Here is an 87,786-nt window from a genome sequence, read left to right as displayed (position 1 = left end):
GAGGAGGAGCAGGGCGTCGCGGGCGGTCTGCTGTACACCTCGTTCCAGTTCGGTGCGGCGCTGGGTCTGTCCGGTGTCGCCGCGGTCAACATCGCGGCCACCGACGGGACTTCTCCCGCCGCTCTCCTGGACGGCTACCAGGCCGCTCTCGTGGTGCCCCTGGTCGCAGCCCTGGTCGCCGCGTTCATCAGCGCGTTCGGCCTGCGCAGCAAGTCCGGCGCCACCACTGCCGAACCCGTCACGGCACCGGCCCCCGACACCACCGAACGCGTCGAGGCGCAGATCACCGGCACCACCGAACGCGTCGAGGTCACGAGATAGTCGCCCCTTCCACGGGGCTTCAGCACCTCAGAATCAGCGCATTGCCCTGGCTTCCGTTCCATCGGGAAGCCAGGGCAATACGTTTCTCCGCGCCGACGCATTTTTCTCCACCTCGGTCTTTCGGCGCTCATTCCGGGATCTCGCCGCGACTCCGTGGCTCCACTCTCCCGAAGGGAAAGGACTCCCTCCGGGAGAGTGGAACTCGGCGCTCTACGGGAATCCGACGTGTCGAAGGCGGGATTCCTCGACGCCGGGGCCGATGACGGTCTCGCCGAGCCCGCCCCGGGGCCTTCGCCGTCCTCCTGTCGAGCGGGTGCGCGGGGCGGCTCCGGCGCCGCCGGACGGCGGTGGGGCGGAGGCGAACCGTCAGATCTCCACGCGGTACGTGGCGTGGGGCGGGTCGACGACGGCCGGGAGCCGCAGGCCGACGCGCAGGGCGCTGTGGGAGGAGCGGCGCCAGGTCGTCTCGAACGGCGGGAACCCCGGCCCGCTGATCCACAGGCCGACGTCCGCGCCGGAGTCCTCTCCGTCCTCCCACCTGGTCAGCGCGGTGACTTCGGCGGTCGCCGGGATCCCCTGGGCGTCGAGCCGCCGGCCCGCTCCGCGCTCGGCGGCGGTGTGGCCCCAGAGCGCCAGGCCGAGAGGCAGCAGGACCACGGTGAAGACGACGCCGATGAGAAGCAGTTCCCGACCGGCGACGAGAACCGCGCCGAGCGTGAACGGTCCGCACAGGCACAGCGTCGCGGCGGCGCCGTACAGAAAGGCCGCGCTCCGGGGGCCGACCCGTGACACCCGTGTCCACCGGGGGCCGTCGTGGCCGGGCACCTCAGTGGTGCGGGGCTTCGGGCGGGAGGCCACCGGCCACGCCGTCCCCCGCGTAGAGGTAGGAGCCCGGCCGGGCGGGATCGGCGAGCAGGAACACCGGGTCACCGGGGCGCGGGATCCGCAGCTTGGAGACGACGGTCCGCACCCCGACGGGGGCGGTGCCGCCGGACAGTTGGAGGACCAGATCGACGACCGGGTCGAAGTTGACGAGCTGTCCGGTGTCCGCGAGCGACACGACGACCGCGGGCACGGTCGGCACTCCCGCCGCGAGCAGCTGCTGGACCTCGTGGCCGGAGCGGTACGCGCCGATCGACTGCTGGACCCTGGCGAAGTCCTCCTGACCGAGGAACGCGCGCGTGGCGCGGCCGTAGAAGCCCTTGCCGCTCGCCACCTCGTCGGCGATCCCCGCTGCCCGCTCCGCGCGGTTCCGGCGTCGCTTCCCGAAGATTCCCATGGCCGCTTCTCCTTGTGGTGAGCCCGTGCGGTACGCGGGACGGACGCTAGGCGGTCCGGGACGCCTACCGATCCCAGGTTCGCCCGCCCACGCGGGCACGACGTACGCTCCCCGCATGTCGTCGCCGCGCCAGCCGACCGAAGGGCCCCGGTCCCGGGCCATGGTCATCGACCGTGCCTGGCGGGCCCTGGGGCCGGGGCTCGAACCGCTGAGCGGCCCCGGCGGGGCCCCCTTGACCAGGACCGTCAAGCTGATCGTGCTGCCGTTGGTCGTCAGGCCCGCGCTGCGGCCGGGACTCGCGGCGGACTTCCTCGTACCGGAGGAGGCCGCGCGCCTCGACGCCCTGGTCCGGGAGTCCGCGCCGCTCCTCGCGGCGACGGCACGCTGGTTCACCCTGCTCAAGAAGGCCCGCCGGGCGCGGGGTGTCGTGGCCGGAAACCCCCAAGACCTCTATTTCCAGCGGTGCTTCGAGCTGGCCGTCGAGTACGGGGTTCCTCCGGCCGACGCGGAGGACATGGCGGGGGCCGTCGTCACGGAGGTGGCGGAGTCGGGCGGCGGGCGGACCGTGGAAGCGCTCCGGGAGCACCTCGCGGACGTCGGTCGACGCGACCGGCTCGAAGCGGAACTGGCCGTCGGGTGGCAGGCTCGCGCGGGCGCCGCGCGGGAGGGTGGCACGGGCGCCCCCGCCACGGAGGTGACCGTCGCGGTCGCGCTGGCCGCCGAGGCCCTGGACGCCTGCGCCGCGCCCGACGGCGCCCCCGCGTACACCGCCATGGTCGACGCGGGGCACGGCGGGCTGTTCGGCCGGGCCCTGTGGGCGGGGACGCACGGGGTGTGGGGCACCGAGGGGCCGCCGGTCTCCCTGGGGCTCACCGCCCTCCCGGTGCCGCCCCGGCCCGAGGTCGGCCGGGGCGCGTCGACCGCGACACTGCCCGCGCCCCTCGACCGGACGCTCTTCGAGCGGCTCTTCGTCGTCCTGCAGAGTTCGTCCCGGCGTGAGGAACTGCCGACGGTTCCGGAGCTCGTCGCCCGGGAGGCCGGGCGCAGTTGCGCTCCGCTCGGTCTCCGCGACGAGAGCCTGCGCGTCGCCGCCGTCCTCGGCGGGCGTCTCGCCGTCGGCCTCGATCCGCTGGGCACCGGCACGCCCCCGGCGGGCCGCACCACGGCGCACCGGGCCGTCAACAGCCGCTGGCGGCGGGAGACTTCGGTGCTGCGTGCCCGCAGGATGACCGTCTCGCCCCGGCCCGACCCGGACGGCGGCGCCCTGGAGTCCCTCGCCCGGGACCTCCGTACCCCGTGGGCCGCCTATACGCGGCGGCTGTGGGTGCGGCTGCACGGGCGGGACGTGCGCGGCGCGCCGCTGACGGACCTCGCCTCGGCCTGGGCGGTCCTCGACGGGGTCGCCCGCTCGGTGATGATGGACCATCGTGCCCGGGTCCGGTCGGCCCTGCGCGCCCTGGCGGAGGCGCCCCCGGCCGTGGTGGAGCCCTCCGGGCAGGGGGACGTGTGATGGCCGGGGCGGAGACGGTCGTCCGTGTCGGTCCGGGCGAGGACGGCGTGGTCCTGGTCGCTCCCGATCCCGGCAGCGGGTCCGGGAGCGGGTCCGGGTCCGGGGGCGGCGGGGGCCGTCCGGGTGAGAGAGGCACCGCTCCCGACTTCGCTCAGGCTGTGCTCGATGTAGCCGGGGCGGTTCTCGTCTGGCCCGTCCTCGGGACGCCGGGGCCGCCGGTGGCGGAGATCCATGACCCGGTGCGGGCGCAGCAGTGGTTGTGGGCGTTCTACGGCGAGCGCGTCGCCGCCGCCGTGCACACCGTACGGGCGGGGAGCCCTCACGGTCCGGCGGCCGGGCGCGCGGGTGCGCCCGGGGCAAGGGTGCGGGGGGCCGTGGCGGGGAGCGGTATCCACGATGCCGCTGCCCTGTGGGAAGGAGCGTCGGGCGTACGTGTCCCGGCGGAGCCCTCCGACCTCGCGGGCGCCGCCGCCCGGCTCGGTCTCGCGCACTGGGCGGCCCGCTGGTGGCCCGCCTCGTACGGGGACGGCATCGCGGTGCTCGAACCGGGCGTGCTCGCCCTGGAGTCGGCGGCCCTCACCCACCGCTGTCAGCAGCTCTTCGACGACGGGGGTGACCAACCGGACGACTGCGCGGCGGAGTTGATCGGTGAGCGGCTGGACGCTCTCGGTCCGTTGCTCCAGTGGTGGCGTGCGGCGCCCCGGCCGACGGCCACCGCACGTCACCTGGACGGGGTGCTGCGGCTGGTCGTGGACGCGGCGGACTGCGCCGGGCTGGACGGGACAGAACTGCGCCTGCTGCGTGCGACCTTGGAGCGGGAGCCGTCCCAGGGTCGTACGGGCGCTCCGGCCGATCTCGGCGCGCTGTTCGCGCGGCGGTCCGGCTATGCCCTCGCGGCGGGCGGTCCGCCCCTCCCCGGCAGCCGGGTGATCGCCCGGGGGTACGGCGTCAACGACTGGTGCCGCTACCCGCCCGGTCTCGTCGACGCCGCCGAGGAGGCGGTGTCCTGGACCGCACGCGCGGTCGGGGCGCGGCGGCTGGTCGAGATCGAGGTCGTCGCGCACGTCGCGGCTCCGGCCACCGGTGCGCCTCTCGTCGCGGAGGTCTCGGCGAACGGCGGCGGCCCGCTGCGGGTGCCCCTCGCCCGGCGGGACGACCTGTGGACCGGCCTGGCGGACGTGGACCTGGGCGCCGGTCCGTCCGGCGCGGGCCCGGGCGCGCCGCGCGTCGAGGTCGGCGTCCTGCTGCCCGGTTTCGACCCCGGGGCCGGGGCCGGGGCCGGGGCGCGCGCCGGGCGCGCCGCCGTCCGTACCCTGGCGCGGCGGCGCCTCGCCGGCGCGGCACGGTCCGTGGCGGGCGGGGCGCTCGACGAGTCGGCGGGGGTGGAGCACGAGGTGCTCGACGGCGTCGCGGGGCCCTTCCTCGCCGAGGTCCTCGCGGCCACCGCCACCGGGGAGGACTACTGAGATGACGGACGGGACCGGAGCGCCGACGGGCCTGTACGGGGAGCCGTTCGACAGTGGTCTCGCCGAGGCCCACGGGCATCACATGGCCGCCGAGTTCGGGGCCGCGCACGCCGTCCACCAGGAACTCCTCGATCTCGCGGGCTCCTTGGACGACAGTCCCGACGTGCGGTTCCTGCGGGCACATGTGCTCGCCGACCTCGCGAGCGTGCTCCTCTCCGCCTCGGACCTGCCCCGCGCGGAAGGGGCCAACGAGCGGTCCCGCGCGCTCCTCGACAGCGTCGCGGCGGAGCCGATGGGGCCACGGGGGCGTCAGTTGTGGCTGGAGATCCTGCTGCGGACACTGATCGCCGGGTCCGCCGTACTCAGCGCGACGGGACGCCCGAACGAGGCCTTGGCCCGTCTCGACGAAGCGGCGGCCGTCCTGCCCGAGTTCACGGACCCCGACGGGCTGCGGGCCGCCGAGATCGGCCTCGGCCGGGTGCTCCTGCTGATGGCACACGGCTCATGGGGAGCCGCCGAGGAACATGCCGCGCTCCTCCTGTCCGTCACTCCGGGCAGCGCGGCGGAGACGATCCCGCGCCTGCTGACCGCACTGGGCGCGATCTGCTCCGCCACCGGACGGTACGACCCCGCAGAGGACTACTTCGCGCGGGCTGAGGACGGCTTCCTGGCCCTGGGCGACAGCGGTGAACGGCAGGCGCTGCTCACACACCGCGCGTTCCTCGCCTGGGGCCGGGGCGAACTCGGCCGCGCGGAGACGCTGTTCACAGAGGTGTCCGCCATCTTCGAGGGACAGCGCCGGTTCGGGGACCTGGCGGTCTGTGAGCAGGCCCGCAGTCACCTGGCCGGTCTGCGCGGTGACGCCACGGGGGCGCGGGACCTGATGGCGGCGAGCCTGGACCGGTTCACCCGGCTCGGCGCGTCCGTGGCGGCCGCCGACAGCATGCTGCTCGGCGCCCAGCACGCCTATGTGCGGGGCGACATCGAGGAGATGAGACGGCTGGCCCAGGACGCCCGGGACGTCTATCAGGCCCGGCGGATCCACGAGCGGTGCGCGCAGGTGGACCTGCTGCTCGCACGGACCCTCGAGGACGATCTGAACCGGTCGGACCACGGCGAGCACGAGCGGATGTCCGTGGACACCGCGCTCTCCCTGGCCCTCCCCGCCGCGCTGACGCTCGCCGCGGCCCGTCACGACTTCGTCACGGCCCATGCGCGCGGCCAGTGGCTGGAACTGGCCGACGAGGCGATGTGGTTGGTCTTCCGCCTCGCCGTGCGCCGTCAGGACCAGGGGCTCCTCTTCGAGCTGGTGGAGCACCGCGGTGCGGGCGCGGCGCTGTCCCTCGGGAGCCGGTCGGGGGCTGCCCGGTCCGGTGGCACGCCGGTCTTCCCGGACCCCGCGATGAAGACGTACGGCGAAGGCGGGGCCGTGTCGCTCGGGGGTGTCGCCGCGGAGGCCGCCGCCTCCGTCGGGCTGCGCGTCGGACCGCCGCCGAAGGTACGGATGTCGGCGGAGTCCGGCCGGGTGGCGCTCCAGGAGTACATCGCGGCGGCCGAATTCCGTTACGGGCGGCGGATCGTGGACGAGGTGGAGGTTCCGTTTCAGGACACCGGTGCGGCGGCCGGGCGGCCGGTGGTCCAGGTCCGGTTCGCCGACGCGGGCGATCTGTTCATGACCTGGACGTGGGCCGGGGGCGCCCGGGGGTTCGGCACGGGATACGCGCCCGCCGCCGAAGTGGATCGGGTGGTGGGCGAGTTGAATACCGCCCTGCCCGGTTCGGGCGAGGGGGAGGCGGGGATACGACGTGCTCTCGGCGCGGGCCCGTTCGCCGAGCGCGGCGCCGAACGGCGGCTCGCGCGGGCGCTGGGCGGGGTGCTGTGGCCGGAGGGCCTGACCGAGCAGATCCGGCAGGTGGCGACCCGTGCGGGCCGCCCGCTGATACGGCTCCAGCCGTCCCCCCGCACTGCCCAGGTCCCGTGGGAGCTGCTGGCCGTGGACGACACGGATGTCCGGCTCCTGGACCTGGCGGACGTGGTGACCACCGCGCCGACGTCCTTGCGGCGCCGGAGCGCGGATGGAGGTGCGGCGAAGGGCAGCGGCGCGGCGGGTGCGGAGCCGTCGGCCGAGGTGTCCGGCCCGGTGGTGCTCGTGCTCGACCCCCGTGTGCCCGGCTTCCGGGCCGACTCGCCGCTCGGCTCCGTGCTGGGGCCGCCCGGCTCGGACCCGGAACTGCTCGCGCTGGTCCGAAGACATCTCGACACGGGCCCGGTGGTGCCGTCTCCCGCCACTCCGGCGGAGGCGTTCCGGCGCACCGACCTGGACCGGGAGTGGCTGAGTGGTGCGTTGCGCGCGGGCCCGCGCCGACTGCTGTACGTCGGTCATGTCAGCGGAGCACCGGTCGAGGGCGGCCAGAGCGAGGAGGGCACGCTCCATCTGTGCTGCGGTCCGGGGACGGCCGGGCTGGCCGAGCCGGTCCGTGCCCATCGGCCGCTGTCGGCCAAGGACCTCCTGCTGGGGACGCTCCCCCTGCACGGCGACGGTGAACCGGGGGCGCTGATCTGGCCCGCGCCGCCGAGGGTCGCCCTGATCGGCTGTGAGAGCGGCGGCGACCTGCGGTTCGCGGAGTCGTTCGGACTCGCCACGGCGATGCTCCACAACGGCGCGGACCTGGTGACCGCCACCCGCTGGCCGCTGCCGACCAGTTTCGCGTTCCACTACCTGGCGGGCGTGCCGGAGTCGGTCCGGCCGCTGTCGGAGGCGGTCGTCGCCGTCGACACCGCCCACGAGGACACCGACCCGGTGCGCGCGCTGTGCGCCTGGCAGCGGGAGCGGCTCGACCGCTGGCGCGCCGAAGGCCGGATCGCTGACTCTCCGCTGCTGTGGGCGGCCCTGACCTGCATCGTCGTATGAGGGGGCGGGCGGAGTGCCGGGCGGCGGGCGTCGGACCTCAGGCCTCTGGCGGCGGGCGGAGTGCCGGGCATCGGGGGCAGGTGTCGGGCGTAGGGCGTCGGGCAGCGGCCCTTCTGGAGGCCCGTACACCCTTCTCCGGAGGTCTTACGGCCCCCAGGGACGTGGCCGGGGTGTGGCCGGAAATCCTCAGGCGTCGGCGGTGGGTGCGCCGGGCAGGTCACGGAGGCCGCGCAGTGGCCCCATCAGCAGGAAGGAGCCCGCCGCCAGCAGTGCGGCGGTGACGGCCCACATCGTGGCGCGGGCGCCGAGGAGGGAGGCGAGGGAGCCGCCCAGGAGGGCCCCGAGCGGGATGGTGCTGTAGTTGAGGAACAGCGTGGTCGCGGTGACCCGGCCCAGCAGTTCGGCGGGGCAGTACGCCTGCCGGAAGCTGACGATGATGACGTTGCAGGCCACGACCCCGGCGAACATCACGACCGTGCCGAGGACGAAGTACGCGAGGCCCGCGCCGGGAGCGGCGAGCGCGGCCAGCAGTCCGAAGGGCGCGGCGGCGAGGTGGATGACCAGCAGGGCGCGTGCCGAGCCGAGGCGCCGGGCGAGCCGCCCGGCCATGAGCCCGCCGAGCACTCCGCCGATCCCCCCGCAGGAGACGAGCCAGCCGAGGGTGTCGGGGCCGACGCCGACGGTCCGTACGAGGAAGACGATCTGGACGGCCTGGAATCCGGCCATCGCCAGGTTCACCCCCGCGCCGAACGCGGTGACGGCCCGCACCGGCGGGTCTCCGACGACGAAGCGGAGACCGTCGGCGATCTCGCGGCCCAGCGGTCGCCGGGGCGCCGGGGCCGGGCGCGGCCCGTCGGAGCGGATGGCGGTGAGGCAGAGCGACGACACCACGAAGGAGACCGCGTCGAGCAGCAGGCCCGGGGCGCTGCCCAGGGCCTGGGCGATCAGTCCGCCGAGGCCGGGGCCCGCCATCCTGGCGGCCTGGTCCCCCGCCTGGAGCTGCGCGTTGCGGCTCATCAGGTCTTCCGTGGGCACCAGTCGCGGCAGATAGGACGAGTAGGCCGTGGAGAAGAAGACGGAGGCCGCGCCGGAGACCAGGGCGGCGCCCAGGACGTGCCCGATGGTCAGGGCTCCCAGCCACCAGGTGACCGGAACGCTCACGAACACCGCCGCGGAGACCACGTTGCACACGAGCATGACGCGGCGCGGCGCGAGACGGTCGACCCACGCCCCTGCGGGCAGTCCGATGACCAGCCACGGCAGCCAGGGCGCCGCGGTGAGCACGCCCATCGTGAACGGCGAGGCGTGAAGGGTGGTCACGGCCACGAGCGGAAGCAGGACGGACGTGACACTGGTGCCCAGCTTGCTGGTGGTCTCGCCGACCAGCAGCAGCCGGAAGTTCCGGTGCGGGCGTCGGCCACGGTCTTTCGCGGACTGCGCGGCAGTCGGCGTGACGGACTCCAGCGCGGCCTCCGGACATCGATGGCGAAGTGACCTGAACGGGCCTCAGAGTACGTTCGTCGCAAGCGAGTTCGGGGCCGGATCATAGATTTTCTCCGCCCTGGAAACCAGGGTGGCCATTTCCCGCCGGTGCCGCTTAGGCTCGACGGCGTCCACCGCCAACGCACCGTGTCCCATGGGGAGGATCGAGCCCGGATGAGCGATCCGTTCGAGAAGGAGACCGGCGTCCTCCCGGCCCTCGTCAGAGGTCAGGACCAGCGCACCCCCCGGTCTTCGCCGGGCGGTGTCCCGGGCGGGTGGCCGACGACGGCCCGGGGCGCGACGGGCACCGCGCCGCACTGACGACGGGCCGCGCCACGGACACCCCGGGCGCGTCAGGTCACTCCCGCACCACTCACACCGGCACCGCCCCCTTTCCCGCGCAAGGAGCTGTCCGTGGTCACCAGTGCGCTCGACCTCCTCACCCGCTTCCGGCGTGTGTCCGCCCGGTGGCCCGAGCGCGTCGCCGTGGTCACGCCGTCGGAGTCGGTGACCTTTGGAGCACTGGGCGAGCGGGTGGAGCGGACCACGCGGGCGTTGCGCGGGGCGGGCGTGGAAACCGGGACGACCGTCGCCCTGGACCTCCCCCGTGGGGTCGGCCCGGTGGCGGCGATGCTCGCGGTGTGGTGGCTCGGCGCGGTCTGCGTACCGCTGGACCCGGCCCGTCCGGCGTACCGGCGGCGCCCGCCCGCCGGGGACAACACGGCGAGCGTGCGTGCCGAACACCCCCAGGCAGGCGGGGCTTTCGCAACACGTCCTGGCGGAGTGGTCGTCACCGGGCCCGGTGACAGCGGGTGGCCGGAGGGCACGCGGTGCCTCCACCTCCCTTCGGACCTGGGACCGTTCGGCGTGGGCGCGCCGGTTCCGGTGGGTGAGGTGGCCGATGACGCGGCGGCGTTCGTCGTCCACGTCCCGGGGGGCGACGGGTCACCCGAGGCGGTCACGGTCAGCCGGGGCGACACCGCGCGCCTCATGGCAGCCCGGGAGGAGCACGGTGTGTTCCTCCCGGCTCCGGCGCGGGTGGTGTGGGACGCGGACCTCGACACCGACGTCTCACTCCGGCAGTGGGCCCGCGTCTGCCGAGGTGACACCCTGGTCCTTCCGGACGACGAACAGCGCGCCGATCCACGGCTGTTCGCCCGGTTCCTCCGGGAGCGCGAGGCAACCGACCTGGACACCACCCCGTCCCGCTGGGAGGCGCTGCGCCCCCACCTGGCGACCGGGGCCGCGGACATCCCTCCGCTGCGGCTGCTTCTCGCCGGGGAGCCTGTCTCCTCAACCCTCCGGGCGGACCTGGAACGCCTCGCCGGTCGGGGACGAGTCGACGCCGTCCTGCTGTGCGAACCGACGGAACGCGTGGGCGCCGCGAGCGCCGCGCCCGGCACCGGCCCCTTGCCTCCGAGCGGTTCGCCCGTTCCCCCGCTCCACACCCATGTCATGGACGCCTCGCGGCAGCCGGTGGCCGAGGACGGCCGTCGCACGGCCCCGCCCGGCAAGGACGGACGACTCATCGCGCTGCCCGCCGAGGACGTACCCCGCACCCAGGTGACGGGCGCGACCCCACCCGCCGAGAGCGCGCCATACGGCCCCGGGCCGCATGGCGTCACGGACGCCCCGGCCCGGCACTTCATCGACCTCTTCGAGGGACACGCCGGGGCCGCCCCGGAATCCGTCGCCCTGGTCCTCGGCGAGGAACGGGTCTCCTACGGGGAACTCGACGCCCGCGCGAACCGGCTGGCCCATGTGCTGGCCGCGCGGGGCGCGGGACCGGAGACGGTGGTGGCCTCGGCGCTCGACCGCTCGGTGGATCTGGTCGTCGCGGTCCTGGCGGTGCTGAAGAGCGGCGCCGCCCACCTCCCGGTGGACCCCGGCTACCCGGCGCGGCGCATCGCCCACGTCCTGGGTGACGCGGCCCCCACCCTGCTCCTCGCGGACTCCGCAACGGTCCTGCCGTCCGGTGTCGTGGTGCCCCGTACCGACCTGGACGACCCGGAGACCCGCACGGCGCTGCGGCGCGCCCCGGCGGGCGGGCCGCCACCGGGCACCCGGCGCGCCCTGGGCGAGCTGCCCGCGTACGTCATCTACACCTCCGGGTCCACCGGTCTGCCCAAAGGCGTGGTCGTCACCCGCTCGGGTCTCGCCAACCTGGTCGCCCACCAGCACGAGACGATCGGGGTGGACGCCGACAGCCGGGTCCTGCAGTTCGCGTCACCGGGCTTCGACGCGTTCTTCTGGGAGCTGGCGATGGCACTGTCCGCGGGGGCCGCGCTCGTCCTGGCGCCCGCCCGGGACCTGCTGCCGGGTCCCGGACTGCGTCGTCTCCTCGACGGACAGCGGGTCACCCACGCCTCCCTGCCCCCTTCCGTGCTGCGGGTCCTGCCGACCGACGCCCTCCCGCACGTGCGCTTCCTTGTCTCCGCCGGTGAGGCCCTGGACGCGGAACAGCCACGGCGCTGGGCTCCCGGGCGGACTCTGGTCAACGGATACGGGCCCACGGAGACGACGGTCTGCGCCACCATGAGCCGACCACTGACGGAGCGGGACGGCACACCGCCGATCGGCGGGGCGATCCGGGGCACGCGCCTCCACGTCCTCGACACCGCTCTGCGGCCGGTGTCCGTCGGAGAGGTGGGCGAGCTGTACGTCGCGGGGGCCAATCTGGCCCGGGGCTACCTCGGCCGGCCCGGTCTGACGGCGGGGCGCTTCGTCGCCGACCCGTACGGACCGGCCGGGACGCGGATGTACCGCACCGGGGACCTGGTGCGGTGGCGTGCGGCGGGCGATCTGGAATTCGTCGGAAGGGCGGACGACCAGGTCAAGGTACGTGGCCACCGGATCGAGCCGGGCGAGATCGAGGCGCGGCTCGCCGGGCATCCCGGGGTGTCGGCCGCCGCGGTGACCGTGCACGAGGACCGGTACGGTGACCGGAGGCTCGTGGCCCACGTCCTCCGCGAGCCGCCCGCGCGGTCGGACGCCGACCATCCGCGTGACGCGGACCTCGGCACCACCGAAGCGGACCACCCGGCCGACGCGGACCGTGGGACGGATGCGGACCGTGGGACGGATGCGGACCGTAGGACGGATGCGGACCGTGGGGCGGACGCGGCTCGCCTGGCGGACGCGGACCGGGTGGCCGACTGGCGGCGCGTGCTCGACGCCGTTCCGGTCGACGAACAAGCCGCCTTCGGTGAGGACTTCACCGGGTGGAACAGCTCCTACGACGGCAGCGCGCTGCCGTGGGAGCAGGTGCGCGAGTGGCGCGACGAGACCGTGCGGAGCATCCGCGCGCTGAGGCCCCGGCGCGTCCTCGAACTCGGCGTGGGCAACGGCCTGTTGCTGTCACAGCTCGCCCCCGGGGCGGAGTGTTACTGGGGGACCGATCTCTCGCCCCGGGTGATCGAGCGGCTGCGGCGGCGGGTGGACGGGCGGCCGGACCTGGCAGGGCGGGTCGTCCTGGACTGTCGGCCCGCCGACGACCACGAAGGCGTCCCGCGCGGGTACTTCGACGTGGTCGTCCTCAACTCCGTCGTGCAGTACTTCCCCGGCGGACGCCATCTCACCCGGGTCCTCGCGCTCGCGGCGGACGCCCTGGTGCCCGGCGGTTCGGTGTTCGTCGGCGACGTACGGCACCTGGGGCTCGCGGAGGCCTTCCACGGCGCGGTCGCGGCTCGTTCCACGGGTGCCGCACCGGGCGGCGCGGAGCAGCGCCGGGCGGTGGCGCGCGGTCTGGCGAGGGATCCGGAGCTGCTGGTGGATCCGGAGTTCTTCCGGTCGTCGACGGTCACCGCCGGGAGCGCCGGGCAGCCCTTCGCGAGCTGTGACGTCCGGCTGAAGCGGGGGACCCACCACAACGAACTGACCCGGTACCGCTACGACGTCGTCCTGCGCCCGGCCGCAGACACGGTGTCCTCCGCCGGAGCCGCACCCCCCGTCGGAGACGGGCCGCGCCCCACCGGAGACGGGCCGCGCCCCACCGGCGGTACGCGGTCCGGCACCGGGGCCGCACCGTCCGGCTCCGGCGGTGCGCGGCCGGCCCCCGGCACGGTGACGGAGCTGGTGTGGGGAGCGGACGTCCGTACGCTCGACGGCCTCGCCGACGCGCTGCGGGACCGTGTCCGGGGCGCCTCGCCCGTCCGGGTGTCCGGTGTGCCGAACGCGCGCCTCGCCGAGGATCTGCGCGCCTCGGGCGGTTCACCGGACTCCGGTCCGGACCCGGAGGATCTCGCGCGGCTCGGCGAACGCCTCGGCTACCGAGCCGTGTTGCGCTGGTCCGCGAAGGCGGGTCCCGAGCACGTCGACGCCGAATTCTCCGCCGGGGAGGAGGACTTCCCTCCGGAGACCGGAGGCCGGAGCGGAGCCGCGACCGGGACAGGGACAGGGACAGGGCTGGACCCCGAGCGTCATGTCAGCGTGCCCTTCGCCGCGACCGACGACACCGAACTGATCAGATCGGTCACCGCGTGGGCGGCCGCGTACCTCCCCGGGTACATGATGCCGTCCGCGATCGTGGTGCACGACGCCTTCCCTCTGACCCCGCACGGCAAGCTCGACCGGGCCGCCCTGCCCGCTCCGCCCGCCGTCCGGAGCGGCACCGGGCGACCGCCCCGGAACGCGCGGGAGGCGGCCCTGTGCCGGATGTACGCGGAGATCCTCGGCCTCGCCACGACGGAACCGGCGGACGGGCCGCGCACGAGCGCCGCCGACGACACCGCCCCCGCCGGCGCGGCAGCTTCGAAGGGCACGGCGGGCATAGTGGGCACGGCGGGCACGGCGGACACAGAGAGCGCAATCGACACCGGGGCCTGGTCGGACACCGCGTACCCGGTGGGCGTCGACGACGACTTCTTCGCGCTCGGCGGGCATTCGCTGCTCGTCACCCGGCTGGTGAGCCGCGTCCGCGCCGAGCTGGGCGTGGAGCTCCAGGTGGGCACGGTCTTCGACGCGCCCACGGTGGCCGGGCTCGCGTCCCGGCTCTCCGGCGCCCGCAAGGCACGGCCCGCGCTGCGGAGGATGCCCCGCCCCGGCTGACGGCGGCGCGGGACCCCGGCGGACGACCGGATCATGGACGACAAGGCTCACCGAAGGATCCCCGATGGACTTCAGCCTCTTCTACTTCGCCGACGACAGCACGCAGGACGGGGACGCCGGACGGTACGAGCTGCTCCTCGAAGGAGCCCGCTTCGCCGACCGGCACGGCTTCCGCGCGGTGTGGACGCCCGAACGCCACTTCCACCCCTTCGGCGGGCTCTACCCGAACCCGTCCGTGGTGGGCGCCGCCCTGGCGATGATCACGAGCAACGTCGCCATCCGCGCCGGGAGCGTCGTCGCCCCCCTCCACCATCCGCTGAGGATCGCGGAGGAGTGGTCGGTCGTGGACAACCTCTCCGGCGGCCGGGCCGGGGTGTCCCTCGCCTCCGGCTGGCACCCGGTGGACTTCGCGCTGAGCCGGACACCGTACGAGGACCGCAAGCGCCTGCTGGCCGACAGCGTCGAGCAGCTCCGCGGGCTGTGGCGCGGGGACGACCACGAGGTCCTGGACGGCAACGGCGCCCCGGCGACGGTACGGATCTTCCCGCCCCCGGTCCAGCGGGAGCTGCCGCTCTGGGTGACCAGCGCGGGCGATGCGGAGACGTTCCGTACGGCGGCGACGGCACGGGCCGGGGTCCTCACCCATCTGCTGCACCAGGACGTCGACGGGCTCGCCGCGAGGATCGCCGCGTACCGGCGGACGGCGCGCGAGACCCACGACGGCTGGGAGGGCCATGTCGTCCTGATGCTGCACAGCTTCCTCGGCACCGACCGGGAGGACGTCCGGGCCACCGTCGAGGGACCGCTGACCGCCTACCTCAGGAGTTCGGTCCATCTGATCGCCCGCTCGTTCGGCGCCCTCGACCCGGACTTCGACATCGACGCGCTGGAGGACGAGGACCTCGACTTCCTCGTCGCCCGGTCCTTCGACGCCTACTTCGCACAGCGTGGCCTCTTCGGGACGGTGGCGGACGCGACGGCGACGGTCGAGCGGCTGCGCGCCGCCGGCGTGGACGAGATCGCGTGCCTGATCGACTTCGGCATCGGCACCAGGACCGTGCTGGACGGGCTGCGGCACCTGAACGCGCTCCGCGCGGCATGCGCAACGAACTGATCCCAGAGACCCGAGAGACCCGAGAGGCCGAGACCACCGTGATCCCCCTGTCGTTCTCACAGCTGCGGTTCTGGTTCCAGGAAGAGATGGACCGCGACGGCCGGGCGCCCCACGCCTCGATGGCGCTCCGGCTGACGGGCCCGCTGGACGTGGCGGCGATGCGCGAGGCGCTACGGGACGTGGTGAACCGTCACGAGAGCCTGCGCACCGTCTTCCCGGTCGCCGACGGAGTACCCGGGCAGCGGATCCTGGAGACGGTGACGGTCGGGCTGCCCCTGCGGCAGGTCGCGGAGGAGGACGTCGAGGCTGCCGTGGCCGAGGCGGCCGGGCACCCCTTCGACCTGGAGCGCGAGATCCCGCTGCGGGCCGTGCTGCTCGCCGTCGGCTCCCCCGGCCACCATGTGCTGGCGATCACCGTGCACCACATCGCCATCGACGGCTGGTCCGTCGCGCCCTTCCTCCGCGACCTCTCGGACGCCTACACCGCGCGGCTCGACGGCCGGTCCCCGACCTGGGAGGAACTTCCCTTCCAGTACGCGGACTTCACCCTGTGGCAGCGCAAGGAGCTGGGCGCGCCCGACGACCCCGGCAGTCTCTTCGCCGAGCAACTGGCCCACTGGACCGGTGTCCTCGCCGACGCACCGGCGGAGGCGGCGCCGCCCACCGACCGGCCGCGCCCCGCCGACGCCACCCAGCGGGCCGGAACCGTCCCCTTCGGCCTGCCGCCCGACGTCTTCCAGGACCTCTCCCGGCTCGCCCGTCAGCACGGCGCCAGCACCTTCATGGTCCTGCACGCGGCGCTCGCGGGGTTCCTGCGGCGGCTCGGCGCCGGTCCGGACGTCCTGGTCGGCAGCCCGGTCGCCGGACGCACCGACGCGGGTCTCGACGACCTCGTCGGCTGCTTCGTCAACACGGTCGTCATCCGGACCGACACCTCCGGCGACCCCGACTTCCACGGGCTGCTCCGCCAGGCGCGGGCGGCCGTCATGGCCGCGCTCGACCACCAGGACGTGCCCTTCGAGCAGGTCGTGGAGGCGGTGAACCCGGCGCGGTCGGCGGCCCGCCACCCGCTCTTCCAGGTCATGCTGAACCTGCGCAACGACGCGGGCGCCGCCGTGCGCCTCCCCCGCCTCGACACCCGTCTCCTGGCCCCCGTGCCCCACCGTACGACCGCCTTCGACCTGCTCTTCGACGTCGTGGAGACCGACGGGACGCTCGAAGGCGCCCTGGTCTACGCCCACGACCTCTTCGACCGGTCCGGCGCCGAGCGACTGGCCCGCTGTTTCACCGCCTTCCTCACCCGGGCGGTCGCCGCCCCCGAGCGGCCCACGGGCCGTCTGGAACTCCTCTCCCCCGCCGAGGCGCGTACGACGCTGGAGACGTGGAACGGCCGGGACGTCCCGCTCCCGGCCGACTCCGTACCGGAGCTGTTCCGGCGGCGCGCGGCCTCGGCCCCCGACGATGTCGCGGTGGTCTGCGGCCCGTCCCGGATCGGCTACGCGGAACTCGACGCACGGGCCGAACGCCTCGCCCGGCGTCTGCGCGCGCGGGGCGCGGGCCCCGAACGGCTGGTCGCCGTGGCCATGAGCCGCTCCACCGATCTCGTCGTCGCCCTGCTCGCCGTCCTGCGGACCGGGGCCGCCTACCTTCCCCTGGACCCGCGCAACCCGGACGAGCGGCAGCGCGCGGTCCTGGCCGAGGCGCGGCCCTGTCTGCTCCTGGCCGACGAGGCCAACCGGGAGCGGGCCGAGGCCCTCACGGTCCCGCAGCCGGAAGGCGCCCCGTCCGGGGGCCCGCCGCCCGGCCCTCCGCTGGTCCTGGCCGACGACGACACCGGTCCGGACGACACCGGTCCGGACGGCCGCGCTGCGGACAACACCCTTCCGGACGGCCGCGATCCGGACAGCCCCGGCCCGGCGGGCGGATGGCCGGACGTCTCCGGCGACCGGGCCGCGTACGTGATGTACACGTCCGGCTCCACCGGCCGCCCCAAGGGCGTCCTGGTGACCCACCGGAACATCGTCGCGCTCGCCACCGATCCCCGCTGGGCGGCGGACGGTGGCCACACCCGGGTGCTCGCCCACTCCCCGTACTCCTTCGACGCCTCGACGTACGAGCTGTGGGTGCCGCTGCTCGGCGGCGGCACCGTCGTGCTGGTGCCGCCCGGCGACTCCTCGCCCGGGGCGCTGGAGCGTGCCGCGGCCGAGGGCGGCGCGGACAGCGCGTTCCTCACCACCGCCCTGTTCAATCTGCTGGTAGCGGAGGGAAGTCCGCTGCTCGGGCGGCTCGGGCACGTCTGGACGGGGGGCGAGCAGCCGTCGGGCGGGGCCGTGCGGCGGATGCTGACGGAGTTCCCCGGCACCGCCCTGACCCATGTGTACGGGCCGACGGAGAACACCACGTTCACCACGTCCAGGCGCCTGGACCCGGCCCGGGACGCGGACGGGGGCAGGCCGCCGATCGGCGGGCCCATGGCGAACACCCGGGTGTACGTCCTCGACCGGTGGCTCCGGCCGGTGCCCGTCGGAGTGCCGGGCGAGCTGTACCTGGCGGGCGCCGGACTGGCCCGCGGCTACCTCGGCCGCCCGGGACTCACCTCGGGGCTCTTCGTCGCCGATCCGCACGGCGCGCCCGGCACCCGTATGTACCGCACGGGTGATGTCGTCCGGTGGACCGCCGACGGCGAACTCGACTTCCTCGCCCGCGCCGACGACCAGGTGAAGATACGGGGCTTCCGCATCGAGCCCCGCGAGATCGAGGCGGTCCTGGAGCGTCATCCGGCCGTCGGCCGCGCCGCCGTCCTCGTACGGGAGGACCGGCCCGGGGAGCGCGTCCTGGTCGCCTACCTCGTGCCCGCCGGGGGCGTCGTCGGCGATCGGGCGCCGGGCGTCGCCGCGCACGCCGGGCGGAACCTGCCCGACTACATGCTGCCCGTCCTCGTCGTGCTCCCCGGGGGACTGCCCCTCACCCCCCACGGCAAGCTGGACCGGGCGGCGCTGCCCGCGCCCGTACGGAGCACCGGCTCCCGCACGCCCCGCACGCCCGCCGAGCGTCTGGTGTGCGGGCTGTTCGCCGAGGTCCTCGGGGTGCCGGAGGTGGGCGCGGACGACGACTTCTTCGCGCTCGGCGGGCATTCACTGCTCGCCGTCCGGCTGGTGAACCGGCTGCGGGAGGTGCTGGACGGCGGGATCGGCCCGCGCGCGGTCTTCGACGCGCCGACGCCCGCCGGGCTCGCCGGGAGGTTCGGGGCCTCCGGGACCGGCCGTGGCCCCCTGCGGCCCCGGCCGCGCGGGGACGTCCTGCCGCCGTCCTTCTCCCAGCTACGGTTCTGGCTCCAGGGCGAGCTGACGGAGGGCTCCGCCTCGCACACCGTGACGACGGCCCTGCGCCTCACGGGCCGTCTGGATGCGGAGGCCCTCGCGGCGGCGCTCCGGGACGTGGTGACCCGGCACGAGAGCCTGCGCACCGTCTTTCCCGTCACCGACGGGGTGCCCCGCCAACTGGTCCTGGATCCGGCCGGGTTCGACCTGCCGGCACGGGCGGTGCCGGAGGCCGACGTCGAGGCGGCGGTCCTCGCGGCCTCGGAGCACGACTTCGACCTGACGCGGGAGACACCCCTGCGGGCGGAACTCCTCGCCCGCTCACCCGAGGAGCACGTCCTCGTGGTCACGGTCCACCACATCGCCTTCGACGGCTGGTCGGCCGCCCCCTTCCTCCGGGACCTCTCCGGGGCCTACGCCGCCCGGCTGCGGGGCCGGGCGCCCGACCTCCCCGAACTTCCCTTGCAGTACGCCGACTTCACCCTGTGGCAGCGGGAGGAGCTGGGCGCGCCGGACGACCCCGGGAGCCCCTTCGCCCGGCAGCTCGCCCACTGGACGGGCGCGCTGGCCGGGGCCCCCGACGAGATCGCGCTGCCCGCCGACCGGCCGCGCCCGCCCGCCACCACCCACCGCGCCGGGACGGTGCCGTTCCGGATCACCCCCGAGGTGCACGCGCGTCTCACCGCGCTGGCGCGCGCGCACGGCGCGAGCGTGTTCATGGTGCTGCACGCCGTCCTGGCGGCGCTGCTGAGGCGGCTCGGCGCCGGGACGGACGTCCTGGTCGGCAGCCCGGTCGCCGGACGTACCGACAGCGGTCTCGACGAGCTGGTCGGCTGCTTCGTGAACACCGTGGTGGTCCGCACCGATGTCTCCGGGGACCCGGACCTCGACGAGCTGATCGACCGCGTCCGTCCCGGGGTCCTCGCCGCGCTGGAGAACCAGGACGTGCCCTTCGAGCAGGTCGTGGACGCCGTCGCGCCGGTGCGGTCGGCGGCCCGGCACCCGCTCTTCCAGGTCATGCTGAGCCTGCAGAACAACGCGACCGGCGCCGTGGAACTGCCCGGTCTCCAGGTCGAGCCGCTGCCCCACGGCCGCTACCGGAGCGTCCCCTTCGACCTCCTCTTCGACCTCTCCGAGTCCCACGGTGGCCTCGACGGCACCCTCGTCCACTCGCCCGACCTCTTCGACCCGGCCACCGCGGGACGGATCGCCGGGTGCTTCACCCGGCTCCTCGCCGACGCGTCCGCCCGCCCCACCCTGCCGGTGCGACGACTGGACGTGCTGTCCCCCGCCGAACGGCACACCGTCCTCACCGAGTGGTCCGGCCCCGGGGCCGGTGGGGAGGTGCCGGACGGCTCGGTGCCCCGGTGGTTCCGGGAACAGGCCGCCAGGACACCCGAGGCGGTGGCCGTGCTCCACGGCACCGGCCGGATCACCTACGGGGAACTCGACGCCCGGGTGGACCGGCTGGCCGGACTGCTGCGGGGACTGGGCGCGGGTCCCGAGCGGCTGGTCGCCGTGGCGACGGGCCGCACCCCCGACCTCCTGGTCGCGCTGCTCGCCGTGCACAGGACCGGCGCCGCGTACCTCCCGGTCGATCCGCGGCACCCCCGGGACCGGGTGGCGTCGGTGCTCGCCGAGGCGGCACCGCTCCTGGTGCTCTCCGACCGCGCCACCCGCGAGGCGCTCGGCACCGACGACTGGCTCGCCCTGGACGGCCCCCTGCCCGCCGGGGCCGGGAGTACGGGCCCGGACGAACCGGTCCCGGCCGACGCCACGGCGTACGTCCTGTACACCTCGGGTTCGACGGGCCGCCCGAAGGGGGTCGTGGTCACCCACCGCAATCTGGCCCATCTGCTCGCCGCACTGCGGGCGCGGCTGCCGCTGGGCCCCGCCGACCGGCTGCTCGCCGTGACGACCGTCGCCTTCGACATCGCCCATCTGGAGCTGCTCCTGCCCCTGGTCCACGGCGCCGCGGTCGTCCTCGCCTCGCCCGACGAGGTGCACGCGCCGCACGCCCTCGGCGAGCTGGCCGGACGGCACGGGGTCACCGCCGTCCAGGCGACCCCCTCCCTGTGGTCCGGGCTCGTGGCCGAGGTCCCCGAAGCGGTCCGGGGCCTGCGCGTCCTCGTCGGCGGCGAGGCCCTGCCCCCGGCCCTGGCCGCCGGTCTCGTGGGCCTGGCCGCCGAGGTCACCAATGTGTACGGGCCCACCGAGACGACCATCTGGTCCCTCGCGGCCCCGATCGGCCCGCACAACGCGCACCGCCCGCCGCTCGGCTCCCCGCTGGGCGACACCCGGGTGTACGTCCTGGACGGGACGCTGGGGCCGGTGCCCGTGGGCGTGCCGGGCGAGCTGTACATCGGGGGTGCGGGGGTGGCCCGGGGCTACCTCGGGCGGCCGGGGCAGACCGCCGAGCGGTTCGTCGCCGATCCGTACGGTCCGCCCGGCGCCCGTCTGTACCGCACGGGTGATCTGGTCCGGTGGACGTCCGGGGGCGAACTCGACTTCCTCGGGCGCGCCGACGACCAGGTGAAACTGCGCGGTTTCCGCGTCGAGCCCCGGGAGATCGAGGCCGTCCTGGACCGGCACGACCGGGTCGCCCGCAGCGCCGTGGTGGTGCGCGAGGACCGGCCGGGCGAGCGGCGGCTCGTCGCCTACGTCGCCCTCGCCGGGTCCACCGGTACGGCCGAGGGGCTCGTTCCGGAGCTGACCGGGTGGGCGGGGCGGGCGCTGCCGCCGTACATGGTTCCCGCCGCCGTCGTCGTGCTTCCCGCCGGGCTGCCGCTCACGCCGAACGGGAAGCTCGACCGGTCCGCGCTGCCCCCGCCGGAGGAGCCCGCCGCCCCGGCCCCGGGGGCGCGGGAGCCGCGGACTCCCGCCGAGGAGGTCCTCTGCGAGCTGTTCGCGGCCGTCCTCGGACGGCCCCGGGTCGGCGTCGACGACGACTTCTTCGCGCTCGGCGGCGACAGCATCGTGTCGATCCGGCTGGTGTCCCGGGCACGTTCACGCGGTCTCGCCCTCTCCACGCGGGACGTCTTCCGGTACCGCACCGTCGCCGAGCTGGCCGTCCACGCGAAGGCACGGCCGCCCAAGGCGGGCGCGGCGGCGGCGCCCGCCCCGGTGGCGGCGGCCGTCGAGGGCACGGCGGCCGTCGAGGTGCCGCTCACCCCGATCATGCACTGGCAGCGCGAACGGGGCGGCCCCGTCGACGGCTTCCACCAGTCCGTGCTCGTCCGGACCCCGGCCGGTCTGTCCCTGCGGCGGCTGCGGGAGCTGGTCCGGACGTTGCTCGACCGGCACGACGCCCTGCGGACACGGCTGCGGCGCACCCCCGGGTGGCGCCTGGACGTGCTGCCGCGCGGCGCGGTGGACGGGGCCGACCGCGTCGTACGGATCGACGCGGCCGGACGCGGGGCCGGGGAGCTCGCGGAGCTGGTCCGCACCGAGACGGACGCGGCACGGCGGCGGCTGGCGCCCGGCGAGGGGAACATGCTCCAGGCGGTGTGGTTCGACACGGGTCCCGGACGGCCAGGACGGCTCCTGCTGATGATCAACCACCTGGTGGTGGACGGGGTTTCGTGGCGCGTCCTCCTGGAGGACCTGAGCAGCGGCGGCGCCCCGCGCACGGCCGGGCCGGGCGTCACTCCCGTGTCGTTCGCCGACTGGGGGCGCTGTCTGGAGCGGGAGGCGCGGGGGCGAGCCGGTGAACTCCCCTTCTGGCTGGGTGTCGTGGAGGGAGCGGGCGATCTGGTGCCCGGCGCGGCGCTCGTGGCCGGCCGTGATGTGGAGGAGTCGAAGCACCGGGTGACCCGGGTCCTTCCCGCCGAGCGGACGGAACCGCTGCTTGCCCGGGTGCCCGCCCGTCTCGGAGTCGGGGTGAACGCGGTGCTGCTGGGCGCGCTGAGCACGGCGGCGGGGCAGTGGCGTGCGGCGACCGGCGACGTCGGTGCTTCCGGGGACGGCGGTGCTTCCGGGGACGGCCCGCCGTTCCTCGTGGACGTGGAGGGGCACGGGCGTGAGGAGATCGCCGACGGCCTCGACCTGTCGGGGACCGTGGGCTGGTTCACCAGCATGTTCCCCGTACGGCTCCCGGGGCGGCCGGGCGATCCGGACGGCACGGTGCGGGCGGTGGACGAGCAGCTCGGGAGGATGCCGGACAAGGGGCTCGGCCACGGTCTGCTGCGCCATCTGCATCCGGAGACCGCGCCCGTGCTCGCGGCCCGGCCCCGGGCACAGTTGCTCTTCAACTACCTGGGCCGCTTCGACCGGCCCGAGGCGTCCGACTGGGCGCTGGCGGCGGAGTCCGGGGCGGTCTCCGGGGGCGGCGACCCCGAGATGCCCCTGACGCACCTCCTGGAGGTGTCCGCGGTCGTCCTGGACCGGGGGGACCGGCCGGAGCTCCACGTCAGCTGGGCGTATCCGCGGGCCCTTCTCGGACGGTCCCGCGTGGAGGCCCTCGCGGACGCCTGGTTCGAGGCCCTGGAGACCCTGACCGCACGTACCGGCGAACCGGGAGAGACGGCGTGACCACAGCGGACCGCATCCACGAGCAGACCCCCCCGTACTCCGAGCACGCCGAGCAGGCCAAGCACGCCGAGTGCTCCGAGTGCTCCGAATATCCCGAGCACGCCGGGTACGCCCACGGGGGGACGCCGAGGCCGTCCCCGCTCCAGCAGGGGCTGTTCTTCCACACGGCGTTCGACGCGGACGGCCAGGACATCTACACCACCCAACTGGCACTCGACTTCGAGGGCCCGCTCGACCCGGCGCTGCTGCGGGACGTCTGCCAGGTGCTCCAGGACCGGCACGACAGCCTGCGTTCGGGGTTCCGTACGGACGCTTCGGGCGCCCCCGTACGGTTCGTGCGCTCCCGGGTCGGAGTGGACTGGCGGACGGCCGACCTGACCGGGACGGCCGCCGACGGGCGGGAGGCCGAGGCCGTGCGGCTGGTCGAGGAGGAGCGGCGCCGGCGCTTCGACACCGCCCGGCCGCCGCTGCTCCGGTTCCTGCTGATCCGGCTGGACGACACCCGGTGGCGGTTCGCGCTGACGAACCATCACATCATTCTGGACGGCTGGTCCGTCTCGGTCCTCCTCGACGAGCTGTTCCGGCTGTACGGCGCGGGGAGCGGTGGCGCCGGGGCGGGTCCGCTGCCCGCGGCCCCCTCGTACACCTCCTATCTGGAGTGGCTCGGCGAGGTGGACGCGCGGTGGTCCGGGGACGCCTGGGCGGAGGCGCTCGCCGGGATCGAGGGGCCGACGCTGGTGGCCCCCCACGCGCGGGGCGCGGGCACGGTGGTCCCCGAGCGGGTGGTGCGCGCGCTGCCCGCCGGGGTGACGGCCGCGCTGACGGACCGGGCGAGGGAGGCCGGGGTGACCCTCGGCACGGTGACGCAGGTGGCCTGGGGGCTGGTGCTGCGGCAGCTCACCGGGCGGGGCGACGTGGTGTTCGGGACGACGGTGTCGGGGCGGGCCGCCGAGGTCGAGGGTGTCGAGACGATGGTCGGCCTGCTCATCAACACCGTTCCGGCGCGGGTGCGGGCGGAGCCCGGGGACACGCTGCTCGACCTCGTCGAACGGGTCCAGGACGAACAGCTCGACCTTCTGGAGCACCATCACGTGGGGCTGACGGAGATCCAGCGGCGGGCGGGGTTCGGGTCCCTGTTCGACACCACGACGGTCTTCGACAACTATCCGACGGGATCCGGGGAGCGCCGTCTCGGTGAGGCGCTGCTGGTCGGCGTGTCGGGGTTCGACGCCACCCACTATCCGCTCTCCCTGATCTGTGCGCCGGGCGAGGAGCTGGGCATCCGGCTGGACTTCCGGCCCGATCTGCTGGGGCGCGGCACGGTGGAGGGGATCGCCGGGCTCTTCGCCCGCATCCTGACGGCGGTCGCCGAGGATCCGTACCGCACGGTCGGGGAGCTCCCGGTCCTCGCGGACGGCGAGCGCCGGAGGGTCCTGGAGGAGTGGAACGCGACGGACCGGCCCGTGCCGCCGACCACGCTGCCCGCCCTGATCGAGGCGCGGGCCCGGCTGGTCCCGGACGCGCCCGCCCTCACGTACCGGGGGCGGACCTTCGGTCACGGCGAGCTGAACCGCCGGGCGAACCGGCTGGCGCGGGTGCTGCTCGCCGAGGGCGCGGGACCGGAGACCCGGGTGGCCCTGGCGCTGCCGAGGAGCGCGGACATGGTCGTCGCCCTGCTCGCCGTGCTCAAGGCGGGGGCCGCGTACGTGCCGGTGGACGTGCGCTATCCGGCCGACCGGGTGGCGCGGATGCTCGGCGACGCCCGGCCCCGGCTCGCGGTGGTCACCGGGGCGACCAGGGACGTACTGCCCGAGGGGACGGCCGCGCTCGTCCTGGACGATCCGGAGGTGATGCGGCGGATCGGGGAGCGGGAGGACGCGGACGTCGTGGACGGGGAGCGGCCGGGGCCGCTCCTGCCCCGGCACCCCGCCTACGTGATCTACACCTCGGGCACCACCGGCGTTCCCAAGGGCGTGGTCGTCGAGCACGCCAACGCCGTCAATTTCGTGGCGACCGTCGAGGACCACTTCGGGCCCGGGGGCATGGCCCGGGTGCTGGCGTCCACCTCGCTCAGCTTCGACGTGTCGGTCTTCGAGATCGTGACGACGCTGGCGCTCGGCGGGTGTCTGGAGCTGGTCGACGACCTGTTCGCGCTGCTCGAACGGGACGGCTGGGAGGGGAGCCTGGTCAGCGGTGTCCCCTCGGCGATGGCGAGCGTGCTGGCGGGCGGCGCCTTCCAGGTGTCGGCGCCGCATGTGGTCCTGGGCGGGGAGGCGGTGCCGCACGCCCTGCTGCGCGAGCTGGGCGAGCGGGTGCCGGGCTGCGCGGTCACCAACATCTACGGCCCCACCGAGGCGACGACGTACTCGACCTGGTGGCGCGGGGGCGCCGACGACTCCGGCGGTGATCCGCCGATCGGCCGTCCGGTGCCCAATGCCCGGGTGTACGTGCTGGACCCGTGGCTGCGGCCGGTGGCGGAGGGGCGGCCGGGAGAGCTGTACATCGCGGGCGCGGGTGTCACCCGTGGCTATCTGCACCGCCCGGCGCTCACCTCGGAACGGTTCGTGGCCTGCCCGTTCGGTGCGTCCGGCGGCCGGATGTACCGGACGGGCGATCAGGTGCGGTGGCGGCCGGACGGGCAGCTGGAGTATCTGGGGCGGCTCGACGGACAGGTGAAGGTCCGGGGGTTCCGGATCGAACTGGGCGACGTGGAGGCGGCCCTGCTGCGGCACGAGGACGTGGCGCGGGCGGTCGCGGTGGTGCGGCGGGACCGGGCGGGCGATCCCCGGCTGGTCGCGTACGCCGTCGCGGGCGGCCCGGGGGCGGCGCTCGACGGCGCGGAGCTGCGGCGGTTCCTCCGCGAGGCGCTGCCGGACCACATGGTGCCGTCGGCGGTGGTGCCGCTGGACCGGTTTCCCCTGATGCCGAACGGCAAGCTGGACCGGTCGGCGCTGCCCGCTCCCGTGTACGGCTCCGCCGCCCGCCGGGGGGCGGCCCACGCGCACGAGGAGCCGTTGTGCGCGCTGTTCGCCGAGGTGCTCGGGGTGGAGCGGGTCGGCCCGGACGACGGTTTCTTCGATCTGGGCGGGCACTCGCTCCTGGCGACCCGGCTGGTGAGCCGGGTGCGGGCGGTCCTCGGCACCGAGCTGTCGGTGCGGGTCCTGTTCGAGGCGCCGAGCCCGGCGGCCCTGGCGCGGCGGCTCGACGGCGAGGGGGAGGGCTCCGGTCTGGACGTGCTGCTTCCGTTGCGGACCGGGGGGCGGCTGAGGCCGCTGTTCGCGGTGCACGCGGCGAGCGGGCTCGCCTGGCCGTACGCGCGGCTGCTGCCGCACCTGGATCCCGAGGTGCCGCTGTACGGGCTCCAGGCGCCGAGCCTCGCCGATCCGGAGGGCGGTGCGCGCGAGCCGGAGGAGCTGGTGCGGGAGTACGCGCGACGGATGCGGGAGGTGCAGCCGGAGGGGCCGTACCGGCTGCTCGGCTGGTCGGTCGGCGGGACCCTCGCGCACGGGGTGGCCGCCGAGCTGGTGGAGGGCGGGCACGCGGTGGAGTTCGTGGCGCTGCTGGACTCGTACCCGGCTCCCGAGGAGGGTCTGCCCGGCTGGGAGGAGACGCACCGGCACGTGGCCGGGTCGGCCGGGTTCGCCGTGGACGGGACGCCGCCGGAGCAGATCGCGCTGCTCGGGGAGCGGGCGGTGGAGGGCGCGCGGATCGCGGTGCGGGCGGCGGTGGACGCGCTGCGGGCGGCTCCGGCGCGGACGAAGGGGGTGGACGTGCTCCACTTCCGGGCCGCGTCGGACGGCCCGGGAGCGGACCCGGACGCCTGGCGGACGTACGGCGGCGGGCGTCTCTGGTCCTTCGACGTCGCCTGCGGCCACTACGAGATGCTGGACCCCGCTCCGCTCCGCACGATCGGCGAGGTCCTGTCCGACCGGGCCGGGGGAGGCACGGCGGGGTGGTGAACGGCCCGGGCGCCCGGCCGGGGCGAAGGGAGCGCCCCGGCCGCCGGACTCCTGGGGGCGGGGCGCGCCGCGTGGCCGGGCCGGAGTCCGTCGCGTGCGGGCCGCGCGCACGCCCCCGGGCCCGGACGTCATCGGCTCCGTCCGGCACTGGTGACGGCTCGTCCGGCACGGGTGACGGCTCGTCTCATCCTTCCGGGAGACGTACGACGACGGCACCGGCCTGCGACTCGCCGAAGCCCCACCCGGCGACCAGGGAACAGCCGACGGTCTTCAGGGCCTCGGTCGGCCAGGGCCAGCCCTCGGCGGCGCGGTAGAAGCCGCCCTCGCTGCGCGCGTGCTCCCTGGTGAGGCAGAGCATGCGGAGGTGGTCGCGGAGCGCGGGGTGCGCGACCGCGCCCAGCCGCTCCTCCCAGGGCTCGGCGGCGCGGTCGGCGTACCGGATGTCATCCGTCGACACCAGGTGCGCGGGGCCGCGTCCGGTGAAGGTGGCGGCCCGCATGGCGTCGGTGAGGGTGCCGTCGGTGGCGACTCTGAGCAGCACGGTCAGCCAGGTGTTCAGCGGTTCGGAGTCCTCGCCGGTCAGGTCGGCTCCGTGGCGGGCGAGGAGCAGTCCCAGGTCCGTGCCGCGCACCAGGACCCCGCCGTCCTCGTCGGACGGGTGCGTGGTCCGCAGTGCGGTCGCGAAGGACTCGTCGAAGGGGCGGGGGCCCTTGTGCCCGTCGGCGCCCCACGCTCCCGTGCCCGCCAGGAGGTCGGCGTCGAAGCGGAACAGGGACCCGCCGAGGTCGAAGCGCCAGGCCCAGGGCGAGAAGGGGTACGGGCCGTCCGGGTCCGGCAGGGTCGTCGGCTCCCGGCCCGCCAGGGTGCCGACGGTCATCCAGGAGTTCGGGAACAGGAACTCGTCGAGGGAGTCCGAGGCGTAGTACACCCCGTATCCGGTGGCGGGGGCGGCGGGCGGCTGCCCGCCGAGCAGTATCTCGAAGGCACCGGCCAGCGCGGTGTCCCAGTCTTCGGGGCCGGTCGGCGGGGCCGTCTCGGGCATCACGGCGAGCGTTCCTCCATGTCGGGGCGGGTCGGGCCGCGCGGGTCGGCGCGGACCACGGGCCCCGCACGGCGCCCGGACCCCGGGGACGGGGCCCGCCGTGGGGGCGGACGTGATCCTTCCAGGATCGCCGCGCCCCGGCATCGGTAGAACTACGGAACCGGCCCCGCGCGGGAGCGGGTGCTCAGAAGTCCCAGCCGGCGTCCTCGGTGGTGTCCGGCGGCGGTTCGGGGGCGGCGAAGGACGCGCCGACCATGCCCGCCGTCAGGGTGGTGCCGTCGCCGGGGTCGATCAGGATGAACGAGCCGGTGCGGCGCGAGTCCGCGTAGGGGTCGACGGGCAGCGGCTCGGCGGTGCGGATCCTGACCCGGCCGATGTCGTTGGCCACGAGCCGTCCGCGGTGGGGGCGCAGGGTCAGGTCGTCCAGGGTGAGCCGGGCGGGGATGTCCTCGACGATGGCCTTGACCGTACGGGTGCCGTGTTTGAGGAGCACCCGGTGGCCGACGGTCAGTGCCTGGTCGGCCACGTGGCAGACGGTCGCCTCGATGTCGTGGGTGGTCGCCGGGGCGTCCGAGGTCGGCACGATCAGGTCGCCGCGCGAGACGTCGACGTCGTCCGCCAGGAGGACGGTGACGGACTGCCCGGTCCGGGCGGCGCCGACCGGTCTGCCCAGGAGGTCGATGCCGGAGATCGTCGTCGTACGGCCGGACGGCAGGATCGTGACCGGTTCGCCGACGCGGAGGGAACCGGCCGCGATGCGGCCCGCGTAGCCCCGGTAGTCGGGGTGTTCGGCGGTGCGGGGCCGGATGACGTACTGGACGGGCAGCCGGGCCCCGTGCCGGTCCTGGTCCCGGGCGACCCGTACCGTCTCCAGGTGTTCGAGGACCGTCGGGCCGCTGTACCAGTCCATGACCGCCGAGGGCCGCACCACGTTGTCCCCGGCCAGCGCCGAGATCGGGATCGCGGTGACGCCGGTGACGCCGAGCCCGGCGGCGTACTCGGTGAACTCCGCGACGATCGTGGCGAACACCGGCTCGCTGTGGCCGACCAGGTCCATCTTGTTGACCGCGAGGACGACCCGCGGGACGCGGAGGAGGGCGGCGATGGCCGCGTGACGGCGGGTCTGTTCGACGACGCCGTTGCGGGCGTCGACCAGGATGACGGTCAGTTCGGCGGTGGAGGCGCCGGTGACCATGTTGCGGGTGTACTGCACGTGGCCGGGGGTGTCGGCGAGGATGAAGCGCCGTTTCGGGGTGGCGAAGTAGCGGTAGGCGACGTCGATGGTGATGCCCTGTTCGCGTTCCGCGCGCAGACCGTCGGTGAGCAGGGCGAGGTCGGGCGCCTCCTGCCCTCGGTCCGCCGACACCCTTTCCACGGCTTCCAGTTGGTCGGCCAGGACCGACTTGGAGTCGTGGAGGAGACGGCCCACCAGGGTGGACTTGCCGTCGTCGACGGAGCCGGCGGTGGCGAACCGCAGCAGGGTGGCGGACGGGAGTTCCGTGGTCCTGGTCATGCTCAGAAGTACCCTTCGCGCTTGCGGTCCTCCATGGAGGCTTCGGAGAGTTTGTCGTCGGCGCGGGTGGCGCCCCGCTCGGAGAGCCGGGACGCGGCGATCTCCGCGATGACCTGGTCGAGGGTCACCGCCTCGGAGTCGACGGCGCCGGTGCAGGACATGTCGCCGACGGTGCGGTAGCGGACGAGCCGTTTCTCGACGGTCTCGCCGTCCCCCGGGTCGCCCCAGTCGCCCACGGGCAGCCACATCCCGGAGCGCCGGAAGACCTCGCGCTGATGGGCGAAGTAGATCTCCGGCAGTTCGATGCCCTCGCGGGCGATGTACTGCCACACGTCCAGCTCGGTCCAGTCGGAGAGCGGGAAGACCCGGACGTGTTCGCCGGGGGCGTGGCGGCCGTTGTAGAGCTGCCACAGTTCGGGGCGCTGGCGGCGCGGGTCCCACTGGGAGAACTGGTCCCGGAGGCTGAACACCCGTTCCTTGGCGCGGGCCTTCTCCTCGTCGCGCCGTCCGCCGCCGAAGACGGCGTCGAAGCCCCGCGTCCGGATCGTCTCCGTCAGCGGGAGGGTCTGGAGCGGGTTGCGGGTGCCGTCGGGGCGCTCCCTGAGCACGCCCCGGTCGATGTAGTCCTGGACGGAGGCCACGTGGAGGCGCAGCCCGTGGGCCGCCACCACCCGGTCGCGGTAGGCGAGGACCTCGGGGAAGTTGTGTCCGGTGTCGACGTGCAGCAGCGAGAAGGGGACCGCCGCCGGGGCGAAGGCCTTCAGCGCCAGGTGCAGCATGACGATGGAGTCCTTGCCGCCGGAGAAGAGGATCACCGGCCGCTCGAACTCGCCCGCCACCTCGCGGAAGATGTGCACGGCCTCCGACTCCAGCAGGTCCGCGTGGGTCGGCGCGCACGGGTCGTCGGTGCTCTCGTACGGTGTGGTCACGGTCGTCATGCCAGCCCCTTCTCCCGCAGCAGCGCGACCAGCGCCTCCGCCGACTCGGTGCTGCTCTGCTCGTGTGCCGGGATCCGCAGATCGGGTGTGTCCGGCGGCTCGTAGGGGTCGTCCACCCCGGTGAGGCCGGACAGCTCGCCCCGCGCCTGCCGGGCGTACAGGCCCTTCACGTCGCGCGCCGCGCACACCTCGACCGGTGTCGCCACGTGCACCTCGACGTAGGCGGTGCCCGTGGCCTCGTGGTGTGCGCGGACGGCGTGCCGGGCGTCCGCGTAGGGGGCGATGACCGGCACCAGTACCGTCACGCCGTGGGAGGCGAGCAGCTGCGCGACGTAGCCGACGCGGCGCACGTTCGCCTCCCGGTCCCGGCGGGAGAAGCCGAGGTCGGCCGTCAGCCGGGCGCGCAGTTCGTCGCCGTCCAGGACGTGGGTCCGGCGTCCGGCGGTGCGCAGCGCGTCGGACGCGGTCCGCGCGATGGTGGTCTTGCCCGCGCTGGGCAGGCCGGTCAGCCATACCGTCGCGCCGACGGCGCCGCCGTGCCTGAGGTCGTCGGTCATGTGCTCCATCCGGGGTGCGGTTCGGCGGGGAGGGCGTCCGGTACGGGAGGATCGCGGGCGGCGGGGCGGGGTCAGCCACTGCCCGGGGAGCGGTCGCCCGCCGTCCCGGTCTCGATCGCGGTGACGGCGACCAGGTGTCCGGTGGCGGTGTCGCGCAGGGCCATGTCGGCGATCTCGACGTCCGGGGAGGCGGCGCTCCGCCAGTGGCGGACCGTGACCTCGAAGACGGTGCCGGGGTCGGCGTTGCCGAAGTAGCCGATCTTCTGGTCGGTCACCTTGCGCCGCAGGAACTGTTCGTCGGTGCGTCCCAGGGAGCGCCACAGGCGCAGCAGCATCGTGTCGAAGACGGAGAAGTACGAGGCGAAGTACATGAGTCCGGCGCCGTTGAGGTCGCGCACGACGTCGAGTGTGTACGTGAACGTCCGGGGCTCGCCGGTCTCCTGGAAGCCGGGGGGACCGTCGGGGTGGAAGCTTCCGGTGGACCGGGCCCTGCCGACGAAGGCCCGGGGGGAGTAGGCGTTGGGGAGCGGGGGCAGGTCCTGGTAGCCGAAGTCCGGGGGTGTCACCTGGGCGAGGCCCCGGTTGCTGCCCGCGGTGGTGCGGGCGATCCACCGGTTGAAGTTCTCGGCGTAGAGGCAGTCGGGGTGCGGGTGTTCGTACACCTCCGCCGGGTCCAGCGGTCCGTCGGGGAGGTCGAGTCCGGCGGGGGCGAGCCGGTGCAGGGTGATGACCGACTGGTTGCCGAACTGGAACGACCGCGAGTCGACCCGGAGTTCGTCGCCGAAGGTGAGCCCGTGGGGATGGACGACGTCCCCGCCGCGCACGCGGTAGTAGTAGAAGGACAGATAGGCGGGGTCTCCGTCGGCGGTCCGGGCGGCGTGCACGTTGATCCGGCAGGACTCGCTGACCACCTCCCAGGTCCAGTCCCCGATGCGGCCGAACAGCAGGGAGCCGCCGCTGCACATGCCCGGTGCGACGACCACGTGGCGGGAGAGCCCGGACCCGTCGGGGAGCCGTGCGCCGGGCTCGGTGTGAAGAGTGGTCATGATGCCTCCGCCGTCGTTCGGGACTGCCGTGTCTGTCCGGTGCCGGGGGTGGCCGTCGGCCGGGCGGAGCGCCACGCGCCGGCAGCGGCGAGGAAGTGGTCGTCGTCCTCGGCGGCTCCGACCGACACGCGCACGCCCGTGCCGGGGAACGCCCGTACCGCGATGCCCCTCCGGGCGCACCAGGCGCCGAAGTCGGCGGCGAGCGGACCCAGCGGGAGCCAGAGGAAGTTGGTCCTGCTGTCGGGGACGTCCCAGCCCTGACGGATCAGGGCGTCGCGGACCCGGGCGCGTTCCGCGACCGTGCTGTCGACGCGCCGCAGCAGCTGGTCGGCGAGTCCGAGGGCGGCGACGGCCGCGTGCTGCGCCACGGTGCTGACCGCGTAGGGGAGGCACGCCTTGCGCAGTTCCCCGACGAGGGAGGCGTCCCCCACCAGGTATCCGGTGCGCAGTCCCGCGAGGCCGTACGCCTTGGAGAAGGTGCGCAGCACGACCAGGTTGGGGTGCTCGGCGCAGAGGTCCAGGGCGGTGGAGTGCTCCGGTCCCCGGGCGTACTCGTGGTAGGCCTCGTCGACGGCGACCAGGCAGGTGGGGGGTACGGCGGTGAGGAACGCGCGGAGTTGGTCGTGGGTGACGAGCGTGCCCGTCGGGTTGTTCGGGTTGCAGACGATCACCAGGCGGGTGCGGGGGGAGATCCGGTCGGCCATGGCCCGCAGGTCATGGGTCTGGCCGGTCAGCGGTACCTGGACGGATTCCACTCCGGCGAGGGCGGCGAGCGTGGGGTAGACCTCGAACGACGGCCAGGCGTGGACGGCTTCGGCGCCGGGGTCGGCGACCGACTGGAACAGCGCCTGCAGGAGGGCCAGGGATCCGGCGCCGACCGCGATCCGGTCCTCCGCGATCCCGTGGAGCCGGGCGAGGGCGCGTGTCAACGGTCCGCAGCCGGGGTCCGGGTAGCGGTTCACGGTGGCTCCGGCCCGTGCGACGGCCTCGACGACTCCGGGCAGCGGGGTGTGCGGCGATTCGTTCGCCGACAGGGGGCGGGGCGTCGCGGCCGGTCCGTGAAGGCCCGCGGCGGGCCGGTAGGGGGCGAGGGCCGTGAGGACCGCGCGCAGGGACGGGTGAGACATGGGACTCCCGGTGGAGGGGGCACCGCCTCGCCCGGTCGTGCGGGCGGTGCCCGGGTCGGCGGTGGGGCTCAGTCACCCGGCCGCCGGTCCGCCATCAGACGGGCCACGTCGGCGAGGGTGTCGGCGTCGAGGAGTTCGTAGTCGTGGACCTCGATGCCGAGCCGCTCGTTCAGTGCGGTGGACAGTTCCAGCACCGCCAGGGAGTCGAGGCCCACCTCCTCACGGGTGGCGGTGGGCGCGAGGTCCTCCTCACGTACGTGCAGTTCGCTGACCAGGATGTCCTTGAGTACGTCGTACACGGCCGGCTCCTCCCTCGCTGTCTTCGTCACGGCCGGGAGCCACGGGCTCGCGGCTCTCACGCACCTCGGGCCGCCTTGAGGGCGAGGGCCACCTCGACGATGAGGTCCTCCTGCCCCGCCACGGCCTGTCTCCTGCCCAGCTCGAAGAAGACGTCGCGCGGATCGACGTCCTCACGGCGCGAGATGTCCAGGACCCGGGTCTTGAACCCGGAGAACACTCCGGCCAGGCCGCTGACGACGCTCACCGAGTCGATGGTGGGCGGCGCCGGCATGAGCTCGCGCTCGGCGATGTCGGCCGCGTCCAGGAGTCCGTACAGGTCGATCCCGGTCGGGAAGCCCATCCGTTCCAGTACGGGCACCAGCACTTCCAGCTGGGTGTTCCCCGCGCCCGCGCCGAAGCCCCGGGCGCAGGCGTCCAGGATGCCCGCGCCCGCCTCCACGGCGGCGATCGAGTTGGCGACCGCCATGCCGAGGTTGTTGTGGGCGTGGAACATCACCGGGACGTCGACGGCCTCGCGCATGGCGCGGACGCGTTCGGTGACGTCGGCCGGGAGGTAGTGGCCGGAGGAGTCCATGATGCCCACCGCGGTCGCGCCGAACTCCACGAGCCGGGCGCATTCGCGTCCCAGCCGTTCGGGGCTCGCCATGTGGCTCATCAGAAGGACGGCCTGGGCCTCGGCCCCTTGCTCGCGGAGGAAGCCGAGGTGCCGTTCGGCGAGGTCGCCCTCGGTGCAGTGGGTGCCGATCCGCACCACGTCCACCTCGTGGGCGAGGGCCCGTTCCAGGTCGGCGGTGGTGCCCCAGCCCGGCAGCATGAAGACGGCCATCCTGCTGTCCGTGAGCGCCTCCCGCACGATCGACAGCATCTCGTCGTCGCCGGTCCTGGCCTGCCCGACCTGGAGGGAGGAGGCTCCCAGGCCGTTGCCGTGGCCCACCTCGACCACGGGGACGCCCGCGGTGTTCGCCGCCCGCGCGTAGGCGCGCAGTTGTGCCCCGTCCAGTTGGTGGCGGACGGCGTGGTGGCCGTCGCGCAGGGACGCGTCGTGGATGAGGACCGGTTTCCCGGTGCCGCCGGGAGGGGGTGCCGCGCTCATGACGTCTCCGTACCGATGCGCGCCGGGCCGGCCGCCGCGCACCGTTCGGCGACGTGGACCGCGGCGGAGTTGATGATGTCGAGGTTGCCCGCGTACCGGGGGATGCGTCCGCCGGAGGACGTGACCTCGGCGGCGACGAACACCTTGCCCTCCTCCACGACGCACGCGGTGATCCGGTAGCCGCCGACGAAGGAGCGGACCTGCTCGGCCGCGGTGGTCACGGCCGCTTCCACGGACGCCGCGCCGAAGCCCTCCCCCAGCATCGACATGGCGACCCGGAAGGTCGCCGGGGGCTTGGCCGGGCTGATGTTGAGGATCGCCTTGACGTCCTTGACGCCGGTGAAGTCGCGTACCGCGTCCTGCGTGGTCTCGATGTACTCGTCGAGGTTGAGCCGGGTGGAGCGTCCGACGCTCGGGCTGGCGGCCGTGGTGACGACCTCGACGTAGTCGACCCGGTGCGTCTGGGTGATCGCGTGCAGGATCGGTATCGACGCCTGGCCGCCGCAGCTGATCATGTTGATGTCGTCGCAGCCGAGGACCTCCGCCGCGTTCACGCTCGGGATGACCATCCGCCCCACCTTGCTCGGGGTCAGGTCCACGAGCTTGGTGCCCGACAGGCCCAGGCGTTCCGCGTGTTCGGCGTGGGCCAGGGCGTTGGTCGCGTCGAACACGATGGCGAACGGCTCGGGGGCGTCCAGGAGGGAGTCGATCCCCCGTGTCCCGATGGGAAGGCCGAGTTCGGCCGCCTGCCGCAGGCCGGGCGTCTTCTCGTCGCGTCCCACGACCAGACCGCAGTCGAGGAACTCCGAACGCATGATCTTCTCGGCCAGATCGACTCCGATGAGGCCGGCGCCGAGGACGGCCACGGGCAGGCGCCCGTTTCGCTTCATGGCTGCATCGCCCTTCCCTGTCTAGAGATTCACCTTGGGGCGCGAGAGTGGTGGTCTACGAATCGCTGTTGTCGGCGCTGTTGACGATGCCGCTGGTACCACCGGTGCCCCCGGTACTGCCGGTGTCACCGATGCCGTTGATGCCGTCGATGCCGCCCATGTGGAGGGTGACGGTGCCCAGTCGGTCGAACTCCGCCACGAAGCTGTCGCCGGGACGCATCGGGACCGCGGCGTGGAGGGCGCCGGTCATGATCAGCTGGCCCGCTTCGAGCGTCACGCCGTGCTCGCCCAGGACGTTCGCCAGCCAGGCGACCACCGCGGCCGGGTCTCCCAGGGCGGCGGCTCCGGCTCCGGTCGCCACGAGGTCGCCGTTGCGGGAGAACGCCATGCCGATGAGCCGGACGTCGCAGTCGTCGGGCAGCGCGACGGGCGGGCCGAGCACCACCGCGCCGTTGGACGCGAGGTCGGCGACGGTGTCGGCGAGCCGGATGCGCCAGTCCTCGATCCGCGAGTCGACGATCTCCAGGCCCGCCATGACCTCGGCGATCGCCTCGCGGGCCTCGGTCACGGTGACGCCGGGCCCTTTCAGGGGCGCGCCGAGCCGGAAGACGATCTCCGCCTCGACCTTGGGCGCGATGAACGCGTCGCCCGGGGTGGTGGCCCCGTTCCCGTACACGGTCGAGCCGAGCACCGGTCCGTAGTCCGGGGTGCTGACGCCGAACAGCTCCTGCATCGGGACAGAGGTGAGTCCCGCCTTGTAGCCCACGACGGTGTCGCCGGCCGCTGTCAGCATCGCGACCAGCTCGTGCTGGACGGCGTAGCCGTCGTGCACGTCCAGCGTCGGACGCCCGTCGGTGAAGGGAGGGATCGGGCGGCCCGTCGCACGTGCTTCGAAGAGTGCCTTGGCCATGACTCTGGCGTCGTCCACCGAGATGTTCACTCTGCTCCTGTCAGAACGCGTCGCACCTGCCACGGGCCCACCGGTCGTCCGTGCGCGGACCGTCCCGTACTCGACGCTCCGGCGTCACCCATGGCACCGGCCGGCCTCTGACGGACTGCCACCGGCACCCGGGAACACGGGGTCCATGACGTGCGGACCGGATCACTCGGATCAGCGGAACGGATCCGGGCGAGGGGAGCACGGCCGCGAAGCCCGGGGCTCGGAGCCCGCCCCCTCGTTTCGCGTCTCACGGTAACCACGAAGGCGGCGGCGCAGAAGGTTTCATCAATGCTTATGAGTCCGGCAATTGAGCATATTCGCCGTTCCGTCTCCCCCGTAAAGGGAGTCAACTGGACGTAATTCTCCCGTCAAACGTGAGCTACGTCACCGAGGAATTCCCATATGCGCCATCCGCCCATGGAAATGCGCCAGGGCGCGTCGAGAGGAGGCACGGGCACGGAATGCGTGCGGAAAAAGGTCCTGAGCGGGGCGACCAGGTTCGCGGGCAGGCTCGCGGCCGGCTGGCTGGCTGGCTGGCTGGCTGGCTGGCTGGCTGGCTGGCTGGCTGGCTGGCTGGCTGGCTGGCGCACGAACCGGTCGAAGGCGCGGGAGGGCGCGGGCCCGTGCCGGGTCGTCGCGCGGCACGGATGATCACAGCCACGGCTCCGGGGCGCGCTCCCGTACGGCGGACACGAGTCCGCCGCCGGTCGTTGCGAGAGACCGGCGGCGGCGACGGGCGGGTCGCGGTCGTGGCGGACGACCGAGCGGGCGGGCGGCGGTCCTGCGTGGCGGCGCACGCGGGCGGTGGGCTCCATCGGGGCACACGGGCGCGCGCTACGGCGGTGGGTCCGGCGAAGGGTCCGACAGCGATCAAACAGTGGTCGGACGACGGCCCGGCGGCGAGTCCGGCCCCGGGCCGCCGCAGGGGGCGCGGTCGGCGTCCCCGGGGTGGCGGACCGGCGGTGGACGCCTCAGCGGACCACGCGCCAGGGGCCGTTCACCGGGTCCGTCCGCTGCATTCCGGCGGCCAGCCGCTCCCACTCCCGGGCGTAATGGCTCATCACCTCGGTGAGCGCGTGGGCGCAGTGCGGGGGGACGGCCGCCAGCAGCTGTTCGCCCGCCGCGAGGCCCTGGGCCTGCCCGTTGAGCCAGCGCAGCAGGGCGCGGCCGCTGTCCGTGAAGCGGATCGAGGGGTCGTTGGACAGCACGTCCATGGCCCGTACGCGCATCCGCGCGGCCCCCCGCGAGGCGGGGTCCACCGGGACCGGGACGGCGGTCAGGCCGGAGCGGCACGGGGGTGCCGCGACCACGAGCGAGGTGAGGTACGGGGGGTCCTCGCGGACGGTCACGGAGGCGGGTGTCCGCGCGTCGGGGTCGGGGCCGTCCGTGCAGGACCGCAGTTCCTGGCGCAGGCGGTGGGCGGTGCTGACCGAGACCCCGGCCTCCTGGGCGACCTCGCGCAGGGTCGCGCGGGGCCGCTCCGCGAGCAGGGAGCGTGCTTTCCTCCGCCGTTCCGGCATGTCGGCGGGGCGGGCCCGGCCGTCCCGGCCCACCCGGGAGACCTCGGCGTTCGACTGAGGAGATTCCTCAGTCGAACGCTTCCCCCGTACGACCCCTACCGTCTTCGGCGACACCCCTGTGACGGCGGCGATGGCCCGGTCCGACCAGTGGGGGTGGGTGAGGAGGATGCGCAGGACGGCCGCCTTGCGGTCCCCCGGTGTCAGGGGGAGGCCATGGCCGGTGTTGGCCCGCACCGACTGGATGAAGAGATCGGCCGACGCGCCGTCGACGTGGCGGACCGCGATGCGGTGTTCCCCGCGCAGGACGGCGGCCCGGAGCCGGTGCATGCCGTCGACCACGCGCCCGGTGTCCCGGTGCACGAGGATCGGCTCGAACTCGCTCCCGCTCTCCGCCAGTGCCCGCGCATGGCCCTCGTCCAGCCCCAGGAGACGCGGGGAGTCCGCGGGCAGCAGGGAGGCGACCGGCACGGTGAGGATCGTCGATGGCGATGCGTCGGACAACTTTTCCACCCCTTCTGCTTGCGGTCCCCGCACCGTCTCCGCCGGCGGACCGCGCCACCCGTGTCACGGCCGCGCGGGATCGCCGCTCGGGCCGCGGGGGACGGGGGAGTTCGGCACGCGGGCGCCGTCCGCCCGCTCTCGGGCCGTCCCCGCGGTCACCGCTCCGGGGACGTTGCCCCGGTAGGTGGTGTACGAGAACGGGCTCAGGAGCAACGGAATGTGCAGGTGGTTCGGATCACCCTGATGGTGGAGCGAGACGATGACCTCCGCGTACAGGCTGTCGACGGCCCGCTCGGCGAAGTACTCGCCGGTCTCGAAGACGAGCCGGTAGTGGCCGTGGGGCAGGGCCTCGCCGCTCAGCGAGCCGACCCGCCCCGCGTTGTCGGTCCGTGCCCGGGTCAGCGCGGGCCACGTGCCGTGCTCCCGGGCGTGCAGGGTGACGGCCAGGTCCGCGACCGGACAGCCGTTGGTGGAGTCGATGACCCGGACCGAGATGCTCATCCGGCGTCACCTCCCGGTCGGCACGTCCCGTTCACCGTCCGCTCCCCGTCAGTCGTCGACACCGCGTCGCGTTCCGCGTCACACATGAGTGAAGGCACTCGGGCGACGCTCAGCCCCAGATGGTGTCGGAGGGGGTACAGATGCCCGCGAATCCGGCCAGCGCGTACAGCAGAGCCAACATAGCGATCTCCCATGCGGAAACTCGTGACCCGGAGGTCCGGGTGGACGACTCCAGTTCTAGTGAGTTCCCTTTTCGTCCCCCTACCAGAACGCTAACTCCTCGCTAAGCGCCCGGTCCGGGAGGGCGACCGCCCCTGTGGCACGTCCTCGGCGCCGTAGGGCGGGGAGCCGTCCTGGTGACCCGCGTGTCCGGCGAGGTGCACGGGGGAAGGGATCGCCTTCGCCCGCCGCCGCCCCGTCGGCATCGGCGCGGGCTCGGTCCGCGCCTCCGACGACATCGCCGGACCTCGGGGGCCGGGCGACCGCGGGGCCTGGCCACCGCGGGAAGATGACCGGGGTGGGGCCATCCGTCGTCGTGCTTCTTCTCGTACGTCTTGTCGTATTCTCGTACGTCTTGTCGTACGTCTTGTCGTACGTCTTGCCGTGTGTCGTTCGCGCTTCTTGTCGTACGTCGTTCGGGCGTCCGCCGCGCGTCACCCGGGTGCCACGGCTACTGGCCGACGGCGCACACCGCGTACCCGTGGGGCGCGATCACGATGGGAATCTCCTGGTCCGCCTCCCATTCGGCGAACGCGACCGCGATGTGGCTGTAGAACGGCCGCATCCCGAGCGTCGTGAAGTACCGGTCGGTCTCCAGGACCAGCCGGAACGGACCGGTGGCGTCCTCCGGCAGGGACGGACGGTCGAGCCGCCCGTCCCTGCCGGTGAGCCCGTGCCACACGGTCTGCCACTCGTCCAGTCGGGGCCTTTCGATACGGATCAGCAGCCCGTCGACGGGCCGCCCATTGGTTCCATCAGAGACACACACTCCGAGTTTCACGTGACACCGGCCTCATCGATCGCATCCCTGGGGGGACGGGACACCGGATGCGTCCCGTCTGTGAGCATCAGCCCCGCCGCCATCACGACCGGGCCTTCCTTCTCTCTCACCGCCCGTCGTACGCCGGGCGGGAGCCTGCCGCCGAGGCGGGCATCCTGCCACGCGGCCGGAGCGGACACGGACGTCCCGCACCCGGCTGGCCGGTTCCGGTACCGGACCGCCGGACGCCGGGACGGCGCGAACACGGTCCGCCGCCGGTCGCTCCGGGCCCGGCGTCAGCCCGAGCCCGCCCGCGCGTAGGCGGCGGCCGCGGCCGCGTCGTCGGCGGCCTCGCACACCTCGCTCATGAGGCGCGCGGACCGTTTCTGCCAGCTGGCGGCCTGCATCCGCCCGAAGATGTCCAGTGCCGCGCCGATGTGCTCCTTGGCCCGCTCGTAGTGGCCCCGGTCCGCGGCCACCTCGCCGAGCGAGAGCTGGATCCTGCCGATGGCGAGGTACTCACGGGCCCGGGAGGCGATCCCGATGGCCTGTTCCAGCATCTCGTAGGCCGCGCCGTGGCTCCCCTGGCGGGACCGGACAATGGCCAGACCCCGCAGGGCGTAGCACTCGCCGACCGGGTCGCCGACCGAGCGGACGGTCTCCAGCGCCTGGCTGAACACGTACTCGGCCTCGGTCACCTCCTCGATCTGCAGATGCGCCTCGCCCAGGCGGCACAGGATCTGCGCGCGCACCCGCCGGTTGCCCGAGCGCTCCACCGCGGCCAGGCCCGCCGCCATCGTCCGTTTGCCCTCCGCGATCAGGCCGCGGTCCAGATGGATCTGTGCCATGTTGCTCAGGACGTGCGCCTGCGCGGTCGAGTCGTTGACGTCGGCCAGCATGCGCAGCGCCTGCTCGTAGCCCGCCATCGCCTCGTCCAGACGGCCCTGGATGCGGTCGACGAACGCGAGGTTGCGCAGCGCGAGCGCCTCGCCGTGCACGTCCCCGACCTGGCGGAACAGTTCGCGGGCGGGCCCCAGCCTGCCGCGTGCCTCATCCAGCCGGTACTCGAACATGTGCAGGGCGCCCAGCGAGTACAGCATCGCCGCCTGCCCCCGGCGGTTGTCGTTGCGCCGGGTGACGTCGAGCGCGATCTCGTGCGTGGTGCGCCAGTCGTCGAAGTAGCCGTACATCTCGAAGAGCGTGACCGAGGTCAGCGCCAAGTCCCAGCACAGTTCGTCGAGACCGGCACCGGCGGCCTGTCTGACGGCCGTGATCAGACTGGCCCGCTCGTCCTCGAACCATCTGAGCGGATCGGCCAGTTCACGGTCCACGACGGACTGCTCCAGGGCCAGGCGCGGCGCTTCTCCGTGGATCAGCGTGTGGTCGCCGCCGTACGCGCGTCGGTGCGCCTCCTCGACCAGGAGCAGCCAGGTGCTCAGCACCCGGCCGAGGACGACGGACCGTTCGGCGGTGCTCTCGTGCTCGGCCAGGCATTCCTGGGAGTAGACCCGGACCAGGTCGTGCAGCCGGTAGCGGGGGCGGCGGCCCTTCACCACGTCGACGTCGACGAGCTGGGCGTCCACGAGGAACTCCAGGACGTCCTCGGCCTCCGTCACGGCGACGTCGAGCAGGGGCGCCGCGACCCAGCTGGCGAACTCCGCCGCCTCCAGCATGGACAGCCGCCGGAAGAGGCGCCGCGCGTCGGGCGGCAGCCCCTCGTAGACCATGGCCAGACCGGCCCGGACGCCGACCCCGCCATGGGTGAGTTCGTCCAGGCGCTGGCGTTCGTCCCGGAGCCGGGCCACCAGCTTGCTGAGGGGCCAGTGGGGCCGGGTGACGAGCCGCGCCGCCACGATCCGCAGGGCGAGCGCGAGGTTGCCGCAGAGCTCTATCAGCTGCAGGGCGCTGGGCAGTTCGCCGTGGACCCGTTCGGGCCCGAGGATGCGGCTGAGCAGTTGCAGGGCCTGCTCGGTGGAGAACACGTCGGTCTGGACGCAGCTCGCGCCCTCCAGACCGGCCAGCCGGGACCGGCTCGTGATCAGGACCGGGCAGTTGGACGAGCCCGGCAGCAGCCAGCGCACCTGTTCCTCGTCGATCGCGTCGTCGAGGACGATGAGCATCCGCCGGTCGGCGACCAGGTTCCGGAACAGCTCGGCCCGTTCCTCGATGGTGGACGGCATACCCGATCCCGTGATGCCCAGGCTGCGCAGGAAGCGCTCCAGGATGCGGGTCGGCAGGATCGGCTGGGCGGAGGGGCCGCGCAGCTTGGCGAACATCTGGCCGTCGGGGAATCGTTTCGCCAGGGAGTGTCCGAAGTGCACCGCGAGGGTGGTCTTGCCGACGCCTCCCCGGCCGGTGATCGAGACGATCCGCAGGGCGTACGAGGTCTCCGTATCCTCCTCCAGCGCCTCTTCGAGCCGGGCGAGCAGGTCGTCGCGTCCGCTGAAGTCGGCGATGGCGCCGGGCAGCAGGCGGGGCACCGCGGGCGCGTCGACGACCGTGGCGGGCGCCGCCGGGGCCGCCGGGGTCACCTGCGCCGCCGGTGCCGTGGGGGTCGGCGGCAGCGTCCGCGTGGACGGCACGTCGGCCGGTGGCGCGCCGTCCAGGCGGCCGGACAGGATCGACTCCTGGAGGCGGCGGAGCTCCTCCCCCGGCTCGATGCCGAGTTCGTCGATCAGTTCGCGCCGGCCCCGCCGGTAGACCTCCAGCGCCTCGGCCTGGCGCCCGGACCGGGACAGCGCCACCATGAGCTGGGCGCGCAGGTGTTCGCGCAGCGGGTTCTGCATGACCAGGTCGATCAGTCGGGCGACGAGCTGCTGGTGCAGGCCGAGGGCGAGGCGCGCGTCCACCCACTGCTCCACGACGGCGAGCCGTTGTTCGTCGAGGCGCGCGGCCGGGGCCTGGAGCACCGTACTGGTGATGCCGCCGCCGAAGCACGACGAGCCTCGCCAGAGCCCCAGCGCGGTCTCGAAGGCGTCCGCCGCCTCCGCGAAGCGGCCCTCCTCCGCGGCGGTGCGTCCGGCCGCCGCGGCCCGCTCGAAGACATGGAGGTCCAGTTCGTCGTCGCCGACCTCGACGAGGTATCCGGGCGATCTGGTCCTGATGATGTCGGGCAGACCGGCCTTCGCCATGCTGGCGCGGACGATGGAGACGCAGATCTGGATCTGGGCGCGCGCGGTCGGCGGCGGGGAGGCGCCCCAGACCGCGTCGACGAGCCGGCCGACCGGAACGATCCGGTTCGGTTCGAGCAGCAGGACAGCCAGAACGATGCGCTGGCGCTCGGCGGTGATCAGCGCCGGGCCACCGGGGCCGACGACTTCCAGCGGCCCCAGTAATTGAAAGCGCATGACCGTCCTTCACATCCACGCCGTAGTTTCCGCCGGTCAGCTATGCACCAACGTCATATCTACCTAACCCGATCGGCTCTGTCCAGTGAGCGGTGTTTTCCGCGGGGGCCGGGGATTCGACGGCGGGAAGCGGCGCCCCCGATTCAGTACGGGCTTCGAGAAGAACGCCGGGCCATATGGCTTGAATTCAGCTTACGAACACGTCTGGCTATGTGGCCCCTTCGCGGCGGGACGTACGGAAATGCGGGGCGCGCAGGCGCGCTCAGCGACGGCGCGCGTCGGTGAGGTCTCCCGTGACCGGTCCGCCCAGCAGGGACGGCAGGTCCGCGCGGCGGCTGATCCGGAGCTTGCGGTAGGTGCGGGTCAGATGCTGCTCGACCGTGCTGACCGTGACGTGCAGTCCCTCGGCGATCTCCCGGTTGGAGCAGCCCACGGCGGCCATCGCCGCCACCCGGCGCTCGGCCTCGGTGAGGCCGTCGCCTCCGTCGGCGGGTGTCGGCAGTGCGGTGGCGCTCTCCACGGCCAGGCCCCGGACCAGTGCCTCCGCGTGGCAGTCGGCGGCCACGATGACCGCGCGGCGCTCGGCCGCCGCGGCCCGCCGGAACTCCCCCAGGGTCCGGTAGGCGCGGGCCAGGTCGGCGAAGGCGAGGGCGAGTTCGTAGCGGTCTCCGTCGTCGGACTGGAGCAGTTCGGCGGCCTGGCGCAGCAGTGCCGGCCGGTGCGCCGGGGTCCCGGCCCCGGCCAGGACGCGGCTCGCGCTGCCACGGACCCGGTTCGGCATGGCGGGGAACCTGGCGGACTGCTCCTCCAGCATCCGCCGGGCGTCGGCGGGACGGCCCAGTCCCAGGTAGACCTCGGCGACGTCGGTGCGCCAGGGGATGAGTCCCGGCGTGTCCATCCCCCACCGGCCCAGCGTGGCGCCGCACCGGCGCAGGTCCTCCAGGGCCATCTCCAGATAGCCGGTGGCCAGTCCGAACCGTGCCCGCGCGTAGAGGTAGTGCATCCCGTAGCGGGTCTCGGACATCGGCTCGGGGACGCGGTGGTCCAGATAGGTCTGTGCCTCGTCGTAGCGGCCCATCGCGGTGGTGGCCAGGACCAGGGTGCTCAGCGGCGCGCCGACGGTGACGCCCCAGCTGATCGCCGGGAGGAGGGCGAGGGCCTCGCTCGCGTACCGCCGGGCGTCGGTGAGATCGCCCCGGCGCAGGGCGATCTCCGCCCGTACGGCGCCCAGCCTGGCCCTTCTGCTCGGTGTGTGCCGTGTCCGCATCCGGTCCAGGAACAGGTCGCACCAGGCCGACGCGCGTTCGGCCCGCCCGCTGTAGGCGAGGGCGAGGAGGGCGCTCTCGACGGTCTCGGTGGACAGTTCGTCCGGCCGGGTGCCGTGGAGCACCCGCTGGGCCACGCCGACGGCTTCCTGGTGGGGGCCGCCGCCGAGGACGGCGGCCAGCGCGGACACCGCCTGGAGGCGGCGGTCGGCGCTCACCGAGTGGGTGGGGGGACGTCCGGCGGCGGGCCTCGGGCCGAGCGCGGCGAGCAGGGAGGGGTAGGTGTGGCGCAGGCGGCGGCGGGTGATCTGCAGTTCGGTGGCCGTCTCGGGGTCGGTCGCCCGTCCTGTCGCGGCCAGGTGGCGCAGGACCTCCTGTGCCTGTTCGAAGCGGCCGTGCCAGAGCAGCGCGCGGGCCAGGGTGAGCGCGTCGGCGCCGCGCAGGCGGCCCTTGCGCATCGCGTCGACGAGTTCGCCGAGCCTGCCGCTGGACACACCGGGGTTGATGCTCCACTCGGCCCGGATGAGGGCGGCGGTGATACGGGCCCGCCGGAGCGGGTCCGCGCAGATGTGCCGGGCGAGCCGGAGGCAGTCGACCGCGCGGTCGGCCGCGCCGTCGCGCAGGGCGTGCGCGGCGGCGTCCTCCAGGGCGGGCAGGGCCCAGGGCTCCTCCAGGACTCCGGCGTCGGCGGGCGCTCCGGCGCGCAGCAGGTGGTCGGCGACCACCTCGGTACCGGCGCCCCGTTCGTGGGCCAGGACGGCGGCGCGGGTGTGGAGCCGGGCGAGACCGTCCGCGTCGACGGCTCCGGTGACCGCGTCGCGGGCGGCCTCGTGCCGGAATCCGTCCATGGTGAGCAGTCCTCCAGCGATCAGCGCGTGGACCGCCTCGGTGGTCCGGACCGGGCTCAGGTCGACCAGTCCGTCCAGGTTGTCCAGCTCGCCGAGGACCACGTAGCCGCTCAGGGTCCGGACCATGTCCGGGCAGCTGCGGCGCAGGCAGGACAGGACGGCCTCGCGGTAGCGGGGGCCCGCCTCGCCGCCGCCCAGGTGGTCACGGACCAGTGCTTCGACCAGGAGGGGGCTGCCGCCGCTGTAGGCGTGCCAGTCGGCGGAGCGTTCGGCGGCGACGGTCTCTCCGAGGTGCTGGGCCGTCAGCTGCCGGACGCCCGCCGGGGAGAGCTGGGTGACCTCGACGCGGTGGCAGTTGGGCTGTCGCAGCAGGTCGGCCACGAAGCGGAACTCGGTGTCGCAGCCGTGGCCGCTGTGGGTGAACGCCGCGAGGACCCGGGCGCTGTTGAGGCGTCGTGCCAGATAGGCGAGGCAGGTCAGGGAGGCCTGGTCGGCCTGTTCGACGTCGTCGACGGCGATGTACAGGGGGCAGCGTTCGGCCAGTTCCAGCAGGACGGTGGCCAGTCCGCGCACGACGCCGTCGTCCGGTTGCGCGTCGGCGCCCCGGTGCCGGGCGGCGCGTACGCCTTCCTCGATGAGGGCCACGGCACGCGCCCGGTCCGCGGTGTCCAGCGGCGCGTCGTCGACCAGTTGGCGCATCACGCCCAGGGTCAGGTGCCGCTCGTCTTTCGATCCCAGCGCCGCCAGGGGAAGCATTCCCAGGCCCAGGGCGTGATCGGCGAAGGTGTGCACCAGTACGCTCTTGCCCGCCGCCACCGGTCCGGAGACCAGCACGGCGCGTCCGTGTCCGTCCCGCGCCCGTTCGGCCAGTGTGGTCAACAGCGCCATCGGTGCTTCGCGCTCCACCAGTTCCACCGCGAACTCCTCCCATGGGTCGGTGAGAAAGAGGGAATACCGTTCCTCGGCCAGGCAGTAGGTCGCGGTCGGGCCGGGAGGGATCGTCCTCTCGCCGCACGCCGTCAGCACCCGCGGACCGGGTGTTCCGGTCGCCGACGGGACCCATGCTCGCCGCCGGGCTCATCGACCGGCTATCGGCGCGCTATCGACCCGCGCGGCGGCCGGAGTTTCCCGCGTGACGGGACGGGTGCGGGAGAATCCCGTGGAACGGCCGGCGCGGGCCGTGGAATGTTCGCGGCGGGCCGGTTTCCGCCGCGCGGGAATTCCGGGGGCGGGAACGGTCGTCAGGGACAGGGAAACGGCCAGGGACCACGCGCTCTCGCGGCGTGGTCCCTGGCCGTGACGGGCGGGGGCGTGTCAGTCGGCCCGGCGCATCGCCTCGACGAGGCTCTTGGGGCGCATGTCGACCCAGTGTTCGTTCACGTAGTCCAGGCATTCCTGCCGGGTCGTGCTCGGCAGGGCGACGGTCCAGCCCGCCGGGACCTCCGCGAAATCCGGCCACAGGGAATACTGCTCCTCCGCATTGACCAGAACGCGGTATGAGGCATTTTCATCCTCGAACGGATTGCTCATGAGCCAGCGCACTCCTTTATCGGCGTCGAATGGAAGAGCTGCCCGCATTCTGGTCGCGCGGCAAACTCCTGACAACCCCTACATCCCCGTACGCACGGCCCGTGGCCGTTCATCGCGGGCCCATCGCGGTGAGCACCGCGTCCAGCGCGGCGACGCCCTTGTCGAGTGCGTCGAGCCCGATGGTCAGTGCCGGGCGGAACCGCACGGCGCGCGGGCCGCCGGGCAGCAGCAGGACCCGGTGGGAGCGGCGCAGCCGGTCGAGGACCTCGTCGCGCAGGGCCGTGTCGGGGAGGTCGAAGGCCCACATCAGGCCGAGCCCGCGCACGTCGCGGACCAGGGCGGGATGGGCCGCCGCCAGGTCGGCGAGCAGGCGGCCCAGATGGGCGCCCCTGGTCTCGGCCCCGGCCACCAGTCCGTCCCGCTCGATGATCTCCAGGATGCGGGTGGCCCGTACCATGTCGGCGGTATTGCCGCCCCAGGTGGAGCCGAGCCGGTCCGGCACGGCCAGCGCCCCTTCGGGGACCTGGTCCACCCGGCCGCCCGCCATCAGACCGCAGACCTGGGTCTTCTTGCCGAAGGCCACCACGTCGGGGGCGAGTCCGAGCCGCTGGTACGTCCACGGGGCGCCGGACAGGCCGCAGCCGGTCTGCACCTCGTCGAGCACGAAGAGCACGTCGTACCGGTGGCACAGGTCCTGCATGCGCAGCAGGAACTCCGCGCCGAGGTGCCGGTCGCCGCCCGCTCCCTGGACCGGCTCGGCGATGAAGCAGGCGATCCGGTGGCCGCGCTCGGCCAGGTGCCGTCGCGCGACCTCGACCGCCTCCCGTCCGTCGCCGGGTCCGGGTACCGGCACGCGCGGCCAGGCCCATCCCGGGTACCGCGCGGTCACCGTCGGCGAGGTGTTGGTGAGGCTCAGCGTGTAGCCGCTGCGTCCGTGGAAGGCGCCCTCCATGTGGAGGACTTCGAGGGGTGCGGTGGGGTCGGTCCCGGCCCGCTGCGCCCGCCAGTCGAAGGCGACCTTCAGGGCGTTCTCGACGGCCAGGGCGCCGCCGTCGATGAAGAAGAGGTGCGGCAGCGCCGGGTCGCCGAGGACCCGGCGGAACGTCGCCGCGAACCGGGCGTACTGGACGGTGTAGATGTCGGAGTTGGTGACCTTGTGCAGGGCGGCCCGGGTGAGTTCGGCGAGGAACGCCGGGTCGTCGGTCATGCCGGGGTGGTTCATGCCCAGGGGCAGGGAACCGTAGAAGGTGAGGAGGTCCAGGTACTCCTCGCCGCCGCGCGCGTCGATCAGGGTGCTGCCCCGGCTGCGCTCCAGGTCGAGTACGAGGTCCAGGCCGTCCATCAGGACGTGCCGGGACAGTTCTTCCAGGGCGGTGTCCGCCGTGATCTCCATGTCACACCTCGTCGCGCTGATAGCGCCGCAGGTCCAGGTCGCCCAGGCTGGGCAGCACCGCGTCGGCGTCGGCCAGGCCGGGGGCCCCGGAGGGTTCCCAGGGGACCGCCACGCAGCGTAGACCGGCGGCGCGGGCGGCGGTGACCCCGCTCGGGGAGTCCTCGACGGCCAGGGCGTCGTCGGCCGCCACCCCGGCGCGTGCCAGCGCCAGCAGGTACAGGTCCGGTCGTGGTTTGTGGCGGTCGGTGTCGTCGCCGGTCACCAGGAAGGCGAAGTGGTGCCGCAGTCCGAGCCGTCGCAGGTGGCCCTCCACCCAGGCGGCCGGGCTGCTGGACACGATCGCGGCCGTCCGCGCGGTGCGCAGCAGCCGCTCCACGCCGGGCCGGGCCGGTGCGGCCCCGCACCGGGCGGCCCGCCGTTCCCGCTGCCAGTCCCACTCGTCGTCGGCGACCGGGCGGCCGAGCCGGGCGGCCAGGTCGGCCAGGGCGAGGTGCGCCCCGGCCGAGTTGCCGAGCATCCCGGCGCGGGTCCCGGCGTCGAAGGGGACGCCGAGCTGGTCGTAGAGGTCCTGCCAGGCGAGCAGGGCGGCCCGTTCGGTGTCGCAGACCACCCCGTCGAAGTCCAGCAGCAGGAACGGCTGGGGCATCAGCGGCTCACCGGTCCCCGGTCGCCCGCGGTGAGCAGGGCGCAGTACCGGGCGAGGGCGTCGCTCCAGTGGGGCATCGCGTGGACGAAGGCGGCCGCGCGGGTGCTGTCGAGGCGGGAGTCGCGCGGCCGGCCGCCGACGAATCCCGCCTCCGCCATGGACATGGGTACCGGGTGGGCGGTGCCGAGGCGTTCGGCGAGGGCGAGGCCCACCTGGTACCAGCTCGCCCGGCCCCGGTTGGCGATGTGCAGCAGGCCGCGGACGGCCAGGGCGCCGGGGAGCAGCCTGACCAGTGCGGACGCCAGGTCGGGGAGGTAGGTCGGGCTGCTGAACTGGTCGTCGATCAGTCGCGGCCGTCCGCCGTCGAGGAACTCCCGGGCGGCGGCGAGCACCTGGTCCAGGCGTGGGTCGGTGCCGCCGTACAGCCAGGACGTGCGGACCACGAGGTGGTCCGGCACGGCTTCGGCGATCCGTTCCCCGGCGAGTTTGCTCAGTCCATAGACGCTGACCGGGGAGGGGATGTCGTCCTCGTTGTATCCGGCGGGTCCGGGGGTCCGGCCGTCGAAGACGTAGTCGCTGGAGATGTAGATCAGTCGGCTGCCGTGCCGTCGGCAGGCCTCCGCGACGTGGTGGGTGCCGCCGACGTTGACGCGCAGGGCCGGGGCCGGGTCCCGCTCGCAGGAGTCGACGACCGCGTTGGCGGCGGTGTGCACGACCACGTCGGGCCGGAAGGCGTCGATCGAGTCGCGGACGGCCGTCGCGTCGCCGATGTCGAAGTCGGCGAGGGACACTCCGAGGACGGGCCAGTCGGCGGTCTCCGGGCGCGCCGCGAGTTCGTGGCGGAGCGCGGTGCCGAGCATCCCGTCGGCGCCGGTGAGGTAGACGCGCATCACAGGTGTCCGAACTCGGCGATCAGTTCGGCGACCGACAGGCCGGAGCTGATCTTCTCGCGGATGACCCGTTCGCGGTCGATGTTCATCCGGGTGCGGGCGAGTACGGTCTCGGCCTCGTCCTTCGGTACGACGGCGATGCCGTTCTCGTCGGCGACGAGGATGTCCCCGGGGTTGATGACCTGGCCGTCGATCACCACCGGGACGTTGACCTGGACGGGCTCGGTGCGGTCGTGCACGGCGGTCGGGGAGGGCCTGGGGACGGTGCTGCGGTACCAGACGGGGAAGTCGAGGTCGCGGATCTCGTCGACGTCGCGGACGGCGCCGTCGACGATTCCGGCGGCGATGCCGATCTGCCGGGAGAGGGTGGACATCAGGCCGCCCCACATGGCGGTGCGGGTGGTGCCGTGGCAGGCGACCACGATCACGTCGCCCGGCTGTGCCTGCCTGAGCACGGGCATGCAGTCGACGAGGTCGTCGATGGAGAGGTTGACGGTGAGCGCCGGTCCGGCGATCTTGTGGTGGTGTTTGACCGGGAGCAGTCCGCCGATGGCGCCGACCCGGCGCCGGGCGTCGGTGACCAGGCAGCTCGGGCTGTACTCGGCGAGGACCGCGCGGAAGCCGTCGACGGTCTCCTGGGGCGGGCGGTTCAGTTCGTTGCGGACAGTTTCCACGTGGTGTCTCCGTCGGGTCGGGGGGTGCGGGTGGGGGTGCGGTCCAGGACGTCCGCGCCGATGAGGTCCGCGAGGTGGGCCGCGTCCAGGCCGTGCGCGGCGAGGACTTCCGCGTCGGTGCCGCAGCGCGGTACTTCGGTGAGGCCGAGGCCGCGGAAGGCGATGCCGTCCCCGGTGCCCGTCTCCATGAGGTGCCGGGCGATCAGGTCGGCCTGGCCGCCGCTGTCGTACTGGTGCTCGACGACGAACAGGTGCCGGACGCCGGTGAGCAGTCCGGCCAGCCACTCCGGGTCGATCCGGTTGTGCCAGGGCAGGTCCACCACGGTCAGCGCGACGCCCCGGGCGGCGAGCAGGTCGGCGGTGGCGAGGAGTTGTCCGAGGACCACCGGTCCGGCGCCGAGGGCGACCGCCCGGCCGCCGTCCCGCAGGACCTGTCCCCTGCCGGTCTCCAGGGGGGCCGGGGGCAGTGCGGCGAGTGCGGCGGGGACCGGCTGGCTGGACAGGCGCAGATAGACGCTGTCCGGGGTGGACCGGCAGTGGTCCAGGGCGGCGGCCAGCTGGGCGGGGTGGGACGGTTCCAGGATGGTCAGGCCGGGGACGGCGCAGAGCGCCGACACGTCGCGGACCGCCTGGTGGGAGTGGCCGGGTCCGGCGGGCAGCAGTCCGGCGAGCGAACCGACGTAGACCACCGGCCGCCGCTCGGTGGCGTTGTTGTAGATGTGCTCGTTGGGCCGTGCGTGCAGGAAGCAGGAGAACGAGTGCGCGAAGGGGCGCATTCCGCCCGCGGCGAGTCCGCCGGCCATGGAGACCATGTCCTGTTCGGCGATGCCGCATTCGACGAACCGGTCCGGGTGGGCCTCGCGGAACGGGATGAGGCCGGTGTCGAGGATCAGGTCGCCGTCGAGCGCGACGATCCGGGGGTCCTCGCGGGCCGCCTCGGTGAGCAGCCTCCCGTACACCTCGGGCAGCCGTACACCAGACGGTTTCACCGGCAGGTCCACGGTCCGCACGACCGGCCGGAGCGGGGGCAGGCCGCGCCCGCGCAGTATCCCGTCGGCGGTGCCGGTGAGTTCCCGGTACGCGCGCTCGCGGTCCTCGGGGCCCGGGGCGCCGCTGTGGTGGCGGTAGCGCCATTCGCCGGGTGCCATCGAGGTGGCGGCGAAGGTGGGGCAGCCGCCGCCCTTGACGGTGTCCGCGATGATCACCACGGGCCGGTCGGGGTGGTCGGCGGCGCGCTGGGCGAACGCCTTCTCCAGCTGGCCGGGGTCGTGCCCGTCGCACCGGAGCACGCCCCAGCCCGCGGCGGTGAACTTGCCGGTCAGGTCGCCGAGGTCGCTGACGTCGGTGACGAAGGTGTCGGACTGGAGGCGGTTGTGGTCGACGACCACGGTCAGCTCGCCCATCCCGTACCGGGCGGCGCTGGGCAGTGCCTCCCAGTTCTGGCCCTCCTGGAGCTCGCCGTCGCCGGTCATCACCACCACCCGGGAGACCCGGCCGGACAGCCGGTGGGCGAGGACCAGGCCCTTCGCCTTGGAGATGCCCATGCCGAGGGAGCCGGTGTTGAAGGGCATTCCGGGGGTGCCGACGTCGGGGTGTCCCGGCAGTCCGTCGATCCGCCGCAGCCGGTGCAGGAGGTCCTCGTCGAGGAGTCCGAGCCCGATCATCGCCGCGTACAGTCCGGGCGCGTCGTGGCCCTTCGACGAGAAGTACACGTCTCCGTCGGCTTCGAACGGCCGGTCGAGTTCTTCGAGGACCAGCCAGCTCACCACGTCGGCGGCGCTGAAGCTGGAGCCGATGTGGCCCGAACCGGCCCGCGCGATCATGTAGAGGGTGTTGATCCGGCACATCGCCGCGAAGGCGCGGGCCCTGTCGTGCGGATCGGCTACGTCGGCCAGGACGCGCTCGAACTCGGCGCGCGGTATCCAGGCCAGGGAGCTGTCCATGGCTTCTCCTCGTGGAGGGGTCGGTGTCACCAACAGCCGAACCCGCCGTCCACGGCGAGTTCGGTACCGGTGACGTAGCTGCTCAGGCCGGAGGCGAGGAACAGCAGCGGGCCGGTCAGGTCCTCGGCGCGGGCCATCCGCCGCAGCGGCACCCGGGCGTCGAACTTCTCCCGGAACACCGGGTCCTGCGCGCCCAGCACCCCACCGGGTGACAGGGTGTTCACCCGGACCCCGGCCGGGCCCCACAGGGCGGCGAGGTAGCGGGTGAGCGCGGCGACGCCCGCCTTGGACATGCCGTACGCGGGCGGTTTCAGGAACGGCGGGTCCACCGGCAGGTGCTCGTACATCCGGGGGTCGGGCGCGAGACGGCCGTACATCGAGCCGATGTTGACGACGGAGCCGCCGCCGTTCCGGGCCATCCGGGCCCCGAACACCTGGCACATCCGCAGTGTCCCGAGGGCGTTGACGTCGAGGACGCCGCCGGACACCTCGTCCGGGATGTCCTCGAACAGCCAGCCGCCGCCCCGGGCCGACGGCGGGCTGTCGACACCGGCGTTGTTGACGAGGACGGTCGGCTCCCCCGCCCGTTCGAGGCAGTCGTCGAGCGCCCGGCGCAGACCGCCGGTGTCGGTGACGTCCGCGACCAGGTTCAGGAACCGCTCCGGGTCGTGGGCGTCCACCACCGCCCGCAGCTCCGGCCCGACGGTGTCCCGTACGTCCAGGCCCACCACCCGGGCACCGGCGCCGAGGAGGGCGTCCACCCACACGGGTCCGAGCCGTCCGCACACACCGGTCACCACGGCGACCGATCCGGTCAGGTCAGTCGCGGCCGGCATCGCCGTCCACCAGGTCGTCCAGGGTGATGTCGGCGTCGGCCGTCAGGGGCCTGCCGAGGCGTCGGCCCACGACGTCGGCGAGCCGGTCGGGGGTCAGCCCGTCGCCCGGCGACTTGATCGCCACGTCCTCCAGGGTGAGGCGGTGTCCGGCGGGCAGGTCCCGGTGGGTGACGAGCTTCTTGCCCATCTTGCCCATCGCGGGACGTTCGCGCTCCAGCACCCGCTTGTCCGGGCCGCCCAGCGAGCGGCGCACCCGGCGCAGCCCGTCGACCAGTTCGGCCATGTCGGCCTGTTCCAGCGAGAACTTGTGGTCGCTGCCGGGCCGGGTGCGGTCGAGGGTGACGTGCTTCTCGACCACCCGGGCGCCCAGCGCGTACGCGGTCCAGGCGGCCCACGGGCCGAGGTCGTGCCCGGAGAAGCCGATCACCGTGTCGGGGAACTCGGCCCGGTAGGTGCCGACCACGGCCAGGTTCAGCTCCTCCGGCTCGGCCGGGTAGGTGGCCGTGCACTGGAGCAGCGCGAGGTCCGGATTGATCGGCAGGACGGTGCCGCAGGCGCGCCGCACCGACTCCATGTCGGCGCCGCCGGTGCTCACGATCAGCGGTTTTCCCGCCTTCGCCGCGTAGGCGAGCAGCGGGGTGTTCCTGATGTCACCGGACGCGATCTTGATCGCGGGGACGCCCAGTTCGGCCAGGAAGTCCACGCTGGCGAAGTCGAAGGCGGTCGCGAAGAAGTCCACGCCCAGTTCGGCGGAGAGCTGCTGGAGGTGGGTGTACTCGCTGGTGCCGAACTCCAGGAACTCGCGGTGCGCCCCGTACGTCGGGCCGAAGCTGTTGCGTCCGGTGTAGGGGGAGTCGTACATCTCCCTGGTGTAGAGCGAGCGGTTGTCCCGCTTCTGCAGTTTGACCGCGCTGGCTCCGGCCGCGGCCGCCTGGCGCACCAGCTCCTCGGCCTTGTCCAGGTCGCCCTCGTGGTTGTGGCCGATCTCCGCGATCACATAGGCGTCGGTGTCGTCCGACACGATCCGCTCGTTTACGGTCAGCGCTCTCATGGTTCTCAGGTCCTCTCCAGAAGGTCGGTCACCAGCGCGGCGAACCGGTCCAGACCGAGGTCGATCTCCTCCGGCGGAAGCGAGCTGCAGGACAGTCGCAGCTGCCGCAGTCCGCCGCCCGCCGCGTAGAAGTGGTGCATCGGCGTCCAGATGACCTTATGCCGCTCGGCCGAGTAGGCGAGCAGGTCGTCATCGGCGACGAACGGGACCGTGACGACCAGGAAGAATCCGCCGTCCGGTCGGTTCCAGGCGACCGGCGACGGCGCCGGGAACCGTGCGGCCAGCCCGTCGAGCAGATGACGCAGCCGCTGCCCGTACCGCGCGGTGGCGTCCCGGTTGGCGTCGCGCAGCGCGAAGTCGCTCTCCAGCAGTTTTCCGCCGATGACCGCCTGGGCGATCGGCGGGGTGTTGACCGTGATCATGCTCTTGATCTTCGAGAGCTCGTCGGCGAGGGTGCCGACGGTCTCGCCGTCCCGCAGGACCGGCTGGTCGGCCACCACGAACCCGATGCGGGCACCGGGCAGCACGGTCTTGGCGTACGAACCGAGGTAGACGACCCGGCGGCCCTCGTCCAGCGACTTGAGCGTCGGTTTCGGGGAGGCACCGCCGCCGAAGAAGCCGTACGGGTTGTCCTCGATGACGAGGATGTCCAGCTCGGCTGCCAGGTCGAGGAGCCTGCGCCGGGTCGGCACGTCGAGACTGAGCCCGGTCGGATTGGCGAAGTCGGGCACCAGGTAGCAGGCCCGGGGGCGCAGACCGGCCTCCCGCGCGCCCCGCACCTTGGCCGCGAGGTCGTCCAGGTCGATGCCGCCGGTGCCGCTGTCGACCGGCACGACCGGCAGGTCGACCAGGCGGGCCGCGCCGGTGACGCCCACATAGGACGGTTCGGTGGCCAGGAGCACATCACGCTCGTCGGCGCGCAGCGCGCGCAGCACCAGGAGCATGGCCTCCTGGCAGCCGACGGTCACCAGGATCGACTCGGGGTCGGCGCGGATGCCCTCGTCGGTGGCGAGGTTGCGGGCCACCAGGTCCTGGATGACGCCCTTCGTCCTGCCGTACTGGTAGAGCCGGTCGCGGGCGGTCCCCGCTCCCCCGGCGCCGCCGCCGACGTGCTCGGTCCAGGTGCGCAGGTACCGGTGGACGTCCTCGACCGTGAACCCGCCGGGGTCCGGCCGTCCGGGCGCGAAGGAGACCGCGTCCGGGTACCGCTCGGACACCTCGTTCAGCAGGTTCATCGACAGCAGCGCCGGATCGGACAGCGAGCCGTGCAGGTCCGCCAGGTCGAGCGCCGTCACCGGCCGTGCCGTCGAGGCGTGGGACGCCTCGGTCATGAGTCCTCCCGTTCAGGGGTTGCGGACGCCCACCGGACGCCGAGGCGTCCGGCCGCGGCCACGTGCGGGGCTCCGGCCAGGGCCATCGCCACTTCGATCTCGGTGCGCAGCAGTTCCAGCGCTCCGGTCACACCGGCCTCGCCCGCGGAGGCCAGGCCCCACAGGACCGGCCGCCCGAGGAGCACCCCGGAGGCGCCGAGGGCCAGCGCGCGCAGCACGTCGGTGCCGCTGCGCACGCCGCTGTCGAGCAGCACCTCGCAGGCGTCGCCGACCTCGGCCCGGATCGCGGGCAGGGCCAGGAGGCTGGGCACGGCGCCGTCCAGCTGCCGGCCGCCGTGGTTGGACACCACCAGGCCGTCCGCGCCGAGGTCCACCGCGCGCCGGGCGTCCGCGGGGTCGAGGACCCCCTTGAGGACCAGCGGCAGCCGGGTCCTGCGCCGCAGCTCCTCCAGGTCGGACCAGGACAGGGTGGGGTCGATCACGGCGGCGGCGTGACCGCCGACGCTCTGTCCCGCGCCGCGCTGCGCGTCGGGCAGGTTCACCGGGGCGGCGTGTGCCGGTACGGCGAAGCCGTTGCGCAGATCGCGCAGCCGCCGTCCCATGAACGGCACGTCCACGGTGAGGATCAGGGCGCGGGCCCCGAGCCGCTCGGCCTCGTCGATCAGCCACTCGGTGCGGGCCCGGTCGCGCAGCCAGTACAGCTGGAGGAACAGGGCGCCGTCGGCGGCGGCCAGTTCGTCCAGCGGACGGCTGGCCAGGGTCGCCGCCGTGAAGGGGATCCCGGCCGCCGCCGCCGCGCGGGACACCGCGGGTTCGCCGTCGGGGTGGACCACCGAGTGGAACGCCATCGGCGCCACCGCGACGGGCATCGACGCCGGGACGCCGAGGAGGGTCGTCGTGGTGTCGGCGGTCGCCGCTCCGGACAGGACGCGGGGGACGAGGTGGCACCGGTCGAACGCGGCCCGGTTGGCGTTCAGCGTCGACTCGTCACCGCTTCCGCCGGCCACGAAGTCGTACACCTCGGGCGCCAGCACGGCGCGGGCACGGTCCTCGACGTCGGCGAGGGTGAGCGGCTCGGCCGCCAGGACGCCCGGGCCGCCCGTCACTCCGCGTCCTGTCGTTCGACCGCCTCGTACAGCTTGCGGATGTTGTTGCTGCCGAACGTGGTCGCGCCCCGGCGTTCGATGATCTCCATGAAGTGGGTGCGGCGCGGGTGCTCGGACCGGGTGAAGATCTGGAACAGCTCGCCGTCGTGGTCCCGGTCGGCGAGCACATGGTGCGCGCGCAGTTCCGCCACCGGGTAGCCGGACGAACCGAGCCGCTCCTCCAGGTCCTCGTAGTACGCCTCGGGAGTGGTCAGGAACCGTACGCCGGCGGCGCCGAGTTCGGCGACCGCGGCCACGATGCCCGGCACCGCGAAGGCCAGGTGCTGCACTCCGCCGCCGCCGTGCCTCTTCAGGAAGTCGTCGATCTGGCCGGGGACGGCTCCGCTCATGGGCTGGAGCAGCGTCAGCGTCACTCCGGTGTCCGGGCTCTGCACCACCTTGGACTGCATGGCCTGTGCGCCGACGTGGATGTCCTCCTCGAACACCACCCGCCAGCCCAGCTCCCGGCGGTAGAACTCGACGGTCGGTTCCAGTTCGCCGGTCTCCAGGCAGACCGCGATGTGGTCGACGCGGAGCAGGTGTCCCCCGGTCGGGGCCGGCTCCCCGCCGCGCACCGGGTCGATGCCGGGCAGCGACCAGGGTTCGCCGGGGGACCGGGTGACGAAGGTGTGCGTCACGTCGCCGAAGGCTTCGAGCGCCGCCCTGCGGTCCGGCTCCGCCACCCGCAGGGCGATGTCGCTCACGCCGTCGCCGTGCCGGGCCGTGAACAGGGTGGCCGGATGGTCGTCGGCGCGGCCTTCGAGCAGCAGCAGGACGATGTCCCGCTGTCCCACCGCCACGGCGGTGAACTCCGGGGTCTCCCCGGTGGCGATCACCTGAAATCCGTAGCGCTCGACGAACTCGGCCGCACGGGCACGGGCGTCACCGACGGAGAGGGTGATGTGGTCGATCCCGGCGTCGACGGCGTGCTGATCTCTGGTCTGGGGTGTGGACGACATGAATTCCCCCAAGGCTCGATAATCGGTTTTCAACGGCGGGAACACGAATTGTCAGATCCCGGTACCGCGACGGAAAAACGCTACGGACGGGCCCGGAAGAATGTCAACGCATTCCGCCCCCAGCCGCCGAACAGTGCGGAACACCCCGTCCCCCGCTTGGGTACCGGGGTGTCCGCTATGGGGTTCATAGGGGTTGCGCACGCGATCGTGACAGGTGAGTATGCGTGCGATCGAAGCTGCGGACAAGGAGCGGTACGTGCTGATTCATCAGGCACTCGACAAGCGCGCGGCAGAATACGGCGACCATATTGCGCTGATTGACGACAACGGTCCCGTCACCTATTCCCGACTTGTTTCAACGGCCGATTCGTATGCCGCCGCACTGGTCGCGGCAGGAGTGGGGCCCGGCTGCCTGGTGCCGGTGCGCATCGCCCGCTCGGCCCGTATGGCGACCCTGCTGCTGGCCGTCCTGAAGACGGGCGCGGCGTACTGCCCCATCGACGTGAAGTGGCCGGACGAGCGGGTGCGGGAACTGCTGCGCCTGCTGCGGGCACCGCTGTTCGTCACGGACGTCCCGCTCGCCGGCGCCCCGTGCTGGACACCACCGGCCGAACCCGTCCCCGGGACCCCTCCGGTCCACGCGGACCTCGGGCCGGACGACCCCGCCTGTGTCTTCTTCACCTCCGGCAGCACGGGCACCCCCAAGGGGGTGGTGACTCCGCACCGGGCGGTCCTGCGGCTCTTCGACAGCGGCCCGCTGGCCGCCTTCTCCCCCGGGCGGGTGCTGCCCCAGCTCGCCCCGGTCGGGTGGGACGCCTGCGGCCTCGAACTGTGGGGCATGCTGTCCCGGGGCGGCACCGTGGTACTGCCGGACGAGGAGCATCTGCTGCCGGACACCCTGCGCGAGCTGGTCGCCCGGCACGGCGTGAACACCCTCGTCCTGGTCGCGTCCGTGGTCAACCTGCTGGTGCGGCTGGACCCCGACTGCTTCCACGGGATCGACCTGATGTTCATCGGCGGTGAACGGCTGTCGCCCGAGCCGGTCCGCGCACTCCTTGCGGGGCATCCGGACACGACCGTCCACAACTGCTACGGCCCGGTGGAGAGCTTCGCCTTCGCCACCACGCACCGCATCCGACCCGAGGACTGCGACCTGCCGCACGGCGTGCCCATCGGGCGCCCGGTGCCCGGCACCGACGTCCATCTGATCGACGGCGAACTGTGCGTCGCGGGCGCGGGCCTCGCCCAGGGCTATCTCCACGACCCGGAACGGACCGCCGAGCGGTTCGTCACGGTCGACGTGGAGGGCGTGCCGACCAGGGTCTACCGCACCGGTGACCGCGCGGAGCGCGACGCCGAGGGCGTCCTGCACTTCCTGGGCCGCGCGGACCGGCAGGTGAAGATCCGCGGCTACCGGGTGGAACTGGGCGAGGTGGAGAGCCGCGCCGGGGACCGCGCCGGAGTCCGCGACTGCGTGGCGGTGGCCCTGACCGGCCGGAGCGGCGCGTACGAGCGGCTGGCACTGGCCTTCACCGGCGGCGCGGACCCGGACCGGGTGCGCGCGGAGCTGCGCGGCCTGCTCCCCGGCCATCTGGTGCCCGATCTGGTGCGCCGCCTCGACGAACTCCCCCACAACGCCAACGGCAAGGTCGACCACCGTGCCGTTTCAGAACTGCTGCGCGTCCCGACCCCAGGAAAGGGGCTGACGATGACCACGTACACCGAGACCACCAAGAACGCCGGGATCACCGCCGCCGAGACCTCCGCCGCCGATGCCGTCACCGCCGACGCGGGTGCCGTCGAGGCCTCCGTCGTGGAAGCCTCCGTGGTGGAGGCTTCCGTCGTCGAGACCTCCGTCGTGGAGACCTCCGTCATGGAGACCGGAGCCGACGGCGTCCGCGCGGTGGAAGCCACCGACAGGATCGTGCGGGACTACCTCACGCTCGTCGACGACAGCATGGTCGCGGTACTGCCGCACGCCCTGCGCATCGCCGTCGAACTCGGCGTCGCCGATGTGATGGAGCCGACGGCCCCGCAGCCGGTGGAGACCACGGCTGCCCTGATCGACGCCGATCCCGACGCCCTGGGACGGCTGCTGTCCGCCCTCACCACGGCCGGGTTCTTCTCCGGTACCCCCACCACCGGCTTCCGGCTGACCCCGCTCGGCGCCCGGCTGCGCCGGGACGCCCCGGACAGCCTCTCGGCGTCGCTGGTGAACGCCGAGAGCCAATTCGCCTGGCTGCGCGCCACGGACACCTTCCGTACCGGGACGGCATCCTTCGACGGCGGGGACGGCGGCGACGGCGGCTTCTTCGGGGTCAAGAACACCCGGCGCGGCGCCAACCTCGCGTTCCTGCGCCGGATGCGGGAACGGACCGGTCGTCTGTACCGGCAGGCGGCCGGGGCCGTCGACTGGACGGGCTCCGAGGTCATCCTGGACATCGGCGGCGCCGACGGCTTCCTCCTCGGCGAGATCCTGTCGGTGGCCCCGCACGCGGGCGGCATCCTGTTCGACCGCCCCACGGTGATCGACGAGGTGAACCTGGGCGGCGGCGTCCCCGGCTGCCGCGCGGTGCCCGGCGACTTCTTCGTCTCGGTGCCCACCGGCGCCGACACCCATCTGCTGTGCAGCGTCCTGCACGACTGGACCGACGAGCAGGCCGTGGAGATCCTGCGGTCGAGCCGTCGCTCGCTGGCGTCCGGCGGCCGGCTCCTCGTCATCGAGATGCTGGTGCCGGAGGACGGCACCCAGCACGTCAGCCACTGGAGCGACCTCGGCATGATGGTCCTCACCGGGGGCCGGGAACGCGACCGGGCCGGGTTCACCCGCATCCTGGAGGCCGCCGGTTTCCGCACCCACCGGGTCCTGCCGATCCCGGAGTCGCCGTTCTCCGTGATCGAGGCCCGCTGATCCGCGATGGACATCGACCTGCTCGCACCGGAGGTCTTCGCCGGGTACCGGTTCCTCGACCAGCTCGCGGCCCTGCGCGACCGCCCGGGACTGACCCGGCATCCCGAGCCGGACGGTCCCGGCTTCTGGGTCGCCGCCCGCTACGACGACGTCGAGACCGTACTGGGTGATCCGGCCACCTTCAGCTCCCGTTCCGGCATCAGGCTCGGCGGCTCGGACGGGGCGGCCGACCTGGTCGCCGACCGGATGATGGTGGTCAGCGACCCGCCCCGGCACGGCCGGATCCGCCGCGTGGTGGGAGCGCCGTTCACCCCGGCGGCGCTGCGCCGCTGGCACGACCGGATCGTCGCCGGGGTCACCGACCTGGTGGACGAGGTGGTCGGCATCGGTGACGGCCCGACGGGCGACCGGGCGGACGGAGCCGCCGGGCCCCTGGTCCGGGACGCCGTCGGCGACCTGGCCCAGCGGCTGCCCAACCAGGTCATCTGCGCCATGATGAACCTGCCCCGCGAGGACTGGCCGCTGATCGGCAGACTCACCACCGACGGCCTGGACTCCCCCGACCCGATCGACCGGCTGGACGCCAACGCCGAGATCTTCGGCTACTTCGCCGACCTGCTCGACCGGCGGCGCGCCCGCCCCGGCGACGACCTCCTCAGCGCGCTGCTCGCGGCCGGCGGCGACCTCACCGACGAGGAGCTGATCCTCAACTGCAGCGGTGTGCTCACCGGAGCCAGCGAGACCGTCCGGTACGCGGCGGCCGGAGCGCTCCTCGTCTTCTGCGAACGGCCCGAGCTGTGGACGGCGCTGCGCGTGTCACCGGAACTGCTGCCCACCGCCGTGGAGGAGATCCTGCGCTGGACCAGCCCGGGACTGCACGCGCTGCGCACGGTGACCCGCCCGGTGACCGTCGCCGGGACCGAACTGCTCCCCGGCGACCGGGTGACGGCCTGGATCTGCTCGGCCAACCGCGACCCGGCCGTCTTCGCCGACCCGGACACCTTCCGGCCGGACCGGACGCCCAACCGGCACCTGGCCTTCGGCTGGGGCCCGCACGTCTGCGTGGGGTCCCGGGTCGCCAGGCTGGAGCTGACCGCGCTGCTGACCGCGCTGGTCCGCCGCGTCCGCACGGTGGCCCCGGCGGGCACCCCGGTGTGGAGCACCGCCAACTTCATCCATGGACTGACCAGTCTGCCGGTGCGGCTGAGCCCGGCGTGAGCCCGTCAAGGAGCTGATCGATGGACACCACCGAAATAGCCGAGATCTGGCAGGAGGTCCTGGGCGTCCCGGTCGCGGACGACGACGACTTCTTCGCCCTGGGCGGTCAGTCACTGGCGGCCATGGAGGTGGTGGCCGCGGTGCGCCGACGCCTCGGCATCACGGTCCGGGTGCGGGTCCTGCTGGAACACCCCGTGCTCGCGGACTTCGCCGAGCGGCTCGCCCGCTCCGGGGAAGCGTCCCCGGTGCGGTCACGGGAGGTGCCCCCGGTGCGGTCCGGGGAGGACCCTCGGCCGACCTGAGGCGCCGGTCCACGGGAAACGGGACGGCGGGTGCGGATCTCTCCGCACCCGCCGTCCCGTGCGGGCGGCTCCCGCCGTCGTGGGGGCGGGGTGCGGGGACGGGGGTGCGCCCCCGCCGCCGTGCCGTACGCGTCGCATCCGGCTGATCTCCAACGGGCCCGTACCCGACCACCGCCCCTGTCCCGTACGCGCGGATTCCGGGGTGCCCGCCCCCGTCCCGTACAGGTAGATGTCCGGGTTGCCCGCCCCCGTCCCGTACGGGCAGATGTCCGGGGTCCCCGCCCTCGTCCCGTACGGGCTCCGCGACCGCCGTCCGGTACGGGCCTGCGGCCCAGGTCCCGCATCGGCGACCGGCGTCCCGTCCGTGACCGTGACCAGCCGCCGCCCCGGCCCGGTGGTGCCCGCCACGGACGGTCCTGATGTCCGGGGCGGGCAGGCCTGGGCCGGGGCGGCGGCCGTGCGTCAGGAGCGGACGAGCCGGTCCAGGACACCGCGCAGGCTCTCCGCCAGCGCGGTCAGATGGGGCTGCTGGAGCATGGTGTGGTGGTCGCCCGGGACCGTGTGGAACTCGAAGCCGCCCTGGGCGAGGACGCGCCACGGGCGGGTCCTGGGCCGGTGCGGCTGCTCCCGCGCGGAGAGGAGCACCAGGCGGCCGTCGACCGGGCCCGGCCGGTGCCGCAGCAGCGCGCGGGTGTTGGCCTCGAAGACCCGGACGCGTTCCCTCATGTCCTCCCGGATGCCCGCCGGGACGAGGGAGGCGTGTTCCAAAAGGTCCAGGAGGGCCTCGTCCTGGCGGTCCGGCGACAGGCCGCGCAGGGCGGCCTCGTCGTACCGGGGCGCCGGCACGCCCGCCAGACCGGCCAGGTCGTGGACGAAGCCGCCCAGGAGGACCGCGCGGTCGGGGAGTTCCCCACCGAGGTACGGGGGCATCCCGGTGTCCAGCATGACGACCAGCGCGGTCTCCTCGCCGACGGCGGTCAGGAGCGCGGCCATCTCCGCGGCCACCACACCGCCCAGGGACCAGCCGCCGAGGTGGTAGGGGCCGTGCGGCTGGACGGCGCGGATCGCCTCGACGTACCGCGCGGCCAGGTCGGTCAGGGAGGTGGTGACCGGTCCGCCGTCGAGTCCCGGGTCCTCCAGTCCGTAGAGGGGCTGTTCGGGGTCGACGAGACGGGCCAGCGGAAGGTAGGGGACGACGGAGCCGCCGACGGCGTGGACCAGGAAGAGCGGCGGCCTGCCGCCAGTGGGTTTGATCGGTACGAGCGGCGAGGGCTGGGGGCGGTCGCCGCTGGGCGCGTGCGGCGCCTCGGGGCGGTCACGGCGGGACGGGTCGAGCAGCACGGCGGTCATCTCCACGGTCGGAGCGGCGTACAGGTCGCGCATGTCCAGTTCGACGCCGAGCTGTCGGCGGATCTCGGCGCGCAGCCGGGTCAGGTCGAGGGACGTGCCGCCCAGGTCGAAGAAGCTGTCGAGGACACCGATCCGGTCGGTGCCCAGGAGGGCGGACCAGATCCGGGCGACCGCGTGCTCGGTGTCGGAGCGGGGGGCGACGAACTCGCCGACGCGGCTCGGCTCCGGCGCGGGCAGCGCGGCCCGGTCCACCTTGCCGTTGCCGGTCAGCGCGATGCGGTCCACCGGCACCAGCGCGGAGGGCACCATGTAGTCGGGCAGCCGGGCCGCCAGGTGCGTGCGGATCCCGGCGAGGTCGCCCGTCTCCCCGGTGACCACGTAGCCGACGAGCCGGTCGTCGCGTACGGTCACGCACGCGTGGGTGACGCCCGGGTGGGCGGCGAGGACGGCCTCGATCTCCCCGAGTTCGATGCGGAACCCCCGGATCTTGACCTGCTGGTCGATGCGGCCCAGGTACTCCAGGCCGCCGTCGGCGCGGCGGCGGGCCAGGTCGCCGGAGCGGTAGAGGCGGGCGCCAGGGGCGCCGCCGAACCGGTCCGCGACGAAGCGCTGGGCGCTCAGGCCGGGCCGGTGCAGATAGCCCCAGGACAGTCCGGCGCCGCCGACGAGGAGTTCGCCCGGTACGCCGATGGGTGCCGGGCGCCCGGCCCGGTCGACGACCCACAGCGAGAGGTCGGGGATCGGCTCGCCGATGGGGCTGGCGTTGTCCTCCAGGAGTTCCCTGGTCAGCGGGCAGTGCGTGACGTGGACCGTGGTCTCGGTGATCCCGTACATGTTGACCAGCCGGGGGTGTTCCTCGCCGTGCCGGTCGAACCAGCGGCGCACCGAGTCGATGTCCAGGGCGTCGCCGCCGAAGATGACGTACCGCAGGGAGAGCGGCACCGGGCGTTCCTCGTCGGCGGCGACGAGCTGGCGGAAGGCGGCCGGGGTCTGGTTGAGGACCGTGACCCCCTCGCGGGCCAGCAGGCCCTGGAAGTCCTCGGGCGAGCGGGTCTGCCAGAACGGCACCACGACCAGTCGGCCGCCGTGGACGAGGGCGCCCCAGATCTCCCAGACGGAGAAGTCGAAGGAGGAGGAGTGGAAGAGCGTCCACACGTCCCGCTCGTCGAAGCGGTACCGGTCCTGGGTGGTCCGCATCAGCCGGACGACCTGGCCGTGCGGGACGGTGACCGCCTTGGGCGTCCCGGTCGAGCCGGAGGTGTAGATCAGGTAGGCCAGGTCCGCCGCTGTCGCGGTCGCGTCCGGCACGGGGAGGTCGCCGTCGGTGTCGGCGTCCAGGAGCAGCGGGGTACCGGGCACTTCCAGTCCGCTCTGGGTGACGACCACCGAGAGGCCCGCGTCGGCGGCCATGGCGGCGAGCCGCCGCGCCGGGTGGTCGGGATCGAGCGGTACGTACGCGGCTCCGGCACGGAGGATGCCGAGGACACCGACGACGAGGTCGGTGTCCCGGCGGGTGCAGAGTCCGACCAGGCTGCCCCGGGTGATGTCCCGGGCGGCCAGCCGGGCGGCCAGGCGTTCGGCGCGCCGGGCCAGTTCCCGGTAGGTCGTCCGTTCCTCGCCCGCGACCACCGCGACGGCGTCGGGGCGCAGCCGGACCTGTTCGGCGAACAGGTCCCACAGGGAGCCGTCGGCCGGTGTCTCGCGCCGGGCCGCGCTCCACTGGTACAGCAGTGCGGTCTCGTCGGGTCCGGTGAGCTCGAAGTCGCAGACCGTGGCGTCGGGTTCGGCGGCCGCCCGGGTCAGGACGCGGCCCAGGTGTTCGAGGAGCCGGGTGATCCGGTCGTCTTCGAAGAGACCGGTGGCGTACTCGGCCTGGAGCCGTAGTCCGCCGTCGGCGGTGACGGTGGCGTGGGCGGCCAGGTCGAAGCGGGCGACCCGGCCGGAGACCGGCAGGGGTTCGGCGGTGACCGGTCCGAACGCCGCTGCGGCTGCGGGGACTTCGTCGGCGTGCAGGGTGAGGCTGATCTGGAAGAGCGGGTTGCGGCCGGGCTCGCGGGCCGGCCGGAGCCGTTCGACCAGGGTGGTGAAGGGGAGGTCCTGGTGTTCGGCGGCGCCGCGTACGGCGAGTTCGCAGCGGCTCACCAGTTCCCGGAAGGAGGGGTTGCCCGCGACGTCGGCGCGGAGCACGACGGTGTTGGCGAAGTAGCCGACCAGCGGTTCCAGTTCGGGGCGGTCGCGGCCGTAGAAGACCGATCCGATGCCGATGTCGTCCTGTCCGGTGTGCCGGGAGAGGACGACGAGGAATCCGGCCATCAGGACGGACAGGAGTGATCCGCGTTCGGTGTCGGCCAGTCGGCGCAGTGCCGTACCGAGGTCGTCGTGGAGGACGAGTTCCGCCGTGGCTCCGGGGTGTCCGGCGCCGGTGCCGCGCGGGCGGTCGGTGGGGAAGTCGAGCTGGGGCAGGGCGTGGAGCTGTTCGCGCCAGTAGCCGAGCTGTTTGTCCAGGACGTCGTCGGCGAACCGGGCGCGCTGCCAGACGGCGTGGTCGGCCGGCTGGATGTCGAGGGCGGGGAGGGAGCCGTCCGGATCGGTGTACAGGGTGGACAGTTCGTCGAGCAGGACACCGGCCGACCAGCCGTCGGCGATGATGTGGTGGGTGCACAGCACCAGGACGTGTTCGGTCGGGCCCAGCCGGAGCAGTTCGGTGCGCAGGAGCCGGTCGGCGGCCAGGTCGAAGGGGCGGGTGGCGGCCCCTTCGAGCGCCTCGGTCACCGCGTCGGGGTGCGTCGGGGTCACCGTGAGCGGCCAGGACGCCGGTGCGGGGTCGGTCACCTGGACGGGCACGCCGTCCACGGCGACGAAGCGGGTGCGCAGGCTCTCGTGCCGGGCGACCAGCAGGCCCAGCGCGCGGGAGAGCCGGTCCGCGTCGAGGCGGCCGCGCAGGCGCAGGGCGAGCGGCACGTTGTAGACCGGGGAGGCGGGGTCGAGCTGGTGCAGGAACCAGAGGCCCTCCTGCTGGTACGAGAGGGGCGGCGCGGTGGTGCGCGGGGCGGCGGGGATGCGCCGGGTGGCGCCGGGTTCGGCGAGGCGGGTGGCGAGTTCGGCGACGGTGGGGGCCTGGAAGAGGGTGGCGACGCCGAGGTCCGCGCCGAGGGTGGTGCGGATGCGGTTGATCAGCCGGATCGCGAGCAGCGAGTGGCCGCCAAGGGTGAAGAAGCCGTCGTGGACGCCGACGCGGGGTATCTGGAGCACTTCGGCGAACAGGGCGCACAGGGCGCGTTCCCGGTCGTCGCGGGGGGCGACGTGCTCGGTTCCGGAGGCGGTCTCGTCGGGTGCGGGGAGCAGTCTCCGGTCGATCTTGCCGTTGGGGGTGAGCGGCAGCTGCCGGAGGGGGACCAGGGCGGCGGGCACCATGTACGGGGGCAGTACGGAGGCGGCGGCGGCGCGGATGCCGGTGAGGTCCGGGGAGGGTACGGCGGGCACCAGATAGCCGACGAGGCGTTTGTCGCCCGGCCGGTCCTCACGGGCGTGCACATGGGCCTGTGCCACGTGCGGGTGGCGGACCAGGACGCTCTCCACCTCGCCGGGTTCGACCCGGAAGCCCCGGATCTTCACCTGGGTGTCGGCCCGGCCCGCGAATTCGAGGGTGCCGTCGGCGCGCCACCGGGCGAGGTCGCCGGTGCGGTACATACGGGTGCCGGGCGCGCCGAACGGGTCGGCGAGGAAGCGTTCGGCACTCTGGCCGGGGCGGCCGTCGTAGCCGCGTGCCAGACCGGCGCCGGAGGCGTACAGCTCGCCGACCACGCCGACCGGTACGGGCCGCAGCCGGTCGTCGAGGACGTACACGGCGGTGTTGTCCATGGGCAGGCCCAGGGGCACGCTGTCGGGCACCGTGTCCGGGTCGCGCAGCGGCATCTGGATGGAGCACATGGTCAGTTCGGTGGGGCCGTAGGTGGCGCGGACGGTCAGGCCGGGGTGGCGGCGCAGGACGGCGCGGACCGCGGCGGGGCTGATGACGTCGCCGCCGGTCATGACCTCGCGCAGTCCGGTGAAGCAGTCCGGGTCCTCCTCGGCGATGACCTGGAAGAGGCCGGAGACGAGGAGGACGTCGGTGAGTCCGGCGGCCCGTACGACGGTTCCGTCGACGTCGCCGACGGGTGCCACGACGACTTCTCCTCCGGACAGCAGCGGCACCCAGATCTCGCAGGTGGACGCGTCGAAGGCATGGGGTGAGTGGAGCAGGGCGCGGCGGGGCCGTTCGTCGTGCCAGCAGCGGTCGCGGGCGAAGGCGAGCACGCCCCGCTGGGTGGTGACGACGCCCTTGGGCGCGCCGGTCGAGCCCGAGGTGTACATGATGTACGCGGCCTGTTCGGGGTGCGCGGCGGCGGCCGGGACGGCGGCGCGGTCGGCCTCGGTGGCCCGGAAGCCGGTCACCGTCAGGGTCTCGATGCCCGTGCCCGAGCCCGAGCCCGTCCCTGTGCCCGAGGCCGTGCCCGTGTCTGTGCCCGTTCCCGTGCGTGTGCCGCTCGCCGCTTCGTGGTCGCGCAGCGCGTCGTCGACGAGGAGCAGTTCCGCACCGGCCTGCCGGAGCATGTCCCGGAGCCGTTCGGTGGGCGCGGTCAGCGGCAGCGGTACGAAGCAGCCGCCCGCCTTGAGCACGGCGAGCATCGACACGATCAGGTCGGCGGAGCGCTGCTGGAGGAGGGCGACCCGGGTCTCCGCCGTGACGCCCAGGCGGCGCAGACGGCCGGCCAGCAGGTCGCTGCGCCGGTCCAGTTCGGCGTAGTCGAGGGTGCCGTCCGTGTCGGACACGGCGGGGGCGCCGGGCGTCAGGGCGGCCTGCCGGGTGAACGCCTCGGCGAGTCCGGTGGGTGTCTCCGGCCGGGTCGTGCCGTTCCAGACGCGCAGCAGGGTGTCGCGTTCGCGGGCGTCGAGGAGGTCGATGTCGCCCAGGGCCCGGTCGGGGTCCCGGACGGCTTCTTCGAGGAGCCGTACCAGGCGGTGTCCGAGGGCCGTGACAGTGTCCCGGTCGAAGAGTTCGGTGCGGTGGACGAGTTGCGCGGACAGCCCGAGGGGGGTGCCGTCGGGGGCGTACCGGTCGGTGAAGGCGACCGACAGGTCGAAGTGCGCCGCGATGGTCCGGTTCCGCAGTTCGGTGACGGTCAGGCCGTCCAGCGTGTAGTGCGCGGCGGCGTTGTTCTGCAGGACGAGCGCGACCTGGAAGAGCGGGTGCCGGTTGAGCGCCCGGCTCGGGTTGAGGGCCTCGACGAGCCGGTCGAAGGGCATCTCGGGGTGGGCGAGGGCGGCGAGGTCGGTCTCCCTGGCCCGTGCCAGGAGTTCGCGGAACGTGGGGTCCCCGCCCGTGTCGAGCCGTAGCACCAGGGTGTTGACGAAGAAGCCGATGAGGTCTTCGAGGTCCTCTTCGGCACGGCCCGCGTCCATCGTGCCGAGCGGGATGTCGGTGCCCGCGCCGAGCCGGGTCAGCAGCGCCGCGAGGGCCGCGTGCACGACCATGAACAGCGAGGCGTCGGCCTCGCGGGCGAGCCGCAGCAGGCGTTCGTGCAGCTCCGGGGGGAGTTCGAGGAGGACTTCGCCGCCGTCGTCGCCGGAGATCTCCGGACGGGGCCGGTCGAGCGGCAGCGGGAGTTCGTCGGGCAGGCCGGCGAGCCGGGCGGTCCAGTGGGCGAGGAGGTCCGCGCCGTCCGGGCCCTGGAGGAGTTCCCGCTGCCAGAGGGCGTAGTCGGCGTACTGGACGGGCAGGGGCTCCCAGTCCGGCGCGGCGCCGGTGCGGCGGGCCGCGTAGGCGGTGGCCAGGTCGCGGCCGAGCAGCGCCGTGGACCAGCCGTCGCCGACGATGTGGTGGAGCACGAGGTACAGCGTGTGGTCGTGCTCGTCGGCGCGCAGCAGCCACACCCTCAGCGGCAGGTCCGTGGTGAGGTCGAAGGCGTGCCGGGCCAGCCGGTCCAGTGCCGTGGGCAGTTCCCCGGCCGGGACGTCGAGTTCGGTGAGGAACTCGGTGACGTCGACGGTGTCCCGCACCCGCTGCCGAGGCTCTCCCTGGACCTCGGGGAAGACCGTGCGCAGGCTTTCGTGCCGGGCCACCAGATCGGCCAGGGCGGAGCGCAGGGCCGGGGTGTGGAGCGGGCCGTCGAGCCGGAGCGCGAGCGGCAGGTTGTAGGTCCAGGCGCCCGGGTCGAGGCGGTTGAGGAACCACAGGCGTTGCTGCGCGAAAGACAACGGGAACACGGATCCTCCTGCGCCTGCGAGACATCGACGGTCGTCGGCCGCACACGATAGGCCGGTGGGGCGCGGGGCAGGGCGGACGGCCTCGAAACGGCCCCGCCCCCTGGGGTTCCGGCGGCCTCTTCTAGGGGTTGTCGGGCCGCTCGGCGCCCGCTCATCATGGGCCAGCCCTCATGGACCACTCGTCACGGGCCAGCCCTCATGGGACCACCGGCACACATCGATCATGGAGAGCCGCGATGCCGTTTTCGCCGGAGCGCTTGCCGTCGGCCGCTGTCGAACCGTCCGAGTCCTTGCACGGTCTGGTGGCCGGGCACGCGGCGCGGCGCGGTGACGCACCGGCCCTGCGCTGCGGACCGGTCGAGCTGAGCTACGCCGAGCTGGACGTCCGGGCCAATCGGCTGGCGCACGTGCTGCGCGGTCGTGGCATCGGCGCCGAGGACGTGGTGGCGCTCGCGCTGCCCCGCTCGGTGGAACTCATCGTCGCCCTGCTCGCGGTCGGGAAGGCCGGGGGCGCGTTCCTGCCGGTGGACGTCCGTCACCCGGCCGAGCGGATCGCGTTCATGTGCGCGGACAGCGCGCCCCGTCTCCTGCTGACCGCCGGGCCGGGGGTTCCCGCGCTGCCCGACACCCCGGGAACCACCCAGCTGTCGCTGCCCGAGCTGCTGGCCGAGGCCGCATCGGCGCCGGTGACCGCCCCGGACCCGGTGGACCGTCCGCTGTCCCTGGCGTACGTCATCTACACGTCCGGTTCGACGGGCCGCCCCAAGGGCGTCGCGGTGCCGCACCGGGGGCTGCCGCCGTTCGCCGCCGACCTGGTGGACCGGATGGCGGCGGGCCCCGGCTCCGTGGTGTCGCAGCTCGCCTCGCCCAGCTTCGACGCCATGATCATCGAGGTGCTCCTCGCGTTCGCGCCGGGCGGCACCCTGGTCGTGTCGCCCCCCGGCACCCTCGCCGGGGAGGAACTGGCCGCGTTCCTCGCGGACCACCGGATCAGCCACGCCTTCGTTCCGCCGTCGGTCCTCGCGACCGTGCCCCGGACGGAACTGCCGGAGCTGCGGTCCCTGATGGTCGGCGGTGAGGCCTGCGGCGCGCGCCTCGTGGACCTGTGGAGCCCCGGCCGCCGCATGGTCAACGGCTACGGCCCCACCGAGACGACCATCGCCGTCACCCTGTCGGCCCCGCTCGTCCCCGGTCCCGACGCCCCGCCGATCGGCTTCCCGTCCGGTGACACCCGTCTGTACGTCCTGGACGACCGACTGCGCCCGACGCCCCCCGGCGAGATCGGCGAGCTGTACGGCGGGGGCGACGGGGTGACCCGTGGGTACGTCGACCGCCCCGGGCTCACCGCGCAGCGGTACGTCGCCGATCCGTTCGGGGAGCCGGGGGCCCGGATGTACCGTACGGGCGACCTGGTGCGGCGGCTGCCGGACGGTCAGCTCGCCTACTGCGGCCGGGCCGACGACCAGGTGAAGATCCGGGGGCTGCGGATCGAGCCGGGGGAGATCGAGGCGGTCCTGGCCGGGCATCCGGCGGTGGAGCAGGCCCGCGTCCTGGTCCACGAGGACCAGCGGGGCGAGAAGCGGCTCGCCGCCTATCTGGTCGGCGCACCGGCGCGGGACACCGACGACGGCAACGCGGAGCGGCACGTCGACGAGTGGCAGCAGATCTACGACACGTTCTACGACGGGTCCGACCGGGCGGCCTTCGGCACGGACTTCTCCGGCTGGAACTCCACCTACACCGGTGAGGGCATCCCGGTCGAGGAGATGGCCCGCTGGCGGGAGGCCGTCGTCGCCCGCGTACGGAGCTTCGCCCCCCGGCGCGTGCTGGAGGTCGGCGTCGGATCGGGGCTGATCCTGACGCCACTGGTCGGCCTGGTGGACGAGTACTGGGGCACCGACTACTCGGCGTCGGCGATCGAGGGGCTGCGCGAGCGGCTCGCCGGTGAGCCGGACGTCGCGGGGAAGGTCACCCTGCGCGTCCAGGCCGCCGACGTCACCACCGGTCTGCCCCGGGGCCGTTTCGACACGATCGTCATCAACTCGGTCGTCCAGTACTTCCCCGACGAGCGGTACCTGCGGGACGTGCTGGCCAAGCTCCTCGGTCTGCTCGCCCCGGGCGGCCGGCTGCTCGTGGGCGACGTACGGTGCCTGCCGCTCGTGGACAGCATGTGGACCGGCGTCCGGCTCGGGCAGCTCGACCACGATCCGGGCCCCGGCGCACTGCGCCGCGAGATCGAGCAGGCGGTGGTCCTGGAGAAGGAACTCCTGATCCACCCGGGCCTCTTCGGAACCGTCGGCGCCGGAGCCGTGGACGTACGGCTCAAGCGCGGCGCCGACCACAACGAACTGACCAAGCACCGCTACGACGTGGTGCTGCACCAGGACGGCGCCGGTGCCCAGGACCTGTCGGCGGTCCCGGCGCTGGGCTGGGGGCTCGACGTGCGGGGCCCGGAGGAGCTGGCCGCCCGGCTGGCCGACGGCGCCGCGCTGCGGCTCACCGGGGTGCGCAACGCCCGGGTCGCCGGTGAGGTCGCCGCCGCGCGCGCGGTCCGGGCGGGCGCCCCGGCCGGGACCGCGCGCGCCGCGCTCGACGGACCGGACGACCGGATCGACCCGGAGTACTGGCACGCCCTCGCCGAGGCGCACGGCCGCACCGCCGTGGTCACCTGGTCCGCCGAGGGACCCGACCTGCTCGACGTGCTCTTCCCGGCGGCGGACGGCGGGCGGGTGCTGGACGGCGTGTACCTGCACCGGGCCGCTACCAGACCCACCGACACACCCGGCTTCCCCGGCACGCCCGAGTCCGCCGGGTCCGCCGGCTACCCCGGCTCCGTCGCGCCCTCGGAATCCGCCGCCATCGCCGCCTCCCCTGAATCCGCCGCCCCCGTCGGCGATCTCACCGGGTTCACCGGCTTCACCAACGACCCGATCGCCACCCGCCGTCGTGGGCTGCTCGTCGCGGCCCTGCGCGACTGGTCCAAGGAACGGCTCCCCTCCTATCTGGTGCCCTCCGCTTTCATGGTGCTCGACGCGCTGCCCCTGACCGCGAGCGGCAAGCTGGACCGGCGGGCGCTGCCCGAACCCGACTTCCGCGGCGACGCGTCCGGCCGGGCTCCCCGTGACGCGCGGGAGAAGCTGCTCTGCGAGCTCGCCGCCGAACTGCTCGACCGGGCCTGGGTCGGCATCGACGACGACTTCTTCGACCTGGGCGGCCACTCGCTCCTCGCGGCCCGGCTGCTCAACCGGATCCGGGGCGCCTTCGGCGTCCGGCTGGGGCTCGACGCGCTGTTCGCCACGCCCACCGTCGCCGGTCTCGCGGCGGCCATCGCCGGGAGCGCGGGACAGGAGGCACCGGCGCTGGTCGCCGCCCCGCGCCCGGAGCGCGTTCCGCTGTCCTGGGCCCAGCAGCGCCTGTGGTTCGTCAACCGGATGGATCCGCTGGGCTGGACCTACAACCTGCCCGTGGTCCTGCGGCTGACCGGCCCGGTGGACCCGGCCGCCCTCGTCGCCTCGGTCGGGGACCTCCTCGCGCGGCACGAGTCACTGCGCACCGTGTTCGAGGAGCGGGACGGGCAGCCGTACCAGCGGGTCCTCCCGGAGGTGGCGGCGGACGCTCTCGTACAGGTGCTCGACGTGGCCGGGGACGACCTGGACGGGGCCGTGAGGGCCGTGTGCCGCGAGCCCTTCGACATCACCGCCGACGTGCCGGTGCGGGTGCGGCTGCTGAGCACCGCGCCGGACCGGCACACCCTGGTCCTCGTGCTGCACCACATCGCCGGGGACGGCTGGTCGATGGGCCCGCTGGCCCAGGACCTGGCCACCGCGTACGCGGCACGGGCCGCCGGGACGGCGCCGCGGTGGGAGCCGCTGCCGGTGCAGTACGCCGACTACGCGCTGTGGCAGCGCGACCTGCTGACCACGGCGTACCAGGAGCAGCTGACCGGCTTCTGGCGCGGCTACCTGGCGGACCTTCCGGAGGAACTCGCCCTGCCCTACGACCGGCCCCGTCCCAGCGGCGCCGACCACGCGGGCAAGCTGCTCCCGATGCGGATACCGGCGGCGCTGCACGCCGAGCTGCTGGCGCTGGCTCAGCAGAGCCGCACCACCCTCTTCATGGTGCTGCACACGGCCCTCGCCGCGCTCTTCACCCGGCTCGGCGCGGGCACCGACATCCCCATCGGCACCGTGGTCGCGGGGCGCGGCGACGACAAGCTCGACCATCTGGTCGGCTTCTTCGTCAACAACCTGGTGCTGCGCACCGACACCTCGGGCGACCCGACCTTCCGTGAGCTCCTGGAACGCGCGAGGACCGGCGACGTGGCCGCCCTCAGCCACCAGGAGCTGCCCTTCGACCGGGTCGTGGAGGCGCTCAACCCGGCCCGCGCGCTCGGTCGTCACCCGCTCTTCCAGACCATGCTGGTCCTGCAGAACAACGCGGACGCCGACTTCGGCCTGGCCGGTCTGGACGTCGAGGTGGTCCGGTCGACGCCGTCCGCCGCCCAGCTCGACCTGTTCGTGAACCTCACCGACGCCTACCGGCGGGACGGCGCCGCCGACGGTGTCGTCGGCGAGATCGTCTACCGCACCGGGCTCTTCGACCCGGCCACGGTACGCGCGCTGGCCGACCGCTTCGTCCGTGTCCTGCGGGCCGTCGCCACCGACCCCGACCAGCGGCTCGGCGGGCTCGACGTCCTGGACGACGGCGAACGCGACACCCTTCTGCGCTCCTGGAACGACACCGGGCGGCCGCTGCCCGACGCCTCGATACCCGGGCTGTTCGCGGAGCGCGCCGCCGCGACGCCCGACGCGGTCGCGGTCACCGGGCCGGTCGTCCTGACCTACGCCGAGCTGGACCGGCGCGCCAATCACCTGGCGCACCGGCTCGTCGCGGCCGGAGCGGTCCAGGACCGGCCGGTGGCGCTGCTCCAGGAGCGGTCGGCCGATCTGATCGTGTCCATGCTCGCCGCGCTCAAGGCCGGTGCCTCCTACCTGCCGTTGCCGTCGGCCGTGCCCCCGGACCGGCTGCGCCGGATGTGCGAGCTCGCGGGCGCGGCCCTGCTCGTCACCGACCGGCCCCATGACCTGGCCGGACTGACCGTACTGGCGCCGGAGGACGGCGCGGCGGCCGAGCCGCCCCGCCCGGAGCCGCACCCGGACCAGGCCGCGTACGTGATGTTCACCAGCGGCTCGACCGGTGCGCCCAAGGCGGTCGTCCTGACGCACCGGAACGCGGCCGGGTTCGTCCGCGACCGGCTCTGGCGGACCGGGGGTACGGTGCTGATGCACTCGGCCACCGGGTTCGACGCCTCGGTGCACGAGATCTGGACCCCGTTGCTGACCGGCGGAACGGTCGTGGTGGCTCCGGGGGAGGTCCTCGACGACGCCGGTCTGGCGCGTGCGGTGGCCGCGTCCGGGGTGGACCGGGTCTGGCTCACCTCCGGCCTGTTCGCGGCGCTCGCGGAGGACCCGGAGTGCTTCGCGGGCGTCCGGGAGGTCCTGACCGGCGGGGACGTCGTGTCCCCCGCGGCGGTCGGACGGCTCCTCGACCGGCACCCCGGTCTGACCGTCCGGGCGCTGTACGGTCCGACCGAGACCACCACCTGCTCCTCCCGGTTCTCGATGTCCGGGGCGGCGGCCGTGCCCGGCCGGGTGCCGATCGGCGCCCCGATGGACAACACCCGGCTGTACGTGCTCGACGGGCGGCTCCAGCCGGTTCCCGCCGGGGTCCCGGGCGAGCTGTACATCGCCGGTTCCGGCGTGTCGCGCGGGTACGCGGGGCAGCCCGACCTGACCGCCGAGCGGTTCACCGCCGATCCGTGGGGGCCGCCCGGCGAACGGATGTACCGGACCGGTGACATCGCCCGGTGGCGTGCCGACGGCACCCTGGACTTCGTCGGGCGGGCCGACGCCCAGCTGAAGATCCGCGGCTTCCGGGTCGAACCGGCCGAGGTCGAGTCCGCCCTCACCGCACTCCCGGAGCTCGCCCAGGCGTTCGTCACCGCCCACGAGGACCGTGGCGGCGAACGCAGGCTCGTCGCCTATCTGGTGCCCGGCGGCGCGGCTCCGGACCTCGCGGAGGTACGGGACCGGATCGCCTCGGCGCTGCCCGACTACATGGTGCCCAGCGCCTTCGTCGTCCTCGACCGGCTGCCGCTCACGGCGAACGGGAAGCTGGACCGGCGGGCCCTGCCGGAGCCCGAGTTCGAGACCGGCGGCGGGTACACGGCGCCGCGCACCCCCACCGAGGAGATCCTCGTCGCGCTCATGGGCGAACTGCTCGGCAGGGCCCGGGTCGGCGCCCACGACAGCTTCTTCGACCTCGGCGGGCACTCGTTGCTCGCCACCCGCCTGGTCAACCGGATCCGTACCCACCTGGGGGCGGACCTGGGCGTCGCGGACCTGTTCGAGGCTCCCACGGCGGCGGCGCTCGCCGCCCGGCTCGGCTCGGGCGAGGGGGCGCGGCGGACCCGCGCCGCCCTGGTCCCGGGCGCCCGGCCCTCCCCGCTGCCCCTGTCGTACGCCCAGGAACGGCTGTGGTTCCTCTCCCGCTGGAACGGGCTGGGCTGGCCGCTGGTGCTGCGCCTGGACGGGCCGCTGGACACCGGGGGGCTGCGCGCCGCGGTGGGCGACCTCCTCGAACGGCACGAGACGCTGCGCACCCTCTTCCCGGAGACCGACGGGGCTCCCCGTCAGCAGGTCCTGGAGGTGGCGGACCCCGACGAGGTGCTGCGGATCACGGAGGTGGACCCGGCCGGTCTGGACCGGGAGCTGACGGACGCGGCCGGGCACCGGTTCGACCTGACCACCGAGCTGCCGCTGCGGCTCCATCTGTTCCGTACCGGTCCCGACCGGTACACGCTGCTGCTGCTGATGCACCACATCGCGGGGGACGGCTGGTCCCTGGCTCCGCTGAGCCATGACCTCGCCCAGGCGTACGCAGCCCGGGTCCGGGGTGACGCCCCGGTCCGGCGTCCGCTGCCGGTGCAGTACGCCGACTACACGCTGTGGCAGCGGGCCCTGCTCGAAGGACCGGCCGGGGAACGCCTCACGGCGTACTGGTCCGAGCGGCTCGCCGGGCTCCCCCGGGAACTGGCGCTGCCCTACGACCGGCCCCGGCCCGACTCCTCGGAGCTGCCGGGCGCCCTGCTGACGGTCACCCTGCCCGCGCCGCTGCACGCCGGTCTGCTGGAGCTGGCCCGGCGGACGCACACCACGCTGTTCATGGTGCTGCACACCGCGCTCGCGGCGCTGTACACCCGGCTCGGGGCGGGCACCGACATCCCCGTCGGCACCACGGTCGCCGGGCGCAGCGACGACGGTCTGGACCAGTTGATCGGCTGCTTCGTCAACAGTCTGGTCCTGCGGACCGACACCTCGGGCGATCCGAGCTTCCGTGAGCTGCTCGGCCGGGTGCGGGACCTGGACCTGGCCGCGTACGCCCACCAGGAGCTGCCGTTCGACCGGATCGTCACCGCGCTCAACCCCGAGCGGTCGCTGAGCAGGCACCCCCTCTTCCAGACGATGCTGGTGCTGCAGAACAACGCCGGGGCCTCGGTCTCCCTGCCCGGCGTGGACGTGTCGCCCGCACCGTCCGAGGGCGCGGTCGAGGCCGTCCGGGTCGGTCCGGTGGACTTCGACCTCAACCTGAGCTTCACGGAGCACCACGGCGAGGGCCGGGTGCCCGAGGGCGTCACCGGTGAGGTGCGCTACCGCACCGATCTGTTCGACCGGGACACCGTGGTCTCCCTGACGGACCGCCTGCTGCGGGTCCTGGGGGCGGCCGTCGCCGATCCCGACGTGCCGATCGGGCGCGTCGACCTGCTCTCGGAGGCCGAGCGGCGGGCCGCGCTGTCGGAGCGGGACGACATCGCGCGGCCGGTCGTGGACGAGGACCTCGCCGTGCTGTTCGCCCGGCGGGCCGCCGCCACCCCCGACGCGGTCGCCGCCGTCGAGGGCGACCGGACGATCGGCTACCGGGAGCTCGACCGGCGCGCCAACCATCTGGCGCACCTGCTGGTGGCGGCGGGGTGCGGGCCGGACGAGCCGGTGGCGGTGAGTCAGCCGCGCGGCATCGACTACCTCGTGTCGGTGCTCGCCGTGGTCAAGGCCGGGGGCGGCTATCTGCCGCTGCCCGGGTCGGCGCCGCTCGCCCGGCGCCAGCGGATGGTCGACCACATGCGGGCGCGGCTGCTCGTCACCGACCGGCCCACGGACCTGACCGGGGTCACGGTGCTCACGCCCTCCCCCGGTGCCGAGGAGCGGGGTCCCACGGCTCTGAGCCACCCGGACCGCACCGCGTACACGATGTTCACCAGCGGTTCGACCGGGACGCCGAAGGCGGTCAGCGTCTCGCACCGCAGTGTCGCCGAGTTCGTCGCCGACCGGGCCTGGGAGCGGCTGCGCCCCGCCGACGCGCTGATGCACTCGCCGACGTCGTTCGACCCGTCCACGTACGAGATCTGGCTGCCGCTGCTGACCGGCGGCCGGGTGGTGATCGCGCCCGAGGGCGATCTGGACACCGAGGTGCTGGCCCGTGCCATCGTCGAGGGGAAGGCCACCACGGCGGTCTTCACCTCGGCGCTGTTCAACCTGATGGTGGCCGAGGCCGCACCGGCGCTGGCCGCGCTGGACCTCGTGTGGATGGCCGGTGACGTGGTGTCCCCCGGGGCGGTCGCGGACCTGGTGGCCGGGGCGCCGCGGACGGCGGTCGCGGCGGCCTGGGGCACCACGGAGACCACCGTCATCTCCTCCTGGTACCCGATCGGCACGGTGCCCGCGCGTACGGTGCCGATCGGGCGGGCGATGGACAACACCCGGCTGTACCTGCTCGACGAGCGGCTGCGGCCGGTGCCCGCCGGGGTGCCCGGTGAGGTGTACGTGACCGGGACCGGCCTGGCCCGGGGGTACGCGTACCAGCCGGACGTGACCGCGTCCCGGTTCCTGGCCGACCCGTACGGCCCGGCCGGTGGGCGGATGTACCGCACCGGGGACCTGGCCCGGTACCGGGCGGACGGGGTGCTGGAGTTCGAGGGCCGTGTCGACGCGCAGCTGAAGGTGCGCGGGTTCCGGATCGAGCCGGCCGAGGTCGAGGCGGCCCTGACCGGGCATCCGGAGGTGGCCCACGCGACGGTCACGGGGGACGGTGAACGGCTGATCGGCTACCTCGTGCCGTCGGACGTGGACGTGGCCGCCGTACGGGCGCACGCCGCGCTGACGCTCCCGGACCACATGGTGCCGAGCGTGTTCGTCACGCTGGACCGGCTGCCGCTGACCGGCAACGGCAAGGTCGACCGGAAGGCGCTGCCCGCGCCCGGCCCCGGCGCGTCCGACACGGCCTACGTGGCACCCAGGGACGAGCGGGAGGCCGCCCTGTGCGCGATGTTCGGCGAGGTCCTGAAGACCTCGCGGGTCGGCGTGCACGACAACTTCTTCGACCTCGGCGGCCACTCCCTGCTCGCCACCCGGCTGCTCAACCGGGTGCGGACCCGGTTCGACGCGAGCCTCAGCGTGGCCGCGCTGTTCGAGTCGCCGACGGTCGCCGCGCTCGCCGCGCGGCTCGGGCGGGCGGAGAACCGCACCCGTCCCAGGCTCCGCCGGCGCACCGGCGACACCGGGGCGGAGGCGGATTCCCGGTGAGAACGGGCCCGGACGTCCCGCGCGTCCGGGCCCACCGGAGCGGTCGGCACACGACCGGCCCTCCGTCGGTGTGACGGGCGGCGCGGACCTCGGCGAACCCGACCGGTCCGCGCGGCGCCGTCGCACGCGCCCACGCCGCCCACCCCGCCACCCCGCCGTCCCGCCGCCGAGCGGTGGCGGCGGGCCTCAGACCCGTACGGCGCTGACGGCGCCGTGCCCGCCCGGCCGGGAACCGTACCGGCCCGGCACCGTGGAACCCGAGATGATCGTCGAAATGGAGTGGGAGAGCGCGATGTCAAGCATCAGTCCCCCTGAGACCGCGGCCGATCTCGCCGCCGTCGCCACCCTGCTGGAGATGGCCGACCGGCTGGGTGTCATCCCGCTGCTGGAGCGCGGCGAGCCGGTGACCGTGGCCGAGCTGGCCGTGGCCGCGAACGTGCCGGAGGAGGGCATGGGCGGTTTCCTGTCCGTGCTGGTCGCCGCGGCGCTGCTCGTGCCGACGGGCGTGAAGGAGTTCCGGGCCTCGGACGACTTCGCCGACCGGATCCACCAGTCGGGGTACCTCACCTGGTCGTTGCGGGCCAACCAGCCGTACGTCCAGCATCCCGCCGAGTTCCTGCGCGATCCGGTGGCCGCCGCCGCGCAGTACCAGCGGAACGGGCGCGAGGTGGCGGTCAGTTCCCGGTGGATCGGCAGCCAGGGCTTCTACCCGGCCGCCACCGAGGCAATCCTCGCCGTCCGGCCGCGCAGGATCGTCGATCTCGGCGCCGGTGCCGCCGGTCTGCTGATCGACCTGCTCGGCAGACTGCCGGACAGCACCGGGGTGGCCCTGGACATGAGCGCGGGGGCGTGTCAGGAGGCGGCCCGCGCGGCGGAGTCGGCGGGCGTCGGCGACCGGCTCACGGTGGTGGAGCGGCCGATCCAGTCCGTCGCGGACGACCCCTCTCCGGTCGCCGGCGCCGATGTCATCCACGCCGGGTTCGTGTTCCACGACATCGTGCAGGAGGGCGACGTCTTCGACCGCGTGCTGCGCAGGTGCCGGGAGGCGCTGCGGCCGGGCGGCATCATGGCGATCACCGACGCGGTGCCGTACGCGTCGGCGGAGCGCGAGCGCAGGTTCAGCGCCCTGTTCACCTATCTGCACGCCGGGTTCATGAACGTGACGCTGCCTCCGGAGGAGGACTGGCTGGACCGCTTCCGGCAGGCCGGATTCGACCAGGCCCGCTGTGTGCCGCACCGGTTCCCCGGCGGACGGCTCTTCATCGCGGCCAAGTGAGGCCCGGAGGACGTCCGACGCCCCTCCCTGACGGAGACCCGACGGCTCTGCCTGGCGGACGTCCGACGATCCTGCCCGGCGGGCGGGCCGACCGGACCTGAGGGGCGCTCCCCCGCGCCTCGGGTCCGGCCCCGCCGGTACCCGTGCGGGAGTACGACCCCTGACGGCCAGGACGGGCCGGACCCGGGGGCGCTGTCACGCGCCCCGGGTCCGGCCCGCCCGCGCGTGCGCGGGAGTGGTCCGACGCCTGCCACCTGGGGTGGAGCTGCGCCCGGCCCGCGCGTGCGTGCGCGGGAGCAGTCCCCGGGCGGTGACGCGGGCACCGTCGAAGTGCGGCCCGCACACACGTGCGCGGGAGGCCACGCCCTCTGGAGGCGCGGGGCTACGCGGTCGGCTCTCCCGCCGGTTCCTTCGGCGCCCAGAACATCAGCAGGAACTCGACCGGCACGACCGCCTTCTCCTCGTCGTCGGGCCGGTTGAACTCCTCCATCAGCGCGGACAGACGGGACCGGAACTCGGTGGCCCGCTCCGGCGTCAGCCGCCGGTCCAGCGCCACGACCATCGGGCCGAGCGGGTCGGGCTTCTCCCCGGCCTCGGGCTCCGGCTGGAAACGACCGCTGATGATGTCCCGTACGAGCCGGTCGCGGAAGTCGTTCAGCGTCACGGCGAACGCGTCGGCCAGGTCACCCGCGTTGCCCGGCGCCGCCAGCAGGTCACGGCTCAGCCGCAGGGCGAACTGCGCCACCTGGTACTGGCTCTCCTGGATGCCGGAGACCATCCGGGTCTGCGCCACCTTGATCAGGCCCGCCGCTTCGAGGACCTTGATGTGCCGGTAGAGCCGTGTGGTCGGCTGGTCCAGGAGCCGGGCGATGTCCTTCACCCGGTGCGCGGCGCGCACATCGCTCATCATCGCGCGCAGGATCGCCAGTCTCAGCGGGTCGGACAGGGCCTTCAGCGTCTCCACGTCGTCCACCTCCCGGACGACCGTCACCGCGTCGGCATCGTCAGCCATGGGCCCAACTCCGTTTCCTCGTAGCAAACTATTCACGCACATGCTACCTTTCACGCATGAGTGAACGCTTACGTCAGGGTGATAGCACGGCTTCCGCCACGCCGGTGCCCCTGCGCCGTAACCGGCGTTTCCAAATTCTGTGGATCGGGGCGGCATCGGCCAACCTCGGCCTCGAAACAGTGGAGGTCGCCTATCCCCTGCTGATCATGTCCTTGACCGGGTCTCCCGCGCTGGCCGGCCTGTTCGGTTTCGCCCAGATCGGCACCGCCCTCCTCGTCGGACTGCCCGCCGGGGCGGTGGTCGACCGCTGGGACCGGCGCCGCATCCTGCTGATCTCCGAGGCGGTCCGGGCGCTCACTCTCGCGTTCATCGTCCTCACCCTGGTGACCGACCGCGCGAACTTCGGTCTGCTGATCCTCGCCGCGATCGTCCTGGGCGCCGGTACGGCCTTCGGCGCACCGGCCCGGATGCTGCTGATCCGCGCCGTGGTGCCGGACCATCAGCTGACCGCCGCGCTCAGTCAGGACGAGGCCCGCAGCGGAGCCGCCGCCCTGGCCGGACCGCCGCTCGGCGGCGCGCTCTACCTGGTGTCGCGTACGTTCCCGTTCCTCGCCGCGATCATCGGCTTCGTGATCTCGTTCGTCTGCGCCCTGCTGGTCCGCGTACCGAAGGCGGAGCCGCCCGCCGAACCGGTGGAGCGGGAGAGGAAGAGCGCGCTGGGCCCGCTGACCACCGCCTTCTCCGGGGTGGTCGAACTCCTCGGCGACCGGCTGCTGCGGTCCGCGCTGCTCCTGATCAGCATCTTCTACTTCAGCATCACCGCCGCGATCCTGATGGTGATGGTGACCCTGCGCGACCAGCACCACTCCCCCGGCACCATCGGTCTGGCCCTGTCCGGCACCGCCGTCGGGATGCTCGTCGGCTCGGCGCTGGTGCCGAGGCTCAACCGGCTGCTCAGCCCCGGCGCGCTGCTGATCTCCGCGTCCACGCTGACCACGGCGGCGGTGGCCCTCCTCGCGGTCCCGCTCGGACCGGTCTGGGTCTTCGCGATGCTGACCCTGGCGGCCCTCGGACTGCCCGCGCTGAAGATCCTCGTCGACATCATGATCTTCCGGCAGACCCCGGACCACCGCAGGGGCCGGGCCATCGCCGCGACCATCACCCTCATCGGGGCGGGCTCCCCGCTCGGCTCCCTGGTCGGCGGTGTGTCCCTGCAGTTCCTCGGAGTCACCGGCGCGATCGTGCTGATCGCGGGCGCCCAGGCCGTGATCACCGTGGCAGGGCTCGCGAACCGGCACGTCAGGTCCGCCCGCTGGCCCGCATGAGAACCCGCCTCCTCACGAAAGCGAGCTCCGCCGTGCTCAAGCAGCCCATCTTCGTCGTCGGCCATCCCCGTTCCGGCACCAGCCTGGTCCGGGGCCTCATCGAACGCAGCGAGCACGTCTGGAGCATCGGCCGCGAGGGCAAGCCGATATGGGAACGCGGCGGCCTCCACCCCAGCAGGCGCGGCTGGGACTCCAACGCCCTGGACGCCTCCGACGCGACCCCCGAGGTCGCGGCCCGGCTCGACGCCGACCTGCTCGCCGCCGCGCGCAGGCCCGGTGCGGAGTGGTCCGTCGAGGACAAGCTCGACCACCTCGCGTTCATCAGCGCCCAGGGCCTCCAGCCGTACTACTACGACGTACCGCTCAAGGCCCTCAGGGAACGCTTCCCCGGCGACCTGCCCGAAGGACCGCCCACCACCCGGGACGGCGGCGAACTCGACGAGATCACCCCGTTCTGCTTCCCGCCGCGCGGACCGCGCCCCACCGCGGACGAACTGGCCGGGGGTATCCGGCTGGTGGAGAAGAGCATTCAGTCCTGCTTCCGCATCCCCTTCCTCCAGGCCCTCTACCCCGACGCCACCTATGTGTTCGTCGTCCGTGATCCGCGCACCAGCATCGGCTCCCTCATGGACGCCTGGCTCAACCCGAGGATGTTCTTCTCCTACCCGGTGCCCGTACCGCTGCGCATCCAGGGCTACTCGGACGTGTTCCCGTGGGGCAAGCAGTGGTGGAACCTGAGCCTGCCGCCCGGCTGGCGGGACTGGGTCGGACTGCGGCTGGCCGAGGTCTGCGCGCACAACTGGCAGGCCCACAACCGGGCCGTCCTGGACGCCGCCCGCGCCCTCGCCCCCACCGGCAACTCCGTGCTCGTGCGCTACGAGGACGTCCAGGCCGACCCGGTGGCCACGATGGAGGCCGTGGCGGAGGCGGTGAAGCTGCCCTTCACCGATGCCTGGGGCCGCCGCGACCTCCCCGTCGTGATGACCCAGACCGCTCCCGACCCGGACAAGTGGCGCCGTCACGAGCACGAGATCCGCCAGGTCCTGCCGATCGTCCGCGACCTCGCCGAAGAGGCCGGTTATGACCGGCTCTGAACCCCGGGGCATCCGGCCACTGCCGGACGGCCGCCGTACGATCCCCGCCATGAGAGCCATTCAGGTCAGCCGGTCCGGCGCGCCGGACGTACTCGAACCCGTCGAACTGCCGCGCCCCGTACCGCGCGCGGGAGAGGCGCTGGTACGGCTCACCGCCGCCGGGGTCAACTACATCGACGTCTACCTCCGCTCCGGCCTCTACGCGAAGGAACTGCCGTACGTGCCCGGACAGGAGGGCGCCGGTACCGTCGTCGAGCTCGGCCCCGGTGTCCGCGAGGTCGCCGTCGGGGACGTGGTCGCCTGGGCGAACCTGCCGGGTGCCTACGCGCAGTACGCGGTGGTACGGGCCGACCGGCTGGTGCCGGTGCCGGACGGACTCGCCGCCGAACAGGCGGCGGCCGTCCTGCTCCAGGGCATGACCGCCCACTACCTGTCCGCCGACACCTGCCCGGTCCGGCCCGGCGACACCGTCGTCGTGCACGCGGCGGCGGGGGGCGTCGGCATGCTGCTGACGCAGTTCGTACGGCTGCGCGGCGGCACGGTGATCGGCACCGCGTCGACCCGGGCCAAGGCGGAGGCCGCGCGGTCCGTCGGCGCGGCCGAGGTCGTGGACCACACACCGGGGGCCCTGCTCGCGGCGGTACGGCGGCACACCGGCGGTCTCGGCGCGGCGGCGGTGTTCGACGGCATCGGCGGTCCGACGTTCGACGAGAGCCTGGCCGCGCTGCGTCCGCGCGGGGTCCTGGCGGTCTACGGGCAGTCCGGCGGCGCGGTGCCGCCGATCGACCTCCAGCGCCTCAACACCGCCGGATCGGTGTACGTCACCCGTCCGAACCTGGAGCACCACATCCAGGACCGGGCCGAACTGCTCCGGCGGGGAACGGACGTGCTCGGGCTGGTGCGCGACGGACACCTGCGGGTCCGGATCGGACAGCGGTACGCGCTCGCCGACGCGGCGGACGCCCACGCGGCCCTCGAAGCCCGTACCACGGTCGGCAAGACGGTGCTCACCTGTTCCCCGGCGCCCGAGGTCTCCGGCTGAACCGGACGGGCCCGCGCACCGGCCGGGGGCTCAGGCCGCTCGGGCGGGCGGGATGCCCCGGCCGCCTCCCGCCGAACGGGAGGCGGCCGGGAGCCGCGACCGGCACGCTCAGCGGTGCCCGCGTGCCGGTCGCCGTCGGCTACTTCGCGAAGCCGTAGTCCAGCAGCTTCTTCACGTCAGCCGTGCGGTTCGCCTCGTTCGGCGCACCGAGCACCGCGCCGATGACCGTCTTGCTGCCACGGGTGGCCGCGAAGACGAGGCAGTACTTGGCCTGCGGACCCGAACCGGTCTTCACACCGATCGCGCCGCTGTACGTGCTCAGCAGCTTGTTGGTGTTGCTCCACGCCATGTACCGGTAGCCACCGCTCCTGGTGGTCACCTTCTGGCTCGTGGACTTCGTCTTCACGATCGCGCGGAACGTGGAGTTCTTCATCGCGCTGCTCGCGATCTTCGTCAGGTCGCGCGGGGTCGAGTAGTTCGACCCGTTGCTGATCCCGTCGAAGGAGTCGAAGCGCGTGTTCGTCAGGCCCATCCTCCTGGCCTCGTCGTTCATCTTGCCGATGAACGACTTGACCCGGGCCGCCCGCGTGGTGCCGGTGCCGAACTTGTCGGCCAGCGCGTAGGCGGCGTCGCACCCCGACGGCAGCATGAGGCCGTAGAGGAGCTGACGAACCGTCACCTTGTCCCCGACGATGAGCCGGGCCGAGGAGGCGTTCTTGGCGACGATGTAGTCGCTGTACGCCTTGTCGATCGTGACCTTGGCGTCGAGGTTCAGGCCCCGCTGGGCCAGCACCACCTTCGCCGTCATGATCTTCGTGGTGGATCCGGTCGAACGGCGGGTGTCCGCCGCCTTGCCGAACAGCGTCGCGCCGGTCCCGTTGTTCATCACGAAGCCGCCGGGGGCCGTGATGGACGGGGCGGGCCGCGTCGCGGCGTGCGCCCCACCGGTGAAGAGGCCACCGGCCAGCACGGCGGAGGTCGTGACCGCGACGGTCACGGCACGGCGCACGCGCGGTGTCGTAGATATCAAAATGCTCTGCCCTTGGTAGGAGTCGTCGTCACACGAGGCCCGTACGGACCTCGCGCACACAAGACGCACGGGGGACCCGAAGAGATGTACGACCGGGACGTGATCTAGCTCGCATTCCGCCGCAGCCCTCCCGCCCCTCCCGGCCGCCCCTCTCCCGGCCGCACAAGGGCCCGGGTACGAGCCGGGGCACGGCCGAGGGCGCCCCCGTGAACCCCCCGACGGCACGGCCTCCCGCGTGACTTCACGCTGCCCCGGGCTCACTGAAACGTCGAGATCGCGGGCCGTGCCGCATGTCCGGGGCCATGAGAGAGCTCGCGCGAGGACGCCGAGGCCCCCGAGGCCGACGGCCCCGCCGGTGAGCGCCGCGCCCGGCCGGGATCGCCTTCACCAGCACGCCGTCAGGAGCTCGCCATCCGCGCCGGCTTCCCGGCCTCGGGGTCCGTGTTCCCGCCCACGGTGCCGACTCCGGAACGGGGCGGACCTCGGTTCGCCGCAAGCGCCGGATCGAGTCAGGGGGTGGCGTACCGGGCATCGCCGGTGATGTCGGCGCGGTCGCTCCGACGGTCCAGCCGGAGCCGTCGGCCAGAGGGTGGCCGCTGACGGGGCGGCCGATGCCGCAGTCCGGTCGACAGGTGGTGCGGGAGTTCAGCGTCGGCGGGCCGCGTCAACGAGCGGTCACCACGGTCGCCGCGCGACAGGATCCCGCCGTCCGCCGAGGGCGCCGCCTCGCGAGTCCGTCCGGCGCGACCTCCGTATCCGAGATCCAGGCGATCGGCACCGTCCGCACGGTGTCAGCGCGTCTCCGAGCTCGTCGAGTACCCGGCGTGTGCGCCGGAGGCGCTCCGCGCATGCGTATCGGCCGGTCGGTGCGTCGAGCACGGCGCGTCAGGGCTTCCGGAATCCTCTTCCCCCGAGGAGGTCGGGAACAGGGAACTCTCCCACGCGTCCAGCCCGAAGAGCATGAGCATGATCAGCACCACAAGCAGCACGACAACCACGACCATGACGCCTCCCGACGGAGCACGGATCACGGACACCCGGTGCGACCCCTTCCGCCAGTCTCGGCCACCTGGGGGAACCCCGCTCGACAGGGCGCGACCGCGTAGGCCACTCGGGTGAGACCGCGATGGGCTCGTCTGCCTCCCGAAGGTGGACGAAGGGCCCGCGCTTCCCTTCAGTCCTCGCTCGCGACCGGGCCGACGCCGGCGGTCTCGGCGTTGCGGCGGGTCTTGGCCCAGCCGGTCCTGCCGCGGACGAGACGGACGAAGCCGCGGGTGGAGACGATGAAGAGGTGGTAGGCGTAGAGCCAGAGCGCGAAGCCCCAGAGGAGGCCCTTGAGGCGAGAGCGGTCGGGGGCGAACTCGCGGCGGTAGACCGGGCCCCAGGCGGCGAACGGGACGATCGACACCACGGCGAGGGCAAGGGCGAGCGGCCAGGCGGCGAGCAGGACACCGTCGCCGACGATGACCGCCGTCAGCAGCAGGACCGCCAGCAGAAGCGCGGTGAGGTGGGCGATGGGCTGGAAGAAGGTGTAGAGGGATTCGAGGACGCCGCGGGCTTTGTAGTGGCGGGAGCCGATGATGCGGGTGGCGTAGCGGA

48 protein-coding genes and 2 pseudogenes are annotated in these 87,786 nt (G+C 73.7%); 17 read left to right on the top strand and 33 right to left on the bottom strand.

Translation table 11 applies throughout. The features are described 5' to 3' along the window. Positions 1–321 (top strand): annotated as a pseudogene (locus ACIRQY_RS32050) (MFS transporter); the annotation flags it as partial. Positions 322–687: 366 nt separating this feature from the next. Here the strand turns inward: ACIRQY_RS32050 and ACIRQY_RS32045 are convergent. Together ACIRQY_RS32045 and ACIRQY_RS32040 are read right to left on the bottom strand one after the other, a co-directional pair. After that, positions 688–1,113 carry a hypothetical protein gene (locus tag ACIRQY_RS32045; RefSeq protein ID WP_403931460.1) on the bottom strand — a complete coding sequence of 142 codons (426 nt, stop codon included), beginning with the start codon at positions 1,111–1,113 and terminating at the stop codon, positions 688–690. 34 nt (positions 1,114–1,147) lie between these two features. After that, positions 1,148–1,600, bottom strand: a complete 453-nt coding sequence (locus tag ACIRQY_RS32040) for a hypothetical protein (RefSeq protein ID WP_403931459.1) — start codon at positions 1,598–1,600, stop codon at positions 1,148–1,150. 115 nt (positions 1,601–1,715) lie between these two features. Between ACIRQY_RS32040 and ACIRQY_RS32035 the strand changes: the two genes are divergently transcribed. The 3 genes from ACIRQY_RS32035 (at position 1,716) to ACIRQY_RS32025 (ending at position 7,487) form a co-directional block, all read left to right on the top strand. Continuing rightward, positions 1,716–3,110, top strand: a complete 1,395-nt coding sequence (locus ACIRQY_RS32035; RefSeq protein WP_403931457.1) for a hypothetical protein — start codon at positions 1,716–1,718, stop codon at positions 3,108–3,110. Positions 3,111–3,268: 158 nt separating this feature from the next. After that, positions 3,269–4,576: a hypothetical protein gene (locus ACIRQY_RS32030; protein ID WP_403931455.1), complete on the top strand. Its 1,308-nt coding sequence runs from the start codon at positions 3,269–3,271 to the stop codon at positions 4,574–4,576. 1 nt (position 4,577) lies between these two features. Next, positions 4,578–7,487, top strand: a complete 2,910-nt coding sequence (locus ACIRQY_RS32025; protein WP_403931453.1) for a hypothetical protein — start codon at positions 4,578–4,580, stop codon at positions 7,485–7,487. 186 nt (positions 7,488–7,673) lie between these two features. Here ACIRQY_RS32025 and ACIRQY_RS32020 read toward each other — a convergent pair whose 3' ends face one another. Next, positions 7,674–8,879: an MFS transporter gene (locus tag ACIRQY_RS32020; protein WP_403931462.1), complete on the bottom strand. Its 1,206-nt coding sequence runs from the start codon at positions 8,877–8,879 to the stop codon at positions 7,674–7,676. Positions 8,880–9,143: 264 nt separating this feature from the next. Between ACIRQY_RS32020 and ACIRQY_RS32015 the strand changes: the two genes are divergently transcribed. From ACIRQY_RS32015 to ACIRQY_RS31995, 5 genes are all read left to right on the top strand, one after another. Beyond that, positions 9,144–9,290 carry a hypothetical protein gene (locus tag ACIRQY_RS32015; protein WP_351792571.1) on the top strand — a complete coding sequence of 49 codons (147 nt, stop codon included), beginning with the start codon at positions 9,144–9,146 and terminating at the stop codon, positions 9,288–9,290. A gap of 93 nt (positions 9,291–9,383) precedes the next feature. Beyond that, a complete protein-coding gene (locus ACIRQY_RS32010) occupies positions 9,384–14,015 on the top strand; it encodes an amino acid adenylation domain-containing protein (RefSeq protein WP_403931451.1) in 4,632 nt (1,543 codons plus the stop codon). Between the two features lie 64 nt (positions 14,016–14,079). Further along, complete coding sequence (locus tag ACIRQY_RS32005) at positions 14,080–15,129, top strand: MupA/Atu3671 family FMN-dependent luciferase-like monooxygenase (RefSeq protein WP_403931449.1); 1,050 nt, start codon at positions 14,080–14,082, stop codon at positions 15,127–15,129. Then, entirely contained in the window at positions 15,114–22,979 is a 7,866-nt protein-coding gene (locus tag ACIRQY_RS32000; RefSeq protein WP_403931447.1) for an amino acid adenylation domain-containing protein, read from the top strand. The genes ACIRQY_RS32005 and ACIRQY_RS32000 overlap by 16 nt, the downstream gene beginning before the upstream one ends. After that, on the top strand, positions 22,976–26,938 hold the full coding sequence (locus tag ACIRQY_RS31995) for an amino acid adenylation domain-containing protein (protein WP_403931445.1): 3,963 nt from the start codon (positions 22,976–22,978) through the stop codon (positions 26,936–26,938). Before ACIRQY_RS32000 ends, ACIRQY_RS31995 begins: the two co-directional genes overlap by 4 nt. Positions 26,939–27,122: 184 nt before the next feature. On the opposite strand, the gene ACIRQY_RS31990 is transcribed toward ACIRQY_RS31995, so the two are convergent. The 26 genes from ACIRQY_RS31990 to ACIRQY_RS31865 all read right to left on the bottom strand — a co-directional run bounded on the left by ACIRQY_RS31990 (position 27,123) and on the right by ACIRQY_RS31865 (position 57,743). Then, complete coding sequence (locus ACIRQY_RS31990) at positions 27,123–27,980, bottom strand: hypothetical protein (protein WP_403931443.1); 858 nt, start codon at positions 27,978–27,980, stop codon at positions 27,123–27,125. Between the two features lie 184 nt (positions 27,981–28,164). Beyond that, positions 28,165–29,493, bottom strand: coding sequence for a sulfate adenylyltransferase subunit 1 (locus ACIRQY_RS31985; protein WP_403931441.1), 1,329 nt, complete (start codon positions 29,491–29,493; stop codon positions 28,165–28,167). A 2-nt stretch (positions 29,494–29,495) separates the two neighbouring features. Next, positions 29,496–30,431, bottom strand: coding sequence for a sulfate adenylyltransferase subunit CysD (cysD, locus tag ACIRQY_RS31980; RefSeq protein ID WP_351792552.1), 936 nt, complete (start codon positions 30,429–30,431; stop codon positions 29,496–29,498). Beyond that, positions 30,428–30,997, bottom strand: a complete 570-nt coding sequence (gene cysC, locus ACIRQY_RS31975) for an adenylyl-sulfate kinase (RefSeq protein ID WP_403931438.1) — start codon at positions 30,995–30,997, stop codon at positions 30,428–30,430. The genes cysD and cysC overlap by 4 nt, the downstream gene beginning before the upstream one ends. A gap of 62 nt (positions 30,998–31,059) precedes the next feature. Next, the gene (locus tag ACIRQY_RS31970; protein WP_403931436.1) at positions 31,060–32,034 is read right to left on the bottom strand and encodes an LnmK family bifunctional acyltransferase/decarboxylase; all 975 of its coding nucleotides are present in this window, start codon (positions 32,032–32,034) and stop codon (positions 31,060–31,062) included. Next, entirely contained in the window at positions 32,031–33,161 is a 1,131-nt protein-coding gene (locus ACIRQY_RS31965; RefSeq protein ID WP_403931434.1) for a histidinol-phosphate transaminase, read from the bottom strand. Before ACIRQY_RS31965 ends, ACIRQY_RS31970 begins: the two co-directional genes overlap by 4 nt. A gap of 68 nt (positions 33,162–33,229) precedes the next feature. Next, entirely contained in the window at positions 33,230–33,460 is a 231-nt protein-coding gene (locus ACIRQY_RS31960; RefSeq protein WP_351792542.1) for an acyl carrier protein, read from the bottom strand. A 56-nt stretch (positions 33,461–33,516) separates the two neighbouring features. Then, the gene (gene dmpG / locus ACIRQY_RS31955) at positions 33,517–34,554 is read right to left on the bottom strand and encodes a 4-hydroxy-2-oxovalerate aldolase (protein ID WP_403931432.1); all 1,038 of its coding nucleotides are present in this window, start codon (positions 34,552–34,554) and stop codon (positions 33,517–33,519) included. Next, positions 34,551–35,444, bottom strand: coding sequence for an acetaldehyde dehydrogenase (acetylating) (locus ACIRQY_RS31950; RefSeq protein WP_403931431.1), 894 nt, complete (start codon positions 35,442–35,444; stop codon positions 34,551–34,553). Before ACIRQY_RS31950 ends, dmpG begins: the two co-directional genes overlap by 4 nt. 55 nt (positions 35,445–35,499) lie before the next feature. Next, positions 35,500–36,384 carry a 2-keto-4-pentenoate hydratase gene (locus ACIRQY_RS31945; protein ID WP_403931429.1) on the bottom strand — a complete coding sequence of 295 codons (885 nt, stop codon included), beginning with the start codon at positions 36,382–36,384 and terminating at the stop codon, positions 35,500–35,502. A 971-nt stretch (positions 36,385–37,355) separates the two neighbouring features. Continuing rightward, positions 37,356–38,405, bottom strand: a complete 1,050-nt coding sequence (locus tag ACIRQY_RS31940; protein ID WP_403931427.1) for a helix-turn-helix domain-containing protein — start codon at positions 38,403–38,405, stop codon at positions 37,356–37,358. A gap of 63 nt (positions 38,406–38,468) precedes the next feature. After that, positions 38,469–38,906: a hydroxyisourate hydrolase gene (gene uraH, locus ACIRQY_RS31935; RefSeq protein ID WP_351792528.1), complete on the bottom strand. Its 438-nt coding sequence runs from the start codon at positions 38,904–38,906 to the stop codon at positions 38,469–38,471. A gap of 670 nt (positions 38,907–39,576) precedes the next feature. Next, complete coding sequence (locus ACIRQY_RS31930) at positions 39,577–39,906, bottom strand: hydroxyisourate hydrolase (protein WP_351792525.1); 330 nt, start codon at positions 39,904–39,906, stop codon at positions 39,577–39,579. Between the two features lie 275 nt (positions 39,907–40,181). After that, positions 40,182–43,232, bottom strand: a complete 3,051-nt coding sequence (locus ACIRQY_RS31925; RefSeq protein WP_403931426.1) for an AfsR/SARP family transcriptional regulator — start codon at positions 43,230–43,232, stop codon at positions 40,182–40,184. A gap of 262 nt (positions 43,233–43,494) precedes the next feature. Next, positions 43,495–46,260 (bottom strand): AAA family ATPase, encoded by a 2,766-nt coding sequence (locus ACIRQY_RS31920; RefSeq protein WP_403931425.1) that lies wholly within the window; start codon positions 46,258–46,260, stop codon positions 43,495–43,497. A gap of 399 nt (positions 46,261–46,659) precedes the next feature. Next, on the bottom strand, positions 46,660–46,875 hold the full coding sequence (locus ACIRQY_RS31915; protein WP_351792516.1) for an MbtH family protein: 216 nt from the start codon (positions 46,873–46,875) through the stop codon (positions 46,660–46,662). A gap of 109 nt (positions 46,876–46,984) precedes the next feature. Beyond that, the gene (gene lat, locus ACIRQY_RS31910; protein WP_403931423.1) at positions 46,985–48,268 is read right to left on the bottom strand and encodes an L-lysine 6-transaminase; all 1,284 of its coding nucleotides are present in this window, start codon (positions 48,266–48,268) and stop codon (positions 46,985–46,987) included. Position 48,269: 1 nt separating this feature from the next. After that, positions 48,270–48,914: an HAD family hydrolase gene (locus ACIRQY_RS31905; protein WP_403931421.1), complete on the bottom strand. Its 645-nt coding sequence runs from the start codon at positions 48,912–48,914 to the stop codon at positions 48,270–48,272. Then, positions 48,914–49,804 (bottom strand): dTDP-4-dehydrorhamnose reductase, encoded by an 891-nt coding sequence (gene rfbD, locus ACIRQY_RS31900; RefSeq protein WP_403931420.1) that lies wholly within the window; start codon positions 49,802–49,804, stop codon positions 48,914–48,916. Before rfbD ends, ACIRQY_RS31905 begins: the two co-directional genes overlap by 1 nt. Beyond that, on the bottom strand, positions 49,804–50,478 hold the full coding sequence (locus ACIRQY_RS31895; RefSeq protein ID WP_351792506.1) for an RraA family protein: 675 nt from the start codon (positions 50,476–50,478) through the stop codon (positions 49,804–49,806). Before ACIRQY_RS31895 ends, rfbD begins: the two co-directional genes overlap by 1 nt. Then, positions 50,454–52,421 (bottom strand): transketolase C-terminal domain-containing protein, encoded by a 1,968-nt coding sequence (locus ACIRQY_RS31890; RefSeq protein ID WP_403931418.1) that lies wholly within the window; start codon positions 52,419–52,421, stop codon positions 50,454–50,456. The genes ACIRQY_RS31895 and ACIRQY_RS31890 overlap by 25 nt, the downstream gene beginning before the upstream one ends. 26 nt (positions 52,422–52,447) lie before the next feature. Beyond that, a complete protein-coding gene (locus ACIRQY_RS31885) occupies positions 52,448–53,257 on the bottom strand; it encodes an SDR family oxidoreductase (RefSeq protein WP_351792502.1) in 810 nt (269 codons plus the stop codon). Beyond that, positions 53,241–54,308: an N-acetylneuraminate synthase family protein gene (locus tag ACIRQY_RS31880; RefSeq protein WP_351792498.1), complete on the bottom strand. Its 1,068-nt coding sequence runs from the start codon at positions 54,306–54,308 to the stop codon at positions 53,241–53,243. Before ACIRQY_RS31880 ends, ACIRQY_RS31885 begins: the two co-directional genes overlap by 17 nt. A 5-nt stretch (positions 54,309–54,313) precedes the next feature. Beyond that, positions 54,314–55,639: a PLP-dependent aminotransferase family protein gene (locus ACIRQY_RS31875; protein ID WP_403931416.1), complete on the bottom strand. Its 1,326-nt coding sequence runs from the start codon at positions 55,637–55,639 to the stop codon at positions 54,314–54,316. Then, positions 55,636–56,745 (bottom strand): alpha-hydroxy acid oxidase, encoded by a 1,110-nt coding sequence (locus ACIRQY_RS31870; protein WP_403931414.1) that lies wholly within the window; start codon positions 56,743–56,745, stop codon positions 55,636–55,638. The genes ACIRQY_RS31875 and ACIRQY_RS31870 overlap by 4 nt, the downstream gene beginning before the upstream one ends. After that, positions 56,742–57,743, bottom strand: coding sequence for a VOC family protein (locus ACIRQY_RS31865; RefSeq protein WP_403931412.1), 1,002 nt, complete (start codon positions 57,741–57,743; stop codon positions 56,742–56,744). Before ACIRQY_RS31865 ends, ACIRQY_RS31870 begins: the two co-directional genes overlap by 4 nt. 256 nt (positions 57,744–57,999) lie before the next feature. On the opposite strand from ACIRQY_RS31865, the gene ACIRQY_RS31860 reads away from it, so the two are divergent. Genes ACIRQY_RS31860 through ACIRQY_RS31850 form a run of 3 tightly spaced genes read left to right on the top strand, consistent with a single transcriptional unit; the run spans position 58,000 to position 62,174 of the window. Further along, entirely contained in the window at positions 58,000–60,654 is a 2,655-nt protein-coding gene (locus ACIRQY_RS31860; protein WP_403931411.1) for an AMP-binding protein, read from the top strand. Between the two features lie 6 nt (positions 60,655–60,660). Beyond that, positions 60,661–61,872, top strand: a complete 1,212-nt coding sequence (locus tag ACIRQY_RS31855) for a cytochrome P450 (RefSeq protein ID WP_403931409.1) — start codon at positions 60,661–60,663, stop codon at positions 61,870–61,872. A gap of 20 nt (positions 61,873–61,892) precedes the next feature. Next, positions 61,893–62,174: a phosphopantetheine-binding protein gene (locus tag ACIRQY_RS31850; RefSeq protein WP_403931407.1), complete on the top strand. Its 282-nt coding sequence runs from the start codon at positions 61,893–61,895 to the stop codon at positions 62,172–62,174. 462 nt (positions 62,175–62,636) lie between these two features. Here the strand turns inward: ACIRQY_RS31850 and ACIRQY_RS31845 are convergent, their stop codons facing one another. Next, positions 62,637–69,770: an amino acid adenylation domain-containing protein gene (locus ACIRQY_RS31845; RefSeq protein ID WP_403931405.1), complete on the bottom strand. Its 7,134-nt coding sequence runs from the start codon at positions 69,768–69,770 to the stop codon at positions 62,637–62,639. Positions 69,771–70,006: 236 nt separating this feature from the next. Here ACIRQY_RS31845 and ACIRQY_RS31840 point away from each other — a divergent pair, with 236 nt between their 5' ends. Further along, complete coding sequence (locus ACIRQY_RS31840; protein WP_403931403.1) at positions 70,007–79,408, top strand: amino acid adenylation domain-containing protein; 9,402 nt, start codon at positions 70,007–70,009, stop codon at positions 79,406–79,408. A 292-nt stretch (positions 79,409–79,700) separates the two neighbouring features. Then, positions 79,701–80,684, top strand: coding sequence for a class I SAM-dependent methyltransferase (locus ACIRQY_RS31835; protein ID WP_403931401.1), 984 nt, complete (start codon positions 79,701–79,703; stop codon positions 80,682–80,684). A gap of 382 nt (positions 80,685–81,066) precedes the next feature. On the opposite strand, the gene ACIRQY_RS31830 is transcribed toward ACIRQY_RS31835, so the two are convergent. Beyond that, positions 81,067–81,696 (bottom strand): helix-turn-helix domain-containing protein, encoded by a 630-nt coding sequence (locus ACIRQY_RS31830; RefSeq protein ID WP_403931399.1) that lies wholly within the window; start codon positions 81,694–81,696, stop codon positions 81,067–81,069. A 56-nt stretch (positions 81,697–81,752) separates the two neighbouring features. Here ACIRQY_RS31830 and ACIRQY_RS31825 point away from each other — a divergent pair, with 56 nt between their 5' ends. Genes ACIRQY_RS31825 through ACIRQY_RS31815 form a run of 3 tightly spaced genes read left to right on the top strand, consistent with a single transcriptional unit; the run spans position 81,753 to position 85,157 of the window. Continuing rightward, positions 81,753–83,021 carry an MFS transporter gene (locus tag ACIRQY_RS31825; protein ID WP_403931398.1) on the top strand — a complete coding sequence of 423 codons (1,269 nt, stop codon included), beginning with the start codon at positions 81,753–81,755 and terminating at the stop codon, positions 83,019–83,021. Next, the gene (locus ACIRQY_RS31820; RefSeq protein WP_403931396.1) at positions 83,018–84,115 is read left to right on the top strand and encodes a sulfotransferase family protein; all 1,098 of its coding nucleotides are present in this window, start codon (positions 83,018–83,020) and stop codon (positions 84,113–84,115) included. The genes ACIRQY_RS31825 and ACIRQY_RS31820 overlap by 4 nt, the downstream gene beginning before the upstream one ends. Before the next feature lie 49 nt (positions 84,116–84,164). After that, complete coding sequence (locus tag ACIRQY_RS31815; protein ID WP_403931394.1) at positions 84,165–85,157, top strand: quinone oxidoreductase family protein; 993 nt, start codon at positions 84,165–84,167, stop codon at positions 85,155–85,157. Between the two features lie 139 nt (positions 85,158–85,296). Here ACIRQY_RS31815 and ACIRQY_RS31810 read toward each other — a convergent pair whose 3' ends face one another. Then, the gene (locus ACIRQY_RS31810) at positions 85,297–86,166 is read right to left on the bottom strand and encodes a D-alanyl-D-alanine carboxypeptidase (RefSeq protein WP_351792461.1); all 870 of its coding nucleotides are present in this window, start codon (positions 86,164–86,166) and stop codon (positions 85,297–85,299) included. A 1,195-nt stretch (positions 86,167–87,361) separates the two neighbouring features. Beyond that, positions 87,362–87,786, bottom strand: a pseudogene (locus tag ACIRQY_RS31805) (glycosyl transferase); the annotation flags it as partial.

Origin of the sequence: Streptomyces sp. NPDC101490 (genome assembly GCF_044767145.1) — a bacterium.
Taxonomy (GTDB): domain Bacteria; phylum Actinomycetota; class Actinomycetes; order Streptomycetales; family Streptomycetaceae; genus Streptomyces.
This window is presented reverse-complemented; position numbering and strand designations above follow the sequence as displayed.

Bases quoted from the DNA above. Each gene is read 5' to 3' on its own strand.
- ACIRQY_RS32040 (WP_403931459.1), bottom strand. From the start codon at position 1,600: ATGGGAATCTTCGGGAAGCGACGCCGGAACCGCGCGGAGCGGGCAGCG.
- ACIRQY_RS32035 (WP_403931457.1), top strand. From the start codon at position 1,716: ATGTCGTCGCCGCGCCAGCCGACCGAAGGGCCCCGGTCCCGGGCCATG.
- ACIRQY_RS32025 (WP_403931453.1), top strand. From the start codon at position 4,578: ATGACGGACGGGACCGGAGCGCCGACGGGCCTGTACGGGGAGCCGTTC.
- ACIRQY_RS32015 (WP_351792571.1), top strand. From the start codon at position 9,144: ATGAGCGATCCGTTCGAGAAGGAGACCGGCGTCCTCCCGGCCCTCGTC.
- ACIRQY_RS32005 (WP_403931449.1), top strand. From the start codon at position 14,080: ATGGACTTCAGCCTCTTCTACTTCGCCGACGACAGCACGCAGGACGGG.
- ACIRQY_RS32000 (WP_403931447.1), top strand. From the start codon at position 15,114: ATGCGCAACGAACTGATCCCAGAGACCCGAGAGACCCGAGAGGCCGAG.
- ACIRQY_RS31990 (WP_403931443.1), bottom strand. From the start codon at position 27,980: ATGCCCGAGACGGCCCCGCCGACCGGCCCCGAAGACTGGGACACCGCG.
- ACIRQY_RS31985 (WP_403931441.1), bottom strand. From the start codon at position 29,493: ATGACCAGGACCACGGAACTCCCGTCCGCCACCCTGCTGCGGTTCGCC.
- cysD (WP_351792552.1), bottom strand. From the start codon at position 30,431: ATGACGACCGTGACCACACCGTACGAGAGCACCGACGACCCGTGCGCG.
- cysC (WP_403931438.1), bottom strand. From the start codon at position 30,997: ATGGAGCACATGACCGACGACCTCAGGCACGGCGGCGCCGTCGGCGCG.
- ACIRQY_RS31970 (WP_403931436.1), bottom strand. From the start codon at position 32,034: ATGACCACTCTTCACACCGAGCCCGGCGCACGGCTCCCCGACGGGTCC.
- ACIRQY_RS31965 (WP_403931434.1), bottom strand. From the start codon at position 33,161: ATGTCTCACCCGTCCCTGCGCGCGGTCCTCACGGCCCTCGCCCCCTAC.
- dmpG (WP_403931432.1), bottom strand. From the start codon at position 34,554: ATGAGCGCGGCACCCCCTCCCGGCGGCACCGGGAAACCGGTCCTCATC.
- ACIRQY_RS31950 (WP_403931431.1), bottom strand. From the start codon at position 35,444: ATGAAGCGAAACGGGCGCCTGCCCGTGGCCGTCCTCGGCGCCGGCCTC.
- uraH (WP_351792528.1), bottom strand. From the start codon at position 38,906: ATGAGCATCTCGGTCCGGGTCATCGACTCCACCAACGGCTGTCCGGTC.
- ACIRQY_RS31925 (WP_403931426.1), bottom strand. From the start codon at position 43,232: ATGCGCTTTCAATTACTGGGGCCGCTGGAAGTCGTCGGCCCCGGTGGC.
- ACIRQY_RS31915 (WP_351792516.1), bottom strand. From the start codon at position 46,875: ATGAGCAATCCGTTCGAGGATGAAAATGCCTCATACCGCGTTCTGGTC.
- lat (WP_403931423.1), bottom strand. From the start codon at position 48,268: ATGGAGATCACGGCGGACACCGCCCTGGAAGAACTGTCCCGGCACGTC.
- ACIRQY_RS31905 (WP_403931421.1), bottom strand. From the start codon at position 48,914: ATGCCCCAGCCGTTCCTGCTGCTGGACTTCGACGGGGTGGTCTGCGAC.
- rfbD (WP_403931420.1), bottom strand. From the start codon at position 49,804: ATGCGCGTCTACCTCACCGGCGCCGACGGGATGCTCGGCACCGCGCTC.
- ACIRQY_RS31890 (WP_403931418.1), bottom strand. From the start codon at position 52,421: ATGGACAGCTCCCTGGCCTGGATACCGCGCGCCGAGTTCGAGCGCGTC.
- ACIRQY_RS31885 (WP_351792502.1), bottom strand. From the start codon at position 53,257: ATGCCGGCCGCGACTGACCTGACCGGATCGGTCGCCGTGGTGACCGGT.
- ACIRQY_RS31880 (WP_351792498.1), bottom strand. From the start codon at position 54,308: ATGAGAGCGCTGACCGTAAACGAGCGGATCGTGTCGGACGACACCGAC.
- ACIRQY_RS31875 (WP_403931416.1), bottom strand. From the start codon at position 55,639: ATGACCGAGGCGTCCCACGCCTCGACGGCACGGCCGGTGACGGCGCTC.
- ACIRQY_RS31865 (WP_403931412.1), bottom strand. From the start codon at position 57,743: ATGTCGTCCACACCCCAGACCAGAGATCAGCACGCCGTCGACGCCGGG.
- ACIRQY_RS31855 (WP_403931409.1), top strand. From the start codon at position 60,661: ATGGACATCGACCTGCTCGCACCGGAGGTCTTCGCCGGGTACCGGTTC.
- ACIRQY_RS31850 (WP_403931407.1), top strand. From the start codon at position 61,893: ATGGACACCACCGAAATAGCCGAGATCTGGCAGGAGGTCCTGGGCGTC.
- ACIRQY_RS31840 (WP_403931403.1), top strand. From the start codon at position 70,007: ATGCCGTTTTCGCCGGAGCGCTTGCCGTCGGCCGCTGTCGAACCGTCC.
- ACIRQY_RS31835 (WP_403931401.1), top strand. From the start codon at position 79,701: ATGTCAAGCATCAGTCCCCCTGAGACCGCGGCCGATCTCGCCGCCGTC.
- ACIRQY_RS31830 (WP_403931399.1), bottom strand. From the start codon at position 81,696: ATGGCTGACGATGCCGACGCGGTGACGGTCGTCCGGGAGGTGGACGAC.
- ACIRQY_RS31825 (WP_403931398.1), top strand. From the start codon at position 81,753: ATGAGTGAACGCTTACGTCAGGGTGATAGCACGGCTTCCGCCACGCCG.
- ACIRQY_RS31820 (WP_403931396.1), top strand. From the start codon at position 83,018: ATGAGAACCCGCCTCCTCACGAAAGCGAGCTCCGCCGTGCTCAAGCAG.
- ACIRQY_RS31815 (WP_403931394.1), top strand. From the start codon at position 84,165: ATGAGAGCCATTCAGGTCAGCCGGTCCGGCGCGCCGGACGTACTCGAA.